The following is a 115,343-nucleotide window of genomic DNA, read 5'->3' on the forward strand; positions in this document are numbered from 1 at the left end:
TTGCTTGGTGACAATAGCATTGTGGTACCACCTGATCCCATCCCGAACTCAGTAGTGAAACGCAATCGCGCCGATGATAGTGTGGGGTCTCCCCATGTGAAAGTAGGTCATCGCCAAGCGCCTAATACTGATAAAGCCCTAACACAATGTGTTAGGGCTTTTTCTTTGCCTAAAAAAGTTCAACCGCGGGTTTAGACACATCAACAGTTGATAGTGTGAGCTATATGCCCATGTAACAGTAGATAATCGCCAAGCGCCCCATATCTTTAAAATTAGTGCCTCTTATTTGAGAGCAGATAGCCCGTTACTCACGTAACGGGCTTTTTTGTGTCCGGAATTTGAGTGAACTATCTGGCCGCTTATGGAAGCAGATAGTGTGGTCGATATGCCCATGTGCCCTTACAAGGATAGTAAAAAATAGGTCATTGCCAAGCGCTTAATTGAGAGCTGACAGCTAATTAATGATGTAACGGTTTTTTGTCTTCAATTTTGAGTGATTCAGAGCGTGTGTTGACAAAATAATGCTTCAATTAAAATCGATTGCCTACCTTGATTTGAATAAGGTTTCGTTTAATCTGTGAATTTTAAGAACTGCAAAATTAAATAGTTAATTGAATTTGATGTTTTTATTTCAATAAATAAGCGTATTGAGTCGCTTTATTCATTTACTAAAACAACAAGAAAAGATTCAAGTTTTATACTGAACGCAGATTTATAGCAAGCCCGCGATGTTACCCTTTGGTTAAGGTTGGTCGGTTGTTGTTGGGTGTTGTTTTGAAAATGTAGCATGTTATTTAATTGTAAATTGATCTAGTCGGCATATACAGTATTTGATTATTCAATTTATCTATTTTGGTTATATAATCTTACATCTGGTTACTGCCTATGCGGTAGGGATAAGCTTTTACAATGCAAAATATGATGAATTTGATATCACAACGTTGGCAATACAACATCGATTTAACTGCTGAAGCGTTAAATACGAATATCTATATCTACTCATTGAATGAAGCTGGTGAGCTTGGATTATCATTAAGTTCTAAAAATCAACAATCGACTCCAGATCCTAAACTTCAAGCGCTTATATTCGATCATGTTAACCAAGCTTATACTTCCCAAAAGCAGCTGCTAGTTGTCCAGTTTGTTTATGGGCAGCACGCATATTACTTCCGATTAAAAGTCATTACAGATTCTCACCATCGTCCTATCGGTTATTTGGTTACAGAGCTTAACTCTGAAACACCAAAAGCTTCAGATGATGCATTTCTATCCTTGTGTGTCGAAAACATATCCCTTGTTTACGCTGAAGAAACAAGTCGAGTTCTCCATGCTCCTGAGTCAATCAACCTACAAAACTTTATCAATTCTTTTCAAGAACATATTTGGGTTAAGAACTTACAAGGGCAATATGTTATATGTAATGAAAGTGTAGGCCTAGGGTGGAATAAATCACGTTCAGAGATCATAGGCAAAAACGATGAACAGTTATTTGATTCTGCAACGGCCAAAAGTTTTAAACAAGGTGACAGCCAAGCTATATCAGCGAATGAACCCATTGTTGTAGCAGAATGCGAACGTATCGATCAGCATAATAACCGTCATTGGTTAGAAACGATTAAAGCACCGTTAATAGATGGTTGTGATGACTTAGTCGGGGTTATTGGCATTACACGTAATATTGGTCGGCATAAAGAAGCGCAGACACAGTTGATGCTAGCTGAAAGCGTATTTGAAAATACTGTTGAAGGTGTACTGGTTACTGATAGAGACGGTAATATCACTGAAGTTAATGCCGCTTTCAGTAAAATAACTGGCTTTAGTCGAGAGGAGGCCATTGGTCAAAATCCACGGATTTTGAACTCAGGAAAACATGATGATTTATTCTTTGCACAAATGTGGAATACCTTATTAGTTAAAGGTAAATGGCATGGCGAGATTTGCAATAAACGCAAGTCAGGAGAAGTGTTCCCTCAGTCAGTGACTATTAACGCTGTATATAGTCAGAAAGATCAAATTAACTTTTTTGTTGCGGTTTTTACTGATATATCTGCGCAAAAACGAAATGAAGAAATGTTGGTCAATTTATCTTATTACGACAGCTTAACTCAACTCCCCAATAGAGTATTATTTCGTTCTAACTTGCAACAACAAGTAGAAAGGGCCTTTAAGCAACAGACGCAACTGGCGGTCGTATTTTTCGATATTGATTTCTTTAAGCATATAAACGACAGCCTTGGTCATGATGTGGGTGATCAATTATTGGTTGAAGTAGGTAAAAGGTTATCTGAGCTTAGCTGTGAACAATGCATTGTTGGTCGATTAAGCAGTGATGAGTTTGTTCTCTTGCTGACAGATATTACCCAAAATGAAATGGTAACGAGCCATATCAATAAGATTAAGACCTTGATAGAGCAGCCCTTCAAGTTTGATGATAATCCTTCTATTAGAGTAACACTAAGTATGGGGGTTTCGGTCTTTCCTCATGACTCTTTAAACAGTGAGCATTTACTGCAAAACACTGATACAGCCTTGCATATGGCTAAGCAAAGTGGCCGTAATAACATCACTTTTTATGACTCAACAATGACGATGAACTCTGCTGAGCATTTCAAAATCCAAAGTGCATTACATGAAGCAATTCAAGATAACCAATTTCATTTGGTCTATCAGCCGAAATTATCATTAGTCACAGGAAAATTAGTGGGGTTAGAGTCTCTTATTCGTTGGCAGCACCCTGAGTATGGTTTAATTTCACCTGCTGAGTTTATTCCAATTGCTGAGAAAACTGGGCTAATTCATGAAATTGGATTACAAGTATTAACTATGGCTTGTAAACAAGGCGTTAATTGGCTTAACGCAGGCTATCGTTTTGGCCATTTAGCGGTGAATGTCGCGAGTTTGCAGTTTCAGCGCACAAGTTTTATCGATAATGTTGAACGAATATTATCTGAAACCGGCTTTCCGGCTGATTTACTAGAATTAGAGATGACCGAAAGCTGCATGATGTATGAACCTGATAGAGTCATATCAGATTTAAAACGCTTAGGTAACCTTGGGATTCAATTATCCGTAGATGATTTTGGTACGGGATACTCATCATTAAATTATCTTAAGAAGTTACCGATCAATGTACTTAAAATTGATCAGTCCTTTGTGTCAGATATTCCATTTGACAGTAATAATACTGCCATTGCTAAAGCAATAATTGTACTTGGGCATGCGCTAAAGTTAACTGTCATAGCTGAAGGGGTAGAAACAAAAGAACAGGCGGCCTTTTTACTGGAAAATGGCTGTGACCAAGCTCAAGGGTATTATTTTAGCAAACCACAGTCTGTGAAAGCTCTCACTTCGCAATTACCTTTATTATAACGTTGTACTTAACCCTATCTTTTTAAAAGCGGTAATTTATATATTACCGCTTTTTCATGGGTAAAATTTTATTGAACTAACCTACAACAATCCTGCATTAAGCGTAGGTGTCGATACCTACGCTTTCTTGTTGATCAGATTGAGAACTAATTTGGACGAGTGTTTCCAAAAATACACTGCCAATATCTTTGGCAGATAAATCCTCAGTCAATGGTTTTAGTTCATCTAATGCATTTTTTAATTCAACTTGTTGCTCTTTCGTCAGAGAACTTAGCATGTCTGAAACTTGCGTTTGTTCATCTTCTGATAATGTTGCTACAGCAGGTTCAAGACCTGGTGGAGTTGAGCCAGGTGGTGGTGGAGGCGGGCCTTTCGGTTTGTCTGCTGCGCTTATATCGAACTGATTCGTAGAGCTTGAGATATTGAGTGAACTCGTATTAATTTGCATGTTAGCCTCTATTATCTTTTTTGACGTTGAGGTGGCTTATGATCCTCTGGGACTGCCACAAGTTGGTCATCCATCATTTGGCATGTCGCTGAAATTTCATCTCCTTTAGGAGTGGTGATGTTTACCACGTCATTTTCTGTTTTATCTTCACAGAGGGTATAAGCTTCTTGAGGCGGTTTTCTCTTTTGCCTTTGTTGTTCTTGAGCCAATAAAGCGCTAGAAAAACCAATGCTGGTAATGAGAACTGAGCTGATAACAAGTAATTTTTTCATGTAAGTTCCTATTTATTGATGAATCTAGGTATTTCTTATTGATGAATCTAGTTTTTGGGTGAGTTTTACCATACCAAGTAAATATGCAGGAAATGTGCAGAAACGAAGGAGATTGTAATTAGCTTGTTTAACGAACTAGTGAGAACAAGCACAGATAGATATACTCAGTTAACATGTAAATTGCGATCCAATATTATCACCATGAGAATAATGGCTTGTTCATAAATTTTATTTTTATATCTAAACCTTGGTAAAACCTGAATGAAAATTTCTCAGAAGTTATTTTTAGCCTTTGTCGGCCTGACGAGTGTGGTGCTTATTGCAACCTTATCTCTTGCTCGATGGGGTTTTGATCAAGGTTTTATAAGCTATACAAACTCCTTACAACAAGAAAGGTTAGAAGAGCTCGCTGTTTCATATTCTGAGCTTTATCAACAATCAGCTTATGATTGGAACAATGTTTCGAAAAAAAAGTTTGCGCAAATTATTCGTCAGTTTACGCCATTACATGGACCGTTTGAGGGGGCTGAACGAAAAGGTCCCCCGCCAAGACCTAAACATAAGCCTCCTCGGTTTGATGGACCTCCACCGCATTTGACTGGTGAAGCTAGAGGTGATCTGCCGCCTCATTTAAGAGACTCAAATCAAACAGTGCCGCCTAAACGACGCAGGCCTGTTACTGCATTGTATTCAATTTCAGGACAGTTATTGGCCGGCGATAAGTTTGATATTCTCGGTTCAACCATTTCTGTTGACGTCACATATAATGACCAAGTCATAGCCACGCTATACACAAAGGCGGTTGTCAAAGTAAACAGTATTTCGGCAGAAGCATTTTCTAAGCAACAGCTCTGGACAAGTATTTGGATAGGTTTGTTGTGCCTGATTCTGGCCAGTTTAATTTCTTGGGTGCTAGCACGTTTGCTACTTATTCCCGTTCGTGAAGTCGTTAACGGGATTTCTCATTTATCGAAAGGAAATTATAATGAGCGCTTCAAAGTAGCTAGAGAGGATGAATTAGGGTTGTTAATGAATGATATTGATCATTTAGCCATGACCTTAGATAAAAACCGTACGGCAAAAAATAGATGGTTTGCTGATATCTCCCATGAACTTCGCACCCCACTGAGTATTCTATGTGGTGAAATTGATGCGATAAAAGCCGGCATAAGACCTTTTAATCAGCAACAACTGACTTCACTTGAGCAAGAGGTGATGCGGATTAAGCATTTAGTGGATGATTTATATCAATTATCACTATCCGATGTTGGCGGGCTTAAATATCATTTTGAACCCACCGATATTACACTATGTATTGCAGAAACCTTGAACTCATTAGCTGATAAAGTGTCAGATAAAGGGTTATCGCTTAACTTTATTCATACAAAAACTATCACAATCAATGGCGATAAAATGCGCCTTCAACAACTTTTATACAATGTTATATTAAATTCAGTGGCTTACACCGATAGCCCTGGCAGTATAAATATTGATTTGATTGAAGAGTTAGGCTCACTATCAATATTAATCAATGACACCAAGCCCGGTGTGCCACTCGACGAGTGTGAATTGTTATTTGATGCATTACATCGACAAGACAGTTCAAGAGTCAGACGAAGTAATGGTGCAGGGTTAGGGTTAACCATTTGCCGTAATATTGTAGAAGCCCATAATGGCCACATCACTGCAAGGCCTTCGAACCTAGGCGGTCTTTGTATTGAAATTTCCTTACCCACTTTATAAGAGTCATATTAATGATGAATGTAAGTCATCCAAAGATGAAAGTGTTGATTGTTGAAGATGAACCTAAAATTGCACAGATATTAGTTGATTTCCTGACTCTGGAAGGCTTTGATACCCAGGTTTTACACGATGGACTCAACGCAGTTGAAACAATCAAGCAAGGTAACATTGATTTCGTCATACTGGATCTCATGCTGCCATATAAAAATGGACTGACGATTTGCAAAGAAGTGCGACAATTTTCAAGTATTCCACTGCTGATGCTGACTGCAAGAGTTGAAGAAATCGATCGTCTTATTGGTTTAGAAGTAGGGGCAGACGATTACGTATGTAAACCGTTTTCAGCAAGAGAGGTGGTCGCTAGAGTTAAAACCATTTTGCGACGAGTCGATGCAGCGCCTCAAACTAACGAAGATGAAATTGCTTATAAGCATCTGCTAATCAATATTCAACGCTTTAAGTGTAGCGTGTCTAGTATTGAGGTTGATTTAACCCCTGTTGAGTTTAGATTGCTGCATACAATGCTTAAACGCCCCGGTGTTGTTCACTCAAGAGATAGCTTGATGCAAGTCTGCTATATTGACGATCGCGTTGTCAGCTCACGCACTATAGACAGCCATATTAAAAATTTACGTTCTAAATTAACGCTAAACAATACCCAAGTAAATTTACTTCAATCTATTTACGGAGTGGGTTATAAATTTGAATAACTTTACTTTATAGGTTTTATTAGGCAGTTATTAAGCCTAACAATATTCAATATTTAGGCTTTTTTTGTAAACTCAGTTTGTTTTCTCGCACCTAGGCTAGCTTTTGTTTAGAATAGCCATGAATTATTACTCCCCTTAGCCATCGCTATTTGGGAAAAGTTAACTGAGGCGGACTGTTTTTCTGCCTAGGAGCCTTAATGCAACTGTTTGTAAAAGATTTAACCGTTATCGATTTTTCTTACTTATGTCCAATTCGTGGCATGGTAGGTGAAAGCTGGATTGTAGATGTACTACTTGATGGCGGCTTAGATGAGCAAAACATGGTTCTTGATTTTTCCAAGGTCAAAAAAACCATCAAAAATACCATTGATGATGTTGCCGATCACCGTTTACTCATTCCTACCGCTTGCGGCGAAGTTCGCTGGCAGCAAAAGGGCGATCGTGTTTGGATGGACTTTTCAAGCAAACTTGGTGATATCCATTTAGCTTGCCCATCTGAAGCATTTGCACTTATCCCAACTGAAGTAATTGACTTTGAAAGTGTTAATTCATTTTTGATTAAAGCATTACGTGAAGCTTTACCTGATAATGTTGAAGGGATTAGCTTAACATTACGTAACGAAGTATTAGACACGCCTTACTATCACTACACTCATGGCTTACGTAAACATGATGGCAATTGTCAACGGATTGCACACGGGCATAGAAGCCCGATCACCGTATTTGAAAATGGCATTGCTGCGCCTAAATGGGACCAGTACTGGGCTGATAGATGGCAAGATATTTATTTAGGTAGCGAAGAAGATGTAGTTGATGTCGCGACGCTTGAGTTATCTAAACAAGCGGATGTTAATGACAATAGTCATTATGGGTTTCATTACCAAGCCCCACAAGGGGATTTTCAATTAGCGATGCCAAGAGACTGTTGTGACATTATTCCTCATGACACTACGGTAGAACTATTAGCGCAGTTCATTGCTGAAACAATGGCGCACAAAACCCCAAGTTCTGAATTCAAAGTTATTGCATTCGAAGGCATAGGTAAAGGTGCGATAGCGGTAAAATGAATGTGTGAGCAATGAGTGTCATATAGAGACTCATTGCCTTTTCTTTTAAGCTGTTAATCTTCTGAGCAGTAACTCCTTTTTTTCCTTCTAATTATCCATCATTTGTCTATTAGCATTCTCAACTGTCATTTTTCTATTGGCATTTATTTTTCGTTATATATCTGTACTCATTAATCCGTGTCGATACAAATTTGAATAAATTACCACAACCCCTTAGTATTAAAAGATAATTTGAGTGTCTCTAAATTCATGGTTCTTAAGGTACATAATGGCTGCTAAATTTTTAACCCGTGTCGGGGTAACATCGTTGATGGGACTGATATCGTTCGCATTTACTGCACAAGCTGAAATCAATTTACAAGGTAAATTTGAGCAAGGTGCGTTGGTAAGGGGTCATGTTCCAGCAGGAAGCACGGTCAAACTTAATGGTGAAGATGTTGCTATTACGGCAAAAGGCGAATTTGCCATTGGTTTCGAGCGTGAAGCTAAAGCAGAGCAAATGCTTGAAGTCGTTTACCCAAGCGGGTTAACCGAGCTAAAACCGCTTAATATAGCGACCAAAGAATATAAAATTGATCGGGTTACTGGGATCAGTAAAAAGATAATGAAACCCAATCCCGCAGCGCAAGAAAGAGCCGCAAAAGATGCTAAACAAACTCGTGCAGCAAGAAATACCTTTAGTGAGCAAACTGCATTTATGCAAGACTTCATCTGGCCAGTGACCGGTCGGATATCTGGCGTCTACGGCAGCCAGCGTGTGTACAATGGCAAACCTGGTAACCCGCATTATGGCGTCGATGTTGCCCGCCCAACGGGTACAGTAGTGGTTTCACCAGCCGATGGTGTTATCACACTAGCTGAACCTGATATGTTTTATTCTGGCGGCACTGTGATTATTGACCATGGCTATGGGATAAATTCAACTTTTCTTCACTTAAGTAAAATCTATGCAAAAGTTGGTGATGTGGTTAAGCAAGGACAAGAACTCGCTGAAATTGGTGCGACAGGGCGCGTAACTGGGCCACATTTAGACTGGCGCTTGAATTGGTATCAAATGCGCTTAGACCCTGTAACCGTCGTTCCACCGATGAAAGAAGTACTTGCAGCACAGAAAGCAGCTCAATAAATTTGATTCGAGGTACTGACAAGTCATTTATAAAGATGTTGCTTGGTGTCTGGTTACTACTTATTAAAAAGTATGGGTTCAATTTATTATTGAACCCATTTTTATGTCTAATAGATTATTTCCATGAGCATTGTCATGGCATTGCCATGAGATGATTAATCTTGCTCACTGGCAATAATGGCTTCAATCGTATGAGTATGGACTTTGACGCAAATCCCATTTGATTTAAAAGCAATAGTTGGATTGGCAAGGCGCTCATTGTCACCTTTAGGAGAGCTTAATTTAACCTTGATATCGGTATTACCAGCGAGGATTTCTGCAAGGTTTGGTGCTTTTTCTAAGAGTTGTTGTTGTAAGTCTTCACAATTTTCCGCATTCGACGGAAATACCAGTTCAACATGTTCCCAGCCTTCTTGTGGATACACTTTATCAGAAGGATATGGCAGCTCGACGCAATAAATTTCTAACCCATTGAGCATCAGGGGCTTAGTCAATTTGATGATTAAAATAGGGCGGCCATTAATCATATTATTGGAAATGACTTGACCATATTTTTCAAATTCTTGGCTGAGTTTATTCGCAGCATCATTGCTATTTACACGAAGTGCGCAATGATCGCACTCTAGATTTAAACTATCTAAACCTAAGCGTTGAATAAAGGCGCTGATACGCTGACCAAAATCAGGCCAGCTTTGGGTTAACTGGTCATAGTGCATAATATCCTCTGACACCTAAGGCGTGTTTAAAAATGACTGGTGTTATAGATTTAGAGTTAACTAACATAGGTTAGAGCTAAAATAGATTAGAGTTGCAATGGATAATAAATATTACCGAATACAAATGCGATAGGTTAAGGCCAAATTTCAATTGGCGTGCCTTCTTCGATGACTCGCCAAAGTTCATCCATTTCTTTATTTGTTACCGCAATACATCCGTTAGTCCAATTATATTGCTGCGCTTGTTCTGGTGTGAGTGACGAATTCGGGTTTTGACCATGGATCATAATCATTCCACCAGGGCTAACCCCCAAGGCATTGGCACGTAAACGATCTTCTTCATTCGGGTATGAGATATGAATTGATTTATAAAATGCACTATCAGACTTTTTGTAATCAAGAATATAACGCCCTTGCGGGGTGCGTTGATCGCCTTCTTTCAATTTATGACCTTGTGGCGCATCTCCCATGGCAATTTGATAGGTTTTAATTTTTTGGCCTTCATGATAAATCGACATGCTGGATTCAGATTTATTCACCACGACTAAATCGACTTTTGAGTTGGCTAATTGGCTGATAGAGGCCTGAGCGAGGGTTGAGCTAAAAATGGCTAGTAAAATAAAGCATTTAACCAAGTACATGAAGTCTCCAAAAAGCTTTTTTATGAATTTGTGGTGTGAGTTTGTATTGTTAATAGTGTTAACATGAGTATCGTTGAATAGGCAATTTATCAGAACAACATATAATTACGATAACAATTTGAAATTTTTTACAGATAATACCGTACTTTTAACATGTATGCGGGATTAAATTTTCAGTCATCTTTGAGTGAGCTATGACGTTAGAAGAAAAACAAGATACGCCATTTAAAAAACAAATTAGAACGGTGATATTTGGTACTGAAACCCGTATGGGTCGATGGTTTGATATTGGCTTAATAATTTGTATATTGCTTAGCGTTTTACTGATTATATTAGACACCATTGACAGCTATCATCAGCAATATGGTCAAGTTATCTATTATGCCGAGTGGGCGTTCACTTGGTTATTTACTATTGAATACTTATTGAGATTGTATGGTTCGGTAAGCCGTTTAGCGTATATGCGAAGTTTTTACGGCATTGTTGATTTACTGTCCATACTTCCGAGCTTTTTAGCGTTAATTTTTCCTGGTGCAAACGTGTCTCTCGCATTCAGAATTTTGCGCTTGTTTAGAGTCTTTAGGGTGCTGAAGTTACTACGCTATTTAAGCGAAGGTAATTTGTTATTAAAGGCCATGATACAAGCAAGAAGAAAGGTGTTCATATTTTTCTTCTCTGTAAGCCTGATCATTATGGCGTTAAGTGTCGTAATGTATGTGGTTGAAGGCCCTGCAAATGGTTTTACTTCTATCCCTAAATCAATGTATTGGACTATTGTTACTATCACTACGGTTGGCTACGGTGATATCACGCCTCAAACAAATTTAGGCCAAGCGATTGCGTCGTTAACCATGCTAATTGGTTATTCCATTATTGCGATTCCAACAGGCATTTTAACCGCTGAAATATCTCATGAGATGGTTGTTGAACGTGATTTACGTAAATGTATGAACTGTGGAACCCGCGGTCATAACTTACAAGCATTATATTGTCACCATTGTGGTAGCGAGTTAGAGCAACAAGATTCTGAAGGGAACTCATGACCGAAGCTAAGTTTGTCCAAGGCTCCATTTTACGTCACATATTAGTGATGAGCTCTACAGCGGCTGTAGGTATTTCTGCGTTATTTGTGGTTGATTTACTTGATATCTTTTTCTTAAGTTTATTAGGTGAGCAAGAACTGGCAGCAGCAGTTGGTTATGCAGGTGCTATTTCATTCTTTACAACCTCTATTGGTATTGGTTTATCGATTGCCCTTGGTGCGCTTGTATCTAGAGCTATAGGCGCTAAAAATATGGTGCTGGCAAAGCGCATGTTACTCAACAGTGCGGTAGTATCTTTGCTCACCAGTGTGGTGGTTGCGGTAACAGTATTTATTTTTATTCCAGAACTTTTGGCGCTAATTGGTGCTAATGGAGAAACAGCAATACTGGCAGAAAGTTACCTCAGAATATTAGTCCCTTCATTACCATTTATTTGTCTCGCTATGGCATTAGGCGGTGCACTAAGAGCCATTGGTGATGCCAAGTTATCTATGATGTCAACACTGGCAGGTGGCGGAGTCAATTTAGTACTTGATCCTATATTTATCTTCGCTTTAGGTATGGGGATAGAAGGTGCTGCAATTGCGTCTGTGTTTGCTCGTATTGCGGTATTTATCATTTCTGCTCGTGGGATTGTGGTTAAGCACAACATGCTGGGGCAGTTTAATCGCCAGCACTTTGTTGAAGACATTCGAACTATTTTCGCGATTGCATTGCCCGCTATGCTAACGAATGTCGCTACGCCAATCGGTAATGCTGTTGTGACAAAAGCCATTGCGGATTTTGGTGATAGTTATGTAGCGGGTTGGGCGGTATTAGGTCGCTTAATCCCTGTGTGTTTCGGGATGATTTTTGCTTTAAGCGGTGCAGTTGGCCCCATTATTGGTCAAAACTATGGTGCACTCGAATTTGAGCGTGTTAAAGAAAGCCTGACTAAAGCGATTCAGTTTTGTGTTGTGTTTGTACTTGGCGTATCGATTTTATTATTTTCATTGAAACATCAAATTGTCTCAGCATTTGATATGCAAGGTGAAGCGGCGGAGTTGATTTTATTCTTCTGCAAATATATCGCAATTTTCTTTATTTTCAACGGCATTTTATTTGTTGCCAATGCATCATTTAATAATTTAGGTAAAGCTAAGTACTCCACTTTCTTTAATGTGGGTAAAGCCACTATTGGTACCATACCTTTTGTGTATTTTGGTGCTCAAATAGGCGGAGTGTATGGCGTGCTCATTGGCCAAGCTCTAGGATCGATTTTATTTGGTTTAGGTGGTGTTTGGGTTGGTTATCGATTGATAGATAAAATTACCGCAACAGAACATTTTAAAGCGGATGAAAAGCCCGTATCTGAGGATGATGAGATTGAACTGGAAATGAGCCCGACATCTTCACCGCAATCATCTTCATACATTCAGTTAGCTCAGCTCAATGAAGAACCTTTATGTGAAGAGATAGTTCGTGATGGCGACTTAGACAATCCGCTGTCTTCAAAGGATAAATGATTAAAGCCTTAGAGTTTACGATTAAGACGAAAAAGCCCTCGTAATGCTAGCAGCATTATGAGGGCTTTTTTTAAAGCTAATTCGATGACTAAACGGGTATTTTTATTTAGTACTAGAATTTAGTTTTAGTATTACTTTGCTTCTGAAGTTGGATTTGCTTCTGCTGAAGTGTCAGTGGCTTCACCAGCTTCTGCAGCCAGTTTCTGCTGATCTTCAAGTTCCATTTGCGCACGGACGGCTTTGGAGATGTAGCCCACTTTAGGATTCTTTTGCGGGTTATCTTTTACAATTTTGTTTTGCTTAGCTTTAGTCCGCTTTGCGGTTTTTTTGATCATCAGCTGTTTTCTGTTCATGGGTCTATCTAACTCGCTTAATTATGCCGTAGGCACTTTAGAACTGTATAAAACATGTAGCCAGTGATTGCCTACATGCTCTTAAAATTGGATTTGGTTAAGTTTAGCTCAAACTGACGGGAGGTTATAGTTAAACCCTTTATTTATCTTGTTGGATGGTCACTTTTAATGGTTTACATGTGATGTTGTGAACCATAGGTTAAAAATTACGACTAAACTTTTTAATATCTTCTTCTGTTGCGCCATCATTACATTCGCCGCGAACTTCGCCTCGGCCTTCACTCACACTGCGGTTAAGCACTATGTATCCATCCTTGCAATAGCCTGTCATATCAATGGTTTTTTGTAGGCCTAAATCCACTTGTCGGCTCCATAGCTCCAATTGTTCTTGGCGGCGTTCTTGCTCAATGGCATAACTGCGGGCATCTTGGCGACGTCGGTTGACTCTTTGCTGGTGGGGCAGAGGATCTTCAATGCCGCGATCTGTCGCTGTAGCGACTTTAGCTTGGTAAGTAAAAAGCTTTATGCCTTCACCTTTAATGGAAGTACTAAATCTATCTTTAAATTGTCCAGCAAAAGCTTCAGGTTCGATGGGTGCAGATGAGCAAGCTGATAACAGCAGAAAACCAACAAATAATACAGAGTACTTTGGCACCAGTAATAATCCTTTATAAAAACTTGGAAGGGAACAATTCATATTAAAACGAAACAGCTTCTAATTGATAGTATTTGAAAGTGATTTAGCAGGATATACAAGATATCAGCATTTGTGTATCGGCTTTACTGTGATAAAGCCAATACACTCTGTGATATGCCAGTGATTAAATTAAGCGTATTGCTTAGATAAATAAGCAATGATGTCACTGGATTCGTACATCCATTGAGTTTGGCCATCTTTTTCAATTTTTAAACAAGGCACTTTAAGTTGACCACCTTGTTGTACAAGCTCTTGTTTATTGTTTTCTTGTTTGGCATCAACCGTGACGATGTTTAATCCTTGGCTGCGAATTGCTCGGCGCACTTTTACGCAAAAAGGACAGGCAGCATATTGGTATAAAGCTAACGCTTTGGTTTGCTCATCTATCTTTGCTTGCTCTGTAACAGGGCGTTGATATTTTTTACCTGGGAACAAAAAATTTGCTAATAAGATAATACGGCCAAGAATCCAGCGAATGACAAACATACTACTTCCTTTAAATATCGAATTGAACGATTTAGCCATTAGGGCAATCGGTACTGCAACATTCTACTTAATTTGCAGCGACAGTTTACGTGATGTTGTTCACAGATAATAGTCATCTGTGAACGGAATCGGAGTCGACGTCGTTTTAGTGTTTAACAGTCCCTAATAAGCTGTATAAAAAACAACATAAACTTAATTGTTGTGTTCTTAAATTATGCGACCTTTAAGTGCACCGTTAATTAGCATCTAAGGTCAGTATCGCTTGTGCATCGGTTTGTTCAAAATGCACTCGACTTTCTAAGATAAATACACGACTAGGGTCAATGTTGGCTTGTTCAACTAAATAGGTTTTAATGGTTTTAGCCCTTTGCTGAGCCAGTATACCAAGCTGAGCTTCAGAAACAGCTTGCTGATTTAAGCTGAAATTATACAGTGCAATATGCCAGCGAGTTTGTAATTCGAGGGCCTCGATTTGTGGGTTTTCCTCAGTAATCTTTTGCTTAATTAATAATGGGTCTAATTGGGTTTCAATTTGATATAACGCGATTAAGGCATCGACTAAAGGACCTTGCTGTGGATACTGGCTTGCAAATAAGTCAGTTGGTAGCGCTGTGACCTCAATGCCTGCTTGGTTTGCCAGTTTTTGATGTAGCTGTTCTTGTTGTAATGCTAATTGGTCATTGGCTAAATCAACGCTACCTTTGATATTAAGTATCAATAGTGGTCGATCGTCTAACGCCTTAGCAAGTGAGGTTAATGTTGTTTGTTGCTCTTGGGTAATAGTTGATTGGCCATACTCAAAGCTTACTTTGTCCATGCTGTCTTCATCACCCCCCACTAAACCTGCTAATAAAGAAAATGGCGCTGTAATGGCTTTGGTAATGACATTAGTGATAGCGCTCATAACGATACTGCCAAAACTGAAGCTAGGAGAGTCTAAATCGCCATCTACATCGACACCTAAATCGATGACGCCGTGTCTGTCCTGTAATAAGGCAATTGCTAAGGTGATCGGCAGGGAAGTGGCCAGTGAGCTATTGCTTGGTTTACCTAACTCTAACTGATCAATGACTAAATGGTTACTGCCAACTAATTGATTATTCTCTAATTGATAATTGAGCGCTAAAGATAGTTGGCCTTTATCGATGTAATAGCCCGCATAGGTTCCTGAGTATGGATTAATAGAGGTGAGCTCGACTTTATTAAAGGCGAGGTTTAAATCAAGATATGGATTTGCCAATAAAGGATTAATATCACCTTTTAATGTCACTGGCGCATACTTATCGATTTTCCCTTCTAGATTAACCGATGCGCGTGTTTGCGGGTTGGTAGATATTTGAGTGATTTCACCATTGAGTTGTTCAATACCTGATGCAAAATTAGGTGTTAAAGAATTATCGGCAAAAAAAGCAGAGCTGTCTTTAAAGCCTATTCGCTTTATATCGATAGCAAAGTCTGACTGCTGTGATATTTGCTGATTTTCAGGTAAACGAGACGAACCTTGATTATCTGAGTCAGCGACTACCGGAGCAGTCGTTGCAGTCGTTGCTTTAGTTGCAGTAGTAGGTGTAGTTGATTCGTTATTGTCTTTACCTGCAGGAGTGACTATCAAGTCAGCAATGTTAGTGCTTCTGTCTTCGGCAATAATCAATCGGCTAAATAAGCTGTCAAATAACACCTCATCGATAGTTAGGGATTGACCTAAATTATCAAAGGCCAAATCAGTAATAATCATTGACTCCCAATTAAGCAGGGGCTGTTTTAATAGATTATCTTTGATTTGTAATTGATTAACTGATGCTTGTCCTTGATAAACAAACTTCTGTTTTGCATCTGCACTAATGTGACCTTTAGTATTGAACAAACCTGATTCGAGGGTGATATTCATAAAAGGTGCAATATAAGGCTGTAACTTGGTTAAATTGACCTTCTGGTAGTCAATATCCGCTTCTAGAGTGATTAACTTAGCGTCAAATACTCCAGTTGAGCTAAATTGGCTTTGATCGTTTATTGAAAGGTCTAGTTGATACTCAATCGGTAATGATAAGTCTGATTTTATGGTTTGGGTGGCGAAATTGATGTTGGATAATTTCCAAAAGTTAGCGGTTTTATTCGCGACGCTTTCAGTCAGTTCAAATTGATAATTTTCAACATTTAATTGGTGTAATGTCACTAACCACTCTGGTTTTGACTCTGTTGTACTGCCGTCTAAATCAGAAGGTTCTTGTACGCTAGCTTGCAAGCTGGCTTGGTCTTCAACACTGTCGTTGTCAGTTGTTTGATTAGTTGATTGCGTAGCTTCTGTATTAGCTTCTGTATTAGCTTCTGTATTAGCTTCTGTATTAGCTTCTGTATTAGCTTCTAGATTAGCCGCTTTATGGCTAGAGTCTTGTTGTGTGTTAACAAAAATTGGAGTGAATAATTCGACTAAATTAACTTTCTCAGGGGCAACCGTTAGCCAAAAATTAGCATCACTGGTGCGAAATTGTTTTATGTCGATGTTTTGTTCTTGGCTAGATACTGTAATACCCTCTAAGGCCAACAAATCTACCGTGGTAACTTGTCGCTGATCATCATTGGCAACAATATTACTCAATGTAATGTCAGTATCAGTAATATTAAAATCAACTATTGGAGAGTCTGTTACTGCTTCAATCCCCGTTTCTGTGGCGGCAAAGGAAGATATTAGGTTCAGGTTTGCAGACTGTAATGAGACTTTAAATAGATCCTCAACGAGCGACCAGTATTGAGTTAACTCCATCTGAGTGATAACAAGTTTACCTTTAGCATCTAGCGGAAATAACTGTGCTTGGGTGTCTAGTTTAATCTGACCATTTTTATCATCGCTTATAGTAAGGTTTATTTTATTCGCGTCAGGGCTTTGTGAAAGTAATGCATCAGTTTTCACCATGGTCGCTGAAACATTTATTCTTGGGTAAAGTAATTGGGTCTCAGTTAGCTTATCGTTTATCTGTAAAGCGGCATTATTAAAGTTAAAGCGATTTAGATGAATGGCAATGGGCTGAGTGTCTTGTTCTTTCTCTACATCAGTCTCTATTTCACTTTGTTTATTGTCATCTTCTGAAGGATTAGTTTTAGCTAGGGCTTTGGCTCTTTGATCAAATGTGTTGATGATGTCAGTAAAATTGAATTGATATCCCGATGGCATACTGGTGTCAGTTTGATTTGCCAAAATAGCTAATCGCTCAAGTGACAATGTCGTTCCATCGACAGTTAAATAATCTAAGCTGATATTCAGGTTAAACAGAGACTGCCAGAACATGAAATCTACTTCGGCATTATCAAGATGGAAAAAGGCTTTTTGACTATCTTGTTCATTAACCGTCAGTTGACTCAAGCTCAATTCAAATGTGAATGGGTTAACTTTAATGTTCTCAATTGTGACTTGTCTGCCTAGCATTTCTGATAATGATTTAGGCGCTTGTTTAGTCGCAATGAAAGGGATGAGTAACCCTAACGATAGTACAAAGAGTAAATAAATAAACGAACAGATAATTGCAATTTTCTGGTAACGGGGGCGATGATTAAATCTTTGTTTCATTGTGCTCAACGACGACATCATAGGGACGACTGCTTATAGTAATAGTTAGACAGTATTTGTTAGACATTTTAACGAATTTAAGGTTCAGTTACTCGTTTGTTTAAGATTTTTTTACAATTTTTCTTCATTAGGTGTTTTCAATGGACAAAAGTGGAATTTATCTTTAAGCTAATGTATTAATAAGATTTTTAAGTTTAAATTAGATTGTATTTACCAAGCAGGCTAAGGCCCCATAAAAGCCTTGTTGATTTATTGTTGTGTAATTCATTTAAGGCTCTCATTGGTTTTAATTTGTATTCAACACTCAGATGATAATTTTGCCGCTGTGTAAATTAATAATTTCAAGGATGAAAGCATGAATATTCGACTAACTTCAGAGTTAGATACCGATGTTTTAGTGAGCTTATTTGACGACTATAGACAAAGTATGGGGTTTAAATCTGAACCTAAAAAATGCCGTCAATTTATCAAAACTCGTTTAATAGAAAATGATTCGATGATCCTAGCGGCTTTTGAAGAGCAAAAGTGCTTAGGTTTTGTTCAGCTTTATCCTTCTTATTCTTCGTTGTTACTTAAACCTGTTTGGTATTTTGACGATGTATTTGTTGATGCGAGTCGTCGAGGCGAAGGCATCGCGACTCTGCTTATCGAAAAAGCAAAAATGTTAGCCCAAGGTACCGACGTCATGTTAGTCAAACGCACAAAGGTGCTTGATAACGGACTAGAAACTAATTTGTCTAATCAAACCGAAGCAGAAGGGATGTATTTGTATCATTCTGGATTGTAGTAAAAGGTTTTAATAGTAAGTTAGGGCGGGTTGAATTTGGTCGAGATAAAACCCAATCAAGCGCGGCGAGTGAATTTCCGCCAAGCAATCTAAGTAATCTAAGTAATCTAAGTAATCTAAGTAATCTAAGTAATTTAAGTAATCTAAGCACTCTTTGTTCGCAAAAATTTGCTCAACAATGTTGAATCCGTTTTTAGCCCAACCCTTTGGGCAGCGTTTGTTGTCCATTTTTTACCAGCTTATCGGTTTCTTTATCTAGAATGACTACACGACTCAGCCTCAGTCTTGCGCCCTTGATGCATAGAATGGCCAACAACTCGCTGTCAAAACAACTTTAAAAGATCAACACACCCTAGTATCTAACCTTTGGAAATTGATAGAATGCCAAAGGTTTTTTTATGTCTGAGGATTTTAGATTGAACAAGAGTTTAGTGACTAATATCATTGCCGCAGCATTAGTGTTGATTGGCTATTTTGCAGAAGTAACCATGGTATTTACCATAGGGTTATTTGCGCTATCTGGCGCGGTAACCAACTGGCTAGCAGTCCATATGTTATTTGAAAAAGTCCCAGGCTTGTATGGCTCAGGTGTTATTCCATCACGCTTTGAAGAGTTTAAAGCGGGTATTAAACATCTGATGATGGAGCAGTTTTTTACTCAAGAAAACATTGATCGTTTACTGACTGAAAACAGCGCGAGTGCTATCGATTTAACGCCTGTAATTGATAAAGTGGATCTTGAACCGTCATTTGACGCTTTAGTGACTACGGTTGAAAACTCATCTTTTGGCGGCATGCTATCTATGTTTGGTGGAACAGAAGCATTGATCCCATTAAAAGAGCCTTTTATTGATAAAATGAAACAGTCATTGACTGAGCTAACTCAAAGCGAAGAGTTTAACCAAATTTTGATTAATGAGCTTGAACAACCTAATGTCATGGCCGATTTACAACAGAAAGTATCGAATATTGTTGATCAACGCCTTGATGAGTTAACCCCAGTGATGGTGAAGGATATTATTCAAGAAATGATCCGCAAGCACCTAGGCTGGTTAGTGGTTTGGGGTGGTGTATTCGGTGGATTAATTGGCGCTTTAGCAGCTATTATTCAATCTTAATTAGGTGACTAATTAAGTGACTAGTTGCGTGGGATATAGACTATAACACTCGCTATAAAACGTTTTTATGTCAGTTTTTAATAACTGTTTTCTATACTGATTTTGTATTGCATCAGATCATTAGTCGAATTTAATCTGCACTCGAAAAAGTGATAAGGGCTTAAATAAGATCTTGTTTAAGATTTGTTTAAGTCCTTGTCTAAACTCTTACCTAAGACCTTGTTTTAGTTTCTTATATCAAAGTTTTGTTACTTATTTAATTGTTATCAGAGTTAGGGACTTTTACTGCCAAAGTTCGACATCCCCTAATTATTCCTCTATTTTGAATATAGATACGTGTCATTATAGGCTAACCTATTCAACCTAATTTAAGAGGTTACTTATGTCCCAACATCATAAAATTAATTACTTAGAAATACCTGTTAAAGATTTAGTAAAAACCAAAACGTTTTTTACTGAAGTGTTTGGTTGGCATTTTAAGGATTATGGCCCTGAATACAGCTGCTTTTTGGATGTAGGTATTGATGGCGGATTTTACCAAGCGGAGCAGGGCTTCAATTTGAAAAGTGGCTGCCCGTTGATAGTGTTATACAGCCAATGTCTTGAAACCAGTGAGCGGAAAATATTGGCTGCTGGTGGCGCAATCCTTAAACCTGTGTTCAGTTTCCCTGGTGGTAAACGATTTCATTTTGCAGATATTAATGGGAATGAATATGCAGTCTGGTCCGAATGAACCTCGTTCACCCTGTGTGGGGAATTGCTGCCTTGATCAACAAGATATCTGTTTGGGCTGTCATAGAACTCATCAAGAAATTTTAGCTTGGCACAAAATGAGTGTTGATGATAAAAATGCCCACTTAACGGTTCTCGCAATGAGAGCCGCTCAAGCAAAAAAGCGTCGACAATATCAGGGCGTTACACAGTAGGCCATTTATTTCATTAACTGACTGTAACAGTTACGCTTCAATTTCTGTCTTGAATAATGAAAATCCTCGAGCTTGGTAATTTTTCAACGCAATAGGGTGATCCAGCGAGCAAGTGTGCACAGAAACACGCTCGGTGTTATCCAGTAACCAAGCTTGTTCTATCGCTTGGCTAAGCAAATACCCACCCATGCCTTTACCAATAAAGCGCACACCAAGCCCAAAATACATGATCTCTACGTTATTATTTTCTTGCTGTTGCAGCTCAAAGTAACCCGCTGGAGAACCGTCAAAATAGGCGACATATAAGTGAAGTTGGCTATCTTCACTGTATTGCTGCCATTGCTTATCAGTCCATCCTAACTTATCTGTCCATTCCCACGCCGAGCCAACAAATTGATATAGAAAACGATTAAATTCGTATTGTGGTACCAGTGCTTTAGTCACTGTTAACCCTTTAGTATCCGTTTTGGCTTGTAACTGAGTTGGTTGTAACATCTCTAAATGGAATATGGTGACATCTGTCATGGCAAGCCTTTCAATATAATCAGTATTTATGTGGGGTAGACTAAATCAATTAGCTGCAATAAAAAAGCCACCCTGCGGGTGGCTTCAAATTTATTGTTGAGTTAGTTGAAATTTTACAACTTAATAAGCACTGTCATGGACGTTTTTAACGGCACGTCCTGATGGGTCGTTAATGCCTTGTAAGCTTTCATCCCAAAGAAGTGCTTCAGGAGTCGAACAAGCCACCGTTTTACCACCGGGTACTGTTTCAGCTGCAGATTCAAGTGGGAAAAACTCTTCAAAGAAACTACGGTAATAATAGGCTTCTTTAGATTCCGGTGTGTTATATGGGAATCTAAATTTAGCATTGGCCAGTTGTAAATCATCTACTTGTTCAGCAGCAATGTCTTTCAAGCCATCAATCCATGAGTAACCAACACCATCACTAAACTGTTCTTTTTGACGCCATACCACTTCATGCGGGAGGGCGTGTTCAAAGGCTTCACGTAAGATGTTTTTCTCAATACGGCCATCTTTAGACATTTTCGCTTCAGGGTTGATGCGCATCGCTACATCCATGAACTCTTTATCTAAGAATGGAACGCGGGCTTCAAGTCCCCATGCTGCCATGGCTTTGTTAGCTCGTAGGCAATCAAATAAATGTAATTTATCTAACTTACGGACTAACTCTTCATGGAATGCTTGAGCATTTGGCGCTTTATGGAAATACAAGTAACCACCAAATAGTTCGTCAGCGCCTTCACCTGACAATACCATTTTGATCCCCATGGCTTTAATTTTACGGGCCATTAAATACATCGGTGTAGCGGCACGAATGGTCGTAACATCATAAGTTTCTAGGTGATAAATCACTTCTTTAATCGCATCTAAACCTTCTTGGAAAGTGAAGTGGATTTCATGGTGAATCGTGCCAATATCGTCAGCAACTTTTTTCGCTGCAATTAAGTCTGGTGCGCCTTCTAAACCTACGGCAAATGAATGCAGTTGTGGCCACCATGCATCTGTTTCACTGTCATTTTCAATACGACGTTTAGCAAAGGTTTGCGTAATCGCTGAAATAACGGATGAATCTAAACCGCCTGATAATAATACCCCGTATGGCACATCCGACATCAGCTGACGTTTTACTGCAGCTTCTAGGGCATCACGTAACTCTTCTTTGCTAGCAGGGTTATCTTTAACTGCATCGTAGTCACGCCAATCACGCTGATAGTATTGAGTTAAATCAGCATCTTTAGAATAGTGATAATGACCAGGCTTAAACTCTTCAACTGTTTTACATACTGGCATCAGTGCTTTCATTTCAGAGGCAATGTAGTAGTTTCCTAAGCTGTCACGACCAGAGTATAGGGGAATAATCCCCATGTGATCACGACCAATTAAAAAGGCATCTTTTGTTTTATCGTATAGAACGAAAGCAAAAATACCGTTTAGCTTGTCGAGAAAGTCTACACCGTATTCTTGGTATAAAGCTAAGATGACTTCACAGTCTGAGTTGGTTTTGTATCGGTACTTTTCACCCAACTCTTCTTTAAGTTGTTTATGGTTATAAATTTCACCATTCACTGCTAAAACGATACTGTCATCTTCGCTGATTAATGGCTGAGCTCCGTGATCAACGTCAACAATGGCAAGGCGTTCATGAGCCAGAATCGCTTTATCATCTGCATATACACCTGACCAATCTGGTCCACGGTGACGTAATAGCTTCGACATTTCTAAAGCCACTTGACGCAATTCTTTAGCGTCTGATTGAATATCTAAAATTGAAAAAATTGAACACATAATGTGGCTCCAGAAATCGTATAGCGAATCGTAATAATCTTTATCTGGGATTCACTTTGACAGCATTTTTCACAATGTTCAACGCTGATTTTTAAATTATTCTCAACAAAAGGCGGTTTTAGGTGTGGTTAATCTTTGTTTTTGCATTGTCATTTTGAGGATCGGTTAAACTTGTAACGATATTATTGATGAATATTGATTTTACTCTCTGAAATTGCCATTTCGATTTGAGAATATTGAATCAGAGAGAGATAAATTCTAAAGATTAAAATATGTATTCATTTGACGTAAATTTAAACAAAAATCCCTTATGAACATTATCACAAGGGATTTTAGGCTTTAGGGATGAAACTTTCGCAGTTTAATCTTTAGCAGGGCGCAAACTGTTAAATTCGGAGCCTTTGTAATAACCTGGCCAATCCCCATTATTGGCTAATGTTTCAGCAGCTTGATAGTAAACGGCTAAATCTTGTAATGCGCCAGATAAATCCCAGTCAGCTCGGTAATGATCACAAACGTTGTGATAACACCCTTTCATTTGTGCTTGCATCGCTTGTTTATACTGCGCAGTTGCATCATCTAGAGGTACACTACCACCGCCTGCAAACACTGCCGGCACGCCAAGTTTTGCAAAACTGAAATGATCAGAGCGGAAAAAACCACCTGATGCAGGGTTACGCTCACGGGTTGCTGTTCTGTTTTGGCCTTTAGCGACATAAATTAAATAGGCTTCAAGCTCCGACTGGCCTTTACCTACAATAGTGTAATCTTGGGTTTTACCATACACATTGGTGCTATCAAGATTAAATACGGCAACTGTTTTATCTATTGGATAAATTGGGTTGGCAGCGTAATAGCGTGAACCTAATAGACCTTGTTCTTCGCCTGTAGTCGCAATAAAGGTCACTGAACGGTTTAACCTATTACCTTGCTGTGCTTGCTTAGCAAACTGGCGAGCGATTTCTAGTATCCCAGCGGTGCCTGATGCATTATCTAATGCACCGTTATAAATATTATCGCCATCTTTGGTCAAATCGATGCCAATATGGTCCCAATGAGCGGTAAATAATATATGTTCAGCAGCGGCGTTTTTACCGGGTAGAGTAGCGACGACATTGTAACTATCGGCGTACTCAGCTTCGCTAGTGAAAGCGATGTCTGCTGTTTGTTTTAAGTCTAGGTTTATTGCACTGTCTGATGCGCGAGCCATGAGGTTTGTTAGTTCAAAACCCGCTGTTTTGAATATGGCGGTCGCACTATCTAACGTCATCCAGCCTTCTACCGCGATACGTTGATCTTGTACTTCTTTACTGAAAACTAAATCTTGTTGAGCGCCAGTCCAGCTATTTTCTACCACCGACCAAGGGTAAGATGCTGGCGCGGTGTCATGAATGATGATTGCGCCTAACGCGCCTTGTCGGCTAGCTTCTTCAAATTTATAGCTCCAGCGACCATAGTAAGTCATCGCTTTGCCATTAAATTTATCTGACTCAGGGTGAGCAAACCCTGGGTCATTGACCATGATCACCGCGATTTTCCCTTTCATGTCTATGTCTTGGTAGTCATTCCATTGATATTCAGGTGCGTTTATGCCGTATCCTACAAAGACTAATGGTGCATTATTGATGTCTACCCCACCTTTATCATGGCGTGTACCTAGAACAATATCCTTACGGTTTTCCATGGTCATGCCAGCTAAGCTAATTTGTTGTGACTCACTAGCGGTGTAACTCACCATAGGCACGGGTTGTAAGTAACTGTCTTGATAAGTCGTATTTAAGCCCATTTCTTTAAAGGCTGCAGATAAATAATCTAATGTGAGTTTTTCGCCTTTAGTGGTCGGGGCGCGGCCTTCAAACTCATCTGAAGAAAGGGTTTTAATATCTTTTCTAAAACGTGCTTCATCAAAAGTGACTAGGCTTGCGGCAGCTGAAGCACTGTTGATTGTTGAAGGTGCAGAGGTTTGCTCATCAGCACTTTGAGGGCTGCAGGCGCTTAATAACGCTAATGCGCAAAAAGGGAGCAAGTGTTTCATAGGTCATCCTATTGTTATTTTTAAGTATTATTGGAACATTATGGTATTAGAATCACAATGCAGTGACTGCATGTTGGTTTCTATAAGCTTATTACTAGAGGTCTATTAACGATAAAATGATTAGTTATGTACACTAAGTATTTTCGGGCAACTAGCTTAATGCTATCAACGCATGATGTATCAAGCTTATGCAGCAAACAAGAGCATAAGCTTGAAATTATGTTACCTAATGTTAACCGAATGAAGATGTAGCAGATTCAACTGATTTAGATGGTTTTTAAAGAGTATCACAACATAAAACCTTGCTGACATACTCTTAAAACTCGTTATATTAAATTAGCTTTAATTGCCATGTTCCAGCAAAGTTAATACTTTAGACAACATCAATATCGCCAGCACACTTAAAAACGTGGTTGGGTCTGAAAGGTTCTTTATCAATATCGCCCATTTGGCTGACGCCGCTAGTGACCAGAATTGTTTCAAGTCCAGCTTGGAAACCTGCCAAAATATCAGTGCGCATGTTGTCACCAATAATCACGGTATTTTCTGAATGGCCTTTAATATGGTTTAACGCTGAACGTATGATCCACGAGCTTGGTTTGCCAACATAAAATGGCTTTTTACCTGTTATCCGCTCAATCGGAGAACACAATGCGCCGCAAGCAGGGCTGTATGCTGGGCCGTGAGTATCAGGGTTTGTTGCAATAAAACGCGCGCCATTGGCAATAAATCCAGAGGCTTTATGGATCATGTCCCAGTTAAATGAACGAGTTTCACCCACAATAACAAAGTCAGGGTTGATGTCTGTAATGGTAAAGCCCGCATTATAGAGCTCATGGGTTAGGGCACCTTCACCGATGACATAAGCTTTATTACCTTGTTGGTGCTTTAAGAAATCCGCAGTTGCCATTGCAGAGGTATAAAAACAGCTTTCAGGCACATTAATTCCAGCTGCGCCAAGTCGATTTTGCAGATCTTTCCCAGTCTGTACAGGGTAGTTGGTAAGAATAACGAGCGGATTACCTTGTTCTAGTACTCTATGGATAAAAGTATCACTTCCAGGAATGAGTTTGTTGTCATGCAGTAAAACGCCATCAATATCGCAGATAATATTTTTCATTTCTAACCCTTTGGCTAAATTATTAACTTAATTAAAAAATCGATTTGCTGTTAATTCATACAAACATACTTTGGCTTAAAAATCATCTTGAGAAGGGCTAAATTGTGAGCGTAAAAAAGCTGGGCGGGTAATGAATATTGGCCTTTATGAAAGCGGGTATGATTTATTTAAATAAGGTGATAAAAAACGGCTTACTTGCTGATGACATAATCCGACTTCAACAGTAATGCCGGCTTTTTCGAGGATACTGATCCCTTTACCGCTATTTCTAGCATCAGGATCTAACATTGCGACTATGACGTGCTTTATTCCTGACTCAATAATGGCATTAGCGCATGCAGGAGTGCGACCAATAAACGCGCAAGGCTCAAGGGTGACATAAGCAATGACATCTGACATAGCGCCTACAATAGAATCAGACATATCGCTAGAATATGCTTTCAGAGCTTCTATTTCTGCGTGATTATGACCAATTTCCTGCGTGAAACCTTCGGCGACAATCTCATTATTTGTTACTAGCACACAACCAACAGGCGGGTTTGGCTGACATTTTGGCAAAGCCTTATGTGAAATTGCTAATGCTCGCAGCATGAACTGTTGTTGCATTGTTGTACTGAACATTATCGAGCTTTGAATGGTTGAGTTGTTATTATTTGGGCTCATTGGATGTATGTACTTATCGTTTATTGTTTATTTCTTTAGACCATGATTTCCACTCTACACTTCTCCCAGGAAATACTATTTTGGTAAACGGCCAGCTATTTTTAAGCCAACGATCAATCGTGTCATAAAGATGGTCTTCTAAATAAACATTATCATCCCTAATCCAGAAATAAACTTCGCAGTGATAATTTGGTGATTGACTTGGATCAATGTACACAGACCCAATACAGCGAGTATTTGACTTATCAAACACCGAATAGGCAAATGCTGTTCTTGAGTTAAATTCTTGCTGATGGACTTTCAAGCTAGCGGTGTTTTCTTCGAGTGTCATGGAGTTTAGTGGCCAAACGGAACTTGGGCCAAAAAGATACCTTAAACGCTTAATGCTTGACATTACAGCGTCGTAATCTTGTTTAGCCACACTTGGTTCGAGCATTCTAAAGTAGAAATTTCTGGTGATGAATGTTGTTGGCACGTCGAAATCTAAAGCAATAAATTCAGTTGTTTGTATTGGCACTTAACACCTCTTTTAACCATGAGCATATTAACTAATGGCTAGAATAGAATATAATGATCAAGCATGATTTACGATAAAGTTGAACGTTCCTTTCATATTAAAGAGTGACTCATAAGTTAATCAGGTATCAAGTTAGAAGGATTAGATAGGCCTTGGTTTATCGTATGTTGCATATAAATAACATGAAAAAATGAGGTAAATATTGGGTCTAACCAAAGTCGGTCGCCTTTGTTCGAAGCTGATAGACAGTTAATTCTATTACGAACCATAAATATCCATACCATATCAAAAATTGTTGAGATGACATGAATACCAATGGAGCCTTTCAGTATCAGAGGATCATGTAAATTGATAATGGCGTAAATCAGGCTGCTCAATGACATGGTAAATAAAGCTATTGTAATAGCCATAAATGTAGATGATATTTCTAGCTGGGTATTGTTGTTTATCTGAGTTGAGAATTGATAAAGCTTATAAATAAAATATACCCCAATGGTTAATACACAAAGTAGGAGTGTTTTAACGACTGAGTCAGCTTTGAAAACGTTTTTAATATCCATTTCAATCAATTCCTGTTAGTAACAACTGAATTTTTTAATTTGTTTTTATTTATAGAATTGATTATTTTGGACTTTTAGCATTAATGACTTTTTTGATAACTGCAGTTGAAGCGATGGCGATAACCAGCACTAAAAAAATGGTAGAACCAATAATATCCTTGTCGATGATGTTATAAACTAATCCAAGAAGGGTAATTGCGGTAATCACTAAGTAACTACTTTTGTCTGATAATTTATCCATAAATATTTCCTGAAACTCCTGTTTCAATCATTCAATAAAGTTGACTAATTAGCGTAAAGTATCACTAGTTAGTTGAGAAGCAAAGGTGAAGTAAAAAATATAGGGAATAGCGCTGGAAATGATTCAAGGTCAAATCTGTAAGGCTTGGATTAGAGTTTCTTTCGCTGGGAAAAAAGTGAGAGGAAGATTTAAGCGTTAAAAAAGAGGCTGTTAAGCCTCTTTTATTCATCAACTATTATTCATCAACTATATCAGTGAGATAATATTATCTCATTAACACTCGACAATATTCACCGCTAAACCACCTTTGGCAGTTTCTTTGTATTTGCTGCGCATATCTTTGCCGGTATCCATCATGGTTTTAATCACTTTATCTAAACTGACTTTATGATTACCGTCACCACGAAGCGCCATTCGTGAAGCATTAATCGCTTTAACCGCGCCCATGGCATTACGTTCAATACAAGGCACTTGCACTAGTCCGCCTACAGGATCGCAGGTTAAGCCTAAGTTATGCTCCATGCCTATTTCAGCCGCATTTTCTACATGTTCGACAGTGCCGCCCATAATTTCAGTGAGCGCTGCTGCGGCCATTGAACATGCCACGCCAACTTCGCCCTGACAGCCAACTTCAGCGCCAGAAATAGATGCGTTTTTCTTATACAAAATACCAATTGCTGCTGCAGTTAATAAGTAACGACAACAAACATCCATATCGACTTCTTGAACAAAGGTATGGTAATAGCAAAGTACGGCAGGAATAATTCCCGCTGCGCCATTGGTTGGTGCGGTAACCACTCTATCACCAGCAGCATTTTGCTCATTGACTGATAAAGCGAATAAATCGACCCAATCCATCGCGGTTAATGGGTCCATATTGTTGCGGCCTTCAGCTTGTAAGCGACGATATAACGCTGGAGCTCGTCGGCGAAGTTTTAATCCGCCAGGTAGCATGCCTTCTTTTTGATAACCGCGTTCAATACAGTCTTTCATGGTTTGCCAAATTTCCCACAAACCCTGTTTAACATCATCTTCTGAGGCGATACTTAACTCATTTGCCATCATCAGCGATGAAATACTTAACCCATTATCACAGCACAGATCCAACAATTGACTGGCTGAGTCAAAATCATAAGGCGCAGATTTTATCGGCGTGGCAGGGGATGCATTGGTTTGGGTTATTTCATCTTCATCAAGAATGAAACCACCGCCAACGGAGTAATAAGTACGTTCATAAATGCATTCGCCTTGGCTATAGGCATATAACGTCATGGCGTTAGCATGTGCAGGAAGACTTTTACGGCGATGATAGGTAATACCATTGTCGCGAGTAAATTTAACTGAGCGACCATCTGCGAGTATCAGTGTTTGATTAGCGGAGACTTGTTCAAGAATGTTATCAATAGCATCTGTATCGACGGTATCAGGGTCTTCACCCATAAGACCAAGGATGACCGCTTTACCAGTACCATGACCTTTACCTGTTTGGCCTAATGAGCCAAACAGTTCTGAACGTAATTCATCGGTATTCTGTAACAAACCTTGGTTTGCTAAATGCTGCATAAACAGCTTACCCGCTTTCATTGGTCCGACAGTATGGGAACTTGAGGGCCCAATACCGATTTTGAACATATCAAATACGCTAATCATTGTTATCAACCTTAATACTCAGTCGTTTTTATTATAGTCGTTTATTATTTTACCGCGGCGAATATCACAGCTATAAACCAGATTAACAATTCTTGGTAAACTGTATCTCTAGCCACTATTTCTCTGCATAATAGTCAATATTACATACAGATTTTAAAGCAGTATTTGCCTGACGGTTTTCAAATTTCGTCTGTTATTTAATTGAGTATCCCATACTTTTTATTAGATCGTTCATTAGATTTTTTTATGCGATGCACTTCAGATTAGTTGAAGTAATTGTAACCCAGATCACAGTGGCGACTTTTTTGTAATATGGACAATCAAGCCCGTGACGTTAAGGCAATAATAGGAGTTAACGTGAGTTATTTAATGATGGATTTAGCTGGCCTGAGTGTCAGCGAGGAAGAAGCCGCTTTATTACAGCATCAACAGGTGGGAGGAATTATTTTATTTTCCCGCAATTTTTCTAATAAAGCGCAGTTAATTGAGTTAGTAAAATCAGTTCGTGAAATTCGTGCAGATTTATTGATAGCAGTGGATCATGAAGGCGGGCGTGTGCAGCGCTTTAGAGAAGAGTTTACTCTGATACCTGCGATGGGAGATATCTTACCTGCAGCTAAAGGAGATATGGCATTAGCACAGCGCTGGAGTCGAGAGCTTGGCTTTTTAATGGCGATTGAATTGGTCGCTTGCGATATTGATTTAAGTTTTGCGCCAGTTCTGGATGTTAATGGTGTCAGCGATGTTATTGGTAAGCGCAGCTTTAGCGCTAAACCTAAAGAAGTGGGTTTATTGGCTGAATCTTTTATTGAAGGTATGAATCAAGCCGGTATGGCTGCGGTGGGTAAACACTTTCCCGGCCATGGCAGCGTGAAAGCGGATACGCATGTGGCAATGGCTGAAGATAATCGCAGTAAAGATGAAATCTTTAACTTTGATATGCAACCTTTCAAGCAGCTGATGGCGAAAAAACAATTGAATGGTGTGATGCCTGCTCATGTGGTTTATAAGCAGGTTGATCCTAATCCTGCTGGCTTTTCGTCTTATTGGCTGCAAGACATATTACGTCAGGAACTCGCCTTTGACGGGGTTATTTTCTCAGATGATTTAGGCATGAAAGGTGCCTCGTTTGCAGGGGATTATTTGGGGCGTGCCCAAGCCGCTTTATCGGCTGGCTGCGATATGATTTTGGTATGTAACGATCCTGAAGGTGTTAAAACCTTGCTGTCAGAGTTTTCATGGCCTGAAAAGGGGCCAACGTCGAATGCTCAAGGCTTAAAAGCAGATATGGCGCAAGTGATGATTGGTCTTGGTTCAACTGAACGTTGGGAAAAAGCGCAAATGCTAGCCAAGCAAATCTTAAGCTAGTTTTTTGGAGTAAGCGTGAACTGTGAGAGGACTAATAGGTGATTCTACATCGCTAGTTGGTTAATTGCTAAGCAGTTAACTCCTGATAGTTAGCAAATATGATATGAGTATGTTACAAAATGATACAGGTGAGTTTAACATGCGACTTAAATTCACTTATATCAATGTCATATTATGCAAATTTTTGCTTTATACAGCTAATCGAATGATTAGCTGTTTTTTTATGTAAAAAAACCGAATGAGATGTATTGTCAATACTACCCATTCGGTTCTAATTTTTGCTAAAGCGACTCGCTAACGTTTAATTAAGACCGCTTTTAATTAAGCTGGCGTTGAGTCGAATTGATACCAGAAGCCATCGATTCAGTTACAGCTTCAGCATTTAATTCAGTCAGTGAATCATCTTCAAGTACTAACTCTGCTGGTTTTGTCGTAGTAGGTTGTTCCATCTTTCTGATTTGCATAATAATCCCCATATTGGGGTGATCAAAATAATGTACTTCACCAGATCTTACTCGGCGGTTTTGCACCATAGGTATTGATTGTAAAAATGGACTCATGACTTTTTCATCATTGGCATCAACACTGTATTGATAATAGTCACTTTGATTGGTTTGCTTTTGAATCGGTTTGCGTAAAGCCAACTTAGTTTCAATAAACAAATAATGACTTAAGTAAATATTGATATTACCGTCAAGCTCCCACACTGGCTTGGTTTGAGGTTCATCAACAAAACTGCCAAATGACGATGTGAAATCAAACGTTGAAAATTCATCATCAACTTCTTCAGCGACTGGATTACCGGCGTAATCAAATTGCTCTGAAAAATCCTTACCGGCAAAAATACGAATTGGCTTAGCGCGATTACGTGACTGCATATCTTGTTGCCAAGTGATGTGCAGTAAGCTACGAACGTCTTTTTCTCGACGGACGGTGCTGATTATTTCTGCAAATTCACTTTGAGACTCGGCTAACAATAACGGCCCTTCACCTAAATACGCCACTTGCGGCGATTCAGCTGCAATCGAAAACGGTACTTGGCTTGGGAATGTGGTTTTGTTGGCGCTAACTAAGGGGTCTTGGCAATCGACTTCGCTGCTTGTCCAGTCGGTTGAGGTACAACCGGTTAGCCCAAGTGCAACGCCAGTAATATCATTACTGATCATGGGCGTGATTAAATCGATATTTTTGCGATTAGCAGGGGTTGCAGTGTTTTCTTGCCACTGCTCGAGACTGTTTGACTGTCTTTCAAATACGAAGACTTCAACCTCAAACCAAGATTTAGCTTGAGCATTAATCGACGCAGTCATCGCTGTTAAAGCGGCAATGGAAATAGCAAAGTTACGCAGCACTATTTAGTTTCTCCAATACGGTGTTTAGCTAATTGCTCTAGCAGAGTCTTGATTAAGTCTAGACGTTGTTTACTGGTTTCTGCAGGCATAGTGAACTTTAACTTATTTGAGCCTTCCATTCGATAAATTTGTGGCTGACTTTGTAATAAACCAATGATAAACATAGGATCGATTTTATGATCGTCAGTAAATTCAATGCTGCCACCTTTTGCATGCATCTCAATTTTACTGGCGCCTAACGCCGTCGCTTGATGTTTGTATAAGGTTAGCTCCATCAAGTTACGGGTTGGATCTGGCAGTAATCCAAAGCGGTCGATAAACTCAACTTTAAGTTCATCAAGCATTTTTTCGGTTTCACAATTGGCAATGCGTTTATATAAAGATAAACGCATATTAACGTCAGAGACATAGTCATCAGGTAACAATGCTGGGATACGCAAATCAACTTCACACTGTGAATTAAGCATGTAAGCGAGTGAAGGCTCCTTACCTTCTTTTAACGCTTTCACTGCTGATTCAAGCATTTCCATGTATAAGCTAAAACCAATTTTAGAAATATGACCGCTTTGCTCATCACCGAGCAGTTCACCTGCACCGCGAATTTCTAAATCTTGTGTCGCTAGCATGAAACCTGCACCTAAATCTTCTAGGGCATCAATTGCAGCAAGGCGCTTACGGGCATCAGCACTCATTAGTTTTGGGTGCGGGGTCATTAAATACGCATAAGCCTGATGGTGTGAGCGGCCAACACGACCACGTAATTGATGCAGTTGCGCTAAGCCGAACTTATCGGCACGGTCGATGATAATTGTGTTTGCGCTCGGTACATCAATACCGGTTTCAATGATGGTGGTACACACCAACACATTAAAGCGTTGGTGATAAAACTCTGACATCACTTTTTCAAGCTCACGCTCGCGCATTTGACCATGAGCAGTAACAACACGGGCCTCAGGCAATAAATCACGAATGTCTTGGGCACACTTTTCAATGGTCTCAACATTGTTATGCAGGAAGTAAACCTGACCACCACGTAATATCTCACGCAAGATAGCTTCTCTGACGGTAGCAATATCATACTCACGCACAAAGGTTTTCACAGCGAGACGTTTTGCTGGTGGCGTAGCAATGATTGATAAATCACGCATGCCAGACATGGCCATGTTTAAGGTACGCGGGATTGGGGTCGCGGTTAATGTGAGAATATCGACATTGGCACGTAAGGCTTTAATTTTCTCTTTTTGACGTACACCAAAGCGATGTTCTTCATCAATAACCAATAAGCCTAAATTATCAAAATTAGCTTCAGCTTGAAGTAATTTGTGAGTACCGATGACAATATCGACTTTGCCTTCAGATAGCTGTTGTAATACTTGGTTCTGTTCTTTGGCTGAGCGAAAACGTGACATCACTTCAATGACTACAGGCCAATCGGCAAAGCGGTCTTTGAAGTTTTCGTAATGCTGCTGGGCAAGTAGGGTAGTTGGCACCAGCACAACCACTTGCTTGCCTGCATTAACGGCAACAAATGCGGCGCGCATGGCCACTTCGGTTTTACCAAAGCCCACATCACCACAGACTAATCTGTCCATTGCCATTGGGGTTTGCATGTCAGTTAACACGGCTTCAATAGCGGTTTCTTGATCGACGGTTTCTTCAAATGGGAAACCTTGGGCAAACTGGGCATATTCCTCAGCTTCGATTTTCATCGCATCGCCAGGTCGAGCTTGTCTGCGGGCATAGACATCTAACAGCTCAGCTGCAACATCTCGAATTTTTTCAATGGCTTTTTTCTTGGCTTTAGCCCAAGTTTCGTTTCCTAGCTTGTTTAAGCTGGGCGTTTCATCAGCGCCAACACTGTAGCGGCTAATGAGATGCAGTGATGAAACTGGAACATAGAGCTTATCGCCGCCAGTATATTCAAGCTGTAAATATTCAGCGACTAAGCCGCCGGTATCAAGGGTTACTAAGCCTTTGTAAAGGGCTACGCCGTGCTCCAAGTGCACAATCGGCTCACCGACTTTGAGTTCAGCGAGGTTTTTAACTAGAACATCAGAGCTGACTTGTTTTTGTTTTTCACGGCGGCGTTGCTGCGAAATACGTTGACCAAATAATTCAGTTTCACAGATGACACTGACTTCGCCTTTAGGCGAGTCATGAATAATACAGCCTCGTGAGAGTGGTGATACAACAAGACCAATCGTGTCTTTAGCGGTTTTAGCGTTAAGGTAATCATCAAGGTGGTCAAACAGTTTTGGTTTAATACCTATCTTGGCTAAAAGCTCGATAAGTGCTTCGCGTCGACCTTCTGATTCGGCGCAAAATACCAATTGTTTATGAGTTTCACTGTATTGTTGCAGGTTGATCAGTGGCTGCTTTAATTTATGATTCGCATTGATGTCAGGTAGGGCTGAGACATTGGCAGATTGTGCTTTAGCATTGTCTTCAGCACCTAATGCCAACTGTGAACGTTGGTAGTTTTTAAAATTCGCGAACAGTTCATCAATCAGTAAATACAACTCTTGCGGCGCAAGGAGTGGCCTTAATGGATCAACGCGTCTGTCTTCATAACGCGCATTGATTTCATTTAAGTGATGTTGGCTTGCCTGCTCAATATCACCCAACGTCATTAGCTGAGTGTCAGCAGGTAAATAGTCAAACAAGTTGGCTGAGTCATCAAAAAACAGTGGCAGATAGTTTTCTATCCCTGCTGGCATCAAGTTGCGACTAACTAATTGATAAACTGACTCGGCTTCTTTGGAAATGACTTCGAAGCGGCGACGGTAGCGTTGTCTAAAGCCTTCGATACCGGCAGCATCCGTTGGAAACTCTTTTGCAGGTAACATGCGTACTGCATCAACTTCTTGTTTCGAACGTTGGGTATCAACATCGAAATAACGAATCGACTCGACTTCATCGTCAAACAATTCAATACGCAGTGGCTCATCAGATCCTGTCAGGAAAATGTCCATAATCGAGCCGCGAATGGCAAACTCGCCGTGCTCGTAGACTTGGTCAACTGAGTAGTAGCCAGTATCGGTAAGATGTTGCCTAACTTGCTGCAAGCTATAAGTGTCGCCTTTTTTCAGCAACATCACATTGGCGGTTAAAAACGATTTTGGCGGCAGTTTCACCATTAATGTATTCACCGGCACAATAATGACATTGTGTTGGCTTTGGCTCATTTGCGCTAAGGTTTCTAATCGCTGGGAAATCAAATCCTGATGGGGTGAAAAACTGTCATAAGGCAGGGTTTCTCTATCGGGAAATAAACACACATTCACATCAGACTGAGATAACAAGTAGGCTAGCTCAACTTCAAGTTGTAATGCACTCGGGGTATCACTGGTGACAATTAAACTGGTACCAGGATGTTGAGCAATTAAACTTGCGAGAGTGACGGCTTGAGAGACGCCCCCTAGGGTTGATAATGTCTGAAATTGCTGGCCTTTTTTGACACTAGGCGGTGTTAAAACGTTAAAATTCTTCATTGAATTATTAAGTTGGCTTCTTTAAATGTGTGATTCACCCAGTTTGATGATGTTTGAGTATATTAAAAACCTTCAAACTGGTGTTAATTAAGGCAAGCTTTCCCCGTTACCTTAAATGTCTGGCAGCTATTATATGCGAGCAAAAACGAAGTTGCAGGAAAATTCGTTATTCAACGCTTTGTTGGCGGCTTTGCTTGCGCATCTTTAACATCTTTTGTTGAACATTTAGGCTGGCTTTAACCAGTTGCTCGACATCTGCATCCAGTATTTGACTGAATTCTAGACTGATGTTGTATGAGCCAGTTTGTGACTCGTTTTCAATACGCTGGCATTGGGTTACTTGGCATAAACATAAAATGGCAACTAACTCGCTACTGATATAGATAGAGGTTTTAAAGTAATCACCGACATTTAACGCAGTTTTTGAAGTTAAGCTAATACCACTGCCGCCAAAGTGAGAACCCAGGAACTTGTCACCCGTTTGCACTTCTTTTTCTAACACATGATGTAACACTAAATCGACTTTGCGAGACTGAAGTTTGAGAAAGTCGACAACCGCCTTAGCATCATTGTCTAAGCCTCTCAATTGTAGAAGGCAACTGGCTTCAAGCTCTTTTACTTCAGACAGTAGTTTTAACCCTACAGATTGCATTGAGCGCAAGTCAGCTTCAGTCGGAATACCTTTGGATTCTGGCCAAGATTCTAGGTAGACATTGAATTGATGAGGCACAGTAAAGTATGCATTAGATTCAGTGAACAAGGTTTGCCTCTTTATTTATCAAACTAATACCCCTATTATCATGCCCATCTTTATCATTTAGCAAGTTTTAACCCGCTTGCGTAAATAAACTGCTGTTTTATATTAAACAATATACAAATAATGCCGTTTTATTCGCCTTACAAACTTGGGATGTGCTTTCCTTTATGAATTTTCGGTTTTCACTGTTTATAGGTTACCGCTATTGGCGCACAAGAAAAGCCAATGCTTTTGCATCTTTCATTACTTTTTTTGCTGTTTCGGGTATTTTTTTAGGTGTCGCTGCGCTGATTATTGTTAGCTCAGTGATGAACGGTCTAGAAGGGCAACTCAAAGAGCGAATTCTAGGTGCTGTGCCGCAGTTAACCCTAGTTAATGACGCAGGTTTTAGTGATTGGCAGCAACAGACGCAATCATTAACTGCCCAGTCTCAAGTGCATGGGTTAGCACCTACTGTAACCACTCAAGCCATGGTGCAATCCAGTCAGAATATCAGTGCTGTGCAAGTTTATGGCGTATTCCCAGAATATGAACAAAATTTGTCGGCCATAATCGCTAATACCTATTCCAGTGCGTTTGAGCAGTTGACACCGGGTAGTTACAATATTGTACTTGGCAGTGAATTAGCGAGAAAGTTATCCATCAATATCGGTGACAGAGTCAGACTACTTAGTGGTGATGGCGTGGTGTATTCGCCACTCGGTCCTGTGCCAAGCCAGCGAAAATTTACTGTAGCGGGTGTATTTGAGATGGGCTCGCAAGTCGACTCAGCGTTAGCTTATATTCATTACACAGACGCAAGACGATTAATGCGATTAAAGCCAAGTGAAATCAATGAGCTTAGAGTGTATTTGGCCGATCCGTTTGCTGCGCCGCAAATGGGTGAAAGTATTGCCGCAGAACTTAAACAGCAGAACATTGATATCACAACCCGAGATTGGCGTGAAAGTTTTGGCCATTTATTCGCTGCGGTCAAAATGGAAAAAAACATGATGTCATTGATGTTATCGCTGATTGTCGCTGTTGCAGCGTTTAACATTGTGTCAGCGTTAGTAATGATGGTTATAGATAAAACCACTGATGTGGCGGTATTAAAAACCCAAGGGTTAACTACTCAGGCAGTGATGAATATCTTTATTGTGCAGGGCTCGCTTAATGCGATTATTGGTCTGGCATTAGGGGCGCTGGCTGGTGTTACCATCACCTTAAATTTAAATATTATTTTGGGCGTATTAGGCATTTCAGTATTGGGAGGAGGGCAAATGTTACCGGTCGAGATCTCGGTTACCCAAATCGCTATTATTGTTGTTGGCACCTTGGCGATGACGCTTATTGCCACGATTTACCCAGCATTAACCGCTGCACGCGTTCAGCCAGCAACCGCATTGAGATATGAATAATGAAAAAAGAAGCTTCAGTGATATTGCAAGTCAGTAACGTAAGCAAACAGTTTCATGATGGTGAAACCACAACCAAAGTGCTGACGAATGTTGATTTGAATGTGTATAAAGGCGAACAACTTGCCATTGTTGGTAGCTCTGGTTCGGGTAAAAGTACCTTATTGCATATCATGGGAACATTAGATATTCCTACCGCTGGCGAGGTCTTGCTTGATGGTGAAAACCTCTATCAATTAAACGCCACTCGTCAGGCCGAAATACGTAATCAAGATTTAGGGTTTATTTACCAATTTCATCATTTGTTACCTGAGTTCTCAGCACTTGAAAATGTGGCAATGCCAGCATTTATTCAAGGCCGAGATAAAAAGCAAACCTTGAAAGAAGCGACTGAATTACTCGAAAGAGTCGGCCTTGGGCATAGATTACAGCATATCCCTGCGCAGCTTTCAGGCGGAGAGCGTCAGCGCGTCGCGATTGCTAGAGCGCTTATTAATAAGCCTAAGCTAGTGCTTGCAGATGAGCCAACGGGTAATTTGGATGCTAACAGTGGCGACAGTGTGTATTTGCTTATTCGCGAACTTGCTCAGCAATTAGGGACTGCATTTGTTGTGGTCACTCATGACTATAAGCTGGCTGAAAAGATGGATAGACAGCTAACGATGAAAGACGGTGTATTGCAGTCTTTAACGGGGGCTAATAACCCTCTTGCTGCAAAAGCTGAGTCAACTGCGATGGATAATAGTTAATGAAGTCATTACTGCCGCTCACAATAGGTTGGCGTTTTTATCGGGCTAGACAATCTAATGGTTTCATTGGGTTTATTTCATTTGCCTCCACAGCGGGTATCGCACTGGGTGTTGCGGTACTTATTTTGGTGTTATCCGCCATGAACGGTTTTGAGCGAGAGCTTGAACAACGTTTGTTAGGTGTAGTGTCTCATGGCGAGTTGCTCAGTGTGAATGAGCCTTTACATGATTGGCAGTCTATTGCAGAAACAGCTAAAGATATGCCCGAAATCGTCGCCACAGCGCCTTTTATTCGGATGCAAGGACTCGTGCAAAAGCCGGGTGGTTTTCAAGGTATTGAGCTTAACGGTATTGAACCTGAATTTGAGCAAAAAGTATCAACACTCGCAGAGTTTATGCCGGCCGCTGCCTGGAATGCGTTGGCTGAGCCAGTAAACAATATTGTCTTAGGTCGCAGTCTATTAGACAAGCTTGGCTTAAGTGTTGGCGATACATTATCTATGTATACGCCGGACATGAGCCAATCTAATAAATTGTCAGCAGCTAAAAGTCATCGATTTATTGTGGCAGGGGTTTACGATTTAGGGGGCGAGATTGAATCGACGCAGGCATATGTTTCGATGTCATACCTTGCTAGCGTATTAAAAATTCCCCAAGGTTCAGCAACCGGCCTTAGAATTACCGTTAACAATGTATTCAGTGCGCCAAGAATTACTCGCGATCTTGGCTATGCGCAAAGTCAGTATTTACACTTAAATAACTGGACTCGCTCACAAGGGCATTTATATCAAGATATTCAACTAGTCCGCATGGTGATGTACTTAGTGCTGGCGTTAGTTATTGCAGTGGCTTGTTTTAATATCGTGTCTACTTTAGTGATGGCTGTGAGAGATAAAAGTGCTGAAATTGCAATTTTAATGACCATGGGCTTAAAACGTGGCGCCGTGATGGCGATTTTTATCATGCAAGGCGGCTTGAACGGTTTATTAGGTTGTACCATTGGCGCTGGTATTGGGGTGCTGCTTGCAACCAACTTAAGCGCAACAGCCAGTTTTGTTGAACAAACCTTTGGGATCCAGCTATTAGCTTCAGATATTTATTTTATCGACTTTTTACCGTCTGAATTACAACAACAAGATGTGATATTAGTGGTCACGATGGGACTCGTCATGAGCTTGTTTGCGACCATTTATCCAGCTTATAAAGCCACTAAAATTGCTCCTGCATCAGCACTAGCAGGTCGTTAAGGGCTTATTTTTACCCTACTAGTTTTCAGAGCAAGCAAGGTTTGTTTGATTCTGTAAGTTGAGTTTGTTGTCTTTATCAATAAGATAGCTAATGTAAGATGACATAAATCAATAACTTAAACGGTCGACTTTAACAGGCGATCATTGTAATAAGCTGTTATACGTACTTATGAAATTTAAGAATATCGCAGCATTTGCACACAACTTTACCCACTCATATGTTAGTTTTGAAAACTATGTCGATGGTGAATTTGTCTTTAAAGATCTAAAAGCGTTGGCGTATGAATCTGATGATAATTTAGTCTAAATCTATTGGATTTCACCTGATGATGTTAAGCACTCTGAATTACCTAGCCGTGTTCGTAAAAGTATTACTTATTATAAAGAGTGGCTTCCAAAACTAATGGAGCAGCATAAAATTGAATCAAGTTTTATTTCAGAATTAAGAACTGACATTTATCTTGCTGCAAACCGTCAATTAGAAGTTCGTTCTTATGCTCGTGATCTAAACGGAAAAGAGTATATTAAAAATATTTATGAGTTTGCCGATTTGTTACCTTGCAAGCCAGTTTAGTTCGGTGCGCTGTACGTATAACAAGTCATTTCAGCAGGACAAAAAACAGCTGGTTTTTGCTCGTGCCTGGCTAATTTTAACCAGCTATTCTATTGCCTCTGAATGAGGCGTTATTTGAGTAGAGTATGAAATTAACCTTTGGCGCATTATTATTGTTTTTTAGTATGCAGCTCTTAGCTGATGATTCTCCTAGTTCGATTTTAGATTCATTATTGGGTAAATGCATAAATGAAAGTTCAAGTGTTTGTGAGTCTGTCCTAGTTGGAGATACTGCAAAAGAAAAAATTCTGCTTAGCTTTCTTGATGCAATGAAGAGTAGTGCTGCTTTCGAGGAGCTGTACGTAAAAACATACGGAAAGAAAAAATACGCTGAGCTAATTGACGCATATAGCCTTACAATATCTCCTCTTACAAGTTCTGATTTCCAGCTTCAAGGTACAACCGCAACCAGTGCAACATTTTTAGGCGCTGACAACACAACTCTTTCAATTATAAAGATACAAACTGGTTGGGTGATTGACCTTGAAAATTCAACATTCTCGCTTGGTGGAGAGTCTGGTAATCATGATCTGTTGGAATTTGTGAGTTTGCTTTCTGGAGCGCACTCTCACTTAATACAACTTATAAAAAATAATTCAGCAGAAAAAGAGGTATTTAAAAAGGGAGGCTTGTACTACTTAGCTTCCATTTACCACCTTGTTCCGGATGCTCAAAAGCCTCAGTTAGAGGTTGTTTTTAAAGAGAATAATTCAGATGTTGCTTCTGTGATAAAAGAATTACTCACAGCTATAAACAACTAAAACTCATATAACAAGCAATTATCTGCCCTTAAATGGGCGCTGAGGGTGTAGAATTAATCTATAGTGGTAAAATGTAGATGATTTCTGTGTTTACACCGTCCGTACAATTCATTTTGTAGTGGGATACTCCCTTTGATTTCACGTAGCAACGCCATTAGAGGCTTAATTTTAACGATTCTGAAGCTGGTTTACTGAAATAGAAATTCTACTGGCTCGTTAAATACCTCTCAATGTCAGCTCATGGAGTCCAATTCTCCTGTAGAAATCTAACCAGCTACCTTAGTCAAAGTAACTTTTAACACTGTCCCAAATCCCTAAAGACGTATCAGGAAATAAGTCGATACCCAGTGCCGATTTTAATAGATACAACAATAGTAGTCCAAACAGCATACTAATAATGATAAAGCCACTGACACTAGCAAACATCATCAGCATAGATAGGTTCTTTTCTCGACGAGTATAGGCACGTTTGTTTTTACCTAGTAAAAACACGTAATAAAAACGCCACTTAATGAAAGGAAATTTGAATGTTCCCCGTTTATCTACGAAGTGTCCGCCCCAAGTATTAGGGCCCAATGACATCTTTATGGCATGGAGTTGTTCATTAGTGAAACTTGATGCAACATAAGATGGTGAGCGTTTGAGCACTTTTTCAATAAGTGGATCTTGCCTTATGGTATCGCTGGTTGTTTTTTGAGCAGGGATTGTCATCGATACCCCTTGTTTATCATTATTAACGATTAAGTTAAATCTAGCATACAATTGTAAAGTTACTGAAATTGAACACAATAGACTATTAAAGGCGCTAATGATGACAGATTTTCAGCAAGTGATTTCATTTTGGTTTGATGACATAGACAAGTCTATGTGGTTTAAAAAAGACAACGAGTTCGATCGGATTATCATGTCTAAATTTGCCACGCTGCACAGTCAAGCCATGGCTGGAGAACTATATGAGTGGCGAAAGCAGCCTCAAGGTCGGTTGGCGGAAATTATTGTATTGGATCAATTCTCCAGAAATATGTACCGAGATTCTGCAAAAGCGTTCGCATCAGACACACTTGCGTTGGTATTAGCCCAAGAAGCCGTGGCGCAGGGGCAAGATAGGCTGTTAACTGCAACTGAACGTAGTTTTTTGTACATGCCTTACATGCATAGCGAGTCTGAAGTCATTCATCAGCAGGCACTCGTCTTATTTAATCAAGATGGCTTGGAGTCAAACTATCAGTTTGAAAAAAAGCACTTTGACATCATAAAGCAATATGGCCGCTATCCTCATCGAAACAATATTTTAGGAAGAGAGTCTACTGCCGCAGAAATCGCCTTTCTCACTCAACCTGGGTCATCGTTTTAAGGCCGAATTAATATAATAAGCAGCTCAGTTAAAAACAAAAACGCCTATCAATAACTTGATAGGCGTTAATCTTACGTCACGAATATGCGTTGTTTACACAATAAGCGCGATTAGTCGTAATGTTGCTCGTAACGAAGTAATGCCAAGTCATCGTTACCGTTGAGTACATGTTTAATAAATGGATTATTAAACAAACTCTCACTCTTAGCGCTATGCAAGGTGATTGGGCCGCTTGTTGGCACTTGTTCAAGGTAAATATCATTAAACAAATGGCTATAATAGTTAATGAAGCTTGGTAAAAGCAGTACAAGTTCTGACGATAATGTTTGTATGAATTTGAAAATATTCATACGAATAGTTTTATCAATTGCCACGACACTTGCCAGTTTCAGGTAGCCGTTTTGTGCAACACAAAAGGCAAGGTGCCCGATAAGTGAATTGTTATAGTAAAAACATACAACCTTTAAACGCTTACATCCAATGTGTTCAAGGGTTTCATTAAAGTCGTAACCGCTTTGCACTTTATGCGCTTGGTATATCGACTCTTTGTCATCTTCAGCCATTTCATCAAACCAAAATTCTTTAATTTGATTAATGCTGTAATTGTAAATGTTTGGCATTTGGCCATCATGAATACGATTTTTACGAGCTTTTCTGATAACTTTTAATTCATGTTCGTCGTATTGATAACACTGGTTAAAAAAGTTCGCTAAACCTACTCTTCGATTTAAAGATGGCAGAATAGTACCTTTTTCCCAAAGACTCACCATTGACTGGTTTATGTTTTTGAACAGGCTGTGATTATTGGCTAAATCATCAGCTAAAGTTTGTTGAGATAGACGATACGATTTACGGTATTGTCTTAACACACTCGAAAAACTTTCTTTGTTAAATTCGGTTTCAGTAAACTGATTTGCCACGTGCTTCCCCTGGATACATATGTGAACTAAATGTCGTTGTCATTTAAACGACGCAAATCTTAGTTAACACTTGTGATGCGGGCTACTTATAATAACTATAAGCTATGCTAATATTAGGGCGTATTTATCAAGGATTAACGCATGTACGTAAAGTATTCAGATCAAATAAACCTTAACTATTTACGTGTATTTAATGAATTGTATATTACGCGTAGTACAACTGGTGCAGCGGCAAAATTAGGTATCTCTCAATCAGCTGTAAGCCAGATATTATCTAAGTTACGTGAGGCAACTGGCGATCCACTATTCATCAAGGGTCAAGGTCATTTAGTGCCTACTGTTAGAGCTACAACGATTGGTGAAGGTTTAGCTGCTGAGCTGATGTTATTAGAAAAAAAGTTATATCCTGATGAGTTTTTTAATCAGGCCGATTTTGACGGCGAGATCACATTTGCGATTTCCAGTCCACTGATTGATATCATTTCAAAACCACTCGTAGAGATCAGCTCAAAGATTTTGCCAAAGGCGAGAATTTCGTTTGTTCATTGGAACGATCATACTCTTGATCAAATTATCAATGGTGATGTTCATATTGGTTTTAACCTGTTTCCATTAAATGCACCAAAAGAAATTAGACAAATACCTATCAGAGAATCAAAACCCATTTTTGTTAGCAGAACGGAAAATAAATGGATTGAAGAGGGAATGGAAAATAGTGGTTTCAAAGACCATGTTTTTGCGGGTGTCATACTCAGTGGGATTAATCGTATTAAGGGGATCCTAGAAAACACTGATTTAATGGAAGGGTTTAGGTTTAAATATCGCTCTGAGTCACAATCGATATTGGCGAATCATTTACTGACCGACAATAGCGTTATTCTGGTCGATGAGTTGTCTAGCCATCATTATGAAGAATATTATTGTTACCAGGCGCCTCAGCGACTTAATAAGTTATTACCGACTTCCTTGAGTTACGCCATTTATTACTTGCAAGCAAATCATCAACATCCAATTTACTCTGATGCAGAAAGGGTTGTTCGTAACATACTGGATGAGCTTCTTGCCAACATTAAGATTATTCCCAACCAAAACCGCTATTAAGTCATCAGAGTGCTGTGACATTGATAACGTCGTTGAGTTAACTGAGCATAAAAAAGCGCTACATTTTGGGAATGTAGCGCTAATAAGCGGTTTTTAGAACTCACTGAAATTGATTAGTGCAAAAGTCGACGGAGAGAAACGACTTAACCGACTTACAGTTTCACCATCAACTTACCTTTGTTGCCACCGCTAAAGAATAAATTTAACCCATCAATTGATGATTCAAGGCCTTCTAATACGTGTGCACGATGTTTGATTTTACCCTGTAGCACATAAGGGGTTAACTTCTCTAATAGGCTTGGTACTTCGCCGTAATGATCTGGCATAGTAAAACCTTGCACCGTAATCCGTCGTTTAAGGATATTCATCCAACTCGGTCCTGGGGCAGGTGTCTGTTTGCTGTAATCTGCAATCAGTCCACATACCATGACGCGTCCATGTGGATTCATTCTATCGACAATTAGGTTTTGAATCGGGCCTGCGGTATTTTCAAAAAATAAATCAATCCCTTGTGGGGCTAACTTATCCAATTCTGCAGCTAAGTCTGCTGTTTTATAATTTATTGCAGAATCAAAACCAAGCTCGTTCACTATCCAGTCAGCTTTTTCATCACTGCCTACAACGCCAATGACATGTAAGCCATCAGCTTTAGCTAATTGCCCTACAATCGAGCCTACAGAGCCCGCTGCGCCGGTGACAATGATTGTTTCGCCAGCTTTAGGTTTGCCGACATTAAATAAACCTTGAGTTGCGGTTAAACCTGGTAGGGCAAAGACCGATAAAATTGCTTCGTCAGGGAGTGGTGCATCGATTTTGTTTAAGCCTTTACCTTCACTGACAAAGTACTCTTGCCAACCCATCATCCCCATCACGCGATCGCCGGCTTTAAAATCAGGATGATTACTTTCAACGACCTCGCCAACACCACTACTGCGCATTACATCGCCTAAATTAACCGGTGGAATATAGCTATCAGTTTCTGGTTGCATCCAACCAAACATAGCCGGATCCAATGACATGTAGTTTTGCTTAACCAGTAATTCACCTGGTTTAACAGTAGGCATTGGCTTTTGAACCACTTCAAAAATATCTGAAGTGATTGGGCCACCTTGTGGGCGTTTGACAAGGTTAATGGCGGTATAGGTGCTCATTGAAATATCCTTTTACTCATTGGGTTCGATATATTGTTTGTTGAAGTTATTATTCCTTTTCTTTTTTATAAGATATAGTGGCTAAAAAGCGATTCTTTATTGCTTTTATGACAACAATGGATGATTTATGGATCAATTAAGAGCCCTTAAGTATTTTGTCAAAGTCGTAGAATTAGGCAGCTTTACTCAAGCGGCTAAGACTTTTTCAGTGCCTGCTTCATCATTGTCACGTCGTGTGGCTGATTTAGAGAAAAGTTTAGGGGCAACCTTATTAAAGCGATCTACACGTGCGGTTAGCTTAACTGAGATTGGTACTGAGTATTATCAACAAGTATCTTCGCTGCTCAACCAATTAGAGCAAAGTAATGAAGCCGTTAGAAGTTATCAAACAGAACCAATGGGGACGTTGCGGATCAGTGCGATGGTAGGGATTGGCCGTGAAGTACTTATTCCCTTAATGGATGAGTTTTCTCGTTTATACCCCAAAGTTATTCTTGATATTGAACTCAGCGATGAGCTGTCTTCGGTTGGTCGGGATGATGTTGATATCGCGATCAGGGGCGGATACGCCCCAAATGACAGAGTGGTAGCGATTCGGTTAATGGACAATCAATTTATTCCTGCAGCGACCGAGCAATACTTGCAGCAAATGGGCACTCCTCATCATCCATCTGAATTGTCACAGCATAAAGGGTTATATTATCGCTCGCCTAATGGCAGAGTACCTTGGTTAAGTTTTATCGATGGTCAATGGCAAGATGTGTCAGCTCCTGCAGCTGCCATTAGCAATGCTGGGGAGTGGTTGATTGAAAAAGCCAAACAAGGTGATGGTATTGTCATGATGCCAAGATGGGTGTTATCGCCTTTTTTACACCGAGGCGAGCTACAAGAACTTGATTTTGAGCCACCGCTATCAGCCAGCCAAAGCGCTGACTTTGGGGTTTACTTGATATATCAAAAGCAACGCTATCACGTGCCCAAAGTAAAAGCTGCGGTAGATTTTTTAGTGGCGAGAATTAAACATGCGACATGGGGCTAACTAGTATTAGCTTTAAGTATTAGCTTTAAGTATTGGCTTTAAGTATTGGCTTTAAGTATTAGCTTTAAGGAAATATTCATTAGTATGGCTTGGGTGAACATCGTTTAAAGTTTAGCAAGTAGCAAGTAGCAAGTAGCAAGTAGCAAGTAGCAAGTAGCAAGTAAAAAAGTGACACATAGAAAAGTAACTGCTGGTCAATGATTACAGGGTATATAAGGTTACCAATATGGACTTTAAAATAGTAACTCAGCATTTGAGCATACGTGCCTTTAGGGAAGAGGATTTGACCTTCTTTGCCGAATATAGAGCCGACCCGAAAATCGCCCAATACCAGAGCTGGACTGACTACAATATTGAACAAGCACGTGCGTTTTATGCAGCAATGGATTATCAAACCTTCGGTCAACCAGGTCAGTGGTTTCAATTGGCTATTGCAGATAAACAAACTCAGCAGATTATGGGCGATGTTGCACTGCATTTTGTTGATGAGCAGCAAATGGAAATCGGTTTTACATTGGCGCAGCAATATCAACAACAAGGCTTTGCCTATGAAGCCGTTACTGCTGTAATTGAGTACTTATTTTTTAAATTGAATAAACACCGTATTGTGGCGACAACTGACGCCAACAATAAAGCTTCAATGGCTTTATTAACCAAGTTAAGTTTTAGAAAAGAAGGTCATTACCATCAAAATATCTTTTTTAAAGGCCATTGGGGTGATGAATGTTTTTTTGCTCTGCTAAAGGATGAGTATATGACCAAGCTTGAGGAAAACTAGATGGCTTGTGATGAATGCCAAGAATCCATTTTTAAGCAAAAGATTGGACGGTGTAAAGCCTGCATGTGGCAATTAACGGGTTTGTCGCTGGTTGGCTGGCCACTATGGTGGTGGCTTTATGCTGAAGATATGACCTCTGTTGAGTCAATTGCTATGGTATTTTTCTGCTGTGCTTTTAGTGGATTACTGTGTGTGCATTTAATGGTATTGAGTTATCGAAAACTTAATCATCTTGAATGAGCTTGAACTAATAACGCAGGGATAATACCAAATTAGTCGGTAAGATTATAAAAAAAGTCAGCAAACATGCTGACTTTTTTATGGTGTTTTTTACAGACTAATTCCTGCTTTTCCATTTGAATAATACTGAATATTTCCAAAGACTCTTAATCACAAAAAAGCTGATAAAAGCAAAAATAAAGGCGTAAACAATACACCCTAATAGGAATGGTGGGCCTATGGTGCCAATAGAGCTTTCAACCCATTGCCAACTGGCTTCAAAGTTAAAGTGAGTGGTTTCCATGCCTAATATTTTCGAGCCCAGTAAATAAGCCGCATAAAACATGAATGGCATAGTGATTGGATTTGTTAACCAAACGAGTGCAACTGCCAGTGGAATATTGACGTTAAAAAATATCGCCATGCCAGCAGCAATGACCATTTGAAATGGAAGCGGAAGCCAAGCAACAAATAACCCAATCGCAAATGAGCCAGGAGCTGACTTACGATTTAAGCTCCAAAGGTTAGGTTTATCTAATAATTTGCCGAAAACACGTAAATATTTGTGATTACGTAATGTTTCAGGATTCGGCATAAATTTTTGTAATAATTTTTTTGGCATATACGCGATTACTGTCTTTAATTAATCAATGATAAATCGATTCATTTATGGTTTTTGCGCCAGTATGCTTTTTAGCAATATGTTGCCAAGCTTACTTCCTATATGGATGGCGTCTATCATTCTGATTGTCGCTTTATCTTGCCTCATAAAATGGCCGTTCATCAGCGGAGCATTTAGTGGGCTTTTATTAGTTTCTTTTTGTTTTTATTCATTATTTTATTCACACGAATCTGAAATTCCTGTTCAAAAACAATTCAAGGCAGAGATAGTATCACTAGTTAGCACAAACAGCGACTGGATAAGTTTCGACATTCGTTTGATTTCTGAGCAAAATAGTTTTTATGACACTAACTATAGACTCTCATGGCAACAACCGCCTGAAGTAAAAGTGGGCCAGGTATGGCTGTTTACGGCGCGAATGAAGCCGATAACCAGTCCGATTAATCAAGGCGGATTTAATCAGCAAAAGAATTTATTGAGTCGTCATATTGTTGCTAAAGGTCGCGTTAAGCAGGCTGAACTTGTTCATTATGATGTGCCATTAAGACAATCGATCATCAATATGATGACGCCAATATTACATTCACTATCCCATGGGGCGGTGTTGAATGCGTTATTGTTTGGCGACAAATCTGAACTTACTCAAATGCAATGGCAACAACTAAGGCAAACAGGTACAGGGCACTTAGTGGCGATATCTGGTTTACACCTGTCAGTCGTGTTTGGCTTGTTTTGGTTTATCTTCCGTCATAACCTGCAACACTTCGCACCTGTTTTTAGTCGCAGAAACCTGCTACTTGCGATGATGTTTTCATCGTTAACCGTATTGGGATATGGCTATTTAGCTGGTTTTGCTATTGCAACCCAGCGTGCACTCGTCATGTTATTAATGTTGGTGATGCTGTCCATCGTAAATCATCATTCATCCCCATGGCAGCGGCTTACTTGGGCACTGTTTGCTGTATTAGTGATTGATCCTTTTGCGAGTTTAAGTGCTGGTTTTTGGCTGTCTTTCAGTGCGCTGGGGATCATATTGTTTACCCTTGAATACACCGCAACTAAAACAAACACTGAGAATAATGCAGTTGATGAAGCTAATAATTATGGCACTAATAATAACAGTAATTATGAGCTTGAGGATCGTGAGGACGAGTTCGATGAAAAGGAAAGTGACGAGCTTGATGAAGGGCTAAAGACCAAGGAAGTATCAGCAGATAAGCGGTTATTATATCAAAATTTCAAATCGACTTACCGCCATTATCAACAACAAACCCTGTTATATCTGCAAACATTTTGGGCCATACAGTGGCGATTGGCTGTTGGGTTAGGTTTATTGCAAGCGATACTGTTTGGGACCATTTCCATTAACAGTATTTGGGTCAATTTATTGATGGTGCCTTGGTTTAGTATTGTGGTCATTCCGCTCAGTATTATTGGCTTGGTGGGGAATATAATCCTAATGATATTGCCGCTCACTGAAGGCGTTAGGCAGCTAGTTGGTGCTAAATTGATGGCTTTAGGGGATATTTCTCTTGCGCCTTTTGAGTCTCTTATTAGTCAAAGCGATCAGTGGCCAATGGCGTTAGTGTATTTACCCGATACGATGGTTGTCTGTTTAATGATGTTTGCTTTAGGGTTATTTTTATTAAAGTGGGCAGTGGATGCCCCTTGGCGATGTGTGGTTGGTTTGTTGTGTGTGCCATTTTTTCTACAATTAACAGTGAGTATATTTGAGTCGAAAGCACCGTTACAGCAAGAGCCATTTGGTCAACAACAGACCTGGCACGTACATGTGCTAGATGTCGGTCAAGGTATGGCGGTGCTGGTACAACGAGGTAATAGGGCGATACTTTATGATACTGGCGCAGCTTACGGTCAAAGCTTTAGCTATGCTGATCGCGTCATAGTGCCAACTCTGAGAGCAAAAGGAATTAATCGTCTGGATTATATTATTGTGAGTCATGACGATAATGACCATTCGGGAGGGTTAAAGGTGTTAGCTCAGCATTATCCCAAAGCAGTGATTATCAGTGATACAGCAGCGCATTATGATGCAATGACTGCAAATAGTATTATTGATCTTCACCTAAGCTCAGGCTCAGATACCCAAAAAGGCACAAAAATAGGCATCCCAAAAGACACAGGAATAACAACAGACACAAAAACAGACACAACCACAGAAACAGCCACAACAATAGACAATGCACTTAACCACTGTGTAAATCGTCAATTCCAATGGGCTGATTTAACTGTGAGCCTTGCTGCAAACCCCACTGCCACCAATGACAATAACCGCTCATGTATTGCATATGTTGATGATGGTAAGCACCGGGTACTACTGACTGGCGATATTGAAAAAAGCACTGAACAATATTTAGTAGAACACAAACTGTTATCACCCACTGATATTTTGTTAGCACCACATCATGGTAGTCGCACTTCATCATCTGAGGCGTTTATTGATGCTGTATCGCCAAAGCAGGTTATTTTTACTGCGGGATTTGCAAATCAATATGGATTTCCTAAAAAAGATGTTGTTGAGCGATATAAAACAAGAGGAGTTGAAACACTGATTAGCGGGAACTCTGGTCAAATAACTATCGATTTCAACTCGTCAAGTTATGCGATTCGTCAATATCGTTCAGATATTGCACCGTTTTGGTATAACAAGCTGTTTAGATTTGGTGAGAAAGTTAAAGCAGAGTAGAATGTGGCCTTTGTTTGCTATTCAAGTGTTAATGTAATCAATGACAACAATTAATAATGAAATGTCGAGCGTATTTAAACGCCTTCTTACTTATCTCATTCCGATGAAAGGAATGTTCCTATTAGCCGTTGCAGGTCTGTTAACCTATGGCCTTGTCGATGCAGCTTTCATTGCATTCATTAAACCTTTTATTGACGAAGGTTTTGGTCAAGCTCCTGCTGTAGTCGGTGGCGTCGAAGTCGATGTTCCAACTCACGGCGGCTTTAACGCCAATAAAGATATTATGCTAATGGCGCCGCTGGTGGTCATTGGTATGTTTACTTTGCGCGGCATTGCTAACTTTGTATCGACTTATTGTGTCTCGTATATGAGTGCGAAGTTGATTATGGATATGCGTCAACAAGTGTTTGAGCATTATCTGCGTTTACCTGTGAGCTACATTGATCGAGAAAATAGCGGCAATTTAATTTCGCGGGTGACCTTTGATACAGAGCAAATCGCTCGTGCATCAGGCAGTGCGTTGATTTCTATTGTTCGTGACTCTATAACCGTCATTGCGATGCTGGCTATTATGTTCTTTTATTCATGGAAGTTATCCCTGTGTATTTTAGTGATAGGTCCATTGATGGGCGTTGTTATTAGTGTGGTCAGTAAGCGCTTTCGTAAAGTCTCTAAGCAAATTCAGTCAGCCATGGGCGGCGTAACCGCTACCACTGAGCAAATGATTAAAGGTCATAAAAATGTGTTGGCATTTGGTGGACAAAAAACGGAAGTGGACCGTTTCTTTAAAGTTAATGATTCTAACCGCCATCAGAACATGAAACTGGCTGTAGCCCAAGCAATCAGCCAACCGGTTATAATGGTCATTGGCTCATTCGCACTGGCATTTGTACTATATGCAGCAACATTTCCTGCTTTAAAGGATGACATCACAGCGGGTACTTTTGCGGCAATTCTAGGCGCAATGATGGCTATGCTTCAACCAATCAAAAACTTAACCCGTGTTAATGCTGAATTCCAACGTGGTATCGCAGCTTGTACTACAGTGTTTGAATTACTTGATACCGCACCTGAATCAGATACTGGTGAATTTGAAACGAAGCGCGTTAAAGGTAACTTGAAGTTCAATAACGTGACTTTTAGTTATCCTGATACCGAAAAACCTGCTTTAACCAATATTGATTTTGAAGTTAAGCAAGGCAAAACCATTGCCTTAGTGGGTCGAAGTGGTTCAGGTAAATCAACGATTGCTAGTCTAATGACCCGATTTTATACTGGCGTGTCAGAAGGGGATATTACCCTTGATGACGTTAGTATTTATGACTACAAGTTAACGTCTTTACGTAATCAAGTGGCGCTTGTTTCGCAACAAGTGACATTATTCAATGACACTATTGCTAATAACATTGCTTACGCTTACCCAGGTGAAGTAACTCGTGAACAAATTGTCAAAGCGGCTGAACTTGCTTACGCAATGGAGTTTATTGAAACGCTACCGGAAGGGTTAGACACTGAGGTAGGCGAGAATGGCGTGTTGTTATCTGGTGGACAACGTCAACGTATTGCCATTGCACGCGCCATGTTACGTGATGCACCAGTGCTGATTTTAGATGAAGCGACCTCAGCATTAGACACTGAGTCAGAAAAAGCGATTCAACATGGTTTAGACAATTTACGCCATAACCGTACATCTATCGTGATTGCCCATCGCCTTTCAACGATTGAATCAGCAGATGAAATCCTAGTGATTGATCAAGGCTCGGTAGTTGAGCGTGGTACACACACGGATCTTGTTGCTAAAGAAGGTATTTACGCTAACTTGTATCAAATGCAGTTTGGTAACTAAATGCAAGGGTTAGTGAACAAAATTTGGTATCAAGGCCATCCAGCTAAGTGGTTGTTATTGCCACTTAGTGGGTTGTTTTCCCTAGTGTCATACATAAGACGCCTCGGCTTTAAACTGGGAATTAGCCAAGCTGAGACCTTATCTGTTCCTGTCATCATCGTCGGTAATATCACCGCAGGTGGCAGCGGTAAAACCCCCACTGTTATCTATTTGATTAACTTATTGCGCCAACATGGTTATAAGCCTGGGGTGATAAGTCGTGGCTACGGCGTCAATATAGACGGTGTAAAAGCCGTTAATGTTGCAGATAAAGCTACCGAAGTGGGTGACGAGCCAGCAATGATAGTTGCTCGAACGCAGGTTCCTATGGTTGTCGGTGCTAAACGTATTGATGCCGCTAAAGCACTGTTAGCTCAATTTGATGTTGATGTGATCATTAGTGATGATGGCTTGCAGCATTATGCTTTAGCCCGAGATATAGAACTGGCTATTGTCGATGGTCAGCGCCGATATGGTAATCAGTGTTTGATTCCAGCAGGGCCTTTACGTGAAGGTTTATGGCGCTTAAAAACGATTGATTGGGCCATTAATAATGGTGGTAGCCCGCAAGAAAATGAAATTGCTATGACTCTTGAACCTTCTGATCTTAAAGCGGTAAAACTGTCATCGAATGATGAAAAATGGCAACAGCAAGAAGCGATAGCAATGGCTGGCATCGGAAATCCGCAGCGATTTTTCGATAGCTTAGTGACATTGGGTTATACAATTAAACAAACAAAAGCATTTGAAGACCATCAAGCCTTTGATGAGAAGGAGCTTACGCAGCTGTCTTTGCAGATGCCATTGATTATGACCGAGAAAGATGCGGTTAAATGTCGCGATTTTGCACAACAAAACTGGTGGTATTTGCCAGTTAATGCGAAGCTTAATGAAAGTTTTGATACAGCATTTTTGAATCGACTAAAAGAAGTCGTCAAAGTTAAACAAGGAAACCTCCATGGCGTTCGATAAAAAATTACTTGAGATTGTGGCTTGCCCAGTATGTAAAGGTAAGCTGGAATTTGATAAAGAAGCAGATCAATTGATTTGTAAAGCTGACAAGTTAGCTTACCCAATTACTGAAGGTATTCCTGTTTTACTTGAAAACAGAGCAATACCACTGGAGTCTTAATTGACGACTGAATAAGTTCTCGATTAATTCGTAGCTAATTCAAGAGTTCTGATACAACTCCTTATGACTGGAAAAAGCGCTATTGTTGGCGCTTTTTTTGTGGGCGTCATTCGGGCTGATATTGGTTTTTGTTTAACGGTACATAGATATTCGCTGGTTAAATTTTGTGCATATCATGTTATTTGAATGTAAGAGGTGTTTGTAGAGTAATTGCACTAATTACTAGTTAAGTAAAACTTACTCTGATACTGTTTGCTAAATTTGCTTCGATTGACGATTTGTCCGGATACTGAATATACAAATCAGTTGTGGATACTTGTTATGACTCAAATGCAATCTTTTAAAGACAAAGTCGCCCTAATGTTGGTATTAAACCAAGGGGAGCGGATCAGTCAGTTTGAACATCATGGTAAGCGTTACTGGTTAAAACAAGTTGAGCAGCTAACAGGTGCAATGCGTTTTTTAAAAGCAGATTCTGCTAAAGCCCTAATTAAAGAAACCCAAGTATTAAAGCAGCTAGACGCAGAGGGAGCGCCTGTGCCCAAAGTGGTGGCTAATGGTGAAGGATATTTGGTGATTGAAGATGCTGGGCGCACAGTACGTGATTGGTTAGATAACAATGATATTGCAGCTACAGAGCAGCAAAACATTTTGAATGATTCAAGCCAAGCGCTAGCCGACTTACATCAAATGCAACTAGCTCACGGCCGTCCAGCACTTAGAGATATTAGCTGGCGCAGTGGTGAAGTTAAATTTATTGATTTTGAAGCTAATCAACAAAAGGGACCTGTGGTAGAGCAACAAATCCGTGATTTGTTGGTTTATATTCACAGCTTGTATCGCTATTTAGGCGCAGATAGCGAACGTATTTCTAAAACCATCACAGCTTACCGACAAGCAGGCGGTGAAGCTATTTGGCAAAAATCCAAAGACTTTTTGGCCTCATGGCAATGGTTGTATTACTGCGCGAGTCCGATTAAAAACGTTGGCGGTAAGGATTTAAAGCCGGTTTATTGGGTGTTATGGCATTTTAGAAACAACTAGTGAATCAATCGAAATTAAAAAAGCTTGTGATATTCACAAGCTTTATAGTCATCTAAGCTTTGGTGATTTAATACGTTACTTTTTCAAATCCTGATATAGCGTATTAATCCATTTTTCTTCAGTGATGAAGTTCCAGCTCCAATCTTTCCACTTTGCCGGTACACCTTCAGCTTGGATTTGTTCAAGTGTTTTACCTTGAGTGAGTTTCTTTTTCATCCAGTTAATCGAGTCATCAAGCATATGCTTAAATTTCATTAAGTCATTTTTGTTGGCGAGTTCACCATGGCCTGGTATCACTTGAGTCTGTTTATCCATCATGGTTAATGCTTTGGCAACATTGTCTCGATAACCAATAACTGAGCCGCCACCGTTTAAATCCACATATGGGAAACGGTCTTTAAAGAATAAATCACCCATATGAACTAAGTTATCGTTTTCCCAGAACACCACACTGTCACCGTCAGTATGGCCAGGTCCCATGTGTTTTAAGGTTAATGTGTCATTGTTAAAACGGATGGAAACATCTTTAGAATAAGTCACAACAGGGAGGGCAGCTTTGGGTGTGCCTTCTTTGGCACTTAGGCGTTTTAATACATTATGGTGGGCAAAGATAATCCCTTGTTCGCCAAAGAGCGCATTTCCGCCAGTATGATCGCCGTGATAATGGGTGTTGATAACGTATTTAGGTTTACCCGCTTGGATTTCATTTAACGTAGCACTTATTTTATCGGCTAAAGGCGCAAATTGATCATCGATGATTAAGATGCCATCAATGCCTGCTGATACGCCGATATTGCCACCTGAACCTGTGAACATATAAGCATTTTCGGTGAGTTTCTGGGAGGTGATAGTGACATCTTTAAATCGGTCATCGTCAGCGAGAGTTGAAAAGCTGGTGATGGAGAGTGCAAGTAAGCAGCTAAGTGATGTACGGGTCATGATGAGTTCCTGTGCTATGTGGCCAAACTGTCCATTTAATGGAGCAGTTTGGCCTATTTATCCTTTTATTAAGTCCAAGGTAGCAGTTTTTTAGCCCGTTTGTCAGCTAAACCTAATTTAACAGATGATTGATAACGGATTCGGTATAAGGCTTGGTAACACAAAGGCACCAAATACAAACTGGTGACAGTTGAGAAACTTAAACCACCAATAATCGCTATTGCCATTGGTGAGTATGGTGGCCCACCGCCACCAATTTGGGTGTCGCCCATAGCTAATGGAACTAGCCCTAATACCGTAGTTGCTACCGTCATTAACACTGGACGTAAGCGGGTAATACATATTGATTTAATCGTAGCTGACAGGTCAGTTAATTTTGGTGTCATTTGGTTTATTTGATCGACCAACACAATGCCGTTGTTAACTACAATTCCCATCAAGATTAGGATACCAATCATGGCCATCACTGACATTGGTGTGCCTGAAATCCATAATGCCCAAAACACCCCAGTAATCGAAAACAAAATCGAACTGATAATCGCAGTTGGAAGCAACAGTGATTCAAATAGCGCTGCCATTACGATGTAAATCATTGCTAATGCCAAAATCATGTTAACCGCCATAATCGATTGGTCTTCATCTTGACGTTGAAAACCGCCTCGCAGGCTGTAGTCATATCCATAAGGAAAATTAACATTCTGCATGACTTTTTCGATTTGTTCTTGGGCTTCTTCGGTAGTGATTTCGTTAACGTTTGCGCCAATAGATAATGCGGTTTGACGGTTATAATGCCTAATAGTGTCAAAGCGTGGCTGAATGGTTATTTCAGCTAAGTTATCTAAACTGTAGACGCGCTCTCCTTGACGAATAATAGGCAGCTGTTTTAGTTGTTCTAAAGAACGTTGCCAGCTTTTATCGTAAGCTAACTCTATACGTAATTCGCCGTTTGGATCATGTCTAAATGAGCGCAGCGGGGTTCCACGCAGTGCCATTGAAATGTGAGAGGCAACTTCGTTGAGTTTTAAATCTAAACGAGCGGCCATTTCACGATTAATAGTCACAATCACTTCTTGCTGGGCAGCATTCACTTCTGAACGGACATCCTCTAGACCTTCAATAGCACTTAGTAACGGGACTACTTGCTGGCTTAAGGTAATTAACTCAGAGGTAGAGCGACCCGTTAAGGTGATCCTTAAACCAGAGTTTTCATTTCCCCAGCCAAACTGTGGCGTAGCTGCGGCGTACTTAGGGAAACCTTCTCGAATGGTTTTCTTTAGTTCTGACATTGGAGTTTCAATGTCTTTTTGCAGCAAAATAGTGGTTTGGATACTGTCAGCTGAATAATAGCTATAAACAGAATCAATCATGAAAGCTTCTTTATTGCCATAAAGGTAGTCTTCCATTTGGTTAATCATCGCTTCAGTGACTTTAAGGTTATGTCGACCTTCTAATTGGTAATTGATATATAAACGGTCATTTCCTTCGCCATCAGATTGATCTTGTTTAACTAAACTCAAAGGCAGGGCAGTTGAAACCAGTATCAATACTGCTAATACCCCTGAGATTTTTGAATGGGCCAATACCCAGGTTAAACTACGCTGATAATAACGCTGCAGTCTGGATTCTTTTTCTTCGGTTTCAATTTCAAAATGCAATTTGGTCAGCATTAGTGGTATTAGGGTTTTCGCCACCAATAATGAAGCCGCAAGTGAAATACAAATCGCAATAGCGACGTGCTCAAGGAAAATAGTCAGTTCGACTTTAACGCCAACGATATTCGGTAAAAATACAATGGCTGTAGTTAAAGTGCCGGCAAGTACCGCCAAAGCAACTTTTTCAACGCCTGTGAGAACAGCAGATTCGTTTGTTTTTTGACATTGAGGCTTAGTATCTTCTTGGCCTGTTAAGCCATTGCGTTGTTTTTCCTGCAATACGCTTTCGGTAACCACAACCGCATTATCAATCAGCATACCCACCGCTAATAACAGTCCCATCATTGATAGAATATTTAAGCTGTAACCCAGTAAATACATACCAGCCAGAGTCATACAAATTGAAATGGGTACTGACGATACCACGACTAAGGTCATTTTTAAGTTACGTAAAAACAGGTATAACACGCCAAAAGATAAGAAGGCACCGATTAAGCCCGAGATTAATAAGTCTTGCAGTGAGGACTTAACGCCATAAGCTTGGTCCTCCATCACAAATAGCTTAATGCCTTGGAATTGTTGATCTTGTTTAGTTTGCTCAATTACCTTTAATACACGTTCAGAAACATGGACTAAATTAGCGCCAGATTCTTTAAATACATCTAAGCCCACAGCGTATTTTTGATCTAGATGACGACCTTCAAAAGGTTCTGGCAAAGTAAATTTAACCGAAGCAATATCGCCAAGGGTTGTGTTGGTATTGAGTTTAACCGCTTTGATATCTTCTAAAGATAAAAACTCACCTTTAGGCGACACCTGAAATACCTGGTTATTGTTACGAACCGTTCCCGCACTAATAACAAAGTTTTCAAGTTGCAGACGTTGTCTCAGTTCTGATGGGTTAATCCCAGATGCGGCTAACTTATCAGCATCAAGACGAATTTCAATCTGCTTTTGGTCAACGCCATATAAGGTGACCTTCGACACGCCTTCGATTCGCTCAAGGGGTTTACGTAATTGTTTATCCAGCAAATCAAATGCATTGGATAATTCACGCTCACTTGAAATACGAATGGTAAGCACTGGCATATCAGCAGTTGAAAATTGCTGAATAAAGACGCGTTCGACATCTTTAGGCAGTAAATGCCTTACTGAATCAATTTTTTCACGGGCTTCAAGGCTTTTTGTCGCGACATCTTCACCCCATTTCATATTCAGCTGAATGTTGGCGCCATCTTGAGAAGAGTTTGAGCGGACTTCTTCAATTCCGCTCATGGTGGCTAAAGACTCTTCGAGCACGCGAGTGATATCACGCTCCACTTCAGCAGGTGTTGAGCCTTTATAAGGCACATTGACCTGTATTTGTGGAATGTCGATACCAGGGAACATTTCCAGTGGCAGCAAGCGACTTGATGCCATTCCAAATAATAAAATAGCAAGAAAGAACATGCTGGTGGTCACAGGTCTTTTAATCGCGAGCCTTGTGATACTGAAACCTTGTTGCTCTGTGTTAGTCTCTTGACTCATGACTGACCCTCCGTAGTAAGTGTAGAGGTCGCATCAGAGTTCGACTGTTCCGAAGCCGTTTGTTGATAATCTTTTTTATCAAAAATGCCGTACAGGGCAGGGATAACAAGCAAGGTCAGCATGGTTGACATACTTAAGCCAAATATCACAGTAATTGCCATTGGCGCTCGAATTTCACTACCATCACCGACACCAATTGCCATCGGTAATAAACCGAGTGTGGTGGTTAAGGTCGTCATCATGATTGGACGAAGACGTGATTTTGCAGCTGTGCTAATGGCTTGATCTTTCTCGATGCCTTCTTTACGTAACTGGTTAATTCTATCGACTAATACAATGGCATTATTAACCACAATACCGGCTAACATAATTAATCCGATAAACACCACCACGCTAATATGAGTGCCAGTGATAAACAAACCAATCACACTTCCGCCAACAGCCATAGGCACTGCCACAAGAATTAATAGCGGATGCAACAAGGATTCAAATTGACTCGCCATCACCAAGTACACGAGGAACACCGCTAAAATAAGGGCAATTTTTAATGACTCAAAAGAGTGTTCCATTTCCTCGTTCTGGCCACCAAAGCGCGCTTGGATAGAAGAGGGGAACTGCTGTTGATTAAGGATTTGCTGCGCTTCCTTTACCGCTTCACTTAAATCACCATAACTTAAGTTTGCCGACACAATAGCCACACGTTGTTGGCTGACACGGTTAATCGCCGATGGACCAACTTGTAGCGATACGTCAGCAACGGCGCTCAGTGGTATAGCATGTTCACTATTGGGGTTGATAATTAATGCATTAACATCCTCAATGTTGTTACGTTCTGCTAGTTCGCTGCGCACTAAAATATCCACTTTGCGATCGCGCACAGTATATTGACTGGCAATCGTGCCGCCAACGCGGTGGGCGATACGGCTCGCAACTGTTGGCGCATCTAAATCAAGTGCAGCTAGTCGTGCGTGATCAAAACGGATACTGATCTCAGGTTGACCATCACGAAGTGAAGTATTGATATCGCTAAATCGGTTTGATTGCGACAACGCTGAAACGAGTTGATCGCCACTGTGTTTTAGCTGAGCTAAATCATAACCAGACAACTCGATTTCTAATGGCGTTTTAAAGCTAAATAATTCAGGATGCTCAATTTTTGCATCCAATGCCGGAATACGTCTTGCTGTTTCACGTAAAGTGGCTGCGACGCTGTCAAAAGCGTGCGTGTTTTCTAGTACCACTTGAAGACGTCCCCAGTTTTCACCACCGCGGGCAGTATCTGAAGTCATCAAGCCACCGCTACCCGCTTGGCTAAAGGTGTGCTTAACATCTTCGTTGTCACTGATTGAATAGGCGAGTTGCTCTAGTACTGCATCAGTTTTTTGTACTGCTGTGCCTGGTGGTAAAAGGATTTCGACGTAAAACTCACCTTGGTTCATCGGTGGGATAAGTTCAACGCCTAATCTTGGGAATAAACTTCCTGCGCCAAGAGTTAACATAACTGCGATGATGACTGTGACGACTTTATGAGACATGGCATGCTTTAAAACACCATGATAAATTCTTTCAATAAAGCGATAGAAAAAATTAAACCCTGCACTTAATGGACGCATTACCAGACTGAATAACCACGAGAAGAATCGCGTGAAGATAATGACCAAGTTCAGTAGGGCATTAGGTAAATAGCTCAGTAGTACTTTAAAAGGAAAGCCAAGTATCATCGCTGCGTAATAGCCAATCTTACCTTTTGTTGTCGTGGGTTTTGCTTTTGGCGCTTCAGTGACTTCTTCAGGTAATTGAGTAAAGCCTTGGCGTGATGCCAGCATTGGAATGGCGGTTAACGCTACAAACAGTGAAGCTAAAAGAGCAAAAGTTACAGTTAAGGCTTGGTCTGAGAAAAGTGCCCCTGCAATACCGTCGACAAACACAAGGGGAACAAACACGGCCAGCGTGGTTAACGTTGAGGCAAAAATCGCCCCTGCCACTTCTTTACTGCCTTTTACAGCAGCATCTAGCCTTGCTAAGCCTTGGGCTTTATAACGGTCAATGTTTTCTAATACCACAATCGCATTATCGACTAATAAGCCAATAGCTAAGGCAATACCACCCAGTGACATAATGTTTAAACTGATTTCAGCAAAATACATCATGTTAAATGTGGCGATGACAGAGAAGGGGATCGAGATTGAAATAATTAAGGTGGCAATAATGTCACGCAAAAATAAATAAATTACCAACATGGCAAGCAAACTACCAAATAATGCTGCTGCGGTAACTTCACTCACCGCGCTTTGAATGAACTCAGATTGGTCATAAATGACTTTTAACTGGTTTTCTTCAGATTCAGCATTGATGTTATTCAGCTCTGCTTGTATTTTCTGCGCCACAGAAACCGTATTGGCATCGCCTTCTTTATAGATAGCCAATTCGATAGATTCTACATCACCAATACGAGTGACATCACTGCGCTCTTTATAGCCATCGACAATGTCTGCCACTTCTCGTAAACGGATCAAGGTTTGGCCGTTACGATAAACTATGACATCTCGTAGTTCTTCAAGAGAGTTAAACTGGTTTAAGGTTCTAACTAGGTATTCTTTATCACCTTGAATCACTTTACCCGCTGATAAATTGATGTTTTCTTCATTAATACGACGTTTGATGTCATCGGCATTAAGATTTAATTGCTGCAGTTTTTGTTGGTTTAACAAAATATGCACTTCTTGTTCTAACCCGCCCGATAACCTGACCGCAGCGACGCCAGAAAGCGCTTCAAGACGACGTTTAAGTTCCTCTTCTGCGAAGGTCCTCATGCTTTTTAACTGGGTTTCGCTTGCATCAGGTACAGACAAAGCTAAACGCATTATCGGATCTAAATTAGGGTTAAAGCGAAGTAGTAATGGTTTATTGATGTCTAATGGCAGCTCAATAGTGTCGATTTTTTCGCGCACTTCAAGGCTTGCCATATCCATATTGGTGCCCCATTCAAACTCAAGCACAACATCTGACATGCCTGAGCGTGAAATAGAACTGATTTTACGTAAGCCTTTAACCACACCGACTGCTTCTTCAATCGGTTTCGAGATGAGTTGCTCCACTTCTACAGGCGCAGCGCCATCATAAGCGGTGCGCACTGTGACGCTTGGGTAGCTTAAATCTGGTAATAATTTCACTGCTAAGCGTGTAAACCCGACCATGCCAAATAGCATTATGGCGAGCATAAACATCCACACGGTAACTGGACGTTTAACCGAGGTATTAATCAATGACATAATGGCTTCCTTACTTAGCGTTTAGACTGTTTTTGGCATAAGAAAGCGGGGTAATAATTTCAACTAATGATTGATCTTTGAGGTTCTGTTGGCCACGGATAACGATCTGCTCTCCTTGGTTAACCCCTGATATTATTTCGACCTTATCTTTTTCACGATACCCTAGGCGTACTTCGCGGCGGGTTGCTGTGTTATCTTCAATAACATACAAGGCTTGGGTATCATCTTGATTAATAATGGCATTGAAAGGCACTGTTACCACATCTTCATGAGTGTCGTATTTTAGCTCTACGCGAGTGAACATGCCTGCTTTAAGGTTTGCTTTAGTATTATCAATGGCGATAGTGACTTTAAATGTGCCACTTTGTGCATCGACAATCGGGCTAATACGCAGCACATTTGCAATAATTTCATTGGCTGTTGATTGCTTGCCACTGTTTGAATATTGATTGCTGATTTTAGCTTGTTGACCTAAACGCAGGCTGGTTAATTGCTGCTCTGGTAAGTGAACAATGCCGTGAAGTTCGTCTTGATTGACGATATAAAATAGTTCTTCAAACTCTTTAGCCATATTGCCTTTCTTCACATGTCGCATGGCTACGATGCCATCAATGGGTGACACGATTTGGCTTTCTATGACATGTAGCTCTGCTAAATCACGCTGTGCGATAGCCGCTTGTAGGTTGAACTCTAATTTGGCCATTACATCTTGGCTGACAAATTCTTTGTTTTTCATTTGCTTTAAACGATTCAATTCCTGTTCAATGATCTGAACTTCTGCTTGCGAACGTTTGTAATCGTAGTGCTGACGTTTAGCATCTATGGTTGCTAAAGCCTGTCCTTTAGTGACGCGATCACCTTCTTCAACGTTAATTTCTTCAATTAAGCCCGCAATTCGAGTAACGACATGGGCTTCTTCTGGCGCTTCCAGTGTTGCAGTCGTGCTATAAAATGAAGACACATTACCCTGGGTGACTTGTGAAACTTCTACCGGGACGGCGTATTTTTCTTCTTCTTTAGTTTCATCTTCTTGACCAGTGCAACCACTTAAACCTGAAGTCAGTGCTGCAATACAAAGTAGTGGGATTGTCATTTTTTTCATGCTGATTAACCTATCCATGGGGTACCTGCCAGTTCAATATTTTTGAATTAATGACGCTTGAGAAAGTTAAGTCTGAAAGGTTAACTTGTAAACGTCACGTTATCATTTGTAACTAATGTTTAATTTCAACTAACAAAGCACTAACTGTGCCAGTTTTTATTGTTGTTATATATCAACTGTTTAGGGTGTTGTGGTTACTTGTTTAGGCATAGTTAATATTATTATGTAGTGAAAATGTTTAATTTTTGGTGTGAATGACAAATTTAACTCTGATCGAAATTTATTCAGTTTGGGCTGACGTTGTGTAACTTTTCAGGTAAGTTAACTATCTAAAGGAAATCAAACAGATGTTAAGACTTACTGTCATTTGTTTGGCAAAGCTTGAGTCATAGCTTGTGTTAAATCATTAGTGACAATATAAAGCCAACATTAATATGGCTGCAGATATAAGGAGACTGTTTTGAAGATCATTCAAGCAACGATTGAGCAATTAAATTTGGTTACAACCTTATTCGATGAGTATCGTCAATTTTATGGGCAAGCTGCAAACATAGAGCAATGTAAAAAGTTTATTAAAGAACGTTTAATCGAGAGTGACTCAGTGATTTTTATTGCAACCAATGAAGAAGGTGAGGGTTTAGGGTTTGTTCAGCTTTACCCAACGTTTTCGTCAGTTGCGATGAAGAGAATGTGGATTTTAAACGACATGTTTGTTGCGACAGCCGCAAGACAACAAGGTGTGGCTAATAAATTACTCAAGCAAGTGGATTTGTTTGCGCAATATACTGATGCTAGTACCGTTAAATTGGCTACTGCTGTAGATAATGATGTGGCAAAGGCTTTATATGAGTCACTTGGCTACACCAAAACCACCGCTTTTGATCACTATACAAAAGCATTTTAATTGGCGTTATCAGGCTAACGTATATAAATTAGAACTTACGTGCTGAAAATCGTTATTCCGGTTAAGGCAGGCATTAGCTTTGCAATGCTTGGCTTAACGAAATGCTTTATGGGAAGTTAGTTAAATAATCAATGCGATAATAGTTAAGCTATGCCTGTAACATCTGCTATTAACACCAAAGCGATTAAGTAAAATTGAGTTTCGCTTAAAACGTAATCCACTTTTAATCTAATTGTACTTACCAATACTTAATCAGTAATAGTGAATATAACCTGGTCTGCTGATTAATCATTTAAACTAAAACTAATCCGATTTTAAGTAGAAGCCAAGCTGAGTTAAAGACACTCTAATGAGACTTCCGTATTTGGGAGTCTTTGCTTTTTTGAGCTGGGTTTATAGATAAAATCGCGATCACGGCTTATTCGGTCAGTTATTTAGTCAGTTTGTTGGTGATTAAATTCACCATCTTACTGGTTAGCTATGGAACTAGTGCTATAACGCATAGAGTTTATTGCTCATTTTTAAAGCAAAATACCAATTTAAAGGCCGTTAAAGAAACTATTTTCACTTTTTTAAAAAATAATTGAATTTTTAATCATTTATTTTTGTGCGCTAATACTGAGCGTTCTGCACTTAAATTGCGCAAAAGTCGTTACAACCTCAACTTAAATTTTTAATCGCTTATTTCAATGACGATATTTTCCTATTTCTAATTAGGTATAAAAAAATGCAGACTTTTAATTTACTGCCATGGCTAAGAGCATTTTTATAATTATGATTACATTCTTATAACCAAATAGAATAAACATTTCGTTTATAACGTCGTTTTTAAGGCCGAAATTACCAAGATGGTGCAGTTTATGGCTATGATTTTTTATCTTTTTGGTGAATATTCATTCATTATTTAATTTGTTGTTTGTTATAAAGGTTGTGAATTGGTCAGTTAGGTTTGTTAGTTTGGTATGCCCTTTATTAGTATTGGTAATATGGCTATTGGGGGTTGGTGATACATGATTTTGTTATTGGTAATGTGAGTTTTGCTGTCTTTACTTAGCGTATTCATACCGCTCTTAACTAGAGACTCATGATGTGTAGTTATGGGAGTGACCTTAAGAACAAACCAAATATTTATCACTTTAGCTATTCGTTAACTCTATTCTTTCTAGCTCTTGTTCTAGCTATTTTAATGGCTTTTTAATAGACAGGGCTCACGCACTTAACGTTTTGTATTGAGGCGATATGCGGCGTTATAACTACATCGGAAAAAGGTTAACGGTTTTTTTTAAGCTTTTAAACTGCAATTGAAAACTAATTATTTCAAGGCTAAGCACTATTAATCTCATAGATATATTTGGATGTAAGTAGTTAATAAGTAAGGGGTTAGGCTTTTTAAGGTTTTGTGGGTTTTGTGGGTTTTGTGGGTTTTGTTGCAGTGGAGCTGTATTAGCTGTGCTGAAATAGATCTACAAAAATAGAGCTGTTGAAATAGATAAACTAATTTCGTGGTGTGATTCTTATAAGTGTGATTGCTAAAGTGTGATGGTTGTAAGTGAGATGGTTATAAGTGAGAGCAAGTTAAAGACGAATAACCTTTTTTGAGAATATAGAGGCTTACCTGTGATCAATTCATTGTACGCCCTAGTTTTACTATAAATGATGTTGGTTCAAACTGCTGTATTCAACAGCTTCATGCAGATGTTTATAATAAATGTTAGCAAAAAATATGCATAAAAAAAGCGCCCATTAAGGCGCTTTTTATTAAACGATAAAGATTTATCGTTTATCTAAGCTGACAAAATCACGGTCTTCAGAACCAGTGTATAACTGGCGTGGACGGCTAATTTTGTGACCTGGTTGGTCTAACATTTCTTTCCAATGTGCAATCCAACCAACAGTACGTGAAAGTGCGAATAACACTGTAAACATACTTGTAGGAATACCGATTGCTTTCATGATGATCCCTGAGTAGAAATCAACATTTGGATAGAGTTTCTTAGATACGAAATATTCGTCTTCTAATGCAATACGTTCAAGTTCCATTGCTACGTCTAGTAGAGGATCTTGAACATTAAGTTCAGCTAAAACTTCATGACAAGTTTCACGCATTACTTTTGCACGAGGGTCGAAATTCTTATAAACACGATGTCCGAAGCCCATTAGGCGGAACGGATCAGCTTTGTCTTTCGCACGAGCAATAAACTCAGGAATGCGGTCAACACTGCCAATTTCTTCAAGCATGTTCAAACAAGCTTCGTTAGCACCACCATGAGCTGGACCCCATAGTGAAGCGATACCCGCTGCAATACATGCAAATGGGTTAGCACCTGATGAACCGGCTAAACGAACTGTTGAAGTTGATGCGTTTTGTTCATGATCTGCGTGTAATACAAAGATTCTATCCATTGCTTTTTCAACAACTGGATTAACTTTGTACTCTTCACAAGGAACAGCAAACATCATCGACAAGAAGTTACCTGCGTAACTTAGTTCGTTGCGTGGATAGACGAAAGGTTGGCCAATTGAATACTTGTAGCACATTGCTGCAATCGTTGGCATTTTAGAAACGAGGCGGAAAGCCGCAATTTCACGATGTTTTTCATCATTTACATCAAGAGAATCTTGGTAGAACGCAGATAATGCACCAGTAACGCCACAAAGCATTGCCATTGGGTGTGCATCACGACGGAAGCCTCTAAAGAAAGAAGCTAATTGTTCATTAACCATTGTGTGGTTTTTTACCATTGATACAAACTCTTCGTACTGAGTTTTGCTTGGTAATTCACCGTATAGCAACAAGTAACAAACGTCTAAATAGTTAGATTCAGTAGCTAACTCATAAATTGGATAGCCACGGTGTGTAAGCACACCTTTTTCACCATCAATGAAAGTAATCGCAGACTCGCAAGAGGCTGTCGCAAGAAAACCTGGATCAAAAGTGAAATGACCTGTCTTTCCTAATTTACTGATATCGATTACGTCAAAACCAGCAGTTCCCTGCTTGATTGGCAATTCGATTGAATCGTTCCCCGGTAACTCTAATTTGGCTATATTGTCAGCCATACCCCGTTCTCCTTACTTCATTCTTTTCTGTGAGTGCGGCATGTTAAGCGGACATTACTTTACAGTGAATCGTGATCACATTTCAATTTAAATAAGCGTTTAAATTTATTAGACCATGGTATAAACCTTGCTAGACGCCTTGCTAGCGTTGGCCTAGAAAGAAAAAAAATGCAAAAAAACAAATTTTGCATAGTGTGACGTTTGTATTTGACAATGGGCTTGAGTATACTTGGCCTCGCCCACAAAGGGCGACAAACATCACATTTTTGAAATCCTTTTGTACCTAGCTAAATTAGTGATTTCTCAAATAGTTAAGTGTTTGATAGTAGTCTGTTAACTTTCAACAATTTGTTTACATAAGTAGTTTCATGTATCAAATGGAAGCAAAGCAAGATGAATAATAAAAATAATGCTCAATGGAGCTGAGTGAGCAGAACGTGAAAAAGCAAAGACCTGTCCATATAGACCTACAGACCATTCGCTTTCCTGCAACAGCGATTGCGTCAATTCTTCACCGCGTATCCGGTGTCATCATGCTGTTTGCTGTCGGTATTCTTATTTGGATGCTAAATGAATCTTTAGCATCGCCTGAGAGTTTCGCTGGCCTACAATCTCTTTTTGATAACTTGCTGGTTAAGTTTGTTATCTGGGGAATTCTTACTGCGTTGGGTTATCACTTAATCGTTGGCTTACGTCATCTGATTATGGATACCGGCCGTTGGGAAGAATTAGCCTCAGGCTTAGCATCAGCAAAAATCGCCTTTGTTCTATCAGCGGCGTTTTCAATCATTGTGGGGATTTGGGTATGGTAACCAATGCAGCAAGCCTTGGACGCAGCGGTGTTCATGACTTTATTTTAATCCGTGCGAGTGCCGTGATTTTAACCTGTTATACCATTTTTATGGTTGGTTTTATTGCATGTAGCGCCCCTTTAACTTACGAAATTTGGCATGGTCTTTTTAGTACCTTACCAATGAAAGTATTCACTTTATTGGCACTTGTTGCTGTATTAATTCACTCGTGGATTGGTATTTGGCAAGTTCTGACTGATTACGTGAAAAACGTTTCAGTACGTGGACTACTTCAGTTCGTATTTGTCGTAGCAGCTTTTTGTTATCTTGCTGCAGGCATCATCATAGTGTGGGGTGTTTAAGTGGCTATTCCAGTACGCGAATTTGACGCAGTAGTGATCGGCGCTGGTGGCGCTGGCATGCGAGCGGCTTTACAAATTTCAAAAGAAGGTAAGAGCTGTGCGCTTTTATCTAAAGTGTTCCCAACACGTTCTCATACCGTATCTGCGCAGGGTGGTATCACCGTTGCACTAGGTAATGCGCATGAAGATCACTGGGAACAGCACATGTACGATACTGTTAAAGGTTCTGATTTTATCGGTGACCAAGAAGCTATCGAATTCATGTGTAAGACAGGTCCAGAAGCGGTTATCGAACTAGAGCAAATGGGTTTACCTTTCTCTCGCTTTGAAAACGGCACTATCTATCAACGTCCGTTTGGTGGCCAATCAAAGAACTTTGGTGGCGAACAAGCGGCACGTACTGCAGCTGCAGCTGACCGTACAGGTCATGCTTTGCTTCATTGCTTATACCAACAAAATGTAAAACACAAAACTGAAGTGTTTTCTGAGTGGTATGCATTAGATTTAGTTAAAAACGATGACGGCGCAATTGTGGGTTGTACTGCAATTGAAATCGAAACTGGTGAAATTGTTTACTTCAAATCGAAGGCAACAATTTTAGCAACAGGTGGTGCAGGGCGTATTTACGCTTCTACTACTAATGCTCACATTAACACTGGTGACGGTGTTGGTATGGCAATGCGCGCTGGTGTTCAGATGCAAGACATGGAAATGTGGCAGTTCCACCCTACGGGTATTGCTGGTGCTGGTGTACTTGTAACTGAAGGTTGTCGTGGTGAAGGTGGTTATCTTTTAAATAAAGATGGCGAACGTTTCATGGAACGTTATGCACCTAACGCAAAAGATTTAGCCTCTCGTGACGTTGTTGCGCGTTCAATGATGACAGAAATTCGTGAAGGTCGTGGATTAGATGGTCCACTAGGCCCGCACTGTTTACTTAAGCTTGATCACTTAGGTAAAGAAACATTAGAAGCACGTCTTCCTGGTGTTTGTGAACTTTCTCGTACGTTTGCGCATATTGATCCAGCAGATGGTCCAATCCCTGTATTGCCAACATGTCATTACATGATGGGTGGTCTACCCGCTAAAGTTAGTGGTCAAGTTGTTCGTCAAAACAACGATGGCACTGAACAAGATATCGTGGGTTTATTCGCTGTAGGTGAAATTGCTTGTGTATCAGTACACGGTGCAAACCGCCTTGGTGGTAACTCGTTACTTGATTTAGTGGTATTTGGTCGTGCAGCAGGTCAACATTTAGGTAAAGCCCTAGATGAGACAGCTGACCCTAAAGAGCCTTCTGACGCGCAAATTTCTGCATCTCTTGATCGTCTTAATCGCTGGGAAAGCAATAAAGATGGTGAAGATCCTGCCGTTATTCGTAAAGACTTACAGTTATGTATGCAACTTAACTTCTCTGTATTTAGAAGTGGCGATGCAATGGCTGAAGGCCTTAAAGAGCTTAAGAAGATCCGTGAACGTTTAGCGAATGCTAAGTTGTCAGATAACTCTTCAGAATTTAATACTCAACGTATTGAATGTTTAGAGCTAGATAACTTAATGGCAACCGCAATTGCGACAGCTTACGCTGCTAACTTCCGTACAGAAAGCCGTGGTGCGCATTCACGTGAAGATTTCTTAGACCGTGATGATGAAAATTGGTTATGTCACAGTGTCTTTGACCCTGAAACTGAACAAATGACTAAGCGAGAAGTGAACATGGAGCCTAAGCTTCGTGCCGCATTCCCGCCTATCAAGCGTACCTACTAGGAGTCGTTGAGATGAAATTGGAATTTGCAGTTTATCGCTACAATCCTGATGTAGATGCTAAGCCTTATATGAAGGATTACAGCTTAGAAGTGGAAGAAGGTACCGATATGATGGTACTGGATGCACTGATGAAGCTGAAAGAGTTAGACACGTCGTTATCTTTTAGACGCTCATGCCGTGAAGGTGTTTGTGGTAGTGATGGCGTTAACATGAATGGTAAGAACGGTCTTGCGTGTATCACGCCTGTTTCTACCTTCAAAGGTAAGAAAATTGAAATTCGTCCTTTACCAGGCATGCCTGTGGTACGAGATTTAATCGTAGACCTAACTCAGTTCTATACTCAGTATGAAAAAATTAAGCCGTTTCTTATCAATGATGAGAAAACTCCGGCTCGTGAACATTTACAGTCACCAGAAGAGCGTGCTCATCTAGATGGTTTGTATGAATGTATCATGTGTGCTTGTTGTTCTACTGCTTGTCCATCATTCTGGTGGAACCCTGATAAATTTATCGGGCCAAGTGGTTTACTCCATGCATATCGCTTCTTAATCGATAGCCGCGACACGGCAACTGAAGAACGTTTATCTGGTCTAGACGATGCTTACAGTGTATTCCGTTGTCACGGTATTATGAACTGTGTTGATGTTTGTCCTAAAGGGCTAAACCCAACTAAAGCTATTGGCCATATTAAGTCAATGCTTCTGAAGCGAGCAGTATAAATGCACAGTGTAGAGCTTGGATTATCGCTTAAATAGCTCTTGATGAGAGCCATCTTCATCATTGAGGATGGCTTTTTGTGTGTATTAGGAAGACCTTTGTATTTAACTCTATAAAATTATATAGTTAGATACGATTCGATTGCGGTGCACTAGGTATCGTAATTATGATTATGGCGAAGCACGTGTATCAAGTTTGTAAGGAAAAGTAATGCACCAAGGCATCATGAAAGCTTGGCTCGAATCGTCACATTTGAGTGGCTCAAATTCGACTTACGTAGAAGAGATGTACGAAGCCTATCAAGAAGATCCAAGTTCAGTTTCTGCTGATTGGCAAGTCGTTTTTGATAATCTCCCTGCGGTAAACGGTACTTCTCAAGATATACCTGAAGCTGCACACTCTAAAGTACGTGATTATTTCCGCAGTTTAGCATTAGAAAGTCGTGCCAAAGGCGCCAGCCGTGTAACCGACCCTGAATTAGATGCTAAGCAAGTTAAAGTTCTCCAACTTATTAATGCTCACCGTTTCCGTGGACATCAAAATGCTAACCTAGATCCATTAGGTTTATGGCAGCGTGAAGCAGTGCAGGAGTTAAACCCTGCATTTCACGGTCTTGATGCTGAAGACATGCTACGTGAATTCAATACGGGTTCATTTGCATTCGGCAGTGACACATTAAAATTAGCAGACATTGTTCATGCCCTTAAGAGCACATATTGTGGTTCTATCGGTGCTGAATACATGCACATTACCGATACGGATGAAAAGCGTTGGATTCAACAACGTCTTGAACCATCTTTAGGTAAAGCAAATTATGACAACTCCACTAAGAAACGTATCTTAGAAGGCCTAAACGCTGCTGAAGGTATGGAAAAATACCTTGGCGCGAAATTCCCAGGCGCAAAACGTTTCTCACTTGAAGGTGGTGATGCTTTAGTCCCAATGATGCGTGAGATTTTATATCGCGCAGGTGAAGCGGGCACCAAAGAAATCGTCGTAGGTATGGCTCACCGTGGTCGTCTAAACGTGTTAGTAAACGTTTTAGGTAAGCGTCCAGCTGAGTTATTTGACGAATTCGCAGGTAAGCATGATGAAATTCAAGGTTCAGGTGATGTTAAATATCACCAAGGTTTCTCATCAGATTTTGAAACGCCAGGTGGCAATGTTCATTTAGCGTTAGCATTTAACCCTTCACATCTTGAAATCGTTAACCCAGTGGTTATTGGTTCAGTTCGTGCTCGACAAGATCGTCGCGGCTGTACAGACGGGTTACAAGTGATGCCAATCACCATTCATGGTGACTCGGCAATTACAGGACAAGGTATCGTTCAAGAGACATTCAACATGTCTCAAGCTCGTGGTTTTAAAGTTGGCGGTAGTATTCGTATCGTTATCAACAACCAAGTTGGTTTCACAACTTCAAACCATGAAGATGTTCGTTCAACTGAATACTGTACCGACATTGCGAAGATGGTTCAGGCACCTATTTTCCACGTAAATGCTGACGACCCAGAGGCTGTCGCCTTTATTTCGCAGTTAGCTGTGGATTACCGTAACGAATTCAAACGTGATGTGGTGATTGATTTAGTTTGTTATCGCCGTCATGGCCATAACGAAGCTGATGAGCCGAGTGCTACACAGCCGTTGATGTACGCAAAAATCAAAAAACATCCAACGCCACGTAAGATTTATGCGGATCGCTTAATCGAAGAAAGCAGTATTTCTGCTGATGACGTGACAGGCCTAGTCAACACTTACCGTGACTCGTTAGATGCGGGTGATTGTGTGGTTAAAGAATGGCGCCCAATGACACTGCATACAGTGGACTGGACGCCTTATTTAAACCGTGAGTGGGATGAAAGCTATCAAGCATCGATGAAACTTGAGCGTTTAAATAATTTAGCGCAGAAAATTGTCGATATCCCTGAAAGCCATAAGCTTCAGTCGCGTGTTGCCAAGATTTATAAAGACCGTGTCTCAATGGCGAATGGTGAAAAACCATTGGATTGGGGTTTTGCTGAAACCTTAGCTTATGCGTCTATCTTAGAAGATAACAAACGTGTTCGTATCACTGGTCAAGACTCAGGTCGCGGTACTTTCTTCCATCGTCATGCTGTATTGCATAATCAAAACGACGGTACGACTTATTTGCCATTACGTAATGTGGCTGATGAGCAAGGTGAGATTGATATTATTGACTCAGTATTATCAGAAGCATCAGTATTAGCATTCGAATACGGTTACGCAACTGCAGAACCTGGCGGATTGACCATCTGGGAAGCGCAGTTTGGTGACTTCGTTAACTGTGCTCAAGTGGTAATCGACCAATTCTTATCATCAGGTGAACAGAAGTGGGGCCGTTTATGTGGTCTAACTATGCTGCTACCTCATGGTTATGAAGGCCAAGGCCCAGAGCATTCATCTGCTCGTCTAGAACGTTTCCTACAACTATGTGCTAACCATAATATGCAGGTGTGTGTTCCTTCAACACCGGCTCAGGTTTATCACATGTTGCGTCGTCAAGTTGTACGTCCTATGCGTCGTCCACTTGTGGTGATGTCACCTAAATCATTACTGCGTCATCCGTTAGCTGTGTCATCACTTGATGAACTTGCAAATGGTGGTTTCCAGAGTGTAATTGGTGAACTTGATGCATTAGACGCGAGCAAGGTTGATCGCGTTGTCTTCTGTAGCGGTAAAGTTTATTTCGAGTTGCTCGACAAACGTCGTAAACAAGAAATCGAAAATGTTGCTATTTTACGTGTGGAACAACTGTACCCGTTCCCACAAGAAGAAATGCAAGCAGCACTTGCTGAATATCAGCATGTTAAAGATTTTGTATGGTGTCAGGAAGAACCGCAAAACCAGGGTGCTTGGTATTGTAGCCAACATCATTTCTGGGCAGCGATTCCTGCAGGCGCACAATTAACTTACGCTGGTCGTGAAGCATCTGCTGCACCAGCTTGTGGTTATCCGGCTCTGCATGCTCGCCAGCAAGAAGAATTAATCAATAGCGCATTAAAACTGTCGTAATAAAATTTATAAAAAGGAAAGCTTTCCATGAGTATCGAAATTAAGGTACCCGTTTTGCCAGAATCAGTTGCTGATGCGACTATCGCGACATGGCATGTGCAACCTGGAGAACAGGTTTCTCGTGACCAGAATCTAGTTGATATTGAAACTGATAAAGTGGTTCTAGAAGTTGTTGCGCCAGAAGATGGTTCTCTAAGTGAAATACTATTCCCAGACGGTGAAACCGTTCTTGGTGAACAAGTTATTGCTAACTTTGTTGCTGGTGCAGTTTCAGGCCAAGAAGTAACTAAAGCTGAAGCAGAAGCTGCTGCTCCTGCTGCAGAATCTGACGAGTCAAATGATGCACTAAGCCCTTCAGTACGCCGTCTAATTGCAGAGCATAATATTGATGCAAGCAAGGTAAAAGGCAGCGGTGTTGGTGGACGTATCACTAAAGAAGATGTTGAAGCATTCGTTAAGTCGGCTCCAGCAGCGAAACCTGCAGCAGCGCCTGCGCCTGTAGCACCTTTAGAAGGTCGCAGCCAGAAACGTGTTCCTATGACGCGTTTACGTAAGACGATTGCTAATCGCTTACTTGAAGCTAAAAACTCAACGGCAATGTTAACGACGTTCAACGAAGTCAACATGCAACCAATCATGGACATCCGTAAGCAGTATCAAGAAATCTTTGAAAAGCGTCACGGTATCCGTTTAGGTTTCATGTCTTTCTACGTGAAAGCGGTAACTGAAGCGCTTAAGCGTTTCCCTGAAGTTAACGCGTCAATTGACGGTGATGAAATTGTTTATCACAACTACTTCGACGTCAGTATTGCGGTATCAACGCCACGTGGTCTGGTTACCCCAGTATTACGTGATACCGATACAATGAGCCTTGCTGAAATCGAAAAGAATGTTCGCGAATTAGCCCTTAAAGGCCGTGATGGTAAATTATCAGTTGAAGATATGACTGGTGGTAACTTCACAGTGACTAACGGTGGCGTATTCGGTTCATTGATGTCGACGCCGATTTTAAACCTTCCACAAAGCGCAATCTTAGGCATGCATGCTATCAAAGATCGCCCAATGGCTGTGAATGGTGAGGTTGTTATTCAACCTATGATGTACCTAGCATTATCTTACGACCATCGTATTGTTGATGGCCGTGAGTCAGTTGGATTCTTGGTTGCTATTAAAGACTTCCTTGAAGACCCAACACGTCTATTGCTTGACCTGTAAGAGTCAACTAGACAGTACCCTCGTAGCTGGCTCATAAGAGCCAGTAGGATTTTTTAAGAAGTATATGGATAGATCATCATGAATTTGCATGAGTATCAGGCAAAATCCTTATTTGCCGAATATGGTTTACCAGTTTCAGAAGGCTTCGCTTGCGATACAGCCCAAGAAGCGGTAGAAGCTGCTGGTCACATTGGCGGTAATATGTGGGTTGTTAAGTGTCAAGTACACGCAGGCGGCCGTGGTAAAGCAGGTGGCGTTAAAGTTACCGGCGATAAAGAAGAAATCAGAGCATTTGCTGAAAACTGGTTAGGTAAGAACTTAGTGACTTACCAAACTGACGAAAAAGGTCAGCCGGTTGCTAAAATTTTAGTTGAAAGCTGTACTGATATCGCAAACGAATTATACCTTGGTGCAGTTGTTGACCGTGCAACACGTCGTGTTGTATTTATGGCATCAACTGAAGGTGGCGTTGAGATTGAAACTGTTGCTGAAGAAACTCCTGAGTTGATTCACAAAGCAATCATCGATCCATTAGCAGGTCCACAGCCTTACCAAGCACGTGATCTTGGCTTCAAGTTAGGTTTAAACCCAACTCAAATGAAGCAGTTCACTAAAGTTTTCATGGGTCTTGCTAAGATGTTCGAAGACCATGATTTCGCTTTACTTGAAATCAATCCGCTTGTTATCACTGACGAAGGCAACATTCACTGTCTTGATGGCAAAATTGGTATCGATGGAAATGCTTTATTCCGTCAACCTAAAATCCGTGAATTCCACGATCCATCACAAGATGATGCTCGTGAAGCACACGCAGCTAAGTTTGAACTTAACTACGTTGCACTAGACGGAAATGTTGGTTGTATGGTTAACGGTGCAGGCCTAGCAATGGGTACAATGGACATCGTAAACCTACATGGTGGGAAGCCAGCTAACTTCCTCGACGTAGGCGGTGGAGCAACGAAAGAACGTGTTGCTGAAGCATTTAAAATCATTCTTTCTGATTCAAATGTTAAAGCCGTTCTTGTTAACATCTTTGGTGGTATCGTTCGTTGTGACATGATCGCAGAAGGTATTATCGGCGCTGTTAAAGAAGTTGGCGTTGAAGTACCCGTTGTTGTTCGTCTTGAAGGTACTAACGCTGAATTAGGTCGTGAAGTTCTTGCTGGTTCTGATCTTGATATCATCGCAGCTGTATCATTAACTGATGCTGCTGAGAAAGTTGTTGCTGCTGCGGAGGGCAAATAATGTCCGTATTAATTAACAAAGATACTAAAGTTATCTGTCAAGGTTTCACTGGCGGCCAAGGTACTTTCCACTCTGAGCAAGCAATTGCTTACGGTACTAAAATGGTTGGCGGTGTTTCTCCAGGTAAAGGCGGTCAAGTTCATTTAGGCCTTCCTGTCTTTAACACTGTTAAAGATGCTGTTGCTGAAACAGGCGCTACTGCTTCTGTTATCTATGTACCAGCTCCTTTCTGTAAAGATGCTATCTTTGAAGCAATCGACGGTGGCATTGAGCTAATCGTTTGTATTACTGAAGGTATCCCTACGTTAGATATGCTTCAAGTTAAAGTTAAGCTTGAAGAAACTGGCGTTCGCATGATCGGTCCTAACTGTCCAGGTGTTATCACTCCGGGTGAATGTAAGATTGGTATTATGCCTGGTCACATCCACAAGCCTGGTAAAGTGGGTATTGTTTCTCGTTCTGGTACATTAACGTACGAAGCGGTTAAGCAAACTACTGATGAAGGTTTCGGCCAATCTACTTGTGTAGGTATCGGTGGCGACCCAATTCCTGGTACTAACTTCATCGACGTATTGGAAATGTTCCAAAACGATCCACAAACTGAAGCAATCGTAATGATTGGTGAAATTGGTGGTACTGCTGAAGAAGAAGCTGCTGAATACATCAAAGCTAACGTAACTAAGCCTGTTGTATCTTACATTGCTGGTGTTACTGCACCAGAAGGTAAGCGCATGGGCCATGCCGGCGCAATTATCGCTGGCGGTAAAGGTACTGCTGAAGATAAGTTTGCTGCATTAGAAGCTGCTGGCGTAAGCACAGTTCGCTCTTTAGCTGACATTGGTAAAGCTTTACGTACTAAAACTGGCTGGTAATTCAAGCTAGAAATAACTGTTTACTAATAACAGTTAATTGATTAAAAGGCGCCTTGGGGCGCCTTTTTTGTTGCCTATAGATTAGCATTAAACAATATTCGTTTGATTCAATCTAGCCTAGGTATTCCCGATATGTTTTAATCAAAGTAATGTAAGCATTATCACTTGTAAGTCTCTATTTATATATCGATTTTTATATATCGATTTTTATAGATAAAGCTCATTGATTAAGGATTATCATGACACAAATTACACAGCCAAAATTAGCTGAGATTATTACTGAAACCGACCGATTAATATTACGACCATTCAATGAAGGCGATTTTGAATCAATTTATTTAATGAATAGTATTCCTGAAGTACTGACTTACATTCCACAAGATCCGTTAACTGATATCAGTCAGGCAGAAGAGGTATACCACAATATCATTATGTCAGCATATCAAGAACATGGCTTTGGACGCTGGGCAGTTCACCACAAACAAGATGATAAAGTGATAGGTTTTTGTGGGCCTAAATATATTCCTGAGTATGACAAGGTCGAGCTTGGCTATCGATATTTCCCTGAGTATTGGGGTAAAGGGATTGGCTTTGAAGCCGCAGAAGCGACGGTTAAGACTTTAAAACCGCAATATAATATCGACCTTGTTATAGCGTTGATTTTACATGGCAATATTGGTTCTGAAGCGATAGCTAAAAAGTTAGGCATGCATATTCATGAAGAAAATGAATATCAAGGCGCCAAAGTGCATCTGTATCAAATGGATTTATAATTTAATTTTAAAGCCTAAAACAAAAAACCAGCAAATTTGCTGGTTTTTTTATGACTATAATCAGTTCTACGAAAGGTTATTCGTCTGCGTGATCACATTCATCATTAGTGCAGTGACCATATAAATATAAGCTATGGTGAGTCAGCTTAATATTATGACGCATGGCTATTTCATCTTGACGGCGCTCGATAACATCGTCTGAAAATTCAATTACCTTATCACAGGTTAAACACACTAAGTGATCATGATGTTTTTGAGTCGACATTTCAAATACAGCTTTACCACTTTCAAAGTGGTGACGGTTTAGAATGCCAGCGTCGTCAAATTGGTTTAATACACGGTAGACAGTGGCTAAGCCAATTTCTTCGCCAATATCGAGTAACTTTTTGTATAAATCTTCAGCACTGATATGTTGGTTTTCAGGGGCTTGCATCAATTCTAGAATTTTGACTCGTGGCAGGGTAATTTTTAATCCTGCTTTTTTGAGTGCTTGATTTCCATCTGTCATTGCTAATCTCTTGATTGCAGAACCTTAGCGGTTCTTCCGTGGATAGTTGAGATCATTATATGTGGTGTAATACCAAACTGGAACCTTTCATCGAAGTTAATCGGTATATAACTATGAATTTTCTTCCATCTTTTGCTCAAAACGAACAGTTAAGTTAATAAATGGACAATAGTCTTACTTATACTAAGGGATTATTGAGTGTATTGCGTATTTATATCAGTATAAGCGTTAACGTCATTCAGATCGTATTTCAAAGCTAAAGACGAAACCTGTTGCTTGATGATATGGTATTAGCATCTGGCTTCGTATAATAAAAATAAGGAAATCAATATGTATCAGCAGATTGTGGTCTTAACTGGCGCAGGTATTTCAGCTGAGTCTGGTATTAAGACATTTCGTGACCAAGATGGTCTGTGGGAACAACACCATATTGAAGATGTAGCAACACCAGAAGGGTATGCTCGTGATATTGACCTTGTCGAAAGGTTTTACAATAGCCGCTGGGAGAATCTTCACAGTGGTGAAGTTAAACCTAATCCTGCACACGTTGCTTTAGCCAAATTAGAAGCTGAATTCCCAGGTAAGTTACTGGTGATAACTCAAAATGTCGATGACTTACATGAGCGTTCTGGCTCGAAACGTTTACTGCATATGCATGGGGAATTGTCTAAAGGACGCTGTCCTCAATCACTGCAGACTTTTGTGTTACGTGAACCTTTTAGTGAAGATAACTGTTGTACCTGTTGTATTCCAGCTAAACGCTTACGACCGCATATTGTCTGGTTTGGTGAAATGCCTTTTGGCATGGATAGGATCCACGATGCTTTAGATACCTGTGATTTGTTTATTGCTATTGGCACCTCTGGCACGGTTTATCCTGCTGCTGGGTTTGTTGATAGTGCTAATCATCATGGTGCGCAAACAGTTGAAGTCAATTTAGTCGAAGCAGACAGGCATAGCCAGTTTCAATATCATTTAACCGGTAAAGCGGGTGATATTGTGCCGCAGTTAGTTGATACTATTTTAGCGGGGGAGACAGTCGGTAATCAGTCTTTTAATCAGCAACTAGCCAGTGCTTTATCTGCTTGATGACAGTACTAGTTGAGCCTTGTATTTTAACGAACTAGTCCTTAATACTGCTAACAATTTACAACGAGAAACGATATGAGTGACCAACAAGGCAAATTGGCAATTATCATGCGTGGCTTGCCAGGAAGCGGTAAGTCTTATTGGGTGAATACTTACCTTAAAGGATTGGGTCTTGAGCAAGCTAATCATATTAAGCAGTACGGTTATTTCTCAACCGATAGTTTTTTTGTAAAAGAGGGGCATTACAAATTTAACCCTAAGCTTCTAAGTCAGTATCATCAAGCAAATTTAACCGCATTTATAAATGCGATGGCGAATAATGAACCCACAGTGATCTGTGACAATACCAATGTGGCTAAATGGGAGTTCATGGCTTACGAAGCTGCTGCAAAGTCGTTAGGCTATCAGGTAAGGGTGTTGTTGATTGGGAGCCCAAAGGATCCTCATCATCAACAATTATGTGCCCAAAGGAATAATCACAAAGTGCCACTAAATCATATAAAAACCATGGCTAGATTGTTTGAGTTGGATGATTAACTGTTCTAACTGACTAGAATGTTAATTAAAAAAGGCGCCTAAGGCGCCTTTTTACTGTCTATTTACTGTTTTTCATCAACAACTCAATGAATTGCGTATTATTAGACCTGATGTGAATATTGAATTACTGCTGTAAGTCAATATTGTAAATTGCAAAGCCAAACTCATCGGTTAAGTCTGTTCGTTTTGTCATTGGTCGAACTTGATAATCTTCAACAAATTTGTCAGCCGTTTCACTGTCTTGGGTTTCAAAACGAATATCAAGTTTAGTAGGCGTATCAATGGTGACAAAGTCCCAATTGTTGTCGGCACTTGGGTCGACTTCACCATTAGCTTCAGACTCTTCCGAAATATATTGAGCTAAAGCCTCACGGTTTGTATCCGGTAATTCCATAACTACAAATTCAGCACCTGTACCTGCGAATTTACCACCAAATGCACGGTAGTTGTTCGATGCAATGATAAACTCTTTGCTTGCTAATTCATCATCTGTGAAAACAACCCCGTCAGCATCGGTATAACTTAAGTCTACAATACGGTTAGCATCAGGATTCACTACAACACAGTCACCATCAAACTTAGTTGGTTGGGTCACATCAATTTTATAGCTCACTCCGTCAATAACATCGTAGTTATACGTTCTATGAGTATCCCAGTTAATTAAGCTTTGAGCTTCGGTAGAGTTGGGATTAATTTGGTTGAATTGATTAGCACTACATTCAAGCCAATCTTTTACTTCTGCCCCAGTCACTTTCACTGCAACCATTGTATTTGGGTACAAATATAGATCCGCTGCATTTTTATAGGTCAAATCGCCAGCAGGAACTTGCACATAGCTATCAGCATCTGAAGTTGTGCTGTGACGACCACCAGCCTTAAATGGAGCAGAAGCTGAAAGTACTGGAATGTTTTTAAGTGCATCTATTTTTGAAGCAGCTTCTGCTACTGCGTCAATCTGCGCATTAGATACGATTTGAACTGTTGGATCGTCTTGTACTAGAGATAAAAAGCTATACATATCTGTAGAAGACTTACCAATAGGTGCATTAACATATTCAAGCGTGGCTGTATGTTCAAGCTCAACCATCGCATGGATATTTGCGTCAGGCTCAACCGAGAACTCTTCAGTAGTATCAGTTGCTTTTATAAAGATAGGGCGTGCTTTAGACAAGCTATTCGTAACTGCCCATGCACCGTCTTCTTGTACTAAGGTCAAGTCCACAACGCCTAAGTTGTCACCCCAACGGCCTGGCATAACGGCTGCTACACCATTAATTGTACCTTTTTCAATGTCGACATTGGCGACATCGGCGAATTGAGAACTTGGAAATACCGAGTGACTGTGGCCGAACATGATAGCGTCGATGCCATCAACCGTTGTTAAAGCCCAAGTTGCATTTTCTGCACTCATATCACTTGGATTTTCAGATGAACCGATACCTGAATGAGGGATCGCTACAATAACATCAGCGCCTTCAGCTTTCATTTGAGGCACATAACGTTCAGCTGATTCAACAATGCCTCGTGCAACGACTTTGCCATCAAGGTTTTGTTTGTCCCAAATTTTAATTTGTGGAGGAACAAAACCGATATAACCGATTTTTATGGTGTGTTCATCGCCATTATTATCAACGACTAGTTGCTCTTTAATGATGTAAGGCTCAAATAATGGTTCACCGGCTTTAACTTCTCTGAAGCAATCGTCAACTTCACAATAGACATTGGCACTAATATAAGGAAAATTTGATTCAGCAGTAGCCTGATCTAAAAAGTCCAATCCATAGTTAAACTCATGATTACCTATGTTACCGACTTCATAATTAAGCGTATTCATTGCTTTGTAAGCTGGGTGAGTATCAGTTAGCTGGTTGGTTGATTTGAACTCATGAGCAATATAATCACCCATAGGGCTGCCTTGAAGTAAATCACCATTATCTACTAATACGCTATTGGTAACTTCTTCACGGGCTTCGTGAATTAATGCTGCGGTACGAGCTAAACCAATGGTTTTATCAGTTTGGCCACTATAGTAATTGTAATCCATGATATTCGCGTGAATATCACTGGTTTCCATAATACGTAAATCAACTTCTACAGTTTTGACACTGTTATCATCTGATGAGCTACAACCACTGATCCCAAGAGCACCCGCTATAACGACTGCTAAAACCTTTTTATTTAACATATGACTCTCTCTTTTTCCTGACCCCGGAGCTTGTTTTTTTGTGCTCCATTATTGTTGTGAATAAAGCAGAACTACCTTCACTGCATTAAACGTCATGAATTATATACAAAGTGAATTACAGTGTTGCGACAAAAGAACAATTAATTAAAAAAAAGTAATTCATTTGCTTTTAATGTTAATAATTGGTTTTTTATTCTGGAATTAGCTCCCGTTTGGTTATTCTAGCTTCAGGAGGGGCTAAATTAGTGACTGTTCGGAAAGGTGTTTTGTATTTTTTGGACTATAAAACGACTTTTGCGGCTTAAATAAAAAAGGCGCCGAAGCGCCTTTAAATTCAGCTCGTGTTTACTTGTCTTCTAAAAGACCACGGCTTCTTAGCAGTGGCTCGATACCCGCATCTTTACCACGGAATTGACGGTACAGATCCATAGGGTCGGCGCTACCACCTTGAGATAAAATATTGTCTCTAAATGCTTGCGCAGTGGCTGGGTCAAATATGCCATTTTCTTTGAATGCTTCAAATGCATCAGCACCTAAGATATCAGACCACAAGTAGCTGTAATAACCCGCAGAATAACCACCCGCAAAAATATGCGAGAAATAAGTACTGCGATAACGAGGGGCGATTTCTTTAATTAAGCCCATGTTAGCAAGTGACTCAGCTTCAAATTTAGCGGCATTATGCACTGTGTTGTCATTGAGTGTATGCCAGTCTAAATCTAATTTGGTTGCCGCCATGTACTCAACCGTGGCAAAGCCTTGGTTAAATTTACTTGCTGCTTGAATTTTTTCTACCAACTCTTGTGGAATCACTTCGCCAGTTTTGTAGTGCTTAGCGAACTGAGCTAATACTTCAGGCTGCGTCATCCAGTTTTCCATCACTTGTGATGGGAACTCAACATAGTCGCGTGGTACAGCCGTGCCAGCTTGCGATGCATATTCTACGTCAGACAAAATGCCGTGAAGGGCATGACCAAATTCATGGAATAAGGTACTAGCTTCGTCGAATGTAAGTAATGAAGGCTCATCACCAGTTGGTTGTGGGTAGTTTAAAACGTTAACAATAATAGGCTTAGAATCAATGCCATTCATATTGTATTGCTTACGATATGAATTCATCCATGCGCCGCCACGTTTACTGTCACGAACGTAATAATCACCCATAAATACAGCTAAGAAAGAACCATCTTTGTCGTAAACTTCCCATGTTCTAACATCTGGGTGATATTTAGGTAAATCAGTACGTTCTTTTACTGTGATACCGAATAAACGGTTAGCAGTATAGAATACGCCATCTAAGGTCGCTTCTAATGAAAAATAAGGACGTGTTTGTTGTTCATTAAAGCTGTATTTAGCGACACGAATTTGGTCAGAGTAATACCACCAATCCCATGCTTCAAGCTTAAAGTCACCACCTTGACTATCAATTAATGCTTGCATGTCTTTCACTTCAGCATTGGCTTGCGCCAGTGCAGCTGGCCATACTTTATCAAGCAGACCATACACGTTTTCAGGTGTTTTTGCTGTGCGCTCTTCAAGCACAAAGTGAGCATGGGTTTTGTAACCCATTAATGCTGCTTTTTCAGCGCGAAGCGCCGCAATTTTAGCTAAGCCTTTTTTGTTATCATTAGCGTTATCATTATTAGCTCTTTCAATGTAACCCTTAAAAATAGCTTCACGTAAATCACGGTTTTCAGCGTAAGTTAAAAATGGCGTAATAGAAGGGCGCTGTGTGGTAAATACCCACTTGCCATCATGGCCACGTTTTGTCGCTGTGGCCGCTGCAGTATCAATCACATCTTGTGGCAAGCCTGCTAAACCAGCTTCATTGTCGATAACTAATTCAAAGGCATTAGTTTCAGCTAATAAATTATCGCCAAACTCAAGGTTTAGTTTTCCAATTTGTTCATTAAGCGCACGTAAGGTGTCTTTATCTTCTGCTGATAAGTTTGCACCGCCGCGGGTAAAGCGCTTGTAGGTATCTTCTAATAATTTAGCTTTAGCAGTGTTGAGGTTTAATGCATCTTTTTGTAGATAAACTGCCTTTACACGCTTGAACAAGTCGTCATTAAGTGAAATGTCATCTCTTGCAGATGACAACATCGGTGACACTTGTTTTGAAATTTCTTGGATCGCAGGATTAGTGTGCGCACCTGTTAGGTTGTAGAACACACTGGCAACTTTAGTTAGCAACGCTCCTGAAAATTCCATCGCTTCGATAGTGTTTTCAAAAGTTGGAGCTTCTGGGTTGGCAACAATAGCGGCTATTTCAGCTTGTTGGGCTGCAATACCCGCCTTGAATCCTGGTAAATAGTGTTCATCTTTAATTTTATCGAAATCAGGGATTTCCATAAACGTGCCATAAGGCTTAAAGAAAGGGTTATTGGCATTTTGCTCAATAATATTGTTTGCAATAACGTTAGGTGCTTGAGTTGTTGTGGTCGTTTGAGCGTTATCGTTCGCACATGCACTTAACATTAACGTCAGTGCCATGGCTGAAACAAGCGGCTTGAGGGTTAATCCCTTCATATTTTATTCCCTGTTTGCATAAGAATGGTTTAAAAATGAGCTTTTGAGCGATTTTTTGGCTTTAAGCTTCTATATTTTCATTTTGAGCTTTTTATATATCATTTTTAGAGGGGTATTTGGGATTATTTTACTGATTTAAAGTCAAAAACTTGTTTTAGTTTGTAACAAAAAATAAAGGGACCTGATTTGTCATCAGATCCCTTTAAGCTATTTCAATGGAAGGGGGGAGAACTGAAATAGCTTATAAAGCTATAGCCTTAACATTAAGGCTTTAAAATCACTTTAATACTTGCATCTACATCAGCTTCATCGATGTAACCAATTGCATTTGGATTAGAGGCAACAGCTGATTTCATCGCCGCAGCGTTTGAAACAGTGGCTGGTGGATTACCTTTACCAGTAAATACCTGTTTTGACCAAAACGCTTTAAGTTGAGAGTCTGACTTACCGGTAACGCTGCTATGAAATTCAGAGCGAGTTGCGTTACCTTCATCAAGTTCGTAAACAACAGCAGATTTTGAACCTTTACCAAGGAACAATTTTTTAGCATCAGAAGCAGAAATATCAGCAGCACCAGGTGCACCGATAACAACAACAGCAGCTTGCGCAGACATCATTGAACAAACGCTAAGCGCTAAAATTGAGATTAACTTTTTCATTTTATCGCTCCTTAAAATACAACATCAAATTGAACAGTATAAACAGTCGTGTCATCAAACTCTTGAGCAACATTGCTTTTTAGCCCACCTGATGTATCGCCAAAGTCAGTTGAGTAGGTCACATCAAACTTAACTGCTAAATTATCTATAGCGTCCCAACGAAGTCCTGCGCTGTATGACTTACGTTCACCATTAAATATTGCGGCATAAACGGCTGATGTTTGATCTACAATTTGACGTAAGTCATCATCGGTTGTTTCATAAAAAGATGCTGTCACGTAAGGTGTGAATGTTTCTATTCGGTAACCTAGCGTTAAATAACCAGAGTCAGTATTTCGAAAAACACCCTCGACGTCGATCCGGGTCCATTCAGCAATGGCTAAAAATGACCCATTATCATAACTGCCACCAATGGCCGAAAATTGACCTTTCTCTTCATCTAAGACAAGTAAAGGAACTGTTACTTCAAGGTATATAGGCAGCCCTGTACTAGGATCGATTCCTGCAGATGTAGTCGATTGTCGGGTCATTGTCCCGTCTAGCGAGCCTTCCCCATATAGACCTCGTAAAGTCCAGGTTTCATCAGTCCAAGTCGCATTGATACCTAAAATGTTCTTTAAATCAACACCGAAAGCATCAGATTTACCACCATAAGCTTGGAAGGTGAGGGTAGAGTCATCGAATTCAATATCGTAGCTAACATCAGCACCAGTGTACGAAGTAAATGGTACAGGTCCGTACACGTCTTCAGGCGGACGAACAAATATCTGTGCATAACCAACATCTAAATAATCAGAATACATAAATAATGGTAAACGTAGTTTACCAGCCCTAGCTTGTAAGCCATTTTCAAAGGTATGAGACACATAAGCCCATTCCGCTTCCACATCCCAATTATTTTCACCTTTCATCATTAACTGCATTACGGCTTTTGTTTGATCAGAGATTGCAAAAGTTCCTTGTAAACCGAACTTACTGCCATCATCAAAATTAGCTGAAGTGGTTGCACCAGCATAGCCTGCGTTATTATCAGAGGTAATGAAAGCGCCGGTCATAAAACCATTAAAGGTTATGCGTTCAGTTAAACTGGCTGTTTGGCTAGCTTGTAAAGATTGAACCTGTTGCTCTAGTTGCGCAATCTTATTATTTGTTTGATCATCTGCTATTGCTTGTATGGGTAAAATTGCGACTGAAATTGCTAAAGGTAGCGTTTTCAAAGTAAGTTTCATCGTGTTGCTCCTGCTCATCGTTCAATGGTGATAACGTTATAATTATCAACCTTATGGTTATAATTTTAGACTTTGAATTGACTCGTAATCGTCTGAAGCTGTCTACTCACGCCTTCAATGTCGTAACTGATCCCGCCCATTTCATCCGTGGTCATTTTTACTCTTGCTGCGGTAGTTTCGATGTCTGTGACATATTGTTGTATTAGTTCAGATGTATTTTGTTGTTCTTCTGTCGCAGTTGCTATTTGATCGTTTACTACACTAATCGCACTGACTTTATCGGTGATATTGACTAATGTATCTCCGGCTAACAAAGTTTCTTGAACGCCTTCTTCAGCCGTTTCGATTCCACGCTGCATTGCTTCAACTGCCTCAATGGAGGTTGAACGAAGCTCTTGTAAAACTTGTTGGATTTCCTGTGTTGATGTTTGGGTCCGAGAGGCAAGTGTTCTGACTTCATCAGCTACTACGGCGAAACCTCTTCCTTGTTCACCCGCTCTCGCAGCTTCGATTGCTGCATTTAGTGCAAGTAAGTTAGTTTGATCCGCAATACTTCGTATGGTGTCGAGGATGTCATTTACATTGCCAGTGAAAGCGTCTAATTTATTTACCACAACAGCAGTCGTTCTGACTTCTTCTGCTAATTTGTTGATTGTCGTGATTGCTTTAGAGACAACCTCCTGGCCTTGTCGTGCTTCTTGATTTGCATTTTCTGCTTCTGATGCAGCGTTAGTTGCATATTCTGCGATGTGAGTAACACTCAAGAACATTTCCCGCATGGCATTTGAAATTTGTGTTACCGATCGATTTTGCTCTTCTACGGTTATTTCAGCATGTTTACAGCTTTCAAGTAGTGTATGAGACACTGCACCTAAGCTATCGGTAGTTTGCTTGGTATCAGTAATACTCACTTGCAGCTTAGAAACAAACTGATTAAACCAATGGACTAAGGTCGCAATTTCGTCTTTACCTTGATAATCGATACGAGCACGCAAATCGCCTTCGCCTTCCGAAATATTTTGTAAAGAGTGGGTGACATTTTGAATTGTGACGATGATTGACCGATTGATTAAAAAGCCAACGACAATTAAGAAAATTGATACAAGAAAACCAATTGTTAGCATCGAGGTCGCAGCATTGTTAGAGCTTGCTAACGTTTTTTCTATACTTGATGTAAATTGCTGTGAAAAATGAGTTTGTTTTTTATGGAAGACTTGAACGAGTTGTTCATAGCGCTTGGCATTATTGGCAGCCTGAAGCTTTATTTTATCGAAATCGACATCGTCTTTTAAAAATTCAGCCACTAATAACTTTGCATTGTCATGATATAGAGATAAATCGTTATGCATTTTATTGGAATCTATACTTTCAGCAGGCAATAAATTGCTAATGTTATTCAAATTTATAATAATTTGATCAACCATATTTGCTGCTGTTTCTAAGCTATCTTCTTCTCCAGTGGTTACTGCAGATTGAATATTTTGTTCTAATTGAAGTAATAACCCCTCATTAATAGTCGCTAGATTAAGAACTGGGTAAAGTTTGGTTTGAAGTCCATTTAATCGTTGAGCATTTTGCTTCACACTTTGATTGTTGATTGATAAAGCAATAATAAACGAAGTAATAGCGACGACGGTTAATAAAGCAATTCTATGCTTTATTTTTATGTTGTTTAACTGCATCTGATTGATCCTATGGAATAATAATCAATGGTCGAGTTGTTAACGAGCAATGATATTATTTTATAAGTGTGACCAATTCTTTGATTTAGAGTAGTGTTTTTGTTTATTTAAATAAAAAGGGGACAGATAAATATCTGTCCCCTTTTGTTAGTTTTTTGCAAATATTTTGCAAATATATAATTCAGTTTACGGTTTTAGAATAACCCTCACACTTGCATCTACATCAGCTTCATCGATGTAACCAATTGCATTTGGATTCGAAGCAACAGCTGATTTCATCGCCGCAGCGTTTGAAACTGTAGCTGGTGGATTACCTTTACCAGTAAATACCTGTTTTGACCAAAACGCTTTAAGTTGAGAGTCTGACTTACCGGTAACGCTGCTATGAAATTCAGAGCGAGTTGCGTTGCCTTCATTAAGTTCGTAAACAACAGCAGATTTTGAACCTTTACCAAGGAACAATTTTTTAGCATCAGAAGCAGAAATATCAGCAGCACCAGGTGCACCGATAACAACAACAGCTGCTTGCGCAGACATAATTGAACATACGCTAAGCGCTAAAATAGATAATACTTTTTTCATTTTATCGCTCCTTAAAATACTGCGTCGAATTTAACTGTGTATACCATACTGTCATCGTACATAAACTTGCCCGTAAGTGGGTTGAAGTTGTTGTTTGATAAGCCGCCATGAGTATCACCGAAATCAGTAGCGTAAGTAACATCAAATTTCACTGCTACATTTTCAATAGCATCCCAACGTAGACCTAAGCTATATGCCATACGTTCTTCATCAAATGCGTAAGCTAAAGGAGGTATACTGCTTCTTTCATCCTCGTCAGTCGTTTTTAAGTAAGCAACTGTAGCGTAAGGGGTAAACTCATTAATTCTGTAACCAAGAGTTAGATATGCAGATTCTGAATCAGCTAAAACACCATCAATTTCGACAGTCGTCCATTCTGCAACAGCAATCCAGTTACCATCATCATAACTACCACCTAAACCAGTAAACGCCGCTGTTTCTTTGTCTACAACAACTGTCCCAGCTCCAACAGAACCATCTAATTCGGTTTGTCCATAAACAGCTCGGAATGTCCAAGTTAAGTCAGTCCAAGAAGCATTTATCCCCATAACATTAGATAGTTCTAAATCAAGGCCTTCATCTTCATCATTGACGTCAGATTCACCACCAAACGCTTGTATTGTTAACGTTGAGTCTTCTAATTCGTAATCATATGCTATATCACCACCAGTGTATGATGAAAACGGCACTTGTGAGTAAACTTCTGAAGGTGGACGTGCAAATGGTTGTGCGTAACCCACATCTAAGTAATCTGAGTACATAAATAGTGGAACACGTAATTTACCACCACGGATTTTTACGCCGTTATCAAAACTGTGTGCAAGATAAGCCCATTCAGCTTCAACTTCCCAATCATTGCTGCCACGCATCATTAATTGCATCACAGCGGTTGTTTGGTTTGAAATATTAAACGTCCCTTGAAAACCCATTTTTGAGTCTTCACTGAAGTCAGCGCTGGTCGTCGCACCATTGTATCCAGCACTGTTGTCAGAACTAACATACGCAGCGCTAATGAAACCATTAAATCTGAATCGTTCTGTTAAGCTCTCTGTTTGACTTTTTTGAAGCGATTGAACTTGCTGCTCTAATTTAGCGATTTTTTCATCACTTGTTTCTTCAGCAGCGACGTATGCAGGCAGCATAGCGACTGAAATAGCTAAAGGTAGCGCTTTCAAGTTGAATTTCATGGTGTAACTCCTGTTCATCTCATCATTGTTTAAGTTGATATTCGTTGTATCGACTTAATATTTTATTTTTTAGACTTTAAATTGACCCGTTATGCCGTCAAGTTGTTTACTAACACCTTCAATGTCATAACTGATCCCGCCCATTTCATCCGTGGTCATTTTTACTTTAGCGGCATTGGTTTCAATATCTGCAATGTACTGCTGAATAAGCTCTGAAGTGTTGTGTTGCTCTTCAGTTGCAGCGGCAATCTGATCATTAACGACCGTAATTGCGCTGACCTTACTGGTGATATTGATTAATGCATCCCCTGCTAATGAAGTGGTTTTAACACCCTCTTCAGCGGTTTCTATTCCACGTTGCATTGCATCAACCGCTTGAGTCGACGTAGAGCGGAGCTCTTGCAATACTTGCTGAATTTCTTGCGTTGAAGCTTGTGTACGAGAAGCAAGCGTTCTTACTTCGTCGGCCACAACTGCAAAGCCTCGTCCTTGTTCACCTGCACGAGCCGCCTCAATAGCTGCGTTCAATGCGAGTAAATTGGTTTGATCTGCAATACCACGAATGGTATCGAGTATGTCATTTACGTTACTGGTAAAGGCTTCAAGTTGATTGACAACTACGGCCGTTGTTTGCACTTCTTCTGCTAGCTTTTTGATGGTCGTAATGGCTTGAGCAACGGTTTCTTGGCCTTGCTGTGCTTCATTGTTAGCATTATCAGCTTCTGATGCAGCATTTGCGGCATATTCAGCAATGTGTGCCACACTGACAAACATTTCACGCATGGCGTGCGAAATTTGTTCAACTGACTCATTTTGCTGTTGAACAGTGACTTCACTGTTTTTACAGCTATCCAGTAGGGTATGTGATACTGAACTTAAGCTCTCAGTGGTATTTTTTGTATCAGCAATCGAAACCTGCAGTTTTGATACGAATTGATTAAACCAATGTACTAAGGTGGCAATTTCGTCTTTACCTTGATAATCGATACGAGATCGTAAATCGCCTTCGCCTTCAGAAATGTTTTGTAAAGAGTCAGTGACATTTTGGATGGTGACAATGATTGAACGGTTAACCAGAAAGCCGACCACAATGAGAAATGCCGCAGCTGCAATCCCAATAGTGAGCATAAAGTTAGCTGCACTATTTGAGCTTTCAAGAGTTGTTTGGATACTTGATTCGAATTCTTGTGAGTATTGCACTTGTTTTTCATCAAAAATTTCAATGAGTTGCTCATAACGTTTTGCGTTATCAGCGGCTTGGCGCTTTATGTTGTTAAAGTCGACATCATCTTTTAGAAATTCAGCAACCAATAATTTTGCATTGTCATAATAAACATTCAAATCACGCTGCATTTTATTTGCATCATTGGCTTCAGATGCTAGTAAAGATTTAACAGAGTTTAAGTTGTTATTTATTTGGGTAACCATATTTTCAGCAGTGACCAAATTATCTTCTTCACCCGTTGTCACAGCTGACTGGATATTTTGATCAAGTTGTAAAAGTAAGCCTTTATTAATAGTGGCCAAATTTAACACTGGATATAGTTGAGATTGAAGTCCATTTAGTCTTTCAGCATTTTGTTGCACACTTTGATTGTTAATAACTAAAGATATAACAAACGAAAAAATGGCAACGACTGTTAATAAAGCGATCCGATGCTTTATTTTTAAGCTGTTTAACTGCATTAAAATTTGATCCTACAGGCTAAAGTTTGTGTGAAAGTTAAGAGTTTGTTCTGGACTCTACATATAATAATATGATTTTTATGCTAAAAATATAGCTTTCTTGGTGTTTTACTTTATCTCAACTCATTTTTTTGGTGAATAATATTGTTTTCAATGGCTTATGCTGTTTTTTTGTTAAAAAGATTTTTTTGAAATAAATCTCATATTTTAAACGTGTATTTGATTATTTTGAATATAGTCTTTATTCGTCAAATAATTGTCAGTGTCAATTTAGTGCCTGCGTTTAATTGTTCATAAAGATTAATTTAAATAGTAATGTTATTTTATGTTGCTGATTTATATTTTAATTGATATTGATTTATAACGCGTGTTCCTTTAGGAACAATGTCGGCAATTAGTTTGTAAACTTTAGATGGAATATCCGATTTAATATTTATTGAATGTAACTAAATGGTAAAAACTTACATTTGTAAATGAAAATGATTTCTATTTATTGCGGCAGGTGGAGTTTATTTATTCAAAGGAGGGAAGTTTGAGTGATTGTGTTAAACGCTAGTGTTTAACATTGTCAAAGCAATTGAGGGAAACAAGAGTGTTTGAAATAGTGTGATGGTGGTAAAATTGAAGGGTAGATAAATTTAACGATTAATCAATTTAACGATTAACCATTACTCAATTTATCTACCGCAACATATCTAATCAGAAAGTGTGTTTAACCCCTTCAGATTAATAACACTTTAATGCCCAAGAGTCTCTGAACCTGCGCGCCTTGGATCTGAAGCGCCATAAATACCATGTTCATTAATTAATATTGACTGAGTGCTTCCCATGGCACTGGATCTTTTCACTTTGTGTCCTTTAGATTCAAGTAAGGTAATGGTGTCATCATTAAGGCTGGTTTCAACGCCTATATAATCTGGTAGCCATTGATGATGAATTCTCGGCGCTGCAGTCGCTTCTGCTACATTCAATTGGTGATCGATGACATTCATGATGACTTGCAGCGTGGTGGTGATAATTCTAGAACCACCAGGGCTGCCAGTGATAAGAAATGGTTTTCCATCCTTCATCACAATGGTAGGACTCATAGAGCTTAAAGGTCGTTTATTCCCTTGAACTGAATTTGCTTCACCGCCAATCAGCCCATAACCGTTAGGCGAGCCAGGCTTTGCTGAAAAGTCATCCATTTCGTTGTTAAGTAAGATACCTGTGCCAGCAGCCACGAGGCCTGAGCCATAGCTGAAGTTTAGGGTGTAAGTATTTGAAACGGCATTTCCCCATTGATCGACAACAGAATAATGGGTGGTTTGATCGCTTTCATAAGGCGCAATATCGCCAGCTTTTATTTCAGCACTCGGAGTGGCTTTATTAAAAGCGATTTGTTTTGCAATGGTGTCTGCGTATTTTTGACTAGTTAATGCAGCAATTGGCACAGGATTAAAATCTGGATCACCCAAATATTCACTTCTGTCTGCATAGGCATGTTTCATCGTTTCTGTCATTAAATGCAAAGTTTGTGCAGTGTTATGACCAAGCTTTTGAATTGGGTAGTTTTCTAGCACATTGAGCATTTCAATGATGTGAATACCGCCTGATGAAGGAGGTGGCATAGAAACGACTTCATAACCTCGATAGCTGCCGCGAACGGGCTCTCGTTCAACGACGGTATAATTTTTTAGGTCATCTAGGCTCATAATCCCGCCCGCTAGATTAATCGCGCTCACAATTTTCTCAGCGGTTTCGCCCTGATAAAACCCTTTACTGCCGTGCTTTGCAATCAGTGATAAAGAATGCCCTAAGTCAGTTTGTACCAGCTTGTCGTTAACCGAAAAGCTGTCACCATTTTTTTTGTAAAATATTTCAGCGGAACTTGGCCATTGAGAGATGCGGCGCTTTAAGCCATCTAATGAATCTGCCAAATCTGAATTAATGACAATACCGTCATTAGCTAACCCGATGGCGGGTTTAATGACATCTTTAAGACTCATAGTGCCATATTTGGTTAGCGCGAGTTCTAAGCCCATTACCGTACCAGGTACCCCCACAGCGAGGCCATGTTCACGGCTTAATTTAGGGTTTGCATTGCCTTTTTCGTCTAAAAAAATATCTTTATGTGCCTTTGCTGGCGCCGTTTCACGATAATCGATAGCAATGGTTTTATTGGTTTCAGCTAAATGTACCATCATGAAACCACCACCACCGATATTACCGGCTCGAGGAAGGGTGACCGACAGTGCAAAACCTACAGCAACGGCAGCATCAACAGCATTACCACCTTGTTTGAGAATATCGACACCAATGCGGGTTGCAAGTGATTCTTGACTGGCAACCATGCCATTTTTAGCCCAAATGGGTTGAGCTGTGGCAGCGCGACTGAAAATAGATTGCTCGTTAGCTGCACTTACGCTGGTTGTAGATGCAGCAGTTAAACTGAGTGCAATGGCAATGCTGGTGGAAATAGCGATAGGTTTAAACTGAGAAAAAATACCCACTTTCAGTCCTTTGTAAATTCATTGATAGGTTGCAATGTGCCATAAGTATGATCTAATACACAATATCTAATGCCGCTTTTTGAGGAAATATGTCAGAGTTTTTGAGTGAAGATATCCAACTTAATTTTTATGATTCAGTTGCAAGTATCGGTAAATCAAAATGGAGTCGTGTGTTTACTGACGATAATCCGTTTACTCAATTCGAGTATTTATTGGCATTAGAACAAAGTTTGAGTGTGTGCAGTGACTCTGGTTGGCGCCCACAACATCTTGTGATTACCTCTAATAGTGATGTTATTGCTATTTTACCTTGTTATGAAAAATCCCATTCATGGGGGGAGTATGTGTTTGATTGGGCATGGGCTGAAGCTTATGAGCGCAACGGGCTTGAGTACTATCCTAAGCTCGTAGCTGCAATTCCTTTTACGCCAGTTTCGGGTCAACGTATAGGTATGATTTCGTCGATATCAGAGGTGAGTCGTGAAGTCGTACTGAATAGAATCACTCATTTTTTAAATCAAACAATAAAAAGTGAGCAGTTCTCATCCTGGCATTGTTTATTTTTACCTCAAAATGATTTCAAGCATTTAAGCCATTCAACAATTTCGAGATTAGGTACGCAGTTTCATTGGCAAAACAAACAGTACCCGCACTTTGACGACTTTTTAGCGCAGTTAGTCTCTAGAAAAAGAAAAGCCATTAAAAAAGAACGTAAAGCTGTGGCGTATTTTAACTATGACTTTATTGATGGCGACAAGGCAAGCAAAGAACAATGGCAAGGTTTTGTGCATTGCTACCAGCAAACCTACCTAAAACGCTCAGGTCATACAGGCTATTTAAATGCTGACTTTTTTAGTCAAATCGCCAGTTCAATGGGCAGGCAAGTTAGGTTGCTATTAGTGACCAACGATCAAAATAACCTTATAGCATCAGCATTATATTTTGTGTCCAATACCCACCTTTATGGTAGATATTGGGGCTGTTTAGAGGAAGTCGATGGCTTGCATTTTGAAACCTGTTATTACCAAGGCATTGAGTATGCTATTCATCATGGATTAACCGTCTTCGATGCCGGCGCGCAAGGTGAACACAAAGTAGCACGGGGTTTTGAGCCTGTTGAAACCTATTCAAACCACGAAGTAGCACATGACGAGTTCAGAAAAGCGATTTATCATTACTGCCAGCAAGAACAGCTGCATATAAAGCAATATATGCAGGATTTAGCTTGCAAGCTGCCCTACAAAGAAAAGGACAATTTACAATAAAGTGCCTTATCCCTAGGCACTAAATTAATTCTGCCCCCTAGACACTAAATTAATAAAGCGATGAATGAATAAAACCCTTATCTTCACGATTAAGGTTAATGACTTGGCATCGCCACTTATTTTCAAGAGTTCTAACTTTCAAGATTCCTAACTTTCAAGAGTTTTAACTTTCATAACTTCTAATTTTAAGAAGTGGCTAGCCAACAGTTCCACATAGACTTAATAATAAGCTGTTTATTTTCAGAACCGGTCTTTTTAGAATAGACAGAATAAACGTGCTAAAGTTTACAAGTCGTTAACTTACTTAGTTACCCATATGAATCTAAAAAAAATTATAAACCTGGGCACCAGTAAACAGTCTTTTTCATCTGCTAATCGCACGAGAACAATGAATATAATCGGCTTAATCACAGTCGTTATTTCTTTGCTTTATTCATTAAATTATATTTTATTACTTCAAAACACCCTTGTTGGCTTTATCAATCTTGGTTTTACCATCGCATATCTGTGCACAATTGCATTTACGGCTGCGCATCATTCAAGACTGGCTAAAATATGGTTTTTTAGTGTGCTAATGCTTCACCTGTTGGTGTGTACTAATGTCTACGTGACGAATGCTAGCGGATTTCATTTGTATTATTTCCTGGTTCCAACTGGGGCATTTCTTTTATTTGAGTTGCGTGAAAGAGTAGAGCAGGTGAGCTTGAGTTTGACGGCGTTAGTCTTGTTTTTCTATTGTGAAAACACGCCAAATGATGCGCCTTTAATACAGCTATCAGATCAAATGAATCACATGTTGTATCAATCAGTGGTATTTTTCACCATGTTAGAAGTCATTTTTGTGTTGTACATTTTTGCTAAACAAATCGATAAGAATGAAAAGTTATTGATATTACAAGCCTCCACGGATTCGTTAACCCAACTCGCTAACCGACATCACTTTTTTACAGAAGGCAAAAGTTTGTTTGATGATGCCGTAGAGAAAAAGCTCCCTTTTACATTAGTCTTATTAGACTTGGATTTTTTCAAGAAAATTAATGATCAACATGGCCATTTAGTTGGAGATAAATGTTTAATTGAAGTGACCAGCACGATTAAAAAGTTGTGCCGTGAAAATGATCTATGTGCCCGAATTGGTGGTGAAGAGTTTATTGTGGCGATGCCAAATACGTCGATACAAGATGCTGAAAAAGTTGCAGAGCGGATGAGAGAACACATTGAAGCGTGTAAAATTAACCTATCTGAATCAAGCAAGTTAACCTGTACAGCCAGTTTTGGCCTTGCTGATAAGACTCAAAGCACCACCGAATTAAAAGACTTACTTATTCGAGCAGACAAAGCTTTATATGTTGCTAAAGAGAGCGGTAGAAACTGCGTCAAGCCGTATTATCAGCAGGCCGCATAAAAGATTAACTGTCGATAATCGTATAATGACGAGTCGCAGTTTGACTTACTGTAAACCAGTTTGATTGCTGGACTCGTTGTTGATGAAATTCGAATGCGGCTTTATCGACAAACTCCTCATTAACATCAAATCTTAAGTCATTTACGGGACTTTGAGTGACACTAAAACTGATACAACCTTCTTCATTCAAGGTGAGTTGGGTGTGCTTTACTAACTCAAAACGGACATCTGCTAATTCGTATGCAGTGGTGTTGTGCGGAAATTGTATATAGCCAGTAAGCTTCACTCTAGACATTGATTTCCCTATTTCTCTTTTTATCACTTTTGTAGTCTAAATTTAAAACCAGTAATAGTCGTTGTTACATGCAAGGTTATCCCAGCGCAAGCCAAAAGCCCACTCCAATCATCAAGCTGCCTGCAATACGGTTCATTAACTTAATGTTGTCACCGCGTGATAAGAACATGCGTAGGCTTTTACCGCCACTTGCATAGGCAAGCATTGATACACTTTCAGTGAGCATAATGATCGACAGTAACCAGAATAATTGTGGTCCAACGGCTTTATCGACGCTGATAAAAGGTGGCAGTAATGAAATCATGAAAGCCCAGCCTTTAGGGTTACCTAAAGGAGTTAGTGAGGAATGTGGATAGTATTACAGTGAAAGGGTAGTTATTCGCTGAACTATATTCATGTTAGTGACCGCAGATATTCCTTAATGGAATATAGCTATTAAGGGCATAAAAAAAGCCCTACTAATAAAAGTAAGGCTCAAGTCTAATTAACTCTGGTACAAATTTCGGGTTTACTTTCGGATGATTTGGAAGGTACATTCATTAGCCATTATAGGTAATCTAGTTATAACATCTCTATCACCCGTATAAATAACCGTAACACCTTGTATAGAGTTCGTCTTGGTATTTAGAATAATATCAACAAACGTACTAGTCTTACCTTCAGTATGCCTATCGAATGAAAACCTAACTCTATCCCCATACTCTTTACTTTTCCTATTTGTTATAGTCTGCCCTTTATCTCTAGCACTACCGTAGGCACTAGGATTTGTTGGTCTGAAGCTACGAAGCTTGCCGTCGACATAATCAATCTCGTAATGCAAGCAATCTGATGCAATCGCGTGTATATCGCCTTCAAGGTATTCTGAGGAATGCGCTCTGAAAGGGGTGAGAATAGTTATGGTTGCAGCAAGTGCGATTATGATTATTTTTTTCACGAATTGAATTTCCGAAATAGATAAAATAGTTCCATAACTCGTATTTCATTGAACGAGTCTGTGAATGTTAGTTGTTTAGGCCGCAATGGATGGCAAGTTTGGTGTACGCTTTGGTAAAGCCTTTAAGCCCAGCACTGTGAAGCTCAGAGGGGCTGCCGGTACGCTTGTTCATCCCCTTGAAAATTAACTTATCTCCTTTCTTTAGCTGACCTATTAATTCAGTTTGTTCATCGTCATGTAGCATAAATGATGAATTATGTGAGTTACTAAAGTTCTTAGTTGACACAACAAATGCTTCATTACTATCAACCCTTACAGTTACATCTATAGGCGCGCTAGGTACGCCAGTATTCTTGCCGAACCTAAAGCCAACAGTTATGTACTGTTCATTACATTGGAGTGATAAACCTTGAAGATATGCCGAACCTGTGACTTTATCTGTCATTGGGTCATTGGGTCATTGGGTCAGTGGTCAGCCTTACAGGATTATACTTACCATCCCATTCAGGGGGCGAAGCTGTGTATGCTGATGCATTGAATGATACCAATAAGGTGATTGATGTAATGATTAAAGCTTTCATGGCCTATTATTCCAAATTTTTGATATCTGACAGAGCGAGGTAACGAGTTCTAGCTATCAGGTAGATGCACCTAATTGAAGTGCATCGATTGTGTTATTTGTTAGTAACCCCAAACATAGCTACCCATTTTCAGTACATTACTTAAACCATCAGTTACACGTAAACCAGCATGTCCAGAAACTTTGTGAGACATACCTTTATAGTTGATAGTGTAGTTGTAAGCAGTACTTGCAGCAGAGTAATCTCTTGCATCAATAGCATCGATGTAAGCTCTAGCTCTTTCCTGGTTCCACTTAGCACCTGTGTAAGTTACAGGGTTACGAAACATTACAGCTACGTGACCTAATGACCAATCAGTGAACTCATTATATGAAGATGTTTGAGTTAACTCTGTGTTAGTGTCTCTAAGGTAAGTGGCATGTCCCATACCTAGAGAAGTATACTCATCTTCATCCGTAACAAATGTATTAGTAACTAAAAGACTCTCAGGGTGCTTGTTGTAAGTGGCAGTATCTTTACTGAACTCATAAGTCATCCAAGTACCAAAGCCTTGTGAAATGCTTATTGGCTCATCGCTAGCTACTAATGCAGGGATATAGACTATTAGCTTGCTAACATTTTCCTCCCAAGTACAGAAAGCAGTAGAGTCTTCTGCGTTGTTAAGACTGTAACCACATACATCAACAGTTAGTTCAGCAGGGATACCATAAGCTGATTCAACTTCCAATGCCCATTCTGGTAAAGGCTTATCACCTTCTTCAATAGGTGCATCAGGGTCAGTCGGCTCAACAGGCGAACCATCACAATCTTCAGTACATGGTTCAGTCGGTTCAACTACAGGAGGACGACCGCCACCGATAGGTGTATCTGGGTCAGTTGGTATACCTTCTCCACCACAGTCAGATGTACATGGGTCGGTTGGGTCAATTACTGGTGGACGACCGCCACCGATAGGTGTATCTGGGTCAGTTGGTATACCTTCTCCACCACAGTCAGATGTACATGGGTCGGTTGGGTCAATTGCTGGTGGACGACCACCATCAATTGGTGTGTCAGGGTCTGTTGGGATTTCTTCCCCCCCACAATCCACTGTACATGGTGGTAAAGTTGGTAAAATTGGTGATCTTCCGCCATCAATCGGTGTGTCAGGGTCAGTTGGTATACCGTCACAATCAACAGTACATGGTGGAGTGGTATCCACAGGTGGTTCTTTATCCACAGGTGGTTGTGTTACTGGTGGTACTTCAACTGGAGGTTGCTCTGGAGCAGAGTCAGATGAACTACCACATGCTGTGAGTAATAATAAAGGTAGAGCTATTGTTAATGCTTTCATTGTGTTAATTCCAAACTGATTTCGTTCTCTGTATCTTGAGGCGCTGATAACGACTGATTAGGTGAAGATTTTATAGATAGTTTTCTTTTGGGAATATTTACTATTATCTATGAGACTGATAAACGCTGGTTATCACCTTCTTTTGTAATAACTCAAACCCTAGATTAAACCTCAACTTGAACCATTTCACTTATGTTTGTTTTGACTTTAAACTTTAAGGCATTGACATAAAACTGAGCTTATTAAAGTGATGTTGTTACTTTTATTCTTGCTTGGAATCATCAAGAGTATGGGCAGAAAACGGTTAGTCGAGGCATATGTATATACTTAGGAAATAGAGATAGAAGCTGTACCCAGCTAATCAATTTTCCACTTAAGCAAAAAATATTATATGAATTTTGGTCCATAGGGAGAGTGCTGGTTAGTTAGTCTCGATAACTACGGCTCAAGAGTACGGTTAGCATTGGGGCTATATGGACTAGTTTTAGCTTTATGAGCGGAGGATAGAATTAAGGTTTGAATGATTTTGGTGCTTTTGAACGATGTTGGCTAATCTTTATCTAAGGATATTTACCAAACAAACCAGTTAAATTATCAAAACAGATTTATGAATTATCAATAGGTACTTTTATTGAGAAGGTTAGCCATTGCGGCTAGCCTATTTGATAAGGTTAGTTTAGCTTTGGTGTTTTAGCAGGTATATCATTTAATTCAGCCTAAATAGTTTTAAAACTACTATCCCAGCGCAAGCCAAAAGCCCACACCTATCATCAAGCTGCCTGCAATACGGTTCATTAACTTAATGTTGTCACCGCGAGATAAAAACATACGTAGACTTTTCCCGCCACTTGCATAGGCGAGCATAGATATACTTTCAGTGAGCATTATGATTGACAGCAACCAGAATAATTGTGGTCCAACGGCTTTATCGACGCTGATAAAAGGTGGCAGTAAAGAAATCATGAAAGCCCAGCCCTTAGGGTTGGCAATGGCGGTCACAAAGCCTTGTGAGATAAGTGCATAATTACTGATTGATAAGTCGGTTTGTTGGCCTTCAACAATGGCCATTTTACCTTTTGAGCGCCACATGTTAATGCCGATGTAAGCGAGATATGCACCACCAATCCATTTTAAAATAGCGAAAGCGTCTGGGTAATTTAGCATGACGCTGGCAACACCCATGACTGCAGCAATGGCCACTAATGCGACACCAACGAGTTCTCCTAACATCATCCATAGAGTGCGCCTAACACCAATACTCATCCCGAGTGTCATGGCTAAAGTCATGCACATACCAGGTGTAATTGAGACAAAAAAGAAGGTCGGTATAAATACCGCTAATATGGCTAAATCAGGCATGTATGGATTATCTTAAAAGGAAAACGAAGAGTGTAAGGAATTACAGCGTTTGTGCAATTAAATTCTTAATCAATATGGCCATATTGGCTAATTTAATTAATGTACAAATCAGTAGTTGCGATTTTGAAAATAAAAAGCGCATTGCAATAAACCAATGCGCTTTTAGCTTTTAACCTTAAACTAGCTTTAGATTCATTTAAGTGTAAAAAGTGTTGCCTAACTTGGGTCTACGACGATGTGTTCAAGCTCTACTGCTGCAACAGCTTGTAAAGTGTCCATTGTCGCATTCACCAAGCTTACTTTCCCTGCCGATGACTCAATTAACACTACACGGTTAATATCGCTGTAGTCACGATCGTGACGAATTAAATTCGACAGTGCCATTTGCATTGGCATCATTGAAGGGTTGAATGCCGCATTTTCTGCATAGCGTCCGCAATAGGTTCTACCGTCTTTGGTTTCAATAACCACAGCGGCAAAGTTTTTAGTGTAGGGCGCATAACTTAGCCCAGCTTGGTCAACCGCCTCAATGATCATTGGGTCGTCTGAATTCAAGCTAAATTCAATATTGCTTTTAGACAATAAAGGTTTAGTCACTTGTAAATCTTTTGGCCCAAAGGCATAAGGCAGATAATGAGCAAGCAATTGTGGCTGCTGGCCTGGTAAGTGAATCTTAATATCAATGCCGCTAACTAGTTCATTAATAAATTGACGGCAATGGCCACAAGGGCTGAAGTTAACCACGATATCAACAATCTTTTGTTCGCCATTTAACCATGCATGGCTAATGGCACTTTGCTCTGCGTGAACGGTATGAAAGAGCGCTTCAGAGGCTAGTTCAAAATTTGCTCCCATATAAATATCACCGCTTTCCCCTTTGGCGATCGCGCCCACATAGAATTCACTGATGCTAGGTTTAGCTAGCGCAGCAGCGATGGGTAACAAGCTTAATAGTAAAGCTTCTTCTGTCATGTCACTGGCTTTTACCAGTGTTGCCAGTTGACTGGCATCGATATGACCGCAAAAATCTTCATTGAGTAATGGGATTAAGGCTGTGGCTACCGGCTTAGGTAGTTGGGTGATGCTATCAATGAAACGGTTTTGCATGAGCAATTCCTTTTATTTAACGATAAGTGCAATGTAAGTTACTTACTTCAACACTTAAAGTGATTGCAAGTATAAACAAAGCGCTTTTAATAACTTCTGCTTGTGCTCATTCTCGCTGGTTTCTTCCAATAAGTTTTCGAGATTAATCACATAATCAGCATCAGACAAGCGTTGTTGACAGAATTCTCGCCAAATAAGTGATTCGTCATGATTCAAGGTTTCAGGGTAATTACGCGCACGATAGCGGAAAAACATTTGTCCTAAACGCTCATCTTCAAAATCAAGTTGCAGCGCGGCAAGGTTTTCTGGCTTGGTATTGCGGATCATTTCCATTTTGCCTTTATCGGCATGACTAAAGAAGCCGCCGCTATAAAGCATTAAATCAGGGTCTGTTGCTGCTGGGTGATCATTAACTTCAAACACCGCCTGTAATTTTTCACGTAACTCTGGGTGTTGCTTAAACAACTTATATTGTGAGCGTGCAAATTCCATATCGAACTGGTGACGCTCAGCGACTTGTTCGGTGAGTAGCTTAGGTGTACCAATAAATGGGCATTTGTTTAAATGGATTTGCTTAAGTGGAATAGGTAACTCATCCGGTGCGAGCTCACTGCGCGGGGTGTACATTCGCTGGACTATTTCCTCTACTGAAAGCGTGATTAATGGGGTTAAGTCCATTGCTAGGTTCACACATAACATCGAGTTTTTATTGGTTGGATGTGGCGCAATAGGGGCGATTAATGTGACACAGCCATTTGCCGCACTGATTTTCGAGCTAACGTGAACCAAGGGCTGCATAAAGTCACCTTGAATGAGCTCTGCGACCTTTTTCTTATTACGTAAACCAAAATAATACTCATATAATTTTGGCTGTTTTTCTTTAATTAATTTTGCCATCGAAATCGTGGCATACACGTCACTCATGGCATCATGAGCTTGTTCATGGCTTAAGCCATTAGCTTTGGTTAACTCTTCTAACCTGAAGCTTGGTGAACCATCCTCTTTGAGAGGCCAATTAATGCCTTCTGGTCTAAATGCATAGCAAGCTCTGACTAAATCAATGATGTCCCAACGGCTATTACCGTTTTGCCATTCGCGGGCATAAGGGTCGATAAAATTACGATAAAAGCCATAACGACTTACTTCATCATCAAACCGTAAAGAGTTGTAGCCAACAACACAGGTGTTAGGTTCGGTAAAAATGCTATTGATACGGCCCATAAACTCAGTTTCAGCCATGCCTTTTTGATTGGCTAACTGAGGCGTAATACCTGTAACTAAAATAGCTTCAGGTGATGGCAAGTAATCAGTTGATTGTTTGCAATAAAAATTCTCAGGCTCGCCAATAATATTAAGATCTAAATCAGTACGAATACCTGCAAACTGTGAAGGGCGATCTTTTGCTGGGCTGACGCCAAAAGTTTCGTAATCGTGCCAGAAAAGAGTGGGTTGAAAAGCACTTGCCATAATATCGCGGTATCCTAATTTTGAATTATAAATATCTTAACACTGTTAATTAGTAATGTTTACAGGCTACAAAACTGATTGAATGCTTTTTAATAGGGTGACGTAATCGAATTAGCTGGTTACACTCTGAAAAGTATCACAGGAGTCAGTATGTATAATCATTTATTTAGTCAACCAGTTAAGTATCAAATTAACCAAGGACAAACCCTGTTAATTGCGCTTGCTGATGACGTTAGTGATTTTATTTTATTACCAGCATTAAGCCAGCCCTTAGCCGAGATTATCATTTGCGAGTCAGAAGATGAGCAGTGTTCTAGCTTTATTTTGACTTGTCAGCCATTTTTTAAAGTCGATGTCATTAATTCACAGATTGTTGAACAGCCCGAAAAAGCTGAATTTAAGCGTACATTTGGCCAAGGCTTTCGTTTATATGCCAGAGTGGGAGTTGCACCAAGAATATCAGCTGAGTTATTAAGAAAAGGCATTGGTTTATCTTTCACTGCTGAAGGCACACCTCAAAAGCAGATAAACATAGGCTATTTACAGTCTGTTTGTGAATCAATAAATCTAGAGAGCGATTTGCGCCTAAACCAAGAGCCGAAAGAGTTGATGATGGCAAAAGCCATTTTAGCGAGAAATTTCGACTATGAAGAGTCTCCTGAAAACTTAGCAATTAATATCAGTGAAATTGAGCAGGTGCGGGCAGATATTAATCTGTACCTTGCGGAAGAACGCAACAAAGTGCATGCGATTATTGCAGCTCAGCTACTTAAGCTAGATAATTTGTTAAATCATAAGCAGCAATGGTTATTAAGAACCTATAGCCAGTCTCAACAAAGAACCAATTATGCATCAGCAGCTAATGAGCTTTCAAAGGATGTGGAAGACTTACAACGAAAATTAGAATGTTTTAGCTTACTTGCACCAGCCGATGTCAGCTTAATGGTTGATAAGCTCACTGAAGATACCTGACATTTCCACGTTCATTGCGTAAAATCCTTTTATTTGGGTCTCATTAATCTTAAAACAATGAGACGCACACTTCTTTAATCATTCTTATTAGAGTTATTTGATGCAATATATTTGTCCAATATGCCGTTCTTGTTTAACACTTAACGCAAAATCTTGGCAGTGTGAGAACCGCCACCAGTTTGATTGTGCCAAAGAGGGCTATGTCAACTTGCTACCTGTTCAAAAGAAAAACTCTAAAGATCCCGGTGATAATAAAACCATGATGTTTGCCCGTCGTGAGTTTTTGAATAAAGGTTATTACCAACAGCTCAGTGACAGAGTTAATCAGCTGGCTGTTAAATTTAGCCCTGATGCTCAAAAAATCTTAGACATAGGTTGCGGAGAAGGCTATTACAGTCATCGTTTATTCAAAGCAATGCAGCAAAGCGCTAAAGCAACTGAAAGTGAAGACGAAGGCGCTCAGTGTCACTTGCAAGGGTTAGACATTTCTAAATCAGCGATTAAATACGCTTCTAAACGATATTCTGAATTAGATTTTTGTGTCGCGAGTGCCTATGAAATGCCTTTTGCGGATGCAATATTCGATTTAGCGATGCGAATTTACGCGCCTTCAAAAATTGATGAACTGCAACGAGTGATAAAAAAAGACGGTGTATTAATCACGGTTTCTCCTGGTCCCATGCATCACTTTGCAATGAAAAAGATCATTTATAGTGAGCCAAAACCCCATGAAGAGGCTAAAGCTGAGCTTGATGGCTTTACTTGTCTTCATCAAGAAAGGTTGCAGTACCCACTAGTGTTATCAGACCCTATTGATATTGAACACTTTTTGAATATGACGCCTTATGCGTGGAAATTGACCCAAGAGCAAAAGGCTCAAATTGCAGAACAAGGACTTAGCTGCGAGTTAGACTTTAGTATTGAAATTCATCAACGTAATTGATTTGTCATCTAAATTTGCTATTTTACTTTTTGAATCTGATATTTAGTTTTAAACCGTTATCTTATTCGCGAATTTTAAGCGTGGTAATAACTAATTGAATTAAAATGTTGATGTTAGTTGACATCCCCGTAGAAAGGTTCATAATCTATCGGGCTTGAAGGTTGGGCTTAGTTTATGTGTTTCAATACGACCAGTTTCGTCCTGTGAACATAAGTAAAACCGGCATTTTCAGCTCTACCGCCGTTAAGGCTTTATTTTTTATATACAGGATTTATATCATGTCTCAAGTTACTGGTGTTGTTAAGTGGTTCAACTCTGACAAAGGTTTCGGATTTATCGAGCAAGAGTCTGGTCCAGACGTATTCGTTCACTTCCGTGCAATCAACTCAGACGGTTTCAAAACTCTTGACGAAGGTCAAAAAGTTCAGTTCACTGTTACTCAAGGTCAGAAAGGACCTCAAGCTGAGAACGTAACTGTAGTTTAATTATTCCTAGCTTCGGCTAGATAATTAAATAAAACTGTAGTCTTTGACTACAGTTTTTTTTTGCTTAAAATTAATTATTTATCTCCATTCTACCTCTATTCTTAACTTCTTCTTGCTAAAGCCTCAAAGCTATCCACTATCATTCTTCGTCGTTCACGCACTTGTCTCAGTTTATTTTTGCCGTGTTGAAGGTCAATTAAACTTTTCCTAAATACTTACCTTGCTCAAAGTTAGTTTTATTTTACTGGTGAGCTATGAGCTATGAGCTATGAGCTATGAGCTATGAGCTATGAGCTATGAGCTATGAGCTATGAGCTATGAGCTATGAGCTATGAGCTATGAGCTATGAGCTATGAGCGGTGAACTGTGATGTGCGCTATGAGATGTGCCAATGGCTGTTCAGAAATGACTAAGACTTATGCCTATGACTTGAGCGTTTAGAATAGCGACGGCGTTTTGGCTGCAGTTTTGGCTGCAGTTTTGCCTAAGTAGGGAATGTATACGATATGAATAATGAGTAGGTGACTTTCAGCTTTTTACTTTTTACTTTTACTTTTACTTTTACTTTTACTTTTACTTTGTGGTTTGTGGTTTGTGGTTTAAGTTGGATGTTGGTTCAATAACTAGCCAGATGATAGCTAGCCTGATCGAAAACTAGCCTGAAAATAACTAGCCTGTAAACAAAAAGCCCAGTATTTAATACTGAGCTTACTGACTTGATGCAGAGTTTATCTAGCTAGAAAAAAGAGTTTCTTCCAAGCTTCTCCCTTTCATGATGGCTTTATATTGCCAGCCATGTTCACTAAATAGTGCGAGTAATGCCGTTTCAAGGTTAAAGCTAGTATCAAAATGATGCTCGATAATGATTTGTTCGTCATCACTGACTTTGACATTGATGATGTTAGGCATGCTTCTTACTTTATCACTCAATAGTGCGATATCAGATTGCTGCATCGTCAGAGTCAAAAAGGCTGTTTCTGCATCAGCTTTCATTGAAACTGATTGTTGCAATTGCCCTTGTTCTAAATAAAGCACCTGATCACAGAGCTTTTCTAGTTCTTCTAAATTGTGCGAACTGATGACGAATGTGGTGGTTGCTGATAAATCCTTTACGATTTGACGGATTTTTTTGGCATTAGCAGGATCAAGTCCCGCTGTGGGTTCATCTAACAAGACTAATTTAGGCGATCCCATGAGCGCTTGAGCGATAGAAACACGTTTACTCATGCCATGGCTTAAGCTTTTAGGTAACATTAAAGCTGAGGCGGATAAATCCACTAATTCCAGCACTCGTAGGGCTTCTTGTTTTGCCTGTTTGCCATTCATGCCCTGTAACTTTCCAAAAAATGTCAGTTGCGACACGATAGTAAAGTTAGGATCTAGCGACGCATCTTGCGGTAAAGCAGTGACAACGTTTTGTAATTTCTGGCTGCCAGGTTTTTCACCTAAAATAGAGATCTCACCAGAACTCGGGTGAATAAAGCCACATAGCAAGCTAAATAACGTGGTTTTACCTGCGCCATTAGGGCCGACAAGGGCGATAGGCGCGCCGGTATCTAATGACAGATTGATATTAGAAAGGGCCGCTTTAGTACCGTATTGCTTAGATACACCTTCACATGTAATTAGCTTCATAGTGCACTCCGTTGCATGTAAATACGACCTGCTATTAATACAGCAAGTGTTTGAATGAGAGGAATGGGTGCATACATCAATGAGCTTAACCCTTGCGTATTTATCATTAATGATAATTGCGAACCAGGTAGTACCCAACTTAAAAATGACATAGCAGGTAATTGGCTATTAATGATCATGATTAAAATGCCACTCACCGCCCATAAGATCACGGCGTAAATACTCGCTTGTCGTGCGCTATTTGCATACCAAGATAAAACAGCCATAACTGCGGTATAAGGTAGCAGTGCGATAAAGACATTGATAAATACTGAAAAACCACTTAATAAGGCATCGGTAAATAATCCAGCATCTCTAGTGAGTACCATCAAGATGGTGGCAATAATAGTTAATAACAGCAAACACCCTTGTATGAGCATTTGACCTAAGAAGCGACCGAAGAAAATACTATCACGACTGACTCTTAAGGTAAGAAATCTAAATGAGCCACGTTGTTTATCAGAACTGAATTGATCTGCAGTGATAAAAATGCTGAACATTGGGAACACATACAGTGCAATACACCAAAAAACGGCAAACTCAGCGACCTTCCAGCTAAAAAGTTGGCCGAGTGCATCAGGGCCATAGATACTTTGTACAAGCTCTTTAAAGCCAGGTTCTAACATATAGACTGAGGCACTTTGCACTGGGTATAACAAAATAATTGCCCAGAGTAATGAGAAGGCGATTAACGCCGCAATACCTTTGGTATTAGTGAATCGCTTACTCAGTTCATAACTGGCAATAAGCCAAGTTTGACGAAGTGAGGAAGACCGAGGAGATGCGTCCATAAGTAAAAAATATCCTTGAGAAAACGGTGATGTGTTCGCCATCATACTTGATAGCGAACCAGATGAAGATTAATTTTTGTTAAGTCAGTGTTAACTCTGACTTTAATGATTAATCTAGCAGTTGTTCAAGTTCGGCTAAACGCTGGGTTAAATCACTCACTTGAGATTCTAATGCATCAACTCTTTCAAGTAGGGCATGTGTTGCTTCATTACTCGCAGGTTTAACTACTGGAGCAGCAGTTACGTCAAATGAAGTAATGCCTTGCTCAAGATACTGTTTATCTGAGAAAAGTTGCGCGTATCGACTATCACGACGATTGGCTTCTCGAGGCAATTGCACTACTAACGGCTCATCTCTTGATGCTAAAGATTGCAGTGCCGCTTCTACTTGCTGCGGCCCATCAAATTCATGTAATCGATTGCAGCGGGTTTTAAGCTCACCAGGAGTTTGAGGTCCGCGAAGCAGTAATACAATGATAATGGCAATTTGTTCATTTGAAAATTGAAGGTCACTAAATTCGGTATTACAAAAGCGGTGCTTGTATTTAACCACGCGGCTGCCGAAGCCAGTTTGCTCGCTGATCAGTCTTTTCTTGGTGAGGTCATCTATGAGTGATTGTGTTTCTTGTTCAGATAAGCTCATCACAGGTTCACGGCTGCTTTTTTGATTACATGCCATGGTCAGGGAGTTAATGGAAAGGGGATACTGTTCGGGGGTAGTAATTTCTTTTTCTAATAAACAGCCGATGACGCGGGCTTCTTGATTGCTAAGTTCCATAAATTACTCCAAATAAAAAAGCATGGTTTGTTATAACAGAACCATGCTTTTTATCAAATAATTCAGTTTATCTGTAGCTTATTTAAGCAATCTTATGCCATCATCTTCGATACTGATTTGGCCACCTTTAAATAAACCACCAATACTGCGCTTAAACGCTTTTTTGCTCATGGCTAATTGGTCATAAATGATCGCTGAATCAGTCTTATCATTTAATGGTAAAAAGCCACCTGCACGGTGTAATTTATTAATGATTGTTTCAGCATTTTTATCTAAGTTTTGTTGACCAGCTTTTTGTAAAATCAAATCAACTTTGCCGTCTTCACGCACTTGTTTAATATAGCCTTTAATTGATTGGCCAAAACTTAAACGCTGGAATACTTCATTTTGGAACAAAACACCCCAATGGGCATTGTTGATAATGGCTTTAAAGCCTAAGTCTGTACTGCCGCCGATAATTAAATCGACTTCTTGTCCAGCTTCATACTCAGCAGGTGTTTTATCTAAAAACTTATCGACTTTAGATGAAGCCATAATACGCTCATCAACATGGTTAGGATGAACATAAACCAAGTAAGATTTACCTTCTTCAATGCTTCTGTGCTGTTCACCGAAAGGTAATAGCAAGTCTTTGTCTAAGCCCCAATCTAAAAAGGCACCAAATGGTCCAGTTGCGATGGCTTTTAGGTAAGCAAACTCACCCACTTGTGCATAGGGCTTTTGAGTGGTGGCAATCACAATATCTTCAGAATCAAGATAAAGAAATACATCAACCATATCGCCAACTTGGCAGTTTTTAGGGACAAACTTATTAGGTAATAGTACTTGTCCTAATTCTTGCGCATTCACATAAACGCCAAAACTGACTTGTTTTACGACTTCTAGGGAGTGATTCTTTCCGATTTGTATCATTTGCGGCTCTATTTAACTAAAGATAAGGAGAAAACAGGCTAATTATATACGTAATAGCTGTAGTTGTAACTTGCGTTCATAAACTAAACTCAATAAAACACAGATTAGAAATTTTAAGTTAATGATATGCACAAAATAGGCATAATTTCTTTGAGGGAACTATTTGGTTTTTAACAAAAAAAACAGAACTTTTCTGTTGCACTAAAATAATGAATTAAATTTATACTAAAATTGCTTTTTCACCCTTGCATTATCATTGTTTGCAGGGTTTAATTGCGCCGCTTTTTTAATTGAACCAAGTGCTTTTTATAAAGGTTTGTTGAGGTTGAAAAAACAGCAGATTATCTTGACGTGCGATAAGCTTGAGACTTATCTTCATTTATCAAGGTAGTGCGAACAATAAATGCGTTAATTATAATCCTTTGAAATTGAATTTCACTCATTCATGAACCTAGGCTCATGATAAGGGTTAGCCATTATTTGTTCACCTTTTTAACTTATATCTACGCTGCGAAGGTCATCGAATTTTGTGGCAGTGTTGGACTTTTAACATGCTAAACAAATCAAATATTTATTACGAAACTTTACATGCTGGTTATGGCCAGTACTTTGAAGTTGAACAAGTTTTGTTTGAACAAAAAACAGAGCAATGGCATTTAAGTATTTTTGAAAATACTAATTTTGGCCGAGTAATGGCATTAAATGGTGCCATTCAAACAACAGAAAAAGATGAATTTGTTTATCATGAAATGATGACTCACGTTCCGATCCTTGCCCATGGCAGTGCTAAAAAAGTACTTATCATTGGAGGCGGTGATGGCGGAATGTTAAGACAGGTATTAAAACATCAATCTATAGAGCAGGTTACTATGGTTGAAATCGATGCTAATGTGGTCGAAATGTGTAAAACCTATTTCCCACAACATTCACAAGGCGCATTTGAAGATGCTCGTGTGAATTTAGTTATCGATGATGGAATGCACTTTATTGAACATTGCCAGCAGCAGTTTGATGTGATTATTTCTGACTGCACCGATCCGGTCGGACCTGGTGAAGTATTATTCAGTTCTGCATTTTATGAAAATTGCATTCGCTGCTTAACTGAAAAAGGCATTTTTGTTGCTCAAAATGGCGTGGTATTTATGCAGCCTGAAGAGTTACAAGATACAGTGCGTCGTATGACGCCATATGTGAAGGACTGTTGGTTTTATAATGCTGCAGTACCTACTTACATTGGTGGCACGATGGCGTTTGCATGGGCAACCAATGATGAAACCGCCCGTGAAATTGATATAACGACATTAAAGCAACGTTTTGAACAGGCTAATATCAGCACTCGTTACTATACGCCTGCTTTACACATGGCAAGCTTTGCATTGCCCGCATTTGTAGAAGTTGCAGTGAAAAACGCCCAAAGCGTGACTGCATAATCTGCTGAATAGACGGAATGAAGAATATGAAAGATTGGTCTATCGAAAACGCACGTTCAAGCTATAACGTAACCCATTGGAGTCAGCAATATTTTGGTATTGATGACACGGGTGAAGTCACAGTGACACCAGACCCAAGTAAACCTGACTGTACGATTGGTTTGAATGAACTTGCCAAAGATATGGTGAAAGCTGGTGTTGCATTACCAGTGCTTGTGCGTTTCCCGCAGATTTTACATCGCAGAGTCGAAAACTTATGTGATGCATTCAATGAAGCTATTCAAAAGTACGAATATCAGAATGATTATTTGTTGGTTTATCCTATTAAGGTTAACCAGCAGCAGACCGTTGTTGAAGAAATATTAGCCAGTCAAAAATCTAAAGAAGTACCTCAGTTAGGTTTAGAAGCAGGCAGTAAACCTGAATTAATGGCAGTACTGGCTATGGCGCAAAAAGCCAGTTCAGTGATTGTATGTAACGGCTATAAAGATAAAGAATATGTTCGGTTAGCACTTATTGGTGAAAAACTGGGTCATAAAGTTTATATCGTTATCGAAAAGATTTCTGAACTTAAGCTAATTTTGCAAGAGTCTAAAGAGCTTGGCGTGACCCCAAGACTGGGTTTACGTACTCGTTTAGCCTTCCAAGGCAAAGGGAAATGGCAAGCCAGTGGCGGTGAGAAGTCGAAATTTGGCTTATCAGCTGCGCAAGTCTTGAAAGTACTGAATGAATTAAAAGAGCTCGATATGATGAGTTCTTTGCAATTAATTCACTTCCACTTAGGCTCGCAAATCGCCAACATTCGCGATATCCGCCAAGGCGTGAGCGAAGCAGGGCGTTTTTACTGTGAATTACGAAAGTTAGGCGCGTTAATCGACACCTTTGATGTCGGTGGTGGACTCGCAGTTGATTATGACGGTACTCGAAGCCAAAGTAACAACTCGATGAACTACGGCTTAACTGAATATGCTAATAACATCGTCAGTGTGCTTGGTGATATTTGTAATGAATACGAACAGCCTATGCCACGTATTATTTCAGAGTCTGGCCGTCATTTAACAGCGCATCATGCGGTATTAATTACCGATGTGATTGGTACTGAGTCCTATTACCCAGAAGATATACAGCCGCCAGAAGAAGACGCGCCACAGCTATTACACAATATGTGGATGTCGTGGACGGATATGAGTGAGCGCCCAGATAATCGCGCTATCATTGAAATCTATCATGATACTCAAAGCGATATTGCTGAAGCGCATTCATTGTTTTCTGTAGGCCAGCTGACTCTAATGCAGCGCGCATGGGCTGAGCAAACAAACTTGCGAGTTTGTCATGCATTAAAAAGCTTATTAAGTAATAACAATCGATTCCATCGACCGATTATTGATGAATTAAATGAGAAACTTGCGGATAAGTTTTTCGTTAACTTCTCATTGTTCCAATCAATTCCTGATGCATGGGGTATTGATCAAGTGTTCCCTGTATTGCCGTTAAGCGGCCTTGATAAGCCACCTGAAAGACGTGCGGTAATGTTAGATATCACCTGTGATTCAGATGGTATCGTCGATCAGTACGTTGATGGACAAGGCATCGAAACGACCTTGCCAGTACCTGCATGGACACCAGAAAGTCCTTATTTAATTGGCTTTTTCATGGTTGGTGCTTATCAAGAGATCTTAGGCGATATGCACAACTTATTTGGTGATACTAATTCGGCAGTGGTTCGTGTTGAAGAAAATGGTTTACCGAATATTGAATCAGTATTAGCGGGTGACACCGTTGCTGATGTGCTGCGATACGTTAACTTGGATGCCGTTGCGTTTATGCGCACCTACGAAGAGTTAGTCAACCAGCATATTGCAGAAGAAGAAAGAACCTCAATATTGGAAGAGTTACAGTTAGGTCTAAAGGGTTACACCTATTTAGAAGATTTTTCGTAAAAAGAGTGTCAGCAGAGTAATGCACATTACTCTGCGTTTTTAGGTTTAAAATATGTTTTTTGAAGGTTCTGAAAAAAAGATTGAAGTCATATTAGCTGACTCATCTCAAAAATTGCGCAGCTTTGGACAGCCATTTTGGGCTGACATTGTCGCCTGCGCTAATGCTGAAATATTATCCTCAGTCAGTAATGAGTTTTGTGATGCCTACTTATTAAGTGAGTCCAGCTTGTTCGTGTGGGATGACCGCTTTGTGATGCTGACTTGTGGCACAACGACACTTGCTGACGCTGTGATGTCATTTATTGAGAGTGTGGGTGAAGAGGCGATTGGTTTTGCCAGTTATCAACGTAAAAATGAATATTTGTCGCACTTGCAGTCAAGTTCATTTCAAGATGATTTGAAAAAAATCCGTCAAACGATAGCAGGTAATGCATACCGAATTGGCCACTTAGATTCACATCATCATTATATGTTTAGTACCAAGAAGCCGTTTATTGCGCCAGCTGCTGATACGACAAATGAATTGTTGATGTACCATATTAACGGCGATGCAGCTGATTATTTGCGTGGCATGAATCAATCAGCACAAGGCATTCGTGAATTATTGCAATTGGCGGAATTGTTTCCTGATTTCATCGTGGATGACTTTTTGTTTGAACCTTTTGGTTATTCAATTAATGGCATTAAAGGCCAAGAGTATTTCACGATTCATATTACCCCTCAG

At 39.9% G+C, this 115,343-nt stretch carries 99 protein-coding genes, 1 rRNA gene and 1 pseudogene (1 of these 101 running past the window's edge); 49 read left to right on the forward strand and 52 right to left on the reverse strand.

All coding sequences use genetic code 11. The features are described 5' to 3' along the window. Positions 1 to 3: 3 nt before the first annotated feature. Together rrf and L2737_RS10430 are read left to right on the forward strand one after the other, a co-directional pair. Positions 4 to 119, forward strand: a 5S ribosomal RNA gene (gene rrf / locus L2737_RS10425). A 790-nt stretch (positions 120 to 909) separates the two neighbouring features. Next, the gene (locus tag L2737_RS10430) at positions 910 to 3,369 is read left to right on the forward strand and encodes a sensor domain-containing protein (protein ID WP_248955666.1); all 2,460 of its coding nucleotides are present in this window, start codon (positions 910 to 912) and stop codon (positions 3,367 to 3,369) included. A gap of 97 nt (positions 3,370 to 3,466) precedes the next feature. Here the strand turns inward: L2737_RS10430 and L2737_RS10435 are convergent, their stop codons facing one another. Together L2737_RS10435 and L2737_RS10440 are read right to left on the reverse strand one after the other, a co-directional pair. Next, a complete protein-coding gene (locus L2737_RS10435; RefSeq protein ID WP_248955667.1) occupies positions 3,467 to 3,817 on the reverse strand; it encodes a hypothetical protein in 351 nt (116 codons plus the stop codon). Between the two features lie 11 nt (positions 3,818 to 3,828). Continuing rightward, positions 3,829 to 4,089, reverse strand: a complete 261-nt coding sequence (locus L2737_RS10440; RefSeq protein ID WP_102529451.1) for a hypothetical protein — start codon at positions 4,087 to 4,089, stop codon at positions 3,829 to 3,831. A 261-nt stretch (positions 4,090 to 4,350) separates the two neighbouring features. On the opposite strand from L2737_RS10440, the gene L2737_RS10445 reads away from it, so the two are divergent. From L2737_RS10445 to L2737_RS10460, 4 genes are all read left to right on the forward strand, one after another. Beyond that, positions 4,351 to 5,832, forward strand: a complete 1,482-nt coding sequence (locus tag L2737_RS10445; protein ID WP_248955668.1) for an ATP-binding protein — start codon at positions 4,351 to 4,353, stop codon at positions 5,830 to 5,832. An 11-nt stretch (positions 5,833 to 5,843) separates the two neighbouring features. Further along, positions 5,844 to 6,542, forward strand: coding sequence for a response regulator (locus L2737_RS10450; RefSeq protein WP_371996335.1), 699 nt, complete (start codon positions 5,844 to 5,846; stop codon positions 6,540 to 6,542). 197 nt (positions 6,543 to 6,739) lie between these two features. Then, positions 6,740 to 7,609, forward strand: a complete 870-nt coding sequence (locus tag L2737_RS10455) for a 6-carboxytetrahydropterin synthase (protein ID WP_102529453.1) — start codon at positions 6,740 to 6,742, stop codon at positions 7,607 to 7,609. Between the two features lie 310 nt (positions 7,610 to 7,919). Continuing rightward, positions 7,920 to 8,735, forward strand: coding sequence for a M23 family metallopeptidase (locus tag L2737_RS10460; protein ID WP_248955858.1), 816 nt, complete (start codon positions 7,920 to 7,922; stop codon positions 8,733 to 8,735). 155 nt (positions 8,736 to 8,890) lie between these two features. On the opposite strand, the gene L2737_RS10465 is transcribed toward L2737_RS10460, so the two are convergent. Next, complete coding sequence (locus L2737_RS10465) at positions 8,891 to 9,451, reverse strand: VOC family protein (RefSeq protein WP_248955669.1); 561 nt, start codon at positions 9,449 to 9,451, stop codon at positions 8,891 to 8,893. 134 nt (positions 9,452 to 9,585) lie between these two features. After that, positions 9,586 to 10,092, reverse strand: a complete 507-nt coding sequence (locus L2737_RS10470; RefSeq protein WP_102529456.1) for a L,D-transpeptidase family protein — start codon at positions 10,090 to 10,092, stop codon at positions 9,586 to 9,588. A 194-nt stretch (positions 10,093 to 10,286) separates the two neighbouring features. On the opposite strand from L2737_RS10470, the gene L2737_RS10475 reads away from it, so the two are divergent. Together L2737_RS10475 and L2737_RS10480 are read left to right on the forward strand one after the other, a co-directional pair. Beyond that, entirely contained in the window at positions 10,287 to 11,135 is an 849-nt protein-coding gene (locus L2737_RS10475; RefSeq protein WP_229369097.1) for an ion transporter, read from the forward strand. After that, positions 11,132 to 12,640 (forward strand): MATE family efflux transporter, encoded by a 1,509-nt coding sequence (locus tag L2737_RS10480; protein WP_102529458.1) that lies wholly within the window; start codon positions 11,132 to 11,134, stop codon positions 12,638 to 12,640. The genes L2737_RS10475 and L2737_RS10480 overlap by 4 nt, the downstream gene beginning before the upstream one ends. Positions 12,641 to 12,771: 131 nt before the next feature. On the opposite strand, the gene L2737_RS10485 is transcribed toward L2737_RS10480, so the two are convergent. From L2737_RS10485 to L2737_RS10500, 4 genes are all read right to left on the reverse strand, one after another. Next, positions 12,772 to 12,993, reverse strand: a complete 222-nt coding sequence (locus L2737_RS10485) for a DUF2986 domain-containing protein (RefSeq protein ID WP_248955670.1) — start codon at positions 12,991 to 12,993, stop codon at positions 12,772 to 12,774. 199 nt (positions 12,994 to 13,192) lie between these two features. Beyond that, positions 13,193 to 13,648 (reverse strand): hypothetical protein, encoded by a 456-nt coding sequence (locus tag L2737_RS10490; protein WP_229369095.1) that lies wholly within the window; start codon positions 13,646 to 13,648, stop codon positions 13,193 to 13,195. A 171-nt stretch (positions 13,649 to 13,819) separates the two neighbouring features. Continuing rightward, a complete protein-coding gene (locus L2737_RS10495) occupies positions 13,820 to 14,176 on the reverse strand; it encodes a glutathione S-transferase N-terminal domain-containing protein (protein ID WP_102529460.1) in 357 nt (118 codons plus the stop codon). 235 nt (positions 14,177 to 14,411) lie between these two features. Further along, entirely contained in the window at positions 14,412 to 17,738 is a 3,327-nt protein-coding gene (locus L2737_RS10500; RefSeq protein ID WP_248955671.1) for a DUF748 domain-containing protein, read from the reverse strand. Positions 17,739 to 18,093: 355 nt separating this feature from the next. On the opposite strand from L2737_RS10500, the gene L2737_RS10505 reads away from it, so the two are divergent. Continuing rightward, positions 18,094 to 18,525, forward strand: a complete 432-nt coding sequence (locus L2737_RS10505) for a GNAT family N-acetyltransferase (protein ID WP_229369093.1) — start codon at positions 18,094 to 18,096, stop codon at positions 18,523 to 18,525. A gap of 9 nt (positions 18,526 to 18,534) precedes the next feature. Here the strand turns inward: L2737_RS10505 and L2737_RS10510 are convergent, their stop codons facing one another. Beyond that, positions 18,535 to 18,753, reverse strand: a complete 219-nt coding sequence (locus L2737_RS10510; protein WP_248955672.1) for a hypothetical protein — start codon at positions 18,751 to 18,753, stop codon at positions 18,535 to 18,537. Positions 18,754 to 18,941: 188 nt separating this feature from the next. On the opposite strand from L2737_RS10510, the gene L2737_RS10515 reads away from it, so the two are divergent. From L2737_RS10515 to L2737_RS10525, 3 genes are all read left to right on the forward strand, one after another. Then, positions 18,942 to 19,643, forward strand: coding sequence for a DUF445 domain-containing protein (locus tag L2737_RS10515; protein WP_248955859.1), 702 nt, complete (start codon positions 18,942 to 18,944; stop codon positions 19,641 to 19,643). A 382-nt stretch (positions 19,644 to 20,025) separates the two neighbouring features. Beyond that, positions 20,026 to 20,376 carry a VOC family protein gene (locus L2737_RS10520; protein ID WP_248955673.1) on the forward strand — a complete coding sequence of 117 codons (351 nt, stop codon included), beginning with the start codon at positions 20,026 to 20,028 and terminating at the stop codon, positions 20,374 to 20,376. Next, positions 20,357 to 20,569 carry a DUF1289 domain-containing protein gene (locus L2737_RS10525; protein ID WP_428848384.1) on the forward strand — a complete coding sequence of 71 codons (213 nt, stop codon included), beginning with the start codon at positions 20,357 to 20,359 and terminating at the stop codon, positions 20,567 to 20,569. Before L2737_RS10520 ends, L2737_RS10525 begins: the two co-directional genes overlap by 20 nt. 30 nt (positions 20,570 to 20,599) lie before the next feature. Here the strand turns inward: L2737_RS10525 and L2737_RS10530 are convergent, their stop codons facing one another. The 9 genes from L2737_RS10530 to L2737_RS10570 form a co-directional block, all read right to left on the reverse strand. After that, a complete protein-coding gene (locus L2737_RS10530) occupies positions 20,600 to 21,094 on the reverse strand; it encodes a GNAT family N-acetyltransferase (protein ID WP_248955675.1) in 495 nt (164 codons plus the stop codon). A gap of 120 nt (positions 21,095 to 21,214) precedes the next feature. Next, positions 21,215 to 22,879 (reverse strand): asparagine synthase B, encoded by a 1,665-nt coding sequence (asnB, locus tag L2737_RS10535; RefSeq protein WP_229369089.1) that lies wholly within the window; start codon positions 22,877 to 22,879, stop codon positions 21,215 to 21,217. Positions 22,880 to 23,240: 361 nt separating this feature from the next. Next, a complete protein-coding gene (locus tag L2737_RS10540; RefSeq protein ID WP_248955676.1) occupies positions 23,241 to 24,914 on the reverse strand; it encodes a M28 family metallopeptidase in 1,674 nt (557 codons plus the stop codon). A gap of 373 nt (positions 24,915 to 25,287) precedes the next feature. Continuing rightward, positions 25,288 to 26,034: an HAD-IIA family hydrolase gene (locus tag L2737_RS10545; protein ID WP_102528550.1), complete on the reverse strand. Its 747-nt coding sequence runs from the start codon at positions 26,032 to 26,034 to the stop codon at positions 25,288 to 25,290. A gap of 144 nt (positions 26,035 to 26,178) precedes the next feature. Further along, positions 26,179 to 26,655: a bifunctional diaminohydroxyphosphoribosylaminopyrimidine deaminase/5-amino-6-(5-phosphoribosylamino)uracil reductase RibD gene (locus L2737_RS10550; RefSeq protein WP_248955677.1), complete on the reverse strand. Its 477-nt coding sequence runs from the start codon at positions 26,653 to 26,655 to the stop codon at positions 26,179 to 26,181. A 55-nt stretch (positions 26,656 to 26,710) separates the two neighbouring features. Further along, positions 26,711 to 27,214, reverse strand: coding sequence for a GNAT family N-acetyltransferase (locus L2737_RS10555; RefSeq protein WP_248955678.1), 504 nt, complete (start codon positions 27,212 to 27,214; stop codon positions 26,711 to 26,713). A gap of 116 nt (positions 27,215 to 27,330) precedes the next feature. Beyond that, a complete protein-coding gene (locus L2737_RS10560; protein ID WP_248955679.1) occupies positions 27,331 to 27,774 on the reverse strand; it encodes a hypothetical protein in 444 nt (147 codons plus the stop codon). A 61-nt stretch (positions 27,775 to 27,835) separates the two neighbouring features. Beyond that, positions 27,836 to 28,015 carry a hypothetical protein gene (locus L2737_RS10565; RefSeq protein ID WP_102528548.1) on the reverse strand — a complete coding sequence of 60 codons (180 nt, stop codon included), beginning with the start codon at positions 28,013 to 28,015 and terminating at the stop codon, positions 27,836 to 27,838. A 273-nt stretch (positions 28,016 to 28,288) separates the two neighbouring features. Beyond that, positions 28,289 to 29,665, reverse strand: a complete 1,377-nt coding sequence (locus L2737_RS10570; protein WP_102528547.1) for an L-serine ammonia-lyase — start codon at positions 29,663 to 29,665, stop codon at positions 28,289 to 28,291. 357 nt (positions 29,666 to 30,022) lie between these two features. On the opposite strand from L2737_RS10570, the gene nagZ reads away from it, so the two are divergent. Beyond that, positions 30,023 to 31,033, forward strand: coding sequence for a beta-N-acetylhexosaminidase (nagZ, locus tag L2737_RS10575; RefSeq protein WP_248955680.1), 1,011 nt, complete (start codon positions 30,023 to 30,025; stop codon positions 31,031 to 31,033). Positions 31,034 to 31,350: 317 nt separating this feature from the next. On the opposite strand, the gene L2737_RS10580 is transcribed toward nagZ, so the two are convergent. The 3 genes from L2737_RS10580 to L2737_RS10590 all read right to left on the reverse strand — a co-directional run bounded on the left by L2737_RS10580 (position 31,351) and on the right by L2737_RS10590 (position 36,636). After that, entirely contained in the window at positions 31,351 to 32,385 is a 1,035-nt protein-coding gene (locus L2737_RS10580) for a peptidoglycan binding protein CsiV (RefSeq protein WP_102528545.1), read from the reverse strand. Next, the gene (gene mfd / locus L2737_RS10585; RefSeq protein ID WP_248955681.1) at positions 32,385 to 35,876 is read right to left on the reverse strand and encodes a transcription-repair coupling factor; all 3,492 of its coding nucleotides are present in this window, start codon (positions 35,874 to 35,876) and stop codon (positions 32,385 to 32,387) included. Before mfd ends, L2737_RS10580 begins: the two co-directional genes overlap by 1 nt. Positions 35,877 to 36,042: 166 nt before the next feature. Next, positions 36,043 to 36,636 carry a hypothetical protein gene (locus L2737_RS10590; protein ID WP_248955682.1) on the reverse strand — a complete coding sequence of 198 codons (594 nt, stop codon included), beginning with the start codon at positions 36,634 to 36,636 and terminating at the stop codon, positions 36,043 to 36,045. Positions 36,637 to 36,800: 164 nt separating this feature from the next. Here L2737_RS10590 and L2737_RS10595 point away from each other — a divergent pair, with 164 nt between their 5' ends. From L2737_RS10595 to L2737_RS10620, 6 genes are all read left to right on the forward strand, one after another. After that, entirely contained in the window at positions 36,801 to 38,033 is a 1,233-nt protein-coding gene (locus tag L2737_RS10595; RefSeq protein ID WP_248955683.1) for a lipoprotein-releasing ABC transporter permease subunit, read from the forward strand. Continuing rightward, on the forward strand, positions 38,033 to 38,779 hold the full coding sequence (gene lolD / locus L2737_RS10600; protein WP_102528541.1) for a lipoprotein-releasing ABC transporter ATP-binding protein LolD: 747 nt from the start codon (positions 38,033 to 38,035) through the stop codon (positions 38,777 to 38,779). The genes L2737_RS10595 and lolD overlap by 1 nt, the downstream gene beginning before the upstream one ends. Further along, positions 38,779 to 40,026, forward strand: coding sequence for a lipoprotein-releasing ABC transporter permease subunit LolE (gene lolE, locus L2737_RS10605; RefSeq protein WP_248955684.1), 1,248 nt, complete (start codon positions 38,779 to 38,781; stop codon positions 40,024 to 40,026). The genes lolD and lolE overlap by 1 nt, the downstream gene beginning before the upstream one ends. A gap of 169 nt (positions 40,027 to 40,195) precedes the next feature. Continuing rightward, the gene (locus L2737_RS10610; RefSeq protein ID WP_248955685.1) at positions 40,196 to 40,333 is read left to right on the forward strand and encodes a hypothetical protein; all 138 of its coding nucleotides are present in this window, start codon (positions 40,196 to 40,198) and stop codon (positions 40,331 to 40,333) included. Between the two features lie 96 nt (positions 40,334 to 40,429). Beyond that, positions 40,430 to 40,600 carry a hypothetical protein gene (locus L2737_RS10615; RefSeq protein ID WP_248955686.1) on the forward strand — a complete coding sequence of 57 codons (171 nt, stop codon included), beginning with the start codon at positions 40,430 to 40,432 and terminating at the stop codon, positions 40,598 to 40,600. Positions 40,601 to 40,725: 125 nt separating this feature from the next. Next, positions 40,726 to 41,400, forward strand: coding sequence for a hypothetical protein (locus tag L2737_RS10620; RefSeq protein WP_248955687.1), 675 nt, complete (start codon positions 40,726 to 40,728; stop codon positions 41,398 to 41,400). A gap of 279 nt (positions 41,401 to 41,679) precedes the next feature. Here the strand turns inward: L2737_RS10620 and L2737_RS10625 are convergent, their stop codons facing one another. Beyond that, a complete protein-coding gene (locus L2737_RS10625) occupies positions 41,680 to 42,111 on the reverse strand; it encodes a hypothetical protein (protein WP_248955688.1) in 432 nt (143 codons plus the stop codon). Positions 42,112 to 42,208: 97 nt separating this feature from the next. Here L2737_RS10625 and L2737_RS10630 point away from each other — a divergent pair, with 97 nt between their 5' ends. Continuing rightward, a complete protein-coding gene (locus L2737_RS10630; RefSeq protein ID WP_248955689.1) occupies positions 42,209 to 42,754 on the forward strand; it encodes a DUF924 family protein in 546 nt (181 codons plus the stop codon). A gap of 110 nt (positions 42,755 to 42,864) precedes the next feature. Here the strand turns inward: L2737_RS10630 and L2737_RS10635 are convergent, their stop codons facing one another. Beyond that, positions 42,865 to 43,674, reverse strand: a complete 810-nt coding sequence (locus L2737_RS10635; protein WP_102528536.1) for a helix-turn-helix transcriptional regulator — start codon at positions 43,672 to 43,674, stop codon at positions 42,865 to 42,867. Positions 43,675 to 43,815: 141 nt separating this feature from the next. On the opposite strand from L2737_RS10635, the gene L2737_RS10640 reads away from it, so the two are divergent. Further along, the gene (locus tag L2737_RS10640; RefSeq protein ID WP_102528535.1) at positions 43,816 to 44,775 is read left to right on the forward strand and encodes a LysR family transcriptional regulator; all 960 of its coding nucleotides are present in this window, start codon (positions 43,816 to 43,818) and stop codon (positions 44,773 to 44,775) included. Positions 44,776 to 44,927: 152 nt separating this feature from the next. Here the strand turns inward: L2737_RS10640 and L2737_RS10645 are convergent, their stop codons facing one another. After that, positions 44,928 to 45,926: an NADP-dependent oxidoreductase gene (locus tag L2737_RS10645; RefSeq protein WP_248955690.1), complete on the reverse strand. Its 999-nt coding sequence runs from the start codon at positions 45,924 to 45,926 to the stop codon at positions 44,928 to 44,930. A 127-nt stretch (positions 45,927 to 46,053) separates the two neighbouring features. Between L2737_RS10645 and L2737_RS10650 the strand changes: the two genes are divergently transcribed. From L2737_RS10650 to L2737_RS10660, 3 genes are all read left to right on the forward strand, one after another. Beyond that, positions 46,054 to 46,965, forward strand: a complete 912-nt coding sequence (locus L2737_RS10650) for a LysR family transcriptional regulator (protein WP_102528533.1) — start codon at positions 46,054 to 46,056, stop codon at positions 46,963 to 46,965. A gap of 226 nt (positions 46,966 to 47,191) precedes the next feature. After that, positions 47,192 to 47,743 carry a GNAT family N-acetyltransferase gene (locus L2737_RS10655; RefSeq protein WP_102528532.1) on the forward strand — a complete coding sequence of 184 codons (552 nt, stop codon included), beginning with the start codon at positions 47,192 to 47,194 and terminating at the stop codon, positions 47,741 to 47,743. Next, entirely contained in the window at positions 47,744 to 47,983 is a 240-nt protein-coding gene (locus tag L2737_RS10660) for a DUF3624 domain-containing protein (RefSeq protein WP_248955691.1), read from the forward strand. 97 nt (positions 47,984 to 48,080) lie between these two features. Here the strand turns inward: L2737_RS10660 and L2737_RS10665 are convergent, their stop codons facing one another. Continuing rightward, entirely contained in the window at positions 48,081 to 48,584 is a 504-nt protein-coding gene (locus L2737_RS10665; RefSeq protein WP_102528530.1) for a DUF2062 domain-containing protein, read from the reverse strand. Between the two features lie 79 nt (positions 48,585 to 48,663). Between L2737_RS10665 and L2737_RS10670 the strand changes: the two genes are divergently transcribed. The 5 genes from L2737_RS10670 to L2737_RS10690 all read left to right on the forward strand — a co-directional run bounded on the left by L2737_RS10670 (position 48,664) and on the right by L2737_RS10690 (position 55,352). Continuing rightward, a complete protein-coding gene (locus L2737_RS10670; RefSeq protein WP_346349194.1) occupies positions 48,664 to 51,291 on the forward strand; it encodes a DNA internalization-related competence protein ComEC/Rec2 in 2,628 nt (875 codons plus the stop codon). A gap of 40 nt (positions 51,292 to 51,331) precedes the next feature. Further along, positions 51,332 to 53,137: a lipid A export permease/ATP-binding protein MsbA gene (gene msbA / locus L2737_RS10675; protein ID WP_248955692.1), complete on the forward strand. Its 1,806-nt coding sequence runs from the start codon at positions 51,332 to 51,334 to the stop codon at positions 53,135 to 53,137. Continuing rightward, entirely contained in the window at positions 53,138 to 54,148 is a 1,011-nt protein-coding gene (lpxK, locus tag L2737_RS10680; protein ID WP_248955693.1) for a tetraacyldisaccharide 4'-kinase, read from the forward strand. After that, positions 54,135 to 54,308, forward strand: a complete 174-nt coding sequence (locus L2737_RS10685) for a Trm112 family protein (RefSeq protein ID WP_102528526.1) — start codon at positions 54,135 to 54,137, stop codon at positions 54,306 to 54,308. The genes lpxK and L2737_RS10685 overlap by 14 nt, the downstream gene beginning before the upstream one ends. A gap of 321 nt (positions 54,309 to 54,629) precedes the next feature. Further along, positions 54,630 to 55,352 carry a phosphotransferase gene (locus L2737_RS10690; protein ID WP_248955694.1) on the forward strand — a complete coding sequence of 241 codons (723 nt, stop codon included), beginning with the start codon at positions 54,630 to 54,632 and terminating at the stop codon, positions 55,350 to 55,352. 75 nt (positions 55,353 to 55,427) lie between these two features. Here the strand turns inward: L2737_RS10690 and L2737_RS10695 are convergent, their stop codons facing one another. From L2737_RS10695 to L2737_RS10710, 4 genes are all read right to left on the reverse strand, one after another. Continuing rightward, positions 55,428 to 56,291: an MBL fold metallo-hydrolase gene (locus tag L2737_RS10695; RefSeq protein ID WP_248955695.1), complete on the reverse strand. Its 864-nt coding sequence runs from the start codon at positions 56,289 to 56,291 to the stop codon at positions 55,428 to 55,430. Between the two features lie 68 nt (positions 56,292 to 56,359). Next, entirely contained in the window at positions 56,360 to 59,470 is a 3,111-nt protein-coding gene (locus L2737_RS10700; protein ID WP_248955696.1) for an efflux RND transporter permease subunit, read from the reverse strand. Next, positions 59,467 to 62,742, reverse strand: a complete 3,276-nt coding sequence (locus L2737_RS10705; protein WP_248955697.1) for an efflux RND transporter permease subunit — start codon at positions 62,740 to 62,742, stop codon at positions 59,467 to 59,469. Before L2737_RS10705 ends, L2737_RS10700 begins: the two co-directional genes overlap by 4 nt. Before the next feature lie 10 nt (positions 62,743 to 62,752). Continuing rightward, positions 62,753 to 63,844: an efflux RND transporter periplasmic adaptor subunit gene (locus L2737_RS10710; RefSeq protein ID WP_428848385.1), complete on the reverse strand. Its 1,092-nt coding sequence runs from the start codon at positions 63,842 to 63,844 to the stop codon at positions 62,753 to 62,755. A 460-nt stretch (positions 63,845 to 64,304) separates the two neighbouring features. Here L2737_RS10710 and L2737_RS10715 point away from each other — a divergent pair, with 460 nt between their 5' ends. After that, complete coding sequence (locus L2737_RS10715; RefSeq protein ID WP_102528520.1) at positions 64,305 to 64,748, forward strand: GNAT family N-acetyltransferase; 444 nt, start codon at positions 64,305 to 64,307, stop codon at positions 64,746 to 64,748. Between the two features lie 1,773 nt (positions 64,749 to 66,521). On the opposite strand, the gene L2737_RS10720 is transcribed toward L2737_RS10715, so the two are convergent. Further along, positions 66,522 to 67,808 carry a citrate synthase gene (locus L2737_RS10720; RefSeq protein ID WP_102528519.1) on the reverse strand — a complete coding sequence of 429 codons (1,287 nt, stop codon included), beginning with the start codon at positions 67,806 to 67,808 and terminating at the stop codon, positions 66,522 to 66,524. Positions 67,809 to 68,224: 416 nt separating this feature from the next. Between L2737_RS10720 and sdhC the strand changes: the two genes are divergently transcribed. From sdhC to L2737_RS10765, 9 genes are all read left to right on the forward strand, one after another. After that, positions 68,225 to 68,620 carry a succinate dehydrogenase, cytochrome b556 subunit gene (sdhC, locus tag L2737_RS10725; protein ID WP_102528518.1) on the forward strand — a complete coding sequence of 132 codons (396 nt, stop codon included), beginning with the start codon at positions 68,225 to 68,227 and terminating at the stop codon, positions 68,618 to 68,620. Next, positions 68,614 to 68,961, forward strand: coding sequence for a succinate dehydrogenase, hydrophobic membrane anchor protein (gene sdhD, locus L2737_RS10730; protein WP_055023360.1), 348 nt, complete (start codon positions 68,614 to 68,616; stop codon positions 68,959 to 68,961). Before sdhC ends, sdhD begins: the two co-directional genes overlap by 7 nt. Then, complete coding sequence (gene sdhA / locus L2737_RS10735) at positions 68,962 to 70,728, forward strand: succinate dehydrogenase flavoprotein subunit (protein WP_229369062.1); 1,767 nt, start codon at positions 68,962 to 68,964, stop codon at positions 70,726 to 70,728. It begins immediately after the preceding gene. Between the two features lie 11 nt (positions 70,729 to 70,739). Then, positions 70,740 to 71,447 carry a succinate dehydrogenase iron-sulfur subunit gene (locus tag L2737_RS10740; protein WP_102528515.1) on the forward strand — a complete coding sequence of 236 codons (708 nt, stop codon included), beginning with the start codon at positions 70,740 to 70,742 and terminating at the stop codon, positions 71,445 to 71,447. 208 nt (positions 71,448 to 71,655) lie between these two features. Further along, complete coding sequence (gene sucA, locus L2737_RS10745; RefSeq protein ID WP_248955698.1) at positions 71,656 to 74,478, forward strand: 2-oxoglutarate dehydrogenase E1 component; 2,823 nt, start codon at positions 71,656 to 71,658, stop codon at positions 74,476 to 74,478. Positions 74,479 to 74,505: 27 nt separating this feature from the next. Then, a complete protein-coding gene (odhB, locus tag L2737_RS10750; RefSeq protein WP_229369061.1) occupies positions 74,506 to 75,693 on the forward strand; it encodes a 2-oxoglutarate dehydrogenase complex dihydrolipoyllysine-residue succinyltransferase in 1,188 nt (395 codons plus the stop codon). Positions 75,694 to 75,771: 78 nt separating this feature from the next. Then, positions 75,772 to 76,938, forward strand: a complete 1,167-nt coding sequence (gene sucC, locus L2737_RS10755; protein WP_102528512.1) for an ADP-forming succinate--CoA ligase subunit beta — start codon at positions 75,772 to 75,774, stop codon at positions 76,936 to 76,938. Further along, the gene (sucD, locus tag L2737_RS10760) at positions 76,938 to 77,810 is read left to right on the forward strand and encodes a succinate--CoA ligase subunit alpha (RefSeq protein ID WP_102528511.1); all 873 of its coding nucleotides are present in this window, start codon (positions 76,938 to 76,940) and stop codon (positions 77,808 to 77,810) included. Before sucC ends, sucD begins: the two co-directional genes overlap by 1 nt. 272 nt (positions 77,811 to 78,082) lie before the next feature. Further along, a complete protein-coding gene (locus L2737_RS10765; protein WP_229369106.1) occupies positions 78,083 to 78,583 on the forward strand; it encodes a GNAT family N-acetyltransferase in 501 nt (166 codons plus the stop codon). A gap of 76 nt (positions 78,584 to 78,659) precedes the next feature. Here the strand turns inward: L2737_RS10765 and fur are convergent, their stop codons facing one another. Continuing rightward, complete coding sequence (gene fur / locus L2737_RS10770; RefSeq protein WP_102528510.1) at positions 78,660 to 79,091, reverse strand: ferric iron uptake transcriptional regulator; 432 nt, start codon at positions 79,089 to 79,091, stop codon at positions 78,660 to 78,662. A gap of 330 nt (positions 79,092 to 79,421) precedes the next feature. Here fur and cobB point away from each other — a divergent pair, with 330 nt between their 5' ends. Both cobB and L2737_RS10780 read left to right on the forward strand, forming a co-directional pair. Then, positions 79,422 to 80,180, forward strand: coding sequence for a Sir2 family NAD+-dependent deacetylase (gene cobB, locus L2737_RS10775; RefSeq protein WP_248955699.1), 759 nt, complete (start codon positions 79,422 to 79,424; stop codon positions 80,178 to 80,180). 75 nt (positions 80,181 to 80,255) lie between these two features. After that, positions 80,256 to 80,717, forward strand: coding sequence for an AAA family ATPase (locus L2737_RS10780; protein WP_248955700.1), 462 nt, complete (start codon positions 80,256 to 80,258; stop codon positions 80,715 to 80,717). A gap of 124 nt (positions 80,718 to 80,841) precedes the next feature. Here L2737_RS10780 and L2737_RS10785 read toward each other — a convergent pair whose 3' ends face one another. The 9 genes from L2737_RS10785 to ggt all read right to left on the reverse strand — a co-directional run bounded on the left by L2737_RS10785 (position 80,842) and on the right by ggt (position 94,948). Further along, positions 80,842 to 82,902 (reverse strand): bifunctional 2',3'-cyclic-nucleotide 2'-phosphodiesterase/3'-nucleotidase, encoded by a 2,061-nt coding sequence (locus tag L2737_RS10785; protein WP_248955701.1) that lies wholly within the window; start codon positions 82,900 to 82,902, stop codon positions 80,842 to 80,844. A gap of 345 nt (positions 82,903 to 83,247) precedes the next feature. Next, complete coding sequence (locus tag L2737_RS10790) at positions 83,248 to 85,431, reverse strand: M3 family metallopeptidase (protein WP_248955702.1); 2,184 nt, start codon at positions 85,429 to 85,431, stop codon at positions 83,248 to 83,250. Positions 85,432 to 85,694: 263 nt separating this feature from the next. Further along, positions 85,695 to 86,090 carry a type 2 periplasmic-binding domain-containing protein gene (locus L2737_RS10795; protein ID WP_248955703.1) on the reverse strand — a complete coding sequence of 132 codons (396 nt, stop codon included), beginning with the start codon at positions 86,088 to 86,090 and terminating at the stop codon, positions 85,695 to 85,697. A gap of 11 nt (positions 86,091 to 86,101) precedes the next feature. Beyond that, positions 86,102 to 87,319, reverse strand: coding sequence for a porin family protein (locus L2737_RS10800; protein WP_248955704.1), 1,218 nt, complete (start codon positions 87,317 to 87,319; stop codon positions 86,102 to 86,104). Between the two features lie 65 nt (positions 87,320 to 87,384). Further along, complete coding sequence (locus L2737_RS10805) at positions 87,385 to 89,001, reverse strand: methyl-accepting chemotaxis protein (RefSeq protein WP_248955705.1); 1,617 nt, start codon at positions 88,999 to 89,001, stop codon at positions 87,385 to 87,387. Positions 89,002 to 89,187: 186 nt separating this feature from the next. After that, positions 89,188 to 89,583: a type 2 periplasmic-binding domain-containing protein gene (locus L2737_RS10810; RefSeq protein ID WP_248955706.1), complete on the reverse strand. Its 396-nt coding sequence runs from the start codon at positions 89,581 to 89,583 to the stop codon at positions 89,188 to 89,190. 11 nt (positions 89,584 to 89,594) lie between these two features. Continuing rightward, a complete protein-coding gene (locus tag L2737_RS10815; RefSeq protein WP_248955707.1) occupies positions 89,595 to 90,770 on the reverse strand; it encodes a hypothetical protein in 1,176 nt (391 codons plus the stop codon). A 69-nt stretch (positions 90,771 to 90,839) separates the two neighbouring features. After that, positions 90,840 to 92,456 carry a methyl-accepting chemotaxis protein gene (locus L2737_RS10820; protein ID WP_248955708.1) on the reverse strand — a complete coding sequence of 539 codons (1,617 nt, stop codon included), beginning with the start codon at positions 92,454 to 92,456 and terminating at the stop codon, positions 90,840 to 90,842. 737 nt (positions 92,457 to 93,193) lie between these two features. Beyond that, positions 93,194 to 94,948 carry a gamma-glutamyltransferase gene (ggt, locus tag L2737_RS10825; RefSeq protein ID WP_248955709.1) on the reverse strand — a complete coding sequence of 585 codons (1,755 nt, stop codon included), beginning with the start codon at positions 94,946 to 94,948 and terminating at the stop codon, positions 93,194 to 93,196. An 89-nt stretch (positions 94,949 to 95,037) separates the two neighbouring features. On the opposite strand from ggt, the gene L2737_RS10830 reads away from it, so the two are divergent. Both L2737_RS10830 and L2737_RS10835 read left to right on the forward strand, forming a co-directional pair. Next, positions 95,038 to 96,213: a GNAT family N-acetyltransferase gene (locus L2737_RS10830; RefSeq protein ID WP_248955710.1), complete on the forward strand. Its 1,176-nt coding sequence runs from the start codon at positions 95,038 to 95,040 to the stop codon at positions 96,211 to 96,213. Positions 96,214 to 96,529: 316 nt separating this feature from the next. Beyond that, a complete protein-coding gene (locus tag L2737_RS10835) occupies positions 96,530 to 97,618 on the forward strand; it encodes a GGDEF domain-containing protein (protein ID WP_346349192.1) in 1,089 nt (362 codons plus the stop codon). A gap of 4 nt (positions 97,619 to 97,622) precedes the next feature. Here the strand turns inward: L2737_RS10835 and L2737_RS10840 are convergent, their stop codons facing one another. The 8 genes and pseudogenes from L2737_RS10840 to sbcB form a co-directional block, all read right to left on the reverse strand. Beyond that, positions 97,623 to 97,913, reverse strand: a complete 291-nt coding sequence (locus L2737_RS10840) for a putative quinol monooxygenase (RefSeq protein ID WP_248955712.1) — start codon at positions 97,911 to 97,913, stop codon at positions 97,623 to 97,625. A 76-nt stretch (positions 97,914 to 97,989) separates the two neighbouring features. Continuing rightward, positions 97,990 to 98,253, reverse strand: a pseudogene (locus tag L2737_RS10845) (LysE family translocator); the annotation flags it as partial. A 661-nt stretch (positions 98,254 to 98,914) separates the two neighbouring features. Further along, positions 98,915 to 99,292, reverse strand: coding sequence for a hypothetical protein (locus L2737_RS10850; RefSeq protein WP_248955713.1), 378 nt, complete (start codon positions 99,290 to 99,292; stop codon positions 98,915 to 98,917). Positions 99,293 to 99,296: 4 nt separating this feature from the next. Continuing rightward, positions 99,297 to 99,428, reverse strand: coding sequence for a hypothetical protein (locus L2737_RS22325; protein ID WP_283108320.1), 132 nt, complete (start codon positions 99,426 to 99,428; stop codon positions 99,297 to 99,299). A gap of 100 nt (positions 99,429 to 99,528) precedes the next feature. Beyond that, on the reverse strand, positions 99,529 to 100,761 hold the full coding sequence (locus L2737_RS10855; protein WP_248955714.1) for a hypothetical protein: 1,233 nt from the start codon (positions 100,759 to 100,761) through the stop codon (positions 99,529 to 99,531). A 735-nt stretch (positions 100,762 to 101,496) separates the two neighbouring features. Beyond that, positions 101,497 to 102,120: a LysE family translocator gene (locus L2737_RS10860; protein WP_248955715.1), complete on the reverse strand. Its 624-nt coding sequence runs from the start codon at positions 102,118 to 102,120 to the stop codon at positions 101,497 to 101,499. 216 nt (positions 102,121 to 102,336) lie between these two features. Further along, the gene (gene cdd / locus L2737_RS10865; RefSeq protein WP_229369048.1) at positions 102,337 to 103,227 is read right to left on the reverse strand and encodes a cytidine deaminase; all 891 of its coding nucleotides are present in this window, start codon (positions 103,225 to 103,227) and stop codon (positions 102,337 to 102,339) included. Between the two features lie 54 nt (positions 103,228 to 103,281). Beyond that, positions 103,282 to 104,694 (reverse strand): exodeoxyribonuclease I, encoded by a 1,413-nt coding sequence (gene sbcB / locus L2737_RS10870; protein ID WP_248955716.1) that lies wholly within the window; start codon positions 104,692 to 104,694, stop codon positions 103,282 to 103,284. A 150-nt stretch (positions 104,695 to 104,844) separates the two neighbouring features. On the opposite strand from sbcB, the gene L2737_RS10875 reads away from it, so the two are divergent. From L2737_RS10875 to L2737_RS10885, 3 genes are all read left to right on the forward strand, one after another. Beyond that, the gene (locus L2737_RS10875; RefSeq protein ID WP_248955717.1) at positions 104,845 to 105,666 is read left to right on the forward strand and encodes a hypothetical protein; all 822 of its coding nucleotides are present in this window, start codon (positions 104,845 to 104,847) and stop codon (positions 105,664 to 105,666) included. Between the two features lie 100 nt (positions 105,667 to 105,766). Further along, positions 105,767 to 106,609 (forward strand): 23S rRNA (guanine(745)-N(1))-methyltransferase, encoded by an 843-nt coding sequence (gene rlmA / locus L2737_RS10880; RefSeq protein WP_248955718.1) that lies wholly within the window; start codon positions 105,767 to 105,769, stop codon positions 106,607 to 106,609. Positions 106,610 to 106,887: 278 nt separating this feature from the next. Continuing rightward, on the forward strand, positions 106,888 to 107,094 hold the full coding sequence (locus L2737_RS10885; protein WP_012155714.1) for a cold-shock protein: 207 nt from the start codon (positions 106,888 to 106,890) through the stop codon (positions 107,092 to 107,094). Between the two features lie 732 nt (positions 107,095 to 107,826). Here L2737_RS10885 and L2737_RS10890 read toward each other — a convergent pair. From L2737_RS10890 to L2737_RS10905, 4 genes are all read right to left on the reverse strand, one after another. Continuing rightward, positions 107,827 to 108,729 (reverse strand): ABC transporter ATP-binding protein, encoded by a 903-nt coding sequence (locus tag L2737_RS10890; protein ID WP_248955719.1) that lies wholly within the window; start codon positions 108,727 to 108,729, stop codon positions 107,827 to 107,829. After that, positions 108,726 to 109,559, reverse strand: a complete 834-nt coding sequence (locus L2737_RS10895; RefSeq protein WP_229369043.1) for an ABC transporter permease — start codon at positions 109,557 to 109,559, stop codon at positions 108,726 to 108,728. The genes L2737_RS10890 and L2737_RS10895 overlap by 4 nt, the downstream gene beginning before the upstream one ends. A 109-nt stretch (positions 109,560 to 109,668) precedes the next feature. After that, positions 109,669 to 110,337 (reverse strand): YceH family protein, encoded by a 669-nt coding sequence (locus tag L2737_RS10900; RefSeq protein ID WP_248955720.1) that lies wholly within the window; start codon positions 110,335 to 110,337, stop codon positions 109,669 to 109,671. A gap of 78 nt (positions 110,338 to 110,415) precedes the next feature. Next, on the reverse strand, positions 110,416 to 111,249 hold the full coding sequence (locus L2737_RS10905; protein ID WP_248955721.1) for a CvfB family protein: 834 nt from the start codon (positions 111,247 to 111,249) through the stop codon (positions 110,416 to 110,418). Between the two features lie 551 nt (positions 111,250 to 111,800). Between L2737_RS10905 and speE the strand changes: the two genes are divergently transcribed. The 3 genes in view from speE to L2737_RS10920 are tightly spaced (at most 52 nt apart) and all read left to right on the forward strand, a layout consistent with a single transcriptional unit that may run on beyond the window. Next, a complete protein-coding gene (gene speE, locus L2737_RS10910; RefSeq protein WP_248955722.1) occupies positions 111,801 to 112,679 on the forward strand; it encodes a polyamine aminopropyltransferase in 879 nt (292 codons plus the stop codon). Between the two features lie 26 nt (positions 112,680 to 112,705). Beyond that, positions 112,706 to 114,619, forward strand: coding sequence for a biosynthetic arginine decarboxylase (speA, locus tag L2737_RS10915; protein ID WP_102527965.1), 1,914 nt, complete (start codon positions 112,706 to 112,708; stop codon positions 114,617 to 114,619). A 52-nt stretch (positions 114,620 to 114,671) separates the two neighbouring features. Further along, a protein-coding gene (locus L2737_RS10920; RefSeq protein ID WP_102527964.1) for an adenosylmethionine decarboxylase crosses the window boundary here: on the forward strand, positions 114,672 to 115,343 show its 5' portion. The gene runs 258 nt beyond the window's last position; the window shows 672 of its 930 coding nt (coding positions 1-672); its start codon is at positions 114,672 to 114,674; its stop codon lies beyond the right edge, outside the window.

The sequence above is a fragment of the Shewanella electrodiphila genome (genome assembly GCF_023283985.1).
GTDB lineage: Bacteria > Pseudomonadota > Gammaproteobacteria > Enterobacterales > Shewanellaceae > Shewanella > Shewanella electrodiphila.

Coding starts and splice junctions, on each gene's coding strand:
- L2737_RS10430 (WP_248955666.1), top strand. CDS start 910: ATGCAAAATATGATGAATTTGATATCACAACGTTGGCAATACAACATC.
- L2737_RS10435 (WP_248955667.1), bottom strand. CDS start 3,817: ATGCAAATTAATACGAGTTCACTCAATATCTCAAGCTCTACGAATCAG.
- L2737_RS10440 (WP_102529451.1), bottom strand. CDS start 4,089: ATGAAAAAATTACTTGTTATCAGCTCAGTTCTCATTACCAGCATTGGT.
- L2737_RS10445 (WP_248955668.1), top strand. CDS start 4,351: ATGAAAATTTCTCAGAAGTTATTTTTAGCCTTTGTCGGCCTGACGAGT.
- L2737_RS10450 (WP_371996335.1), top strand. CDS start 5,844: ATGATGAATGTAAGTCATCCAAAGATGAAAGTGTTGATTGTTGAAGAT.
- L2737_RS10455 (WP_102529453.1), top strand. CDS start 6,740: ATGCAACTGTTTGTAAAAGATTTAACCGTTATCGATTTTTCTTACTTA.
- L2737_RS10460 (WP_248955858.1), top strand. CDS start 7,920: ATGGGACTGATATCGTTCGCATTTACTGCACAAGCTGAAATCAATTTA.
- L2737_RS10465 (WP_248955669.1), bottom strand. CDS start 9,451: ATGCACTATGACCAGTTAACCCAAAGCTGGCCTGATTTTGGTCAGCGT.
- L2737_RS10470 (WP_102529456.1), bottom strand. CDS start 10,092: ATGTACTTGGTTAAATGCTTTATTTTACTAGCCATTTTTAGCTCAACC.
- L2737_RS10475 (WP_229369097.1), top strand. CDS start 10,287: ATGACGTTAGAAGAAAAACAAGATACGCCATTTAAAAAACAAATTAGA.
- L2737_RS10480 (WP_102529458.1), top strand. CDS start 11,132: ATGACCGAAGCTAAGTTTGTCCAAGGCTCCATTTTACGTCACATATTA.
- L2737_RS10485 (WP_248955670.1), bottom strand. CDS start 12,993: ATGAACAGAAAACAGCTGATGATCAAAAAAACCGCAAAGCGGACTAAA.
- L2737_RS10495 (WP_102529460.1), bottom strand. CDS start 14,176: ATGTTTGTCATTCGCTGGATTCTTGGCCGTATTATCTTATTAGCAAAT.
- L2737_RS10500 (WP_248955671.1), bottom strand. CDS start 17,738: ATGAAACAAAGATTTAATCATCGCCCCCGTTACCAGAAAATTGCAATT.
- L2737_RS10505 (WP_229369093.1), top strand. CDS start 18,094: ATGAATATTCGACTAACTTCAGAGTTAGATACCGATGTTTTAGTGAGC.
- L2737_RS10510 (WP_248955672.1), bottom strand. CDS start 18,753: ATGGACAACAAACGCTGCCCAAAGGGTTGGGCTAAAAACGGATTCAAC.
- L2737_RS10520 (WP_248955673.1), top strand. CDS start 20,026: ATGTCCCAACATCATAAAATTAATTACTTAGAAATACCTGTTAAAGAT.
- L2737_RS10525 (WP_428848384.1), top strand. CDS start 20,357: ATGCAGTCTGGTCCGAATGAACCTCGTTCACCCTGTGTGGGGAATTGC.
- L2737_RS10530 (WP_248955675.1), bottom strand. CDS start 21,094: ATGACAGATGTCACCATATTCCATTTAGAGATGTTACAACCAACTCAG.
- asnB (WP_229369089.1), bottom strand. CDS start 22,879: ATGTGTTCAATTTTTTCAATTTTAGATATTCAATCAGACGCTAAAGAA.
- L2737_RS10540 (WP_248955676.1), bottom strand. CDS start 24,914: ATGAAACACTTGCTCCCTTTTTGCGCATTAGCGTTATTAAGCGCCTGC.
- L2737_RS10545 (WP_102528550.1), bottom strand. CDS start 26,034: ATGAAAAATATTATCTGCGATATTGATGGCGTTTTACTGCATGACAAC.
- L2737_RS10550 (WP_248955677.1), bottom strand. CDS start 26,655: ATGTTCAGTACAACAATGCAACAACAGTTCATGCTGCGAGCATTAGCA.
- L2737_RS10560 (WP_248955679.1), bottom strand. CDS start 27,774: ATGGATATTAAAAACGTTTTCAAAGCTGACTCAGTCGTTAAAACACTC.
- L2737_RS10565 (WP_102528548.1), bottom strand. CDS start 28,015: ATGGATAAATTATCAGACAAAAGTAGTTACTTAGTGATTACCGCAATT.
- L2737_RS10570 (WP_102528547.1), bottom strand. CDS start 29,665: ATGATTAGCGTATTTGATATGTTCAAAATCGGTATTGGGCCCTCAAGT.
- mfd (WP_248955681.1), bottom strand. CDS start 35,876: ATGAAGAATTTTAACGTTTTAACACCGCCTAGTGTCAAAAAAGGCCAG.
- L2737_RS10595 (WP_248955683.1), top strand. CDS start 36,801: ATGAATTTTCGGTTTTCACTGTTTATAGGTTACCGCTATTGGCGCACA.
- lolD (WP_102528541.1), top strand. CDS start 38,033: ATGAAAAAAGAAGCTTCAGTGATATTGCAAGTCAGTAACGTAAGCAAA.
- lolE (WP_248955684.1), top strand. CDS start 38,779: ATGAAGTCATTACTGCCGCTCACAATAGGTTGGCGTTTTTATCGGGCT.
- L2737_RS10610 (WP_248955685.1), top strand. CDS start 40,196: ATGAAATTTAAGAATATCGCAGCATTTGCACACAACTTTACCCACTCA.
- L2737_RS10615 (WP_248955686.1), top strand. CDS start 40,430: ATGGAGCAGCATAAAATTGAATCAAGTTTTATTTCAGAATTAAGAACT.
- L2737_RS10620 (WP_248955687.1), top strand. CDS start 40,726: ATGAAATTAACCTTTGGCGCATTATTATTGTTTTTTAGTATGCAGCTC.
- L2737_RS10625 (WP_248955688.1), bottom strand. CDS start 42,111: ATGACAATCCCTGCTCAAAAAACAACCAGCGATACCATAAGGCAAGAT.
- L2737_RS10630 (WP_248955689.1), top strand. CDS start 42,209: ATGATGACAGATTTTCAGCAAGTGATTTCATTTTGGTTTGATGACATA.
- L2737_RS10640 (WP_102528535.1), top strand. CDS start 43,816: ATGTACGTAAAGTATTCAGATCAAATAAACCTTAACTATTTACGTGTA.
- L2737_RS10645 (WP_248955690.1), bottom strand. CDS start 45,926: ATGAGCACCTATACCGCCATTAACCTTGTCAAACGCCCACAAGGTGGC.
- L2737_RS10650 (WP_102528533.1), top strand. CDS start 46,054: ATGGATCAATTAAGAGCCCTTAAGTATTTTGTCAAAGTCGTAGAATTA.
- L2737_RS10655 (WP_102528532.1), top strand. CDS start 47,192: ATGGACTTTAAAATAGTAACTCAGCATTTGAGCATACGTGCCTTTAGG.
- L2737_RS10660 (WP_248955691.1), top strand. CDS start 47,744: ATGGCTTGTGATGAATGCCAAGAATCCATTTTTAAGCAAAAGATTGGA.
- L2737_RS10665 (WP_102528530.1), bottom strand. CDS start 48,584: ATGCCAAAAAAATTATTACAAAAATTTATGCCGAATCCTGAAACATTA.
- L2737_RS10670 (WP_346349194.1), top strand. CDS start 48,664: ATGTTGCCAAGCTTACTTCCTATATGGATGGCGTCTATCATTCTGATT.
- msbA (WP_248955692.1), top strand. CDS start 51,332: ATGACAACAATTAATAATGAAATGTCGAGCGTATTTAAACGCCTTCTT.
- lpxK (WP_248955693.1), top strand. CDS start 53,138: ATGCAAGGGTTAGTGAACAAAATTTGGTATCAAGGCCATCCAGCTAAG.
- L2737_RS10685 (WP_102528526.1), top strand. CDS start 54,135: ATGGCGTTCGATAAAAAATTACTTGAGATTGTGGCTTGCCCAGTATGT.
- L2737_RS10690 (WP_248955694.1), top strand. CDS start 54,630: ATGACTCAAATGCAATCTTTTAAAGACAAAGTCGCCCTAATGTTGGTA.
- L2737_RS10695 (WP_248955695.1), bottom strand. CDS start 56,291: ATGACCCGTACATCACTTAGCTGCTTACTTGCACTCTCCATCACCAGC.
- L2737_RS10700 (WP_248955696.1), bottom strand. CDS start 59,470: ATGAGTCAAGAGACTAACACAGAGCAACAAGGTTTCAGTATCACAAGG.
- L2737_RS10705 (WP_248955697.1), bottom strand. CDS start 62,742: ATGTCATTGATTAATACCTCGGTTAAACGTCCAGTTACCGTGTGGATG.
- L2737_RS10710 (WP_428848385.1), bottom strand. CDS start 63,844: ATGAAAAAAATGACAATCCCACTACTTTGTATTGCAGCACTGACTTCA.
- L2737_RS10720 (WP_102528519.1), bottom strand. CDS start 67,808: ATGGCTGACAATATAGCCAAATTAGAGTTACCGGGGAACGATTCAATC.
- sdhC (WP_102528518.1), top strand. CDS start 68,225: ATGGAGCTGAGTGAGCAGAACGTGAAAAAGCAAAGACCTGTCCATATA.
- sdhD (WP_055023360.1), top strand. CDS start 68,614: ATGGTAACCAATGCAGCAAGCCTTGGACGCAGCGGTGTTCATGACTTT.
- L2737_RS10740 (WP_102528515.1), top strand. CDS start 70,740: ATGAAATTGGAATTTGCAGTTTATCGCTACAATCCTGATGTAGATGCT.
- sucA (WP_248955698.1), top strand. CDS start 71,656: ATGCACCAAGGCATCATGAAAGCTTGGCTCGAATCGTCACATTTGAGT.
- odhB (WP_229369061.1), top strand. CDS start 74,506: ATGAGTATCGAAATTAAGGTACCCGTTTTGCCAGAATCAGTTGCTGAT.
- sucC (WP_102528512.1), top strand. CDS start 75,772: ATGAATTTGCATGAGTATCAGGCAAAATCCTTATTTGCCGAATATGGT.
- sucD (WP_102528511.1), top strand. CDS start 76,938: ATGTCCGTATTAATTAACAAAGATACTAAAGTTATCTGTCAAGGTTTC.
- fur (WP_102528510.1), bottom strand. CDS start 79,091: ATGACAGATGGAAATCAAGCACTCAAAAAAGCAGGATTAAAAATTACC.
- cobB (WP_248955699.1), top strand. CDS start 79,422: ATGTATCAGCAGATTGTGGTCTTAACTGGCGCAGGTATTTCAGCTGAG.
- L2737_RS10780 (WP_248955700.1), top strand. CDS start 80,256: ATGAGTGACCAACAAGGCAAATTGGCAATTATCATGCGTGGCTTGCCA.
- L2737_RS10785 (WP_248955701.1), bottom strand. CDS start 82,902: ATGTTAAATAAAAAGGTTTTAGCAGTCGTTATAGCGGGTGCTCTTGGG.
- L2737_RS10790 (WP_248955702.1), bottom strand. CDS start 85,431: ATGAAGGGATTAACCCTCAAGCCGCTTGTTTCAGCCATGGCACTGACG.
- L2737_RS10795 (WP_248955703.1), bottom strand. CDS start 86,090: ATGAAAAAGTTAATCTCAATTTTAGCGCTTAGCGTTTGTTCAATGATG.
- L2737_RS10800 (WP_248955704.1), bottom strand. CDS start 87,319: ATGAAACTTACTTTGAAAACGCTACCTTTAGCAATTTCAGTCGCAATT.
- L2737_RS10805 (WP_248955705.1), bottom strand. CDS start 89,001: ATGCAGTTAAACAACATAAAAATAAAGCATAGAATTGCTTTATTAACC.
- L2737_RS10810 (WP_248955706.1), bottom strand. CDS start 89,583: ATGAAAAAAGTATTATCTATTTTAGCGCTTAGCGTATGTTCAATTATG.
- L2737_RS10815 (WP_248955707.1), bottom strand. CDS start 90,770: ATGAAATTCAACTTGAAAGCGCTACCTTTAGCTATTTCAGTCGCTATG.
- L2737_RS10820 (WP_248955708.1), bottom strand. CDS start 92,456: ATGCAGTTAAACAGCTTAAAAATAAAGCATCGGATCGCTTTATTAACA.
- L2737_RS10830 (WP_248955710.1), top strand. CDS start 95,038: ATGTCAGAGTTTTTGAGTGAAGATATCCAACTTAATTTTTATGATTCA.
- L2737_RS10835 (WP_346349192.1), top strand. CDS start 96,530: ATGAATCTAAAAAAAATTATAAACCTGGGCACCAGTAAACAGTCTTTT.
- L2737_RS10840 (WP_248955712.1), bottom strand. CDS start 97,913: ATGTCTAGAGTGAAGCTTACTGGCTATATACAATTTCCGCACAACACC.
- L2737_RS10850 (WP_248955713.1), bottom strand. CDS start 99,292: ATGACAGATAAAGTCACAGGTTCGGCATATCTTCAAGGTTTATCACTC.
- L2737_RS22325 (WP_283108320.1), bottom strand. CDS start 99,428: ATGAAAGCTTTAATCATTACATCAATCACCTTATTGGTATCATTCAAT.
- L2737_RS10855 (WP_248955714.1), bottom strand. CDS start 100,761: ATGAAAGCATTAACAATAGCTCTACCTTTATTATTACTCACAGCATGT.
- L2737_RS10860 (WP_248955715.1), bottom strand. CDS start 102,120: ATGCCTGATTTAGCCATATTAGCGGTATTTATACCGACCTTCTTTTTT.
- cdd (WP_229369048.1), bottom strand. CDS start 103,227: ATGCAAAACCGTTTCATTGATAGCATCACCCAACTACCTAAGCCGGTA.
- sbcB (WP_248955716.1), bottom strand. CDS start 104,694: ATGGCAAGTGCTTTTCAACCCACTCTTTTCTGGCACGATTACGAAACT.
- L2737_RS10875 (WP_248955717.1), top strand. CDS start 104,845: ATGTATAATCATTTATTTAGTCAACCAGTTAAGTATCAAATTAACCAA.
- rlmA (WP_248955718.1), top strand. CDS start 105,767: ATGCAATATATTTGTCCAATATGCCGTTCTTGTTTAACACTTAACGCA.
- L2737_RS10885 (WP_012155714.1), top strand. CDS start 106,888: ATGTCTCAAGTTACTGGTGTTGTTAAGTGGTTCAACTCTGACAAAGGT.
- L2737_RS10890 (WP_248955719.1), bottom strand. CDS start 108,729: ATGAAGCTAATTACATGTGAAGGTGTATCTAAGCAATACGGTACTAAA.
- L2737_RS10895 (WP_229369043.1), bottom strand. CDS start 109,559: ATGGACGCATCTCCTCGGTCTTCCTCACTTCGTCAAACTTGGCTTATT.
- L2737_RS10900 (WP_248955720.1), bottom strand. CDS start 110,337: ATGGAACTTAGCAATCAAGAAGCCCGCGTCATCGGCTGTTTATTAGAA.
- L2737_RS10905 (WP_248955721.1), bottom strand. CDS start 111,249: ATGATACAAATCGGAAAGAATCACTCCCTAGAAGTCGTAAAACAAGTC.
- speE (WP_248955722.1), top strand. CDS start 111,801: ATGCTAAACAAATCAAATATTTATTACGAAACTTTACATGCTGGTTAT.
- speA (WP_102527965.1), top strand. CDS start 112,706: ATGAAAGATTGGTCTATCGAAAACGCACGTTCAAGCTATAACGTAACC.